115 protein-coding genes, 2 pseudogenes and 1 riboswitch are annotated in these 110214 nt (G+C 62.4%); of the genes and pseudogenes, 58 read left to right on the plus strand and 59 right to left on the minus strand.

The window, feature by feature from the left end; all coding sequences use genetic code 11:
* The first annotated feature begins 381 nt into the window (after positions 1 to 381).
* The 4 genes from BBJ66_RS27175 (at position 382) to ligD (ending at position 5327) form a co-directional block, all read left to right on the plus strand.
* Positions 382 to 1176, plus strand: a complete 795-nt coding sequence (locus tag BBJ66_RS27175) for an SDR family NAD(P)-dependent oxidoreductase (RefSeq protein WP_049732951.1) — start codon at positions 382 to 384, stop codon at positions 1174 to 1176.
* 103 nt (positions 1177 to 1279) lie between these two features.
* Positions 1280 to 3436 carry a glycogen debranching protein GlgX gene (gene glgX, locus BBJ66_RS27180; protein ID WP_071091270.1) on the plus strand — a complete coding sequence of 719 codons (2157 nt, stop codon included), beginning with the start codon at positions 1280 to 1282 and terminating at the stop codon, positions 3434 to 3436.
* Positions 3437 to 3444: 8 nt separating this feature from the next.
* A complete protein-coding gene (locus BBJ66_RS27185) occupies positions 3445 to 4452 on the plus strand; it encodes a DNA topoisomerase IB (protein WP_071091273.1) in 1008 nt (335 codons plus the stop codon).
* On the plus strand, positions 4449 to 5327 hold the full coding sequence (gene ligD, locus BBJ66_RS27190) for a non-homologous end-joining DNA ligase (protein WP_071091276.1): 879 nt from the start codon (positions 4449 to 4451) through the stop codon (positions 5325 to 5327). The genes BBJ66_RS27185 and ligD overlap by 4 nt, the downstream gene beginning before the upstream one ends.
* Before the next feature lie 12 nt (positions 5328 to 5339).
* Here the strand turns inward: ligD and BBJ66_RS27195 are convergent, their stop codons facing one another.
* The 5 genes from BBJ66_RS27195 to BBJ66_RS27215 all read right to left on the minus strand — a co-directional run bounded on the left by BBJ66_RS27195 (position 5340) and on the right by BBJ66_RS27215 (position 7759).
* Positions 5340 to 6065, minus strand: coding sequence for a glutathione S-transferase (locus tag BBJ66_RS27195; RefSeq protein WP_071091279.1), 726 nt, complete (start codon positions 6063 to 6065; stop codon positions 5340 to 5342).
* Positions 6066 to 6213: 148 nt separating this feature from the next.
* Positions 6214 to 6390 carry a hypothetical protein gene (locus BBJ66_RS35095; protein WP_184341140.1) on the minus strand — a complete coding sequence of 59 codons (177 nt, stop codon included), beginning with the start codon at positions 6388 to 6390 and terminating at the stop codon, positions 6214 to 6216.
* 10 nt (positions 6391 to 6400) lie between these two features.
* On the minus strand, positions 6401 to 6583 hold the full coding sequence (locus BBJ66_RS27205) for a hypothetical protein (RefSeq protein ID WP_071091285.1): 183 nt from the start codon (positions 6581 to 6583) through the stop codon (positions 6401 to 6403).
* A gap of 136 nt (positions 6584 to 6719) precedes the next feature.
* Positions 6720 to 6974 (minus strand): DUF2934 domain-containing protein, encoded by a 255-nt coding sequence (locus BBJ66_RS27210; protein WP_071091288.1) that lies wholly within the window; start codon positions 6972 to 6974, stop codon positions 6720 to 6722.
* A 143-nt stretch (positions 6975 to 7117) separates the two neighbouring features.
* A complete protein-coding gene (locus BBJ66_RS27215; RefSeq protein ID WP_071091890.1) occupies positions 7118 to 7759 on the minus strand; it encodes a UdgX family uracil-DNA binding protein in 642 nt (213 codons plus the stop codon).
* Positions 7760 to 7926: 167 nt separating this feature from the next.
* Between BBJ66_RS27215 and BBJ66_RS27220 the strand changes: the two genes are divergently transcribed.
* The 5 genes from BBJ66_RS27220 (at position 7927) to BBJ66_RS27240 (ending at position 11951) form a co-directional block, all read left to right on the plus strand.
* Entirely contained in the window at positions 7927 to 9390 is a 1464-nt protein-coding gene (locus BBJ66_RS27220; protein WP_049732942.1) for a phospholipase D-like domain-containing protein, read from the plus strand.
* 185 nt (positions 9391 to 9575) lie between these two features.
* The gene (locus BBJ66_RS27225; RefSeq protein ID WP_049732941.1) at positions 9576 to 10391 is read left to right on the plus strand and encodes an endonuclease/exonuclease/phosphatase family protein; all 816 of its coding nucleotides are present in this window, start codon (positions 9576 to 9578) and stop codon (positions 10389 to 10391) included.
* A gap of 210 nt (positions 10392 to 10601) precedes the next feature.
* Complete coding sequence (locus tag BBJ66_RS27230; protein WP_071091291.1) at positions 10602 to 10907, plus strand: hypothetical protein; 306 nt, start codon at positions 10602 to 10604, stop codon at positions 10905 to 10907.
* Positions 10908 to 11059: 152 nt separating this feature from the next.
* On the plus strand, positions 11060 to 11488 hold the full coding sequence (locus BBJ66_RS27235; RefSeq protein ID WP_049732939.1) for an EF-hand domain-containing protein: 429 nt from the start codon (positions 11060 to 11062) through the stop codon (positions 11486 to 11488).
* A 94-nt stretch (positions 11489 to 11582) separates the two neighbouring features.
* The gene (locus BBJ66_RS27240) at positions 11583 to 11951 is read left to right on the plus strand and encodes a hypothetical protein (protein ID WP_049732938.1); all 369 of its coding nucleotides are present in this window, start codon (positions 11583 to 11585) and stop codon (positions 11949 to 11951) included.
* 9 nt (positions 11952 to 11960) lie between these two features.
* Here the strand turns inward: BBJ66_RS27240 and BBJ66_RS27245 are convergent, their stop codons facing one another.
* From BBJ66_RS27245 to BBJ66_RS27280, 8 genes are all read right to left on the minus strand, one after another.
* On the minus strand, positions 11961 to 12419 hold the full coding sequence (locus tag BBJ66_RS27245; RefSeq protein WP_071091294.1) for a DUF411 domain-containing protein: 459 nt from the start codon (positions 12417 to 12419) through the stop codon (positions 11961 to 11963).
* 56 nt (positions 12420 to 12475) lie between these two features.
* Positions 12476 to 12763 (minus strand): copper-binding protein, encoded by a 288-nt coding sequence (locus BBJ66_RS27250; protein ID WP_049733023.1) that lies wholly within the window; start codon positions 12761 to 12763, stop codon positions 12476 to 12478.
* 24 nt (positions 12764 to 12787) lie between these two features.
* Positions 12788 to 13267, minus strand: a complete 480-nt coding sequence (locus tag BBJ66_RS27255; RefSeq protein ID WP_071091297.1) for a cupredoxin domain-containing protein — start codon at positions 13265 to 13267, stop codon at positions 12788 to 12790.
* 34 nt (positions 13268 to 13301) lie between these two features.
* Entirely contained in the window at positions 13302 to 14648 is a 1347-nt protein-coding gene (locus tag BBJ66_RS27260; RefSeq protein ID WP_071091301.1) for a multicopper oxidase family protein, read from the minus strand.
* Between the two features lie 14 nt (positions 14649 to 14662).
* Positions 14663 to 16129 carry a TolC family protein gene (locus BBJ66_RS27265; protein ID WP_071091305.1) on the minus strand — a complete coding sequence of 489 codons (1467 nt, stop codon included), beginning with the start codon at positions 16127 to 16129 and terminating at the stop codon, positions 14663 to 14665.
* Positions 16126 to 16350, minus strand: coding sequence for a hypothetical protein (locus BBJ66_RS27270; RefSeq protein ID WP_049732933.1), 225 nt, complete (start codon positions 16348 to 16350; stop codon positions 16126 to 16128). Before BBJ66_RS27270 ends, BBJ66_RS27265 begins: the two co-directional genes overlap by 4 nt.
* Before the next feature lie 92 nt (positions 16351 to 16442).
* Positions 16443 to 16850: a hypothetical protein gene (locus BBJ66_RS27275; RefSeq protein ID WP_071091308.1), complete on the minus strand. Its 408-nt coding sequence runs from the start codon at positions 16848 to 16850 to the stop codon at positions 16443 to 16445.
* Positions 16851 to 17018: 168 nt separating this feature from the next.
* The gene (locus BBJ66_RS27280) at positions 17019 to 17522 is read right to left on the minus strand and encodes a cytochrome b (RefSeq protein ID WP_071091311.1); all 504 of its coding nucleotides are present in this window, start codon (positions 17520 to 17522) and stop codon (positions 17019 to 17021) included.
* Between the two features lie 152 nt (positions 17523 to 17674).
* On the opposite strand from BBJ66_RS27280, the gene BBJ66_RS27285 reads away from it, so the two are divergent.
* From BBJ66_RS27285 to pepT, 11 genes and pseudogenes are all read left to right on the plus strand, one after another.
* Positions 17675 to 18001: a hypothetical protein gene (locus BBJ66_RS27285; RefSeq protein WP_071091314.1), complete on the plus strand. Its 327-nt coding sequence runs from the start codon at positions 17675 to 17677 to the stop codon at positions 17999 to 18001.
* A 38-nt stretch (positions 18002 to 18039) separates the two neighbouring features.
* Entirely contained in the window at positions 18040 to 18474 is a 435-nt protein-coding gene (gene copM, locus BBJ66_RS27290) for a CopM family metallochaperone (RefSeq protein WP_049732930.1), read from the plus strand.
* Positions 18475 to 18485: 11 nt separating this feature from the next.
* Positions 18486 to 18814, plus strand: a pseudogene (locus tag BBJ66_RS27295) (four-helix bundle copper-binding protein).
* A 104-nt stretch (positions 18815 to 18918) separates the two neighbouring features.
* Complete coding sequence (locus tag BBJ66_RS27300; RefSeq protein WP_071091317.1) at positions 18919 to 19473, plus strand: cytochrome c; 555 nt, start codon at positions 18919 to 18921, stop codon at positions 19471 to 19473.
* A gap of 230 nt (positions 19474 to 19703) precedes the next feature.
* Complete coding sequence (locus tag BBJ66_RS27305; protein ID WP_049732927.1) at positions 19704 to 20426, plus strand: FadR/GntR family transcriptional regulator; 723 nt, start codon at positions 19704 to 19706, stop codon at positions 20424 to 20426.
* Positions 20423 to 21595: a PLP-dependent transferase gene (locus BBJ66_RS27310; protein WP_071091320.1), complete on the plus strand. Its 1173-nt coding sequence runs from the start codon at positions 20423 to 20425 to the stop codon at positions 21593 to 21595. Before BBJ66_RS27305 ends, BBJ66_RS27310 begins: the two co-directional genes overlap by 4 nt.
* Before the next feature lie 31 nt (positions 21596 to 21626).
* The gene (locus BBJ66_RS27315) at positions 21627 to 22886 is read left to right on the plus strand and encodes an ABC transporter substrate-binding protein (protein ID WP_071091323.1); all 1260 of its coding nucleotides are present in this window, start codon (positions 21627 to 21629) and stop codon (positions 22884 to 22886) included.
* A 243-nt stretch (positions 22887 to 23129) separates the two neighbouring features.
* Positions 23130 to 24065, plus strand: coding sequence for a carbohydrate ABC transporter permease (locus BBJ66_RS27320; protein WP_071091326.1), 936 nt, complete (start codon positions 23130 to 23132; stop codon positions 24063 to 24065).
* Between the two features lie 4 nt (positions 24066 to 24069).
* On the plus strand, positions 24070 to 24900 hold the full coding sequence (locus BBJ66_RS27325) for a carbohydrate ABC transporter permease (protein ID WP_049732923.1): 831 nt from the start codon (positions 24070 to 24072) through the stop codon (positions 24898 to 24900).
* A gap of 4 nt (positions 24901 to 24904) precedes the next feature.
* Positions 24905 to 25963: an ABC transporter ATP-binding protein gene (locus BBJ66_RS27330; RefSeq protein ID WP_049732922.1), complete on the plus strand. Its 1059-nt coding sequence runs from the start codon at positions 24905 to 24907 to the stop codon at positions 25961 to 25963.
* A gap of 93 nt (positions 25964 to 26056) precedes the next feature.
* Positions 26057 to 27289, plus strand: coding sequence for a peptidase T (pepT, locus tag BBJ66_RS27335; protein ID WP_071091329.1), 1233 nt, complete (start codon positions 26057 to 26059; stop codon positions 27287 to 27289).
* Positions 27290 to 27324: 35 nt separating this feature from the next.
* On the opposite strand, the gene BBJ66_RS27340 is transcribed toward pepT, so the two are convergent.
* The 5 genes from BBJ66_RS27340 to BBJ66_RS27360 all read right to left on the minus strand — a co-directional run bounded on the left by BBJ66_RS27340 (position 27325) and on the right by BBJ66_RS27360 (position 32151).
* Entirely contained in the window at positions 27325 to 28188 is an 864-nt protein-coding gene (locus BBJ66_RS27340; protein WP_049732920.1) for a cell wall hydrolase, read from the minus strand.
* A 158-nt stretch (positions 28189 to 28346) separates the two neighbouring features.
* The gene (locus tag BBJ66_RS27345) at positions 28347 to 29387 is read right to left on the minus strand and encodes a sulfate/molybdate ABC transporter ATP-binding protein (RefSeq protein ID WP_049732919.1); all 1041 of its coding nucleotides are present in this window, start codon (positions 29385 to 29387) and stop codon (positions 28347 to 28349) included.
* A gap of 10 nt (positions 29388 to 29397) precedes the next feature.
* Positions 29398 to 30270, minus strand: coding sequence for a sulfate ABC transporter permease subunit CysW (gene cysW / locus BBJ66_RS27350; protein WP_049732918.1), 873 nt, complete (start codon positions 30268 to 30270; stop codon positions 29398 to 29400).
* Positions 30260 to 31117 (minus strand): sulfate ABC transporter permease subunit CysT, encoded by an 858-nt coding sequence (cysT, locus tag BBJ66_RS27355; protein ID WP_049732917.1) that lies wholly within the window; start codon positions 31115 to 31117, stop codon positions 30260 to 30262. Before cysT ends, cysW begins: the two co-directional genes overlap by 11 nt.
* Positions 31118 to 31125: 8 nt before the next feature.
* Positions 31126 to 32151, minus strand: coding sequence for a sulfate ABC transporter substrate-binding protein (locus BBJ66_RS27360; protein ID WP_071091332.1), 1026 nt, complete (start codon positions 32149 to 32151; stop codon positions 31126 to 31128).
* Between the two features lie 361 nt (positions 32152 to 32512).
* Between BBJ66_RS27360 and BBJ66_RS27365 the strand changes: the two genes are divergently transcribed.
* Positions 32513 to 33529 (plus strand): porin, encoded by a 1017-nt coding sequence (locus tag BBJ66_RS27365; protein ID WP_049732915.1) that lies wholly within the window; start codon positions 32513 to 32515, stop codon positions 33527 to 33529.
* Between the two features lie 49 nt (positions 33530 to 33578).
* Here BBJ66_RS27365 and BBJ66_RS27370 read toward each other — a convergent pair whose 3' ends face one another.
* The 8 genes from BBJ66_RS27370 to BBJ66_RS27405 form a co-directional block, all read right to left on the minus strand.
* Positions 33579 to 34034: a PTS sugar transporter subunit IIA gene (locus BBJ66_RS27370; RefSeq protein ID WP_071091335.1), complete on the minus strand. Its 456-nt coding sequence runs from the start codon at positions 34032 to 34034 to the stop codon at positions 33579 to 33581.
* Between the two features lie 73 nt (positions 34035 to 34107).
* The gene (locus tag BBJ66_RS27375; RefSeq protein ID WP_071091338.1) at positions 34108 to 34800 is read right to left on the minus strand and encodes a response regulator transcription factor; all 693 of its coding nucleotides are present in this window, start codon (positions 34798 to 34800) and stop codon (positions 34108 to 34110) included.
* Positions 34797 to 37505, minus strand: a complete 2709-nt coding sequence (locus BBJ66_RS27380; RefSeq protein ID WP_071091341.1) for a sensor histidine kinase — start codon at positions 37503 to 37505, stop codon at positions 34797 to 34799. Before BBJ66_RS27380 ends, BBJ66_RS27375 begins: the two co-directional genes overlap by 4 nt.
* Positions 37506 to 37744: 239 nt before the next feature.
* Positions 37745 to 38314, minus strand: coding sequence for a potassium-transporting ATPase subunit KdpC (kdpC, locus tag BBJ66_RS27385; protein WP_071091344.1), 570 nt, complete (start codon positions 38312 to 38314; stop codon positions 37745 to 37747).
* A gap of 13 nt (positions 38315 to 38327) precedes the next feature.
* Positions 38328 to 40388 (minus strand): potassium-transporting ATPase subunit KdpB, encoded by a 2061-nt coding sequence (gene kdpB / locus BBJ66_RS27390; protein ID WP_071091347.1) that lies wholly within the window; start codon positions 40386 to 40388, stop codon positions 38328 to 38330.
* A gap of 62 nt (positions 40389 to 40450) precedes the next feature.
* Positions 40451 to 42154, minus strand: a complete 1704-nt coding sequence (gene kdpA / locus BBJ66_RS27395; RefSeq protein ID WP_071091350.1) for a potassium-transporting ATPase subunit KdpA — start codon at positions 42152 to 42154, stop codon at positions 40451 to 40453.
* A gap of 69 nt (positions 42155 to 42223) precedes the next feature.
* On the minus strand, positions 42224 to 42313 hold the full coding sequence (locus BBJ66_RS27400; protein WP_003547774.1) for a K(+)-transporting ATPase subunit F: 90 nt from the start codon (positions 42311 to 42313) through the stop codon (positions 42224 to 42226).
* A 376-nt stretch (positions 42314 to 42689) separates the two neighbouring features.
* A complete protein-coding gene (locus BBJ66_RS27405; protein WP_071091893.1) occupies positions 42690 to 43052 on the minus strand; it encodes a copper resistance CopC family protein in 363 nt (120 codons plus the stop codon).
* A 496-nt stretch (positions 43053 to 43548) separates the two neighbouring features.
* On the opposite strand from BBJ66_RS27405, the gene BBJ66_RS27410 reads away from it, so the two are divergent.
* Positions 43549 to 44592, plus strand: a complete 1044-nt coding sequence (locus BBJ66_RS27410) for an NAD(P)-dependent alcohol dehydrogenase (RefSeq protein WP_049735727.1) — start codon at positions 43549 to 43551, stop codon at positions 44590 to 44592.
* A gap of 15 nt (positions 44593 to 44607) precedes the next feature.
* Here the strand turns inward: BBJ66_RS27410 and BBJ66_RS27415 are convergent, their stop codons facing one another.
* The 4 genes from BBJ66_RS27415 to BBJ66_RS27430 all read right to left on the minus strand — a co-directional run bounded on the left by BBJ66_RS27415 (position 44608) and on the right by BBJ66_RS27430 (position 48315).
* Entirely contained in the window at positions 44608 to 45177 is a 570-nt protein-coding gene (locus BBJ66_RS27415) for a DedA family protein (RefSeq protein ID WP_071091353.1), read from the minus strand.
* A 35-nt stretch (positions 45178 to 45212) separates the two neighbouring features.
* Positions 45213 to 46580 carry an FAD-containing oxidoreductase gene (locus BBJ66_RS27420; protein WP_071091356.1) on the minus strand — a complete coding sequence of 456 codons (1368 nt, stop codon included), beginning with the start codon at positions 46578 to 46580 and terminating at the stop codon, positions 45213 to 45215.
* Positions 46577 to 47038: a DUF4126 domain-containing protein gene (locus BBJ66_RS27425; protein ID WP_071091359.1), complete on the minus strand. Its 462-nt coding sequence runs from the start codon at positions 47036 to 47038 to the stop codon at positions 46577 to 46579. Before BBJ66_RS27425 ends, BBJ66_RS27420 begins: the two co-directional genes overlap by 4 nt.
* Before the next feature lie 89 nt (positions 47039 to 47127).
* Positions 47128 to 48315 carry an acyl-CoA dehydrogenase gene (locus BBJ66_RS27430; protein WP_071091362.1) on the minus strand — a complete coding sequence of 396 codons (1188 nt, stop codon included), beginning with the start codon at positions 48313 to 48315 and terminating at the stop codon, positions 47128 to 47130.
* 175 nt (positions 48316 to 48490) lie between these two features.
* On the opposite strand from BBJ66_RS27430, the gene BBJ66_RS27435 reads away from it, so the two are divergent.
* On the plus strand, positions 48491 to 48829 hold the full coding sequence (locus BBJ66_RS27435; RefSeq protein WP_071091365.1) for a cupin domain-containing protein: 339 nt from the start codon (positions 48491 to 48493) through the stop codon (positions 48827 to 48829).
* On the opposite strand, the gene BBJ66_RS27440 is transcribed toward BBJ66_RS27435, so the two are convergent.
* Complete coding sequence (locus BBJ66_RS27440; protein ID WP_049735844.1) at positions 48830 to 49783, minus strand: LysR family transcriptional regulator; 954 nt, start codon at positions 49781 to 49783, stop codon at positions 48830 to 48832.
* 175 nt (positions 49784 to 49958) lie between these two features.
* Here BBJ66_RS27440 and BBJ66_RS27445 point away from each other — a divergent pair, with 175 nt between their 5' ends.
* The 7 genes from BBJ66_RS27445 to mmsB all read left to right on the plus strand — a co-directional run bounded on the left by BBJ66_RS27445 (position 49959) and on the right by mmsB (position 57092).
* Positions 49959 to 51164, plus strand: coding sequence for an ABC transporter substrate-binding protein (locus BBJ66_RS27445; protein WP_049735732.1), 1206 nt, complete (start codon positions 49959 to 49961; stop codon positions 51162 to 51164).
* A gap of 5 nt (positions 51165 to 51169) precedes the next feature.
* Positions 51170 to 51952, plus strand: a complete 783-nt coding sequence (locus tag BBJ66_RS27450) for an ABC transporter ATP-binding protein (protein WP_049735733.1) — start codon at positions 51170 to 51172, stop codon at positions 51950 to 51952.
* Positions 51952 to 52653, plus strand: a complete 702-nt coding sequence (locus tag BBJ66_RS27455; protein WP_049735734.1) for an ABC transporter ATP-binding protein — start codon at positions 51952 to 51954, stop codon at positions 52651 to 52653. Before BBJ66_RS27450 ends, BBJ66_RS27455 begins: the two co-directional genes overlap by 1 nt.
* Positions 52654 to 52657: 4 nt before the next feature.
* Positions 52658 to 53545 carry a branched-chain amino acid ABC transporter permease gene (locus BBJ66_RS27460; protein ID WP_049735735.1) on the plus strand — a complete coding sequence of 296 codons (888 nt, stop codon included), beginning with the start codon at positions 52658 to 52660 and terminating at the stop codon, positions 53543 to 53545.
* Between the two features lies 1 nt (position 53546).
* Positions 53547 to 54536 (plus strand): branched-chain amino acid ABC transporter permease, encoded by a 990-nt coding sequence (locus BBJ66_RS27465; protein WP_049735736.1) that lies wholly within the window; start codon positions 53547 to 53549, stop codon positions 54534 to 54536.
* 69 nt (positions 54537 to 54605) lie between these two features.
* Positions 54606 to 56201 (plus strand): GMC family oxidoreductase, encoded by a 1596-nt coding sequence (locus BBJ66_RS27470; RefSeq protein WP_049735737.1) that lies wholly within the window; start codon positions 54606 to 54608, stop codon positions 56199 to 56201.
* 9 nt (positions 56202 to 56210) lie between these two features.
* Positions 56211 to 57092, plus strand: coding sequence for a 3-hydroxyisobutyrate dehydrogenase (gene mmsB / locus BBJ66_RS27475; protein WP_071091368.1), 882 nt, complete (start codon positions 56211 to 56213; stop codon positions 57090 to 57092).
* 8 nt (positions 57093 to 57100) lie between these two features.
* Here the strand turns inward: mmsB and BBJ66_RS27480 are convergent, their stop codons facing one another.
* The 9 genes from BBJ66_RS27480 to BBJ66_RS27520 all read right to left on the minus strand — a co-directional run bounded on the left by BBJ66_RS27480 (position 57101) and on the right by BBJ66_RS27520 (position 65989).
* On the minus strand, positions 57101 to 57880 hold the full coding sequence (locus tag BBJ66_RS27480) for an ABC transporter ATP-binding protein (RefSeq protein ID WP_071091371.1): 780 nt from the start codon (positions 57878 to 57880) through the stop codon (positions 57101 to 57103).
* Positions 57881 to 57978: 98 nt separating this feature from the next.
* On the minus strand, positions 57979 to 58737 hold the full coding sequence (locus BBJ66_RS27485; RefSeq protein ID WP_071091375.1) for a fumarylacetoacetate hydrolase family protein: 759 nt from the start codon (positions 58735 to 58737) through the stop codon (positions 57979 to 57981).
* An 89-nt stretch (positions 58738 to 58826) separates the two neighbouring features.
* The gene (locus BBJ66_RS27490) at positions 58827 to 60206 is read right to left on the minus strand and encodes an FGGY-family carbohydrate kinase (protein ID WP_071091378.1); all 1380 of its coding nucleotides are present in this window, start codon (positions 60204 to 60206) and stop codon (positions 58827 to 58829) included.
* Positions 60203 to 60523, minus strand: coding sequence for an L-rhamnose mutarotase (gene rhaM / locus BBJ66_RS27495; protein WP_071091381.1), 321 nt, complete (start codon positions 60521 to 60523; stop codon positions 60203 to 60205). The genes BBJ66_RS27490 and rhaM overlap by 4 nt, the downstream gene beginning before the upstream one ends.
* Positions 60520 to 61530, minus strand: coding sequence for an ABC transporter permease (locus BBJ66_RS27500; protein ID WP_049735743.1), 1011 nt, complete (start codon positions 61528 to 61530; stop codon positions 60520 to 60522). The genes rhaM and BBJ66_RS27500 overlap by 4 nt, the downstream gene beginning before the upstream one ends.
* On the minus strand, positions 61527 to 62516 hold the full coding sequence (locus BBJ66_RS27505; protein WP_049735845.1) for an ABC transporter permease: 990 nt from the start codon (positions 62514 to 62516) through the stop codon (positions 61527 to 61529). The genes BBJ66_RS27500 and BBJ66_RS27505 overlap by 4 nt, the downstream gene beginning before the upstream one ends.
* A 10-nt stretch (positions 62517 to 62526) precedes the next feature.
* Positions 62527 to 64062, minus strand: a complete 1536-nt coding sequence (locus BBJ66_RS27510; protein ID WP_049735744.1) for a sugar ABC transporter ATP-binding protein — start codon at positions 64060 to 64062, stop codon at positions 62527 to 62529.
* Positions 64063 to 64134: 72 nt separating this feature from the next.
* Positions 64135 to 65130, minus strand: a complete 996-nt coding sequence (gene rhaS / locus BBJ66_RS27515) for a rhamnose ABC transporter substrate-binding protein (protein ID WP_049735745.1) — start codon at positions 65128 to 65130, stop codon at positions 64135 to 64137.
* A gap of 46 nt (positions 65131 to 65176) precedes the next feature.
* Entirely contained in the window at positions 65177 to 65989 is an 813-nt protein-coding gene (locus BBJ66_RS27520; RefSeq protein WP_049735746.1) for a DeoR/GlpR family DNA-binding transcription regulator, read from the minus strand.
* A 196-nt stretch (positions 65990 to 66185) separates the two neighbouring features.
* Between BBJ66_RS27520 and BBJ66_RS27525 the strand changes: the two genes are divergently transcribed.
* Both BBJ66_RS27525 and rhaI read left to right on the plus strand, forming a co-directional pair.
* On the plus strand, positions 66186 to 68282 hold the full coding sequence (locus tag BBJ66_RS27525) for a bifunctional rhamnulose-1-phosphate aldolase/short-chain dehydrogenase (RefSeq protein ID WP_071091384.1): 2097 nt from the start codon (positions 66186 to 66188) through the stop codon (positions 68280 to 68282).
* Between the two features lie 217 nt (positions 68283 to 68499).
* Positions 68500 to 69792, plus strand: coding sequence for an L-rhamnose catabolism isomerase (gene rhaI / locus BBJ66_RS27530; RefSeq protein WP_071091387.1), 1293 nt, complete (start codon positions 68500 to 68502; stop codon positions 69790 to 69792).
* Positions 69793 to 69858: 66 nt separating this feature from the next.
* Here the strand turns inward: rhaI and BBJ66_RS27535 are convergent, their stop codons facing one another.
* Positions 69859 to 70317 (minus strand): carboxymuconolactone decarboxylase family protein, encoded by a 459-nt coding sequence (locus tag BBJ66_RS27535; RefSeq protein ID WP_071091896.1) that lies wholly within the window; start codon positions 70315 to 70317, stop codon positions 69859 to 69861.
* A 127-nt stretch (positions 70318 to 70444) separates the two neighbouring features.
* Here BBJ66_RS27535 and BBJ66_RS27540 point away from each other — a divergent pair, with 127 nt between their 5' ends.
* Together BBJ66_RS27540 and BBJ66_RS27545 are read left to right on the plus strand one after the other, a co-directional pair.
* Positions 70445 to 71314, plus strand: coding sequence for a sigma-70 family RNA polymerase sigma factor (locus tag BBJ66_RS27540; RefSeq protein WP_071091390.1), 870 nt, complete (start codon positions 70445 to 70447; stop codon positions 71312 to 71314).
* 165 nt (positions 71315 to 71479) lie between these two features.
* On the plus strand, positions 71480 to 72694 hold the full coding sequence (locus tag BBJ66_RS27545) for an amidohydrolase/deacetylase family metallohydrolase (protein ID WP_071091393.1): 1215 nt from the start codon (positions 71480 to 71482) through the stop codon (positions 72692 to 72694).
* A gap of 39 nt (positions 72695 to 72733) precedes the next feature.
* On the opposite strand, the gene BBJ66_RS27550 is transcribed toward BBJ66_RS27545, so the two are convergent.
* The gene (locus BBJ66_RS27550; protein ID WP_049735751.1) at positions 72734 to 73573 is read right to left on the minus strand and encodes an IclR family transcriptional regulator; all 840 of its coding nucleotides are present in this window, start codon (positions 73571 to 73573) and stop codon (positions 72734 to 72736) included.
* Positions 73574 to 73776: 203 nt separating this feature from the next.
* On the opposite strand from BBJ66_RS27550, the gene BBJ66_RS27555 reads away from it, so the two are divergent.
* Positions 73777 to 74634 (plus strand): SDR family oxidoreductase, encoded by an 858-nt coding sequence (locus tag BBJ66_RS27555; protein ID WP_071091899.1) that lies wholly within the window; start codon positions 73777 to 73779, stop codon positions 74632 to 74634.
* A 124-nt stretch (positions 74635 to 74758) separates the two neighbouring features.
* Positions 74759 to 75286, plus strand: a complete 528-nt coding sequence (locus BBJ66_RS27560; RefSeq protein WP_071091396.1) for a winged helix DNA-binding protein — start codon at positions 74759 to 74761, stop codon at positions 75284 to 75286.
* A 55-nt stretch (positions 75287 to 75341) separates the two neighbouring features.
* Here the strand turns inward: BBJ66_RS27560 and BBJ66_RS27565 are convergent, their stop codons facing one another.
* Entirely contained in the window at positions 75342 to 75557 is a 216-nt protein-coding gene (locus BBJ66_RS27565) for a hypothetical protein (RefSeq protein WP_049735753.1), read from the minus strand.
* Between the two features lie 126 nt (positions 75558 to 75683).
* On the opposite strand from BBJ66_RS27565, the gene BBJ66_RS27570 reads away from it, so the two are divergent.
* Together BBJ66_RS27570 and BBJ66_RS27575 are read left to right on the plus strand one after the other, a co-directional pair.
* On the plus strand, positions 75684 to 76307 hold the full coding sequence (locus tag BBJ66_RS27570; RefSeq protein ID WP_049735754.1) for a TetR/AcrR family transcriptional regulator: 624 nt from the start codon (positions 75684 to 75686) through the stop codon (positions 76305 to 76307).
* A 71-nt stretch (positions 76308 to 76378) separates the two neighbouring features.
* Positions 76379 to 76573, plus strand: a complete 195-nt coding sequence (locus BBJ66_RS27575; RefSeq protein ID WP_049735755.1) for a hypothetical protein — start codon at positions 76379 to 76381, stop codon at positions 76571 to 76573.
* 1 nt (position 76574) lies between these two features.
* Here the strand turns inward: BBJ66_RS27575 and BBJ66_RS27580 are convergent, their stop codons facing one another.
* Positions 76575 to 77006: a DUF1810 domain-containing protein gene (locus BBJ66_RS27580; RefSeq protein WP_049735756.1), complete on the minus strand. Its 432-nt coding sequence runs from the start codon at positions 77004 to 77006 to the stop codon at positions 76575 to 76577.
* 87 nt (positions 77007 to 77093) lie between these two features.
* Positions 77094 to 77372: a hypothetical protein gene (locus BBJ66_RS27585; protein WP_190238050.1), complete on the minus strand. Its 279-nt coding sequence runs from the start codon at positions 77370 to 77372 to the stop codon at positions 77094 to 77096.
* A gap of 274 nt (positions 77373 to 77646) precedes the next feature.
* Between BBJ66_RS27585 and BBJ66_RS27590 the strand changes: the two genes are divergently transcribed.
* Both BBJ66_RS27590 and BBJ66_RS27595 read left to right on the plus strand, forming a co-directional pair.
* A complete protein-coding gene (locus BBJ66_RS27590; protein WP_071091398.1) occupies positions 77647 to 79017 on the plus strand; it encodes an amidase in 1371 nt (456 codons plus the stop codon).
* A 65-nt stretch (positions 79018 to 79082) separates the two neighbouring features.
* Entirely contained in the window at positions 79083 to 79943 is an 861-nt protein-coding gene (locus BBJ66_RS27595) for a sugar phosphate isomerase/epimerase family protein (protein WP_071091401.1), read from the plus strand.
* A gap of 18 nt (positions 79944 to 79961) precedes the next feature.
* Here the strand turns inward: BBJ66_RS27595 and betC are convergent, their stop codons facing one another.
* Positions 79962 to 81476 carry a choline-sulfatase gene (gene betC, locus BBJ66_RS27600; RefSeq protein WP_071091403.1) on the minus strand — a complete coding sequence of 505 codons (1515 nt, stop codon included), beginning with the start codon at positions 81474 to 81476 and terminating at the stop codon, positions 79962 to 79964.
* A 94-nt stretch (positions 81477 to 81570) separates the two neighbouring features.
* On the opposite strand from betC, the gene BBJ66_RS27605 reads away from it, so the two are divergent.
* From BBJ66_RS27605 to BBJ66_RS27615, 3 genes are all read left to right on the plus strand, one after another.
* Positions 81571 to 82476: a choline sulfate utilization transcriptional regulator gene (locus BBJ66_RS27605; RefSeq protein ID WP_049735761.1), complete on the plus strand. Its 906-nt coding sequence runs from the start codon at positions 81571 to 81573 to the stop codon at positions 82474 to 82476.
* Positions 82477 to 82565: 89 nt separating this feature from the next.
* Positions 82566 to 82766, plus strand: coding sequence for a hypothetical protein (locus tag BBJ66_RS27610; RefSeq protein WP_049735762.1), 201 nt, complete (start codon positions 82566 to 82568; stop codon positions 82764 to 82766).
* A 36-nt stretch (positions 82767 to 82802) separates the two neighbouring features.
* Entirely contained in the window at positions 82803 to 83597 is a 795-nt protein-coding gene (locus tag BBJ66_RS27615) for an HpcH/HpaI aldolase family protein (protein ID WP_071091406.1), read from the plus strand.
* Positions 83598 to 83634: 37 nt separating this feature from the next.
* Here BBJ66_RS27615 and BBJ66_RS27620 read toward each other — a convergent pair whose 3' ends face one another.
* Positions 83635 to 84315, minus strand: coding sequence for a spermidine synthase (locus BBJ66_RS27620; RefSeq protein WP_071091409.1), 681 nt, complete (start codon positions 84313 to 84315; stop codon positions 83635 to 83637).
* Between the two features lie 238 nt (positions 84316 to 84553).
* Here BBJ66_RS27620 and BBJ66_RS27625 point away from each other — a divergent pair, with 238 nt between their 5' ends.
* Positions 84554 to 84991 carry a VOC family protein gene (locus BBJ66_RS27625; protein ID WP_049735765.1) on the plus strand — a complete coding sequence of 146 codons (438 nt, stop codon included), beginning with the start codon at positions 84554 to 84556 and terminating at the stop codon, positions 84989 to 84991.
* Positions 84992 to 85010: 19 nt separating this feature from the next.
* On the opposite strand, the gene BBJ66_RS27630 is transcribed toward BBJ66_RS27625, so the two are convergent.
* The 11 genes and pseudogenes from BBJ66_RS27630 to BBJ66_RS27680 form a co-directional block, all read right to left on the minus strand.
* Complete coding sequence (locus BBJ66_RS27630; protein WP_049735766.1) at positions 85011 to 85910, minus strand: ABC transporter ATP-binding protein; 900 nt, start codon at positions 85908 to 85910, stop codon at positions 85011 to 85013.
* Positions 85907 to 86710, minus strand: a complete 804-nt coding sequence (locus BBJ66_RS27635) for an ABC transporter ATP-binding protein (RefSeq protein WP_071091412.1) — start codon at positions 86708 to 86710, stop codon at positions 85907 to 85909. The genes BBJ66_RS27630 and BBJ66_RS27635 overlap by 4 nt, the downstream gene beginning before the upstream one ends.
* Positions 86707 to 87585 (minus strand): ABC transporter permease, encoded by an 879-nt coding sequence (locus tag BBJ66_RS27640; protein ID WP_071091416.1) that lies wholly within the window; start codon positions 87583 to 87585, stop codon positions 86707 to 86709. The genes BBJ66_RS27635 and BBJ66_RS27640 overlap by 4 nt, the downstream gene beginning before the upstream one ends.
* Before the next feature lies 1 nt (position 87586).
* Entirely contained in the window at positions 87587 to 88564 is a 978-nt protein-coding gene (locus tag BBJ66_RS27645; RefSeq protein ID WP_049735769.1) for an ABC transporter permease, read from the minus strand.
* Positions 88565 to 88619: 55 nt separating this feature from the next.
* Positions 88620 to 90266: an ABC transporter substrate-binding protein gene (locus BBJ66_RS27650; RefSeq protein ID WP_071091419.1), complete on the minus strand. Its 1647-nt coding sequence runs from the start codon at positions 90264 to 90266 to the stop codon at positions 88620 to 88622.
* Positions 90267 to 90309: 43 nt separating this feature from the next.
* A complete protein-coding gene (locus BBJ66_RS27655) occupies positions 90310 to 91332 on the minus strand; it encodes a glycoside hydrolase family 3 N-terminal domain-containing protein (protein ID WP_071091423.1) in 1023 nt (340 codons plus the stop codon).
* Between the two features lie 24 nt (positions 91333 to 91356).
* Positions 91357 to 91835: pseudogene (locus BBJ66_RS27660) on the minus strand (GNAT family N-acetyltransferase).
* A 218-nt stretch (positions 91836 to 92053) separates the two neighbouring features.
* Entirely contained in the window at positions 92054 to 92875 is an 822-nt protein-coding gene (gene thiD / locus BBJ66_RS27665; protein ID WP_049735773.1) for a bifunctional hydroxymethylpyrimidine kinase/phosphomethylpyrimidine kinase, read from the minus strand.
* Entirely contained in the window at positions 92872 to 93507 is a 636-nt protein-coding gene (gene thiE, locus BBJ66_RS27670; protein ID WP_071091427.1) for a thiamine phosphate synthase, read from the minus strand. The genes thiD and thiE overlap by 4 nt, the downstream gene beginning before the upstream one ends.
* Positions 93504 to 94307: a hydroxyethylthiazole kinase gene (gene thiM, locus BBJ66_RS27675; protein ID WP_071091430.1), complete on the minus strand. Its 804-nt coding sequence runs from the start codon at positions 94305 to 94307 to the stop codon at positions 93504 to 93506. The genes thiE and thiM overlap by 4 nt, the downstream gene beginning before the upstream one ends.
* A 49-nt stretch (positions 94308 to 94356) precedes the next feature.
* A riboswitch (TPP riboswitch) is annotated at positions 94357 to 94453 on the minus strand.
* 31 nt (positions 94454 to 94484) lie between these two features.
* The gene (locus tag BBJ66_RS27680) at positions 94485 to 94868 is read right to left on the minus strand and encodes a hypothetical protein (protein ID WP_071091434.1); all 384 of its coding nucleotides are present in this window, start codon (positions 94866 to 94868) and stop codon (positions 94485 to 94487) included.
* A 473-nt stretch (positions 94869 to 95341) separates the two neighbouring features.
* Here BBJ66_RS27680 and BBJ66_RS27685 point away from each other — a divergent pair, with 473 nt between their 5' ends.
* The 3 genes from BBJ66_RS27685 (at position 95342) to BBJ66_RS27690 (ending at position 96922) form a co-directional block, all read left to right on the plus strand.
* Entirely contained in the window at positions 95342 to 95662 is a 321-nt protein-coding gene (locus BBJ66_RS27685; RefSeq protein WP_071091437.1) for a hypothetical protein, read from the plus strand.
* Positions 95663 to 95935: 273 nt separating this feature from the next.
* Entirely contained in the window at positions 95936 to 96106 is a 171-nt protein-coding gene (locus BBJ66_RS35930; RefSeq protein WP_083335630.1) for a DUF596 domain-containing protein, read from the plus strand.
* A gap of 243 nt (positions 96107 to 96349) precedes the next feature.
* The gene (locus BBJ66_RS27690) at positions 96350 to 96922 is read left to right on the plus strand and encodes a hypothetical protein (protein ID WP_071091439.1); all 573 of its coding nucleotides are present in this window, start codon (positions 96350 to 96352) and stop codon (positions 96920 to 96922) included.
* A 59-nt stretch (positions 96923 to 96981) separates the two neighbouring features.
* Here the strand turns inward: BBJ66_RS27690 and BBJ66_RS27695 are convergent, their stop codons facing one another.
* Positions 96982 to 97566, minus strand: a complete 585-nt coding sequence (locus BBJ66_RS27695) for a DUF1349 domain-containing protein (RefSeq protein WP_071091442.1) — start codon at positions 97564 to 97566, stop codon at positions 96982 to 96984.
* Between the two features lie 227 nt (positions 97567 to 97793).
* Here BBJ66_RS27695 and BBJ66_RS27700 point away from each other — a divergent pair, with 227 nt between their 5' ends.
* From BBJ66_RS27700 to BBJ66_RS27750, 11 genes are all read left to right on the plus strand, one after another.
* Complete coding sequence (locus BBJ66_RS27700) at positions 97794 to 99320, plus strand: ABC transporter substrate-binding protein (protein WP_071091445.1); 1527 nt, start codon at positions 97794 to 97796, stop codon at positions 99318 to 99320.
* A 79-nt stretch (positions 99321 to 99399) separates the two neighbouring features.
* A complete protein-coding gene (locus tag BBJ66_RS27705; protein WP_071091449.1) occupies positions 99400 to 100341 on the plus strand; it encodes an ABC transporter permease in 942 nt (313 codons plus the stop codon).
* A complete protein-coding gene (locus tag BBJ66_RS27710) occupies positions 100341 to 101210 on the plus strand; it encodes an ABC transporter permease (RefSeq protein ID WP_071091452.1) in 870 nt (289 codons plus the stop codon). The genes BBJ66_RS27705 and BBJ66_RS27710 overlap by 1 nt, the downstream gene beginning before the upstream one ends.
* A 54-nt stretch (positions 101211 to 101264) precedes the next feature.
* Positions 101265 to 101777: a RidA family protein gene (locus BBJ66_RS27715; RefSeq protein WP_037074330.1), complete on the plus strand. Its 513-nt coding sequence runs from the start codon at positions 101265 to 101267 to the stop codon at positions 101775 to 101777.
* 69 nt (positions 101778 to 101846) lie between these two features.
* Complete coding sequence (locus BBJ66_RS27720) at positions 101847 to 103043, plus strand: aminotransferase class V-fold PLP-dependent enzyme (RefSeq protein WP_071091454.1); 1197 nt, start codon at positions 101847 to 101849, stop codon at positions 103041 to 103043.
* 17 nt (positions 103044 to 103060) lie between these two features.
* Positions 103061 to 104896: an ABC transporter ATP-binding protein gene (locus tag BBJ66_RS27725; protein ID WP_071091457.1), complete on the plus strand. Its 1836-nt coding sequence runs from the start codon at positions 103061 to 103063 to the stop codon at positions 104894 to 104896.
* An 84-nt stretch (positions 104897 to 104980) separates the two neighbouring features.
* On the plus strand, positions 104981 to 105802 hold the full coding sequence (locus BBJ66_RS27730) for a bifunctional allantoicase/(S)-ureidoglycine aminohydrolase (protein WP_071091460.1): 822 nt from the start codon (positions 104981 to 104983) through the stop codon (positions 105800 to 105802).
* A gap of 85 nt (positions 105803 to 105887) precedes the next feature.
* Positions 105888 to 106607, plus strand: a complete 720-nt coding sequence (locus BBJ66_RS27735; protein ID WP_071091902.1) for a FadR/GntR family transcriptional regulator — start codon at positions 105888 to 105890, stop codon at positions 106605 to 106607.
* Between the two features lie 51 nt (positions 106608 to 106658).
* A complete protein-coding gene (locus BBJ66_RS27740; RefSeq protein ID WP_049735786.1) occupies positions 106659 to 107363 on the plus strand; it encodes a FadR/GntR family transcriptional regulator in 705 nt (234 codons plus the stop codon).
* Positions 107364 to 107600: 237 nt separating this feature from the next.
* Positions 107601 to 109073: an amino acid permease gene (locus BBJ66_RS27745; RefSeq protein ID WP_071091463.1), complete on the plus strand. Its 1473-nt coding sequence runs from the start codon at positions 107601 to 107603 to the stop codon at positions 109071 to 109073.
* 72 nt (positions 109074 to 109145) lie between these two features.
* Positions 109146 to 110204 (plus strand): asparaginase, encoded by a 1059-nt coding sequence (locus BBJ66_RS27750; protein ID WP_071091466.1) that lies wholly within the window; start codon positions 109146 to 109148, stop codon positions 110202 to 110204.
* Positions 110205 to 110214 lie beyond the last annotated feature (10 nt).

Consider the following 110214-nt stretch of genomic DNA (forward strand, 5'->3'; position numbering starts at 1 on the left):
CAATCGCAAGCAAAATGCGCAGGGCAAACTGGAACAAAGAATTCTTCTTCCAGCTCTTTGCTCATATGCGATAGCCCTGCCCACAAGGGGGAGGGGCTAACGTGCACACCGCCTCATGCAGCCATCAATCGTATCAATCTGCCGAACGGTAGCGGGCAAGAGCTATCTTTTGGTCACCGTCGGTCACCGCAGCTTAGCCCCTCGCCCTTGTGGGGAGGGGTTGGGGAGGGGACTTTCCGATCCGAACAAGCCAGCCACTGCATTTCCCCGACGATGCAAATCTCCCGCTTTCGTGCATTGCCCTTCGCCGATTTCGGCTGATAGACTTCCCCTGTCTGTTTCATCACCTATGTCCTTGTCTTTCGGGAGGCTGTCTTAGCCATGGCGGAACTTGCTCAATCGCTCGCATCGATCAAATTGCCGGATCTCGCCGGCAAGGCGGTGCTGATCACCGGCGCCTCGACCGGCATCGGGGCGGCGCTCGCCCGCGCCTTTGCGGCGCAAGGGGCGAAAGTCGGCGTGCATTACAATGCCAGCCGCGAGCCGGCGGAGGCGCTCGCCGAGGAGATCAGGGCCGCCGGCGGTACGGTACATCTGATCCAGGGCGACGTGTCGCGGGAAGGCGAGACGGAGCGTGTCGTCGAGGAGACGGCAAAGACCTTCGGCCATCTCGACGGGCTCATCAACAATGCCGGCGGCATGCTGGGGCGTAAGCCGACCTCGGACTATACCGATGCGCATTATGCCGCTGTCATGGATCTCAACGCCCGCTCGGTGCTGGCGGCAACGCGGGCGGCCTATCCGTGGCTAAAGAAGCAGGGCGGCTTCATCATCAACACCACCTCGATTGCCGCCCGCAACGGCGGCGGCAATGGCGCGATCCTCTATGCGGCATCGAAGGGTTTCGTCTCGACGATTACCCGCGGTCACGCCAAGGAATTCGTCGCCGACAGGATCCGCGTCAACGCCGTGGCGCCGGGAGTCATCGCCACACCCTTCCATGAGCGCTATACCAATGACGAGCAGATGGAGCTGCAGCGCAAGTCGATCCCGATGGGTTTTGTCGGCACTTCGGAGGATTGCGTGGGCGCCTATCTCTTCCTCGCCTCGCCGACGCTCTCCGGTTACATCACCGGCCAGATCATCGAGGTCAATGGCGGCCAGCTGATGCCGTAAACGTCCCATCCGGCGCACAAGATCGTTGCTTTTCCCGGTTTATCACGGAACTTTAGAACCGCCGTAACGTTTCCCGCTTGGTCTTTTCATCGAGCGGGGCATCATGAGCTTTTCATTTTCGGAACTCGACTTCCTCAAGCCGGAGCTGGGGGCGGAGTATACGGGTTCCGGCACGCATTTCGCCGTCTTCTCGGCGCATGCGGAACAGATCGAGCTCTGCCTCTTCTCGCCTGACGGAAAGGACGAGATTGCCCGGATGCCGCTGCCGAAGCGCGAGGGTGACATCTGGTCGGGTTATGTCGCCGGCGTCGGGCCGGGCACCGTCTACGGCTATCGCGCCCATGGCCCTTACGATCCCGGCGCCGGCCATCGTTTCAATGCCAACAAGCTTCTCCTCGACCCCTATGCCAAACAGGTGACGGGCGCCCTCAAATGGGACGACGCGCTGTTCGGCTATCAGATCGGCGAGGACGACCTTTCCTTCGACGAACGCGACAGCGCGCCCTTCATGATCAAGGGCGTGGTGCAGGATCCGGATTTCGACTGGGCGGGTGAAGAGGCGATCCGAAGGCCCTGGCCCGATACCATCATCTACGAGGCGCATGTGCGCGGCCTGACGATGACCCATCCGAAGGTGCCCGACCGGCTGCGCGGCACCTTTCTCGGCATGTGCAGCGATCCGATCATCGGCCATCTCGTCAAGCTCGGCATCTCGGCGATCGAGCTTCTGCCGATCCAGTTTTTCCTCGACGATCGTTATCTCCTGGAACAGAACCTCAGCAATTATTGGGGCTACCAGACGCTCGGCTTCTTCGCGCCGCAATCGCGTTACCTCTCCGGCGACAAGATCACCGAGATCAAGACCATGGTGCGGAAGTTCCATGCCGCCGGCATCGAGGTGATCATGGATGTGGTCTACAACCACACCGCCGAGGGCAGCGAGAAAGGGCCGACGCTGTCCTTCCGCGGGCTCGACAATGCCAGCTATTACATCCTTTCGCCCGACGATCCCCGCCACACCTTCGATACCACAGGCACCGGCAACACCCTGAATGTCGCCCATCCGATGGTGATGCGCATGGTGCTCGACAGCCTGCGCTACTGGGTCGGGGTGATGCATATCGACGGCTTCCGCTTCGATCTCGCCAGCACGCTCGGACGGCAGGATCTGGAATTCGACCGCCAGGGCGCGTTCTTCGGCGCCATAAGGCAGGATCCGATTCTCTCCGGCGTCAAGCTGATCGCCGAACCCTGGGATATCGGCGAGGGCGGCTATCAGGTCGGCGGCTTCCCGCATCCCTTCCGCGAATGGAACGACAAATTCCGCGACGACGTGCGCCGTTTCTGGAAGGGCGATGGCGGCATGGTGTCGGAACTGGCGGCCCGCGTCACCGGTTCGGCGCCGCAGTTCAACCATTCCGACCGGGGGGCGACCTCCTCGGTCAATCTTCTCTCGGCCCATGACGGTTTCACGCTGACGGATACGGTGTCCTTCGACGGCAAGCACAACGACGCGAACGGCGAGGATAACCGCGACGGCCATTCGGACAATCATTCCGACAATATGGGCGCCGAGGGCGCGACCGATAATGCCGACATCAATGCCGCCCGCGCCCGGCGTCGGCGCAACATGGTGGCGACGTTGATGCTCTCCCAGGGCGTGCCGATGATCCTCGCCGGCGACGAGCTCGGCAATAGCCAGGGCGGCAACAACAACGCCTATTGCCAGGACAACGAGATCGGCTGGACCGGCTGGGATGGGCTAGACGATCCCTTTCTCGATTTCTTCAGGCAGGCCGTCGCCTTCCGCAAGGCGCATCCGGTGCTGCGGCAGGAGCGGTTCCTGACCGGCGAGGTGAGCGAAGACGGGCGGATCGAGATCGCCTGGTACAAGCCGGACGGCAGCTTCATGGATGACGGGGCCTGGAACGACGATGGATTACAGGTGCTCGGCGTCTACCTCTCCAGGAGCGTGCATGCCCCTGAGACCGAGACGATGGACGACCTCTTCCTCGTCTTTAATGCCGGCGGCGACTGTCAGATCCACCTGCCCGAGGTGAACGGGCTGCGGCAGTGGTCGAGGGTTCTCGATACCGGGACGGAGACGGAGGCCTTCGCCGTGCACGATCAGGACAATCCTGTGATGGTCTACGCCCAGAGCGTCGCGGTCTTTGCGCCGACAGGTCAGACCCAGCCGCCGGAGGGGGCGACCAAAGCCCAGCGCCGCCGCTGGTTCCAGTTCGGGCGTCGGAGCAAGTAGCAGAAAAAATGAATGCCGAAGCCATCACCGAACTTGGTCTCGTCTATGTCAGCGATGCCGAACCCGGCATCCGCAGGCGAAGGAAGGGCAAGGGTTTCAGCTATGTCATGCCCGACGGGACGACGCTTGCCGATGAATTGCAGCGGGCGCGCATTAGCGCGCTCGGCCTGCCGCCGGCCTATGAGAATGTGTGGATCTGTCTCTACGACAATGGCCATCTGCAGGCGACGGGCATCGATGCGCGCGGGCGCAAGCAATATCGCTATCACAAGGACTGGCAATCCTTTCGGAGTGCGGGAAAATTCCATCAACTGATCGAGTTCGGCCGGGCGCTGCCGAGGATACGCCGCACCGTGCTGCGCCATCTCGACACCGGCGCCGAGGATGTCAGCGGCGTGCTGGCCGCCTTGACGACGCTGCTCGACGAGGCGCATTTGCGCGTCGGCAACCAGGCCTATGTCCGGGAAAACGGCACCTATGGCGCAACGACCCTGCTGAAGCGGCACCTGAAGATCGTCGACGGGCAGATCGAGCTGAAATTCCGCGCCAAGGGTGGCAAACGCGTCCAGCGCAGCCTCAAACATCCCAGGCTGCAGAAGATCCTTGAGGAGATCGCCGATCTGCCCGGCCGCCAGCTCTTCGTCTGGAAGGATGAAAACGGGTCGCTGAAGCCGATCGATTCCGGCCGGCTGAACGCCTATCTGGCCGAAATATCGGGTATTCCGATTTCCGCCAAGACTTTCCGCACCTGGGCAGGGTCGCTGGCGGCTTTCGGCGCGGCGCGCGAGACGATTGCCGGCGGCGGCCGGCCGACAGTAAAGCAGATGTCGGAGGCCTCGGCCGAGGCGCTGCACAACACACCGGCGATCTCGCGCTCGAGCTATATCCATCCGGCGATCATCGCGCTCGCCGGCAACGATCATCCGGTGATCGAGAGCGGCGCCGAACCGCTGCGGGGCTTGCGGGCCGAGGAAAACAGGCTACTTGATTTCCTCACACGCGAGATCGAGGAATGAGCCCGAGCAATCCGCCGAAATCAGACGTAGTCCTGACCCATCCCGACCGGCTGTACTGGCCGGACGAGGGCGTGACGAAGCAGGTGCTCGCAGAATATTATGCGGCGGTCTGGCCTTTCATCGCGCCTTATCTCATCAACCGGCCCTTGGCGCTGCTGCGCCTGCCGGACGGGATAAAGGGCCACCAGCGGTTTTTCCAGAAACATGCCTGGAAGGGCATGAATGCCCATATCGGGGAGATCGCCGATCCGGAGGAAACGGATGGCGAAAAGCTGCTGTGCATTGGCGATTTCGACGGTCTTATGGCGCTGGTGCAATCGGCCGTGCTTGAAATTCATCCCTGGGGCACGACGACCGACCATTGGGAAAGACCGGATATGATCACCATGGACCTCGATCCGGGCGAGGACGTGGCCTGGAGCGCGGTGATTTCTGCAGCGCTCGACGTGAAGGCGCGGCTCGAAGCCCGCGGCCTTGCCGCCTTCGTCAAGACCTCGGGCGGCAAGGGGCTGCATGTCGTGACGCCGCTCGCGCCGAAGGCCGGCTGGGCCGAGGTCAAAGATTTCGCCCATTCCCTTGCCGAAAGCATGTCGGCTGAGGCGCCGGAAAAATATCTCTCGACCGCGACGAAGGCCAAACGCGGCGGGCATATCTACATCGACTATCTCCGCAACGGCCGCGGCAATACGGCGGTTGCCGCCTATTCGACACGTGCGCGGCCGGGGGCGCCGGTTTCGATGCCGATCGATTGGACCGAATTGAACGAGATCAGCGGCGCGGCCGCCTTCACGCTCGCCAATGTGCCGCAGCGATTGGAAACCCGTCCGAGCGACCCATGGCGCGATTTCTTCGATGCGGCCGCACCGCTGGAATGAATGGCTCTCCGCTCATCCCGCGCTGTCGAGTTCGGGGTAATGCCGGAAAATCCCGTCCTCGTTGAAGGCGAGGCGGCGAGGGGAAGCGAGATAGCGGGCAATGTTCGGACGCTGCATCACCCGATCATGCAGGGCGAGCAGTACAGGATATTCCGCCTTGCGCTTCGCCATGGCGTTCGGAAAGGCATAGCTCAGCCCCTCGACTATCTGAAAGAGCGACAGGTCGACATAGCTGAGCGCATCTCCCACAATATGGTGCGGACCTTCCGGATTCTGCCGCAGCACACGCTCGAAATAACCAAGGAATTTCGGAATGCGATCGCGGATGAAGGCGGCCGAGCGGGCTTTCGCTTCCGGCTTCTGATCCTCGTAATAGAGCGACGTATCGATCGGGTGATGGGTGTCATGCACCTCGGCGACAAAATCGGTGACGGTGAGCTGCAACCCGTTGGCGACATGTCGAAGGCCTTCGTCTTCAGGCGCAAGGCCGAGCCTCGGGCCGAGATAAAACAGAATGTTGGCGACATGCGGGATAATGAGGTCGCCGTCCTTCAGGAAGGGCGGGGCGAAGGGAATATGCGGTTCGCTGTCGCTCTTCATCAGCGCGAACATCGCATCCGTACCGCGACCGGGCTCACGGGTGACGTCGACATAATCGGCGCCGGCTTCCTCAAGCGCCAGCCGCACGAATTCGCCGCGGCCTTGAAGGCCGTCCCAATAATAAAGCTCGTATGCCATATCCGCTCATCCTTCGGTTGACGACACAAGTCTTTTCGCAGTTCGTTCCTGGCTTTTTCAAGGGTGCGCGCCGTGTGTCGGGCATCGTCGCCTCCTCTGTTGCAAAGGAATCAAACCAGTACTGCCCGGTGGCGGCCGCCCTTGCGCGCTATTGTTTCCGATAGAGTTTTTGCGATGCGGCGAAGGCGCGGCCGATAGCGAAGGAGGGTGGCTGCACCGGCGCGCGGGGATCGCGGAAAACCAGCCCGACGAGATTGTCGACGACGAGGATGAAGCCGAGCGCGAGGCCGAGGTAGAGCAGTGCGGCGGTGAGGAGGAGCGACATATCCATCCCTCTAGACGATCGCCGCCGGAGCACGGCCGCCGGCTGCGGCGATCGGGACGGAGAGGATATCAGCACAGTCGTCGTTCATGGCAACTTCCCCGGTTTTGCCGTAAACAACCAATGTATCTTCTTGTTCCCTCCGATCGGGCGAGGGCTCAATTTTTTCAGAAAGCCTCAAAGCGTGCAGCGTCATCCGGCCTCTGTTCACCCCCGCATGGAAGCCCGTCCTCCGGAAATTCGATAATGCACAACTAATTCAAGCTTATGACAAAAAGCATCAAAGGGCGCCGCGACGACGCCCTTTTTTGATCCAGCTGCTTGAATTCTTATCAGAGTGCCGTCTTGCGACTCGCGGTCCGTTTCGGTGCCGGCGTCACGACGCCGTTCGTCTTGCTGCCCGCGACGCTGCGCTTGGCCTTGGGTTTGACTTCCTTGCCGTCGGATGAGGCAGCGGAGCCCTCGAGCGTTTCGCGCTCGTGCCGTGCCTGTTCCCAATGGATGGATTCTCGTCCTGTCGGATAGCCCTCTTCTTCCCAGAGGGCGTATGCACGTCTTTTGATCCACTCATCCCGAGTTTCTGCCATCGCTGATCTCCAGTCACATGATGCCGTCGTTCGAACGCGATACTGTCGGGATGGTTCCAGAGGAACGGAACTCTTTCAAGCGAAATCGCCCCTACAACCGGAAATATTTCGCGTTGCAGCATATTAGGGTTGAGAAGAGGCGCTCAGCGCCCGCCAAACTCCGCCGCCTTGTGCAGATCTGACACGAACTCCAGGCGCAACCTGTGCCGTTCTGCCTCGTCGCGAATGCGCAAGAGATAGGAGGGGTGGATGGTGACCAGAACAGGCGGATGGTTTGCCGGCTGCAGAATATGGCCGCGCGCCGGCGTCAACTTCACCTTCGGCCCGAGCAACGCATAAACAGCGCTTGCGCCGAGCGCCACGACCAGTTTCGGTTGCAAGATGTTGAGCTCAGCGCCGAGCCACCAGGCGCAACGCCGGATCTCGCCGGTATTGGGTTTTGCATGCAGCCGCCGTTTGCCCCGTGGCGTGAACTTGAAGTGCTTGACGGCATTGGTGACATAGCAGCGCTTGCGGTCGAGACCCGCCTCGTCGAGGCAGTGATCGAGCAGCTGGCCGGCGGGGCCGACAAAGGGCTTTCCGGTCAGATCCTCCCGGTCACCCGGCTGTTCGCCGACGAGGACGATCTCGGCTTTCCCTGAGCCTTCGCCGAAGACGATCTGCGTGGCATTCCTGTAGAGATCACAGCGGGTGCAGCCTTCGGCCTGATGGCGCAGTTCGGCAATGCTGTCGGCATTCGCGACTTCGAGCGCCAGGGCAGGACCGACGGTTGCGGCTATGTTCATGATGGCGATCCTCATCTCATTGGGATCAATCGATCTGTGCCGGGATTGTTCCTGCCTTCGCGATCGGGCCCGCCAGCCGGCAAAATGATCACGGCGAGGAAATTTCGCGTCATGGGAGAGAGCAGGCGCGATTGAACGCTGCCGTTTCCCGGCTATATTTGCCAGCGATGTTCTATCTCCTGTCGACCTACTGGCCGCATATCCTCTTTGTCGTTTCGATCGCCATGGGGGCCGCGGCGGCGATCCATGCCGCCATGACCAAGGAGGAGGTGCGTGCGGCGATCGGCTGGGTCGGCGTCATCATCCTGTCGCCGATTATCGGGGCGGTGCTCTATGCGATCGCCGGCATCAACCGCATCCGCCGCAAATCGCTGAGCATTCGCCGCGATGCGCTGCTGCCGGCGGCCGAAATCGACGAGTTGGAGACGTTCGACGCCGAGGCCGAGACCGTCATCAGCCAGTTCGGCCGCCGCTTTGCGGCGCTGCAGACGCTCGGCGATCGGGTGACGCGCAATCCGCTGACCTCGGGCAATACCATCGACGTGCTGGAGACCGGCGACGAAGCCTATGCGGCGATGAAATCCATCATCGACGCGGCGGCGCGCAGCATCCTGCTCGAAACCTATATTTTCGACCGCGACGCGATCGGGCTGCGCATCGCCGATGCGCTGATTGCGGCGGTCAAGCGCGGTGTCGAGGTCCGGGTGCTGATCGATGCGGTCGGCGCGCGTTATTCGGTGCCGAGCATTCTCGGCCATCTCAAGGAGGGCGGCGTCACCGTCGCCGTCTTCAACGGCAACGTCATCATGGGCTTGCGGCTGCCCTATGCCAATCTGCGCACCCACCGCAAGATCCTGATCGTCGACGGAAAGATCGCGTTGACCGGCGGCATGAATATCCGCGCGGGCTTCAGCGAGGAAGCGACGGGCGAAAGCTTTGCTCACGACACGCATTTCAGCGTCACCGGGCCCGTCGTTGCCGATCTCTTCGATCTTGCCGCGGAAGACTGGCGCTTCTCGACGCAGGAGCTGTTGAACCGCGAGTCCTGGCGCATCGAACCGCCGCAGCGCAGCCCCGGCGACCCCATCCTGATGCGCGTCGTCGCCTCCGGGCCGGACCGCAGCGTCGAGACCAACCATAAGATGTTGATGGGCGCCTTTTCCGTGGCGCGCCAATCGATCCGCATCATGTCGCCCTATTTTCTGCCGGACCGCGAACTGATCAGCGCGCTGGTGACAGCGGCGCGGCGCGGCGTCGAAGTCGATATCGTCGTGCCCGCGGTCAACAACCTCGTGCTGGTCGACCGGGCGATGACGGCGCAATTCGACCAGATCCTCAAGGGTTACTGCCGCATCTGGCGCTCGACCGGCAGTTTCAGCCACTCGAAGCTTTTGACGATCGACGGCACCTGGGCCTATGTCGGCTCATCCAATCTCGACCCGCGCTCGCTCAGGCTGAATTTCGAGGTCGATCTCGAAGTGCTGAACGAGGGTTTTGCCGGCGAGATCGACGAGCATATCGAGGAAACCCTGAAATCGGCAACGCCGGTGACGCTCGACGGCTTGCGCGCGCGGCCCTTCCCCGTGCGGCTGCTTGAAAAGGTTTTGTGGCTGGGTTCGCCCTATCTCTAATGCATGTCGCTCAAAAGTGTGCAGCGGTTTTGGGAGGACGACATTCATAAGACAAAAATCTGGCGCGTTGCATGAATCAAGTCGATGCGACGCGCCTTTTTTGCGGTCGGACATGGCAAGTTCCGCTGGCCCTCCTATACTGCCGAGAGAAGCCTTTTTGATCAACGGAATGACTGCGCCTTCCGATGCACGCCAAGAAAGACAATCTTCCTTCCAGCATTCTCGCCTCGATCCGGAGCAGGAAGAAGCGGCTCGACCCGGCCTATACGGAAACACGGCCGCGCAGCGACGGAACGCTGATCGCCTCCTACAACGTGCACAAATGCGTCGGCACCGACCGCCGCTTCGATCCGGAGCGCACCAGCCGGGTGATCCATGAAATCGGCGCCGACGTCATCGCGCTGCAGGAGGCCGATACGCGCTTCGGCGAGCGCACCGGCATTCTCGATCTCGGCCGGCTGGAGCGGGAAACCGGGCTGATCCCGGTGCCGGTCGCCGGCATGGCCAAGGCGCATGGTTGGCACGGCAATGTCGTGCTCTTCAAGAAGGGGCTGGTGCATGACGTGCACCAGGTCAAGCTGCCGGGGCTGGAGCCGCGCGGCGCCCTCGTCGCCGAGATCGAGCTTGAGCAGGGCGGGGTGCTGCGCATCATCGCCGCACATTTCGGCCTGCTGCGCCACAACAGAGCCCAGCAGGCCCGCATGCTGGTCGAACTCATCAACGACAGACGGGAGATGCCGACCATCCTGCTCGGCGACCTCAACGAATGGCGGCTCGGCGACCGCTCCTCGCTCAACACTTTCCAATCCGCCTTCGGCCCGTTGCCGCCCGCCGTCCCCAGCTTCCCCGCCGGCCTGCCGCTTCTCGCCCTCGACCGCATCATCGCCAACCGCAAGGGCATCATCTCGGAGGTGGAGGCGCACGATACGCCGCTGGCGCGGATTGCCTCGGATCATCTGCCGATCAAGGCGCTTGTCGATCTGGGGTCAGCAGGCCGGTAGACCAGCTTTCGCAAAAGCGCGCAAACGCCTCCCGCCAGAATTGAGCACTCGGTTAGAGCAGGAGCGGCGAACAATTTTCGCGCCCAAACCTGCCATGCTGCCTCGACAAGCTGGGCGCCGTTCTTGACCTGGATCAAGGTCATCGCGACAGGATAAACTTACGGTCGATTTGTGGTCTTACGGCATCAACAACTCCGAAGGAGAACCACAATGGCGAATACAATCTTCCAGACCCGTTCCGGTGCGTCAACGGCGACGCCCGCGCAAGTTTCCGTCCCCATTCTCGGCGCAACGGTGGCGGCTTCTACGGCCGTATCGTTCCTGCTTTGCATACTTCTTGGCTTCGTCGCTCCCGAATGGGGGCTCCATAGGCCGTGGCTGCAGTTTTACCTCGGGCTCACCGGCTTCGACCTCTGGAGCGTGGTGCTCGGTACGGCTCAAAGCGTCGTCTTCGGGGGCTATGCGGGCGTATTGCTCGGAACCATTTTCAATGTCATCAGCCGCCGTTTTGGCTGAATAGCTACGCCCTTCGACTGCTGTCGCCAAGGCGGTGGCCTCTGTCGATCGGGCTGGCCCGGCGGTGTGTACCGAAGCACATAAAATCGCAGTCGCCCCGCTGCCGCGTCAGGCAGTAGCGGTGAACTGTTATCAGCCAAAGGAGAAGGCTTATGAGAGTGACGATTATCAACGCAGTCCTGCTGGCCGGGGCCATCACCGTCTGCGGGGCAGGTCTGACTTTTGCTCAGGCTAATGGGCCGGATCCGCATCATTCCGAAGAATCGCCGCAGGCCGCCTCGCCTTCGGACATGGGAGGAATGAACGGAAGCCAGGGAGCAATGCCCGGCTCCGACAAGATGCCAGGCGGGATGATGGGGCACGGCATGACGATGCGATCCGGCATGATGGGCGGCATGCCGATGATGGGCATGCGTGGACCGATGATGAAGATCATGTTCGCGGTCGCTGATACCGACGGGGACGGCGCACTTTCCTTCGAGGAGGTGACGGTGATCCACAAACGGATCTTCGGCAGCGTGGACGCCAACAAGGATGGAAAGGTCACGACCGAGGAAATTCAGGCCTTCTGGCAGCCTTAGCGAACCCGGCGGATCTGGGTCGGGGCTCTCTGGATGGTCGCGGGGCCTCAGAGGATATGATAGGATACTGACGAACTCATCGCGGGAGGGGTAAGTGCGCCGAGCCTTTCTCACTGTAATCCTTTGCACGCAGTTCGCCTCGATCGCGGCCGCGTCCGAGCTTTCGGTCTTCCATACGGCTTCATTCGGCAGCAACAGGTCGATCAGCCTCAGCGTGGCCGCGGGCGGCGCCGCCCGAGATCCCGCCTTCGATTTCGACGTCGTCATCGCGCTATCGGAACTCGACGGTGGCGGAGCAGTGCTCTATCGGGACGCCGGAAGACACCAGGCAAGCGTGCGATGCGTTTCCCCCGCCATGGTGCGGATCAAGTCCGCCAACTACGCGGTCGATGTTTCGGCGCGGCCGGGTGCCGACTGGAAGCACGATCTCTGGGCCGCGCTCTGCACCGCCCCGGTCTCGTAAGAGCAACGGTCAGCCCTTCCGGGGGCGGACTTCCATGAAGACATACGGCGCGCCGGCTCCGGAGGGGATCGCGTAGACGTCATAGGCGGCCTTGCCATCGTCTCCCATTCCCAGCGAGCCCGGTGGCATTCCCGGCACCGCTAATCCGCGGATGTGCGGCCGCTCCAGCAGACGTTCGACGGCTTCGAGCGGCACATGTCCTTCAAGGTAGTATTCCTCGACGACTGCGGTGTGGCAGCCCTCCATGCCGGGGGGTACCGCTAGCCGCGCCTTGACGGCGGCCAGGTCGTCCGAGTCGTGGACGTCGACGGAATACCCTGCCGATCCCATCGCCTTCGCCCATTCGTGGCAGCAGCCGCAGTTCGGATCCCTGTAGACCGTCATCTTGGTTGGAACGGTGGCATGCGCCCTACCGCCCGGAAACGCCAGGGCGGTCCCCGCCATTACGATGAAGCTTCTTCTATGCATCGTCTCCACCTCTGGATGTCCACCGCCCGACTGGGAGCCGGGCGGTGGAAGGTTTGCTATTTTACCTCGGTGACGGTCAGCTTGCCGTTCACGCGCTCGGCGACGAACTCGACGTTGGCGCCCTCCTTCATCTTCGCGAGGATCGCCGCGTCTTCGACCCGGAACACCATGGTCATTGCGGGCATGTCGAGGTTCTTCAGGTCTTCGTGCTTGATGGTAACCTTCTTCGCCTTGGCGTCGACCTTGTTGACGACGCCCTTGGTGAATTCCTGAGCGAAGGCACCGAAGGCTGCGCTCGCCGAGAGAAGAGCAGTCAGCCCGATCTTGATCATTGCGGATTTCATCTTCATGGCTCCTGTTATTGAGGATTATTTCCCAACGACTGTGACGTCGCCGTGCATGCCGGCTTCGTAGTGGCCAGGGATCAGGCAGGCGAACTTGAACTCGCCGTCGGTGGTGAACTTCCAGACGATTTCGCCGGATTGGCCGGCCGGCAGGCGGATGGAATTTGCGTCGGCATGTTCCATTTCGGGGAACTTCTCCATGACCGCCTTATGCTCGAGAATCTTGTCTTCCTCATCGAGCACGAACTCGTGGTCGACGGTCCCTGTATTCTTGATCGCGATCTTGACAGTCTGTCCCTTCCGAACGTTGAAGACGGCGGGGGTGAACAGCATCTTGCCGTCGTCGGTTTCCTTCATCGTGACACGGATCGTCTGTGATGCTTTCGTCTTGTCGCCGGGTTCGCCAATGGCCATTTTTTCACCATGGCCGCCAGCGTGAGTGCCGGAGGCGAGGGCCGGCGATGCGAGGGCGACGAGCGCCAGTGCCAATAGATAGTTCTTCATGCGTAGATCCTTTTTTGACGTAGGAGACTTGGCCTCAACCGTTTGTCGGTTTCGGCGTGATTTGGGTTTTCGCGTCTTTGGCCTTGGTCGCGTCCGGCAGTTCGCCGGTCCACTCCCAGGCCTGCGTTCCGGGCGGGTTTTCGTACCAGCCCGGATCGGCGTAATCGTCCGCCGAGACGCCCTCGCGGACCTTGACGACCGAGAACATGCCGCCCATCTCGATGGGGCCGTGGGGACCCCAGCCGGTCATCATCGGCACGGTGTTCTCGGGAATGGGCATTTCCATTTCGCCCATGTCGGCCATGCCCTTGGTGCCCATGGGCATGTATTCCGGCTGCAGCTTCCTGATCTTCTCGGCTACCTTCGATTTGTCCGCGCCGATGAAGGTCGGGATGTCGTGTCCCATGGCGTTCATTGTATGGTGCGACTTGTGGCAGTGGATCGCCCAGTCGCCGAGGTACTTGGCGTCGAACTCGTAGGCGCGCATCGCACCGACCGGGATGTCGATGCTCACCTCCGGCCACCGCGCCTCCGGCCGCACCCAGCCGCCGTCGGTGCATGTCACCTCGAAGTCATAGCCATGCATGTGGACGGGGTGGTTCGTCATCGTCAGGTTGCCGACGCGGACCCGTACCCTGTCGTTCCTGGAAACGACGAGCGGGCTGATGTCCGGGAACACCCGGCTGTTCCAGCACCACATGTTGAAGTCGGTCATCTCCATGATACGCGGCACGTAGGAGCCGGGATCGATGTCATAGGCGTTGAGCAGGAAGACGAAGTCGCGATCGACGCGCATGAACTTCGGGTCCTTCGGATGGACGACGAAGAAGCCCATCATGCCCATCGCCATCTGCACCATCTCGTCGGAATGCGGGTGGTACATGAAGGTGCCGGACTTCACGAGGTCGAACTCGTAGACGTAAGTCTTGCCGACGGGGATGTGCGGCTGCGTCAGTCCGCCGACGCCGTCCATTCCCGATGGCAGGATCATGCCATGCCAATGGATCGTCGTGTGTTCCGGCAGCTTGTTGGTGACGAAGATGCGCACGCGGTCGCCTTCGACCGCTTCGATCGTCGGGCCCGGCGACTGCCCATTGTAGCCCCACAGGTACGCGGTCATGCCGTCGGCCATCTCCCGCTCGACCGGTTCGGCGACGAGGTGAAACTCCTTGACGCCGTTGTTCATTCGGTGAGGAAGGGTCCAGCCGTTGAGGGTGACGACCGGCTGGTAGTCCGGACCGGAGGTCGGGTGGAGCGGCGGCTGCATGTCCGCCGATTCCATCGTCGGGGCATCGGGGAGGCCCATTGCCGATGTCTTCGTCCAGGCGCCGGCCGCAAGCAGTGCGGCACTCGCACCGAACAGTTGTCGTCTATTGAACATGATGGGTTCCTTTCTCAATGGCCGCCGCCACCGCTGCTTTCGGAAGCAGCGGCGACCTCGGTCTCTGCCGACGCGTTCGTCGCGCCGCCGCCGTAGATCGCCGGCGCGAGGTTGGCTTCGGCCAGCCAGAAATCGCGCTTCGCGTTGACGGAGAGCAGGATGGAGTTGATCTTGTCGCGGGTATCGGTGAGCAGCTCGAAGGTGTTCGAAATCATGCCATTGTAGGTCAGCAGGGATTCTTCCTCGACCTTGGTGCGCAGCGGCACGACATTATTGCGGTAATGCCGCGCGATGTCGTAGTTCGAGCGGTAAGCCTCGTAGGCGGAGCGCGCTTCCGAGCGGACGTTGACGGCCTTCTCCGCAAGCTGGTTCGCCGCACGCATGTACGCCACCTCGGCCTTGCGCATACGGGCCTTGCCGGTGTCGAAGATCGGGATCGAAAACTGCAGCTCGACCTGCGCGGTCGTCCTTGTCTTCTTCTCGTCGTCCTCGATTTCCCGTTCCGTTTCGAAACCGGTCAGGATTTCGAGGTCGGTGACATAACGGGTCGCTTCGGTGAGGCCGTAGGACTTGGCGGTGACCTCGAGTTCGAGCTTCGCGACCTGGAGGTCTATCCGGTTTCGGAGCGCCTCGGCCTCGATAGTGTCCCTTTTGGCGACGGACCTGGGCAGCGGCGGCAAGCTGTTTGGAATCTGATAGTCCAGATCCATGCCCCAGAGGCCCATGAGCCGGGTCAGTTCTTCCTTGGCGAGACGGGCCGACAGGCGGGCCTTCGCGGTCTCTCCGGCGAGTTCAGCGACGAACACGTGCTCGCGGGCTTGGGCACCCTTGGTCATCGCCCCGGTCTCGCCCAGCTTTTCGGCGAGTTCGGAAGCCGCGTCCGCCGCGGCCTGGGCGCGCTGGAGCTGGCCGACGTTCTCCCAGCCCGCCACCGCCCCGATCCAGGCACGCCGCGTATTGGCGGCGACCTGGAGCGTTCGCACGGCTGCGATCAACTGTGCCTGCCGGAAACGAGTATCGGCGATCGCTATGTCCCGGTTCCTGGTCGCAAGCGCCAGGATGTTGGTCGCGATCATCCCCTCGATGGTCTTGAACGCCTCCAGTTCCGGCGTCCCCATTCCCGTCGTGCCGATGGAGGCAGTCGGATTGATGAACATCGTCGACTGCCAGGCGTCGGCAGCGCTGTCACCCAGATCGGCGTAGACGACCTGCAGGCCCTTGTTGTTCAGGAGGGCGATCTGGACCGCCGTCTCGACGTCGAGGGACTTGTTTCGAGCGAGCAGGCTTTTGACCTGCGCGGACGCCGACCGGGCCTGGCTCTGGCTCTGGATCCAGACGGTCTCTTTCGCCGTGACAATGGCGGTCTTGTTGGAAACGGCCGTGAAGCCTGCCTCCTTGCCGGAATACTCGGCGCCTGTGACGCAGCCGCTCAGCACCAGCGGGAATGCCAATGCCGTCGTCAATTTTCTGAGGTCGATCACGAGGCGTCTCCCTTGGCCGGAGCCTGCAGATCGTTCTGTCTGCGCCATGGCTTGGGATCGACAGGCTGTCTGATGGTGTAGCCGGAGATCGGCGAGCGGTATGCCACGGCGCGCGCGGGCGGCTGTTCGACTGCGGCGGCAGAGGCCACCACGTCGGGAGGAAGTGTGGAGCAGCCGCCGATGACAAGCGGCAGCCCCACCAAGAAAAGCGAGGGTTTCATTATGAAATGTCCGAAAAAGAGATAGCCTACCGGGCGCTCGCCCAGATACGGGCAGGCGACCGACTGGACCCGTCAAGCGGGTGCGTCTCTAATCAGATATTCGGGGGACGGTGGAGAGCCGGCAGTTCGCCAAGGGCGGTACGGTCGTCGGCGAACTGGCGGATTGAGGTCACGACGGGTCCGCCGACGTCGGGGCCTTCACAGATGATGCCAAAGCCGCCGCAGAAGTCCTTGCAGCATTCCTGCTTGACGAGCTTGGATGCACCGTCGCCATCATGGGATACGTCGGATACATCGCCATGCGAATGGCCGTGATGGGCCGCTTCCGTCATGTCATGGCCCTCGTCGGATGGTGTGATGTCCGAGACGGCGACCTTCAGCTCGGGGAACGAGGAGCCATGCATCGCTGCGTTGGCGTTCGACAGCGAGTACCCCGCCAGTGATACGATGATCACCAGCCGCATCATCATGAGCAGCCTGCTCACTGTGATTCGGTACATCTTGCCCATTTCCAACGAACTACATGCAAAGCAGCGCAATTTCAATTAGGACAACGTCTCGTCGATGTTCGAGTCCTTTATGTGGCGCGAATATAACGTTGTGCACAGCTTCACGATCCTCGGGTCGTCGCCAAGACGGGCCGCTAAATCGTGTCGACGCCGGCCATATCACAGTTCCTGGGCTGACCGCTTTCGGCGCGGAAACACCATCCGGTCGACCGTCTCGTCACGGGCGATGAGCGTGTGCCAGGCCGCCGCGGCGAGATGCAGGGCGACCATCCCCAGGATGACCCTCGACCCCACGACGTGGTACGGCGCGATCCCGAACCAGAAATAGCTTGCGACGAATCCCATGCAGGCCTGCGCGATGATCGCTGCGTAGAAGGCGTGATGAAGTACCGCTGCGACCCGCCCGGCCCATGTGCCGGAAGGGCGTGTCTGCGGCGGCTGGATGATACGAAGAGCCAGCCTGATGCCCATCAGCAGGCCGATCGCCATTCCCGCGTAGTTGTGGAGGTGGTGCTGGACAACATCCCAGTGCGACGGGGTCATGCCCATGTGGACGGCGTGGTGGGTTCTTTCGATGCTGCCGCCCGTCAGGTACTGGACCGGCACCAGGAGGGCGACCAGCCAGTGAAGTCCTATCTGGGTCAAAGAATAGCCAGCTTTCATCGAGCCCCTCCCGGAAGAGGCGCAGACTAACCGGCGTCAGTTAATGCTTCCTCATCGGCCAATTTCCTAAGCGGCTGCCCGCCATAGATCATCCGGCACGGGGAACAATTCTGCTGCCGTACGGTTCTATGGCAAAAGGGAAATCCAGCCGAATGAAACTTGGGAGCATATTCCGCCACGCTCAGATCGTCGTCGTCGCCCTATTGGTGACGGCGCCTTTCGGCGTGGCCCTTGCGTCTTCCGCCGTTCAAATTCAGCGCTGTGCCGTTGCGGTGGAGCATCATCGCCATGGCGGAGATGAGTGCGGGCAGCGGACCTTGTGCTGTTCGACGACGCACTGCTGTCCGATCCTTCCGGAACTCGCCGCGGTTGCGGCGCCGCGCCTGGAGCCGGGTCGGCACGAAACGAAGCCGGTCGGCTACCGGCCGCTGCTGCTGATCCGCGCGATCGATCCGCCGCCCCGAAGCTCGGCTGCATAAGACCCAATCCATCTTCAATCAGATATCGGAGCACGATCATGAATATGCTCTCCAAACTAGCCGCTTGCGCGGTTGCCACCGCTGCGTCCTTTGCAATCCTTCCATCGGGCGCTTCCGCCCAGTCGACGACGGCCTATCCGGAGAAATGCAAGTCCCAGGGCATGGGCATGTCAAAGGCGGACATGCCGTCAGGCGGCATGCAGATGGGCGAGATGACCGACTACCAGAAGGCGTCGATGGAAGGCATGAAGGACATGCACATGAACATGATGCAGGGGATGATGAAGAAGGACGCCGACCTCTCCTTCGTCTGCGGCATGATCGCCCACCACATGGGCGCGATCAGCATGTCGGAGGTTGAGCTCAAGTACGGCGACAACGACGAGGCCAAGCAGATGGCCCGGAAGATCATCGAAGCCCAGAAGAAGGAGATCGAAGAGATGTCCAAGTGGGTGGACAAGGAAGCCAAATAGGAGATGCCGCCATGCATCATATGTCGACTGAAATGAAGGCCTGCATCGACAACTGCCTGGCCTGCTACGGCGAATGCCTGTCGATGGCCATGGGCCATTGCCTTGAACTGGGCGGAGAGCACACGAAGCCCGCGCACTTCAAGCTGATAATGGCCTGCGCGGAGATCTGTCGGACCTCCGCGCATTTCATGCTGATCGGCTCCGAGCCAAGCATGTCTGCCGGGAATGCGCCGAAATCTGCGCCCAGTGCGCCGAGGACTGCAAACGGATCGGCGACATGCAGAGCTGCGTCGACGCCTGCCGCCGCTGCGCCGATAGCTGCCGCAAGATGGCGGCTTAATTGGGAAGGCGCCCGCCCTTTTGCTGCCCAAATAGGAACGGATATCCGGTGAAGCAAAGGATATCCGTAGCGGTGACAAAGGGGCGGGTTGGACCGCAGCGTTGATGAGACAGACCACTTGCACGAACAACGTCGGACTGCTTTCCATCATGGCAGCGCTTTTGATGACGGCAGTCCCGTCGTCGGCCGCCGAGGATGTTGTTGTCCTTCGGCAGGCGGACATGAAGGCCATGGCCGCCGCGGCGAAGTCGATCTCCGGCATGTTCAAGGATCCGGCGAGCTATAAAGCCGTCGAGTTCAGGTGGGCGGCCGACACCATCCGCGATAAATCGGGCGTCGTCCTCGCCGGACACTTCGCAATCGAGGCCGCCGGCCCGCAGTCGAAGGCCAAACCGAACATCTTGGAGGAGCGCGACCGGTTCGACCGTATGGCGAACGATCTGCGCGACTACGCCGTCGCGCTGGACGCCGCGGCGGAGAAAAATCCTGGACCGATGCCCGCGAGCATGCGCATGAAGCCTGGAGAGCCCATGGGCGGCGGCCCCTTAGGCACTCACGTCCGCAACGAGCAGGAGCTGTCGGAAATGCCGGCGGAACACGCGTTCCACCTTATGCTTCAGACCTGCGCGACCTGCCACGCCAGATTCAGGATGGAATGAGGCCGACCACCCGCGGCCGTGGATTGCTGGCCTTGTTCAAGCTCTAAACGAAACCCAGCTTCATCTGTTGCTCTCCGGGCGACGACGCCGATTCGGAGGTGGAAAAGGACATTTTGGAGGGGCGGATGAGATGCTGATGCAACACCCCTTGACGCCTTCCCATCTTTGAGAAATGCTAAGATGTCAGACCAATTTCATGGCCTGACTGCCTGATAAGAAAATGGGGAACCATGAAGGCAAAGCTTAGCGATAGGCCGGTGATCCGGCCGCTTCCCGCCATGGACCGCGCGCGTCAGGTGACCGATGCGCTGGCGGACTATGTCGAGGATGCGCGCCTGCAGGCCGGTGATCGGCTGCCGGCGGAGCGGGAGCTGATGGCGGCCCTTGCGGTCGGGCGTTCGACCATTCGCGAGGCGATCCGGCATTTTCAGGCGCTTGGGGTGATCGAGACGCGCAAGGGCAGCGGCACCTATCTGCTGAAGCCGGTGTCCCGGGCAACGATCCATATGCCGCTGTCGTTCGATGCGGTGCATCTGCGCGATGCGCTGCTGCAGACCCTGGAGGTTCGCCGCGGCATCGAATGCGAAGCGGGCATGGTCGCAGCTAGACGGCGCACCGCAAAGGATCTCGTCGTCATCGAGGAGAAACTCAACGAGATGGAGCGGGTGCATCTGGAGAAGGGCACCTCAGGGCCGGAGGATCTGGCCTTCCATCTCGCCGTCTACGACGCCACCCACAATCCGCTGTTTCGCCAGCTTCTCGAGCAGATGCGCGAGACCTTCGAGCGCTTCTGGGAACATCCCTTCGACCGGCAGGATTTCGCCCGCCGGTCCTTTCCCTTTCACCGCACCCTTTTCAACGCCATCGCTGCCGGGGATGCCGAGGCGGCGCGCGCGGAAACATTGAAAATTCTCGACATCGTCGAGGAAGACATCAAGGAAATGTCCAAATGAGCAGCGGCGCCGACCCGTTCGATCTTGCCTCCATCATCACCGCCCATGACGACGGCAATTTCGCCGATGCGGTCGTGCCGCCGATCTTCCAGACCTCGCTTTTCACCTTTTCCGATTATGACGAGATGATCACCGTCTATCGCGGCGAGAAGGTACGGCCGACCTATACGCGCGGGTTGAACCCGACGGTGCGGGCCTTCGAGGAAATGCTGGCCAAGCTCGAAGGCGCTGAAGATGCGCTGGGTTTTGCCAGCGGCATGGCGGCGATCTCGTCTTCCGTGCTGAGCTTCGTCGAGCCGGGCGACAGGATCGTTGCCGTCAAACACGTCTATCCCGATGCCTTCCGCCTGTTCGGTACCATCCTGAAGCGGATGAAGATCGAGGTGACCTATGTCGACGGGCGCGACGAGGAGGCGGTTGCCAGCGCGCTGCCCGGCGCCAAGCTTCTCTACCTGGAAAGCCCGACGAGCTGGGTGATGGAGGCGCATGATGTCGGCGCGCTCGCGGCGCTGGCCAAGCGGCACGGCGTCGTCTCGATGATCGACAACAGCTGGGCGAGCCCGTTCTTCCAGCGGCCGCTGACGCTCGGCGTCGATCTCGTCATTCATTCGGCCTCGAAATATCTCGGCGGCCATAGCGATGTCGTGGCGGGCATCGTCGCCGGCTCGAAGGACATGATCGCGCGCATCAAGGCCGAGGCCTATCCCTATCTCGGCGGCAAGCTTTCGCCCTTCGACGCCTGGCTGCTCATCCGCGGCCTGCGCACCCTGCCGCTGCGCATGCGGGCGCATGAGGCGTCGGCGCTTGAAATCGCCCGGCGCCTGCAGAAGCTCGAGGTGGTCGAGACGGTCTGCCATCCCGGCCTCGCCAACCGTTTGCCCGCCGGGCTCAACGGCACCTCGGGCCTGTTTTCCTTCATCTTCCGCGAGGGTGTCGATATCCGCGCCTTCGCCGATCACCTCAAGCTCTTCAAATTGGGTGTAAGCTGGGGTGGACATGAAAGCCTGATCGTACCGGGCGAGGTGGTGCTGCAGCAGAAGGCACAGCCGAATTCCGCACATGCCTTCGGCATCCATGCGCGATCCGTACGCCTCCATGTCGGCCTCGAAGGAACCGAGGCCCTGTGGAGAGACATCGAGGAGGCGCTCGCCGCCGCCCCGCAATCCTGAAACCCGAGAAACCTAAAAGGGGGAACTGAGCATGAAAAAACTAATAATCTCGACGCTCTTTGCTTCGATGATGGCGGGCACCGCCTTTGCCGACACCACGCTCAAGCTTGTCGAAGTCATCACCAGCCCGGAGCGCACCGAAACGCTGAAATCGATCGTCGGCAAGTTCGAGGCCGCCAATCCCGGCACCAAGGTCGACATCATCTCGCTGCCCTGGAACGAAGCCTTCCAGAAGTTCGCAACCATGGTGTCGGCCGGCGACGTGCCCGATGTGATGGAGATGCCCGACACATGGCTGTCGCTCTATGCCAATAACGGCATGCTCGAAAGCCTCGAGCCCTATCTCGAAAAGTGGGAGCACACCAAGGAACTGACGCCGCGCGCCCTCGAACTCGGCCGCGACGTCAAGAACACCGCCTATATGCTGCCCTATGGCTTCTATTTGAGGGCGATGTTCTACAACAAGAAGCTGCTTTCGGAAGCCGGTGTCGCAGCGCCGCCGAAGACGCTGGAGGAATTCACCGCCGCTTCGGAAAAGGTCTCCAAACTGTCGGGCAAATACGGCTACTGCATGCGCGGCGGTGCCGGCGGCCTCAACGGCTGGATGATTTTCGCCGCCTCGATGGCCGGCTCCAACAAATACTTCAACGAGGACGGCACCTCGACGATGAACAGCCCCGGCTGGGCCAAGGGCATCGAATGGATGGTCGATCTCTACAAGAAGGGCTATGCGCCGAAGGACAGCGTCAACTGGGGCTTCAACGAAGTCGTCGCCGGCTTCTATTCCGGCACCTGCGCCTTCCTCGATCAGGATCCGGATGCGCTGATCGCCATCGCCGAACGCATGAAGAAGGAAGATTTCGGCGTCATGCCGCTGCCGAAGGGGCCTGACGGCAAGTCCTTCCCGACCATCGGCTACGGCGGCTGGTCGATGTTTTCGACCAGCGGCAACAAGGATCTCTCCTGGAAGCTGATCGCCACCCTCGAAGGGCCGGAAGGCAATATCGAGTGGAACAAGCGCATCGGCGCCCTGCCGGCCTATACGGCAGCCGAGAAGGATCCCTTCTATGCCGGCGACCAGTTCAAGGGCTGGTTCGAGGAACTGGCGGATCCGAACACGGTGCCGACGGTGATGCCGACCTACCTCGAAGAATTCGCCTTCTTCAAGGATTCGCTGGCGATCAAGACCTCGCAGCAAGCCTTGCTCGGCGATATCTCGGCGAAGGATCTGGCCGACCAGTGGGCGGACTATCTGACCAAGGCGCAGCAGAAGTTCTTGTCGAAGAAATAAAGATAGAGGGCTTTGAGATTGAAGCCCCCTCATCCGCCTGCCGGCACCTTTACCTGGGTCGAGCCACTGGTCTCGACCCGTCCTTCGGACCCCCGAGGGGAGAAGAGACTCGTGGCGGCGCCGCTTTCCCCTTCTCCCCAGCGGGGAGAAGGTGGCCCGAGGGGTCGGATGAGGGGGCTCCGGTCTCTCCATTCAGAAACATCACCAATTCCCGACCGGGTAGACAATGGAAATTACGCACTGATGACCATTTCCGCCGATATGCTCGACATGCGTCGCGACCGCAGGCCATGGCTGCGTCGTCTTGCCGACGCTTCGGAACCCTATCTCTACAGCGCGCCGTCGCTGATCCTGATCATCGCGGTGATGCTGGTGCCGCTGACCTTGGGTGTTTCCTACGCCTTCCGCGACATCCAGCTGCTCAACCCGTTTTCCGGCGGCTTCATCGGGCTCGAGCATTTCCGCGAGCTTGCGGGTGATGCGGCCTTTTACGGGGCGCTGCGGAACACGCTCTGGTGGACCGGCGCTTCCGTCGTCCTGCAGTTCGTCTTCGGGCTCAGCCTGGCGCTTTTGCTCGACAAGCCGTTCCCGGGCCGGGCGATCGCGCAGGCGCTGGTCTTCCTGCCCTGGGCCGTGCCGTCCTTTCTTGCCGGCCTCAACTGGGCCTGGCTGTTCAATCCGGTCATCGGGCCGATCCCGCACTGGCTCTTCGGGCTCGGGCTGATGCATGAGCCGGGCAATATCCTTTCCGATCCCAATTATGCGATGTGGGGGCCGATCGTCGCCAATGTCTGGTGGGGCATTCCCTTCTTCGCCATCACGCTGCTGGCCGCCCTGCAGGCGATCCCGCGCGATCTTTACGAGGCGGCGTCGATCGACGGCGCCGGCTGGTTCCAGCGCTTCCGCTCGATCACCCTGCCGTTTCTGGCGCCGACCATCGCCATTACCGTGCTGTTGCGTACCGTCTGGATCTCCAATTTTGCCGATCTCATCGTCGTCATGACCAATGGCGGGCCGGCCGACCGGACGCAGATCGTCGCAAGCTATATCTTCACCACCGCGTTCAAACGACTCGATTTCGGTTATGCCTCGGCGATCGCGCTGGTGCTGCTCGCGCTGCTGCTTGCCTATTCGATGCTGATCATCCTGCTGCGGCAGACGCTGCTGAACAAGGATTGAGCCGATGAGACGATCCGTCATCCCCACCGTCGCGCACCGTCTGGCGATCCTCTGCTATATCGCTTTCGCGCTCTTCCCGCTGTTCTGGCTGCTCAAGGTCTCGGTGACGCCGAACGACTTGCTTTATAGCGAAGGCGTGCGCATGTGGCCCTCGCGCACGACCTGGGATCACTATGCCTTCGTGCTGCAGCACAGCGCCTTTCCGACCTTCTTCAAAAACAGCCTGATCGTCTCGGCCTCGACGGCGGTGACCGTGACGATCTGCGCCTCGCTCTCCGGCTACGCGCTGTCGCGCTTCAATTTCCGGGCAAAATACTGGATCGTCGCGCTGATGCTGCTGACCCAGATGTTCCCGCTCGTCATGCTGGTGGCACCGATCTTCAAGATCCTGTCGCCCTTGCATCTGACCAACAGCCTGGCCGGGCTGGTCATCGTCTACACCGCCTTCAACGTGCCCTTCGCCACCTTCCTGATGCAGTCCTTCTTCGACGGCATTCCCAAGGATCTGGAAGAGGCGGCGATGATCGATGGGGCGACGCAGTTCACGGCGTTTCGCCAGATCATTCTGCCGCTGACGCTGCCGGGGATTGCCGCCACGCTGGGTTTCGTCTTCACCGCCGCCTGGAGCGAGTTGCTCTTCGCGCTGATGCTGATCAACGGCAATGACGCGGCGACCTTCCCGGTCGGGCTGCTCACCTTCGTTTCGAAATTCTCGGTGGATTTCGGGCAGATGATGGCGGCGGGCGTCATGGCGCTCATTCCGGCCGGCCTCTTCTTCCTGCTCATCCAGCGTTATCTCGTCCAGGGCCTGACGGCCGGCGCGGTCAAGGGTTAAACAAATGGCATCGATCGATATCCAGAATATCCGTAAAGCCTATGGCCATGTGCAGGTGCTGCACGGCGTCGACCTTGAGATCAAGGACGGCGAGTTCGTCGTGCTCGTGGGCCCCTCCGGCTGCGGCAAATCAACGCTCTTGCGCATGATCGCCGGGCTGGAGGATGTCACATCAGGCGAGATCCGCATTTCAGGCGCCCGGGTGAACGAGCTGCATCCGAAGGACCGCGACATCGCCATGGTGTTCCAGTCCTATGCGCTCTATCCGCATATGAACGTCGCCGGCAATATGAGCTACAGCCTGAAACTGCGGAAGACGGCCAAGGAGAAGATAGCAAGTGCCGTGGCAGCGGCAGCCGGCAAGCTCGGCCTCGACCCGTTGCTCGAACGGCGGCCGAAGGCGCTTTCCGGCGGCCAGCGCCAGCGCGTCGCCATGGGCCGCGCCATCGTGCGTCAGCCGAAGGCCTTTTTGTTCGATGAGCCGCTCTCCAATCTCGATGCGCGCCTGCGCGAACAGATGCGCGCCGAAATCAAGAAGCTGCACGGCGACCTGAAGGCGACCTCGATCTACGTCACCCATGACCAGATCGAGGCGATGACGCTGGCCGACCGGATCGTCGCCATGCATGGCGGCGTGGTGCAGCAGGTCGGCAGTCCGCTGGAACTTTATGACCGCCCTGCCAATCTCTTCGTTGCCGGCTTCATCGGCTCGCCGGGGATGAATTTCCTCGAGGCGAGCTATGTCGAAGGCGGCGTCAAGCTGCAGGACGGCACGATCGTGCCGCTGGCAAAGCCGCTGCCGCTTGAAGATGGCGCCAAGGTGACGCTCGGCATCCGGCCGGAGCATGTGCTGATGACGAATGACGGGGCGGGCCTCGCCACCGATGTCGAACTCGTCGAACCCACCGGCTTCGGCATCATCCTGCATCTTGCCCTGCATGGCCTGCCGTTCAAGATTTTCACGCTCGATCGCGAAGCGCTGAAGGCAGGCCCGAAGGTGAACGTGGCCTTCCCGGCGAAATATCTGCATGTGTTCGACGGCGAGGGAAAACGTTTGGGATGAACGGCCGATTCTCGCGCGCTGCGAGCGGAAAATCTTTTGCCGCATCGCCCGGGAGGATTATATCACTGGGGTGATCATGCTGGACTGGATGCCATGACCGATACCGTTCTCGACCGCTTTCTCCGTTATACCGTTATCGACACCCAATCCGACCCTGCCTCGTCGACGCAGCCGACCACCGAAAAACAGAAGGATCTCGGCCGGGTGCTGGTCGAGGAATTGCTGAAGATCGGCCTTGCCGACGCGCATCTCGACGAACACGGTTATGTCTATGCGACCATTCCTGGAAATAGCGACAAGGCGGTGCCGGTCATTTGTTTCTGCTCGCATATGGATACGGCGCCCGATTTCAGCGGCACCGGCGTCAAGCCGCAGATCGTGCGGAATTATGCCGGCGGCGACATCAAACTTACCGGCGATCCGAGCCGGCTCATCCGGGTTTCCGAGCATCCGGAGCTGAATAACCAGATCGGCAACGACATCGTCACCACCGATGGCACGACCTTGCTCGGCGCCGACGATAAGGCCGGGCTGGCGGAAATCATGACGGCGGCGCAGTTCCTAGTCGACAATCCCGATATAAGGCATGGGACGATCAAGATCCTGTTCACCCCCGACGAGGAAGTCGGGCGCGGCGTCAACAAGGTCGACTTGAGGAAACTCGGTGCCGACTTCGCCTATACGATGGACGGCGAGACATCAGGCCACATCGAGGACGAGACCTTCTCGGCCGATGGCGTCGAGATCGCCATCTCGGGCGTCGCGATCCATCCCGGCTTTGCCAAGGACCGGATGGAAAACGCCATCAAGATCGCCGGCGCCATCATCGACCGGCTGCCGAAGGAGATGGCACCGGAGACCACCGAGGGCAAGCAGGGCTTCATCCATCCGGTCGGTGTGACCGGCTCGATGGAAAAGGCGTCGCTGAGCTTCATCATCCGCGATTTCACCGACAAGGGGCTCGTTGAAAAGGAGGTGATGCTCGAGGCCATCGTCAAGAAGGTGATGGCGGGCTATCCCGGCTCGGCCTATCATTTCCAGGTCAAGGAGCAGTATCGCAACATGAAGGTGGTGCTCGACCGGCACCCCGAGATCGTCGACAACGCCATCGAAGCGGTGCGCCGGGCCGGCATGACGCCGGTGCGCGGCAGCATCCGCGGCGGCACCGATGGCTCGCGCCTCTCCTTCATGGGCCTGCCATGCCCGAACATCTTCGCCGGCGGCCATGCCTTCCACTCGCCGCTCGAATGGGTCAGCCGCCAGGATATGGAAAAGGCGGTCAAGACGATCGTGGAACTGGCCAAGGTCTGGGAAGAGCGCGCTTAAGGCGCGCCTTTATTTCGCGAAAAACCGAAACAGCTTTAGCCGCCGTTCGCCTCAACGCTGCCGCGCAGCATGACGCTGTCAAAAGCGGGGCGGGGGATGGGGATCGCGATCCGCATTCCCGGGTCGGGTTCGATCGAGGGTTCCGGCAAGGTCACCGGCGCCGTGATCTGCATCGGCATGGGATTTGCGATGGGCGCCATCCGTGCCGTGGGCGTCGCATTGATCGGCGACATCGTGCTCGCTGTCGGCATCGGATCCGGAGCCGGTAGAGGAACCGGAACGGCCGAGGGGATTAGCGCCTCGAATTGCGGCGGCAGCATGCTTTCACCAGGCACATAATTCATCGCCACCTCATAGGCGGGCAGGGGCGGCGGTGTTTGGAGCATGCCGTCGGCGCCGCGCTTCTCGTAGAAGGCATTGCCGCCGGCGACCGCCACATAATGCATGTTGTTGTAGGGAAATTTCAGCCCATCGGTGTGGAAGAACATCGCATCCTTGACCGCAGGATGGCGGGCGCCTTTGAGGATCGCATCGGCGGCGGTCGCAAGCTCGGTTTCGGCCTGCGGCTTGACTTCGCGCGTCATCACGCCCGGCGCAAACTGCTTTTCCTGGGCGACGACGCCGCAAATCGACGGGGGATAAGCCCCTGACGTCAGCCGGTTCATGACGACGGTTCCGACGGCCATGTAGCCGTCTTCATCCGAATGCTGCGATTCGAAATACATCGCGCGCTGCAGGCAGTCACGGTCCTTGTTCGTATAGTTGAAGGTAACTTTCGCCGGTTGCTTCGTCTTCGCCGCCGTTGCCGCCGGTTTCGGTGTCGTTGTGCAGCCTGTGGCCGCCAGTCCTACGAACAAAACCCCGATCAGGGATTTTCCAAAGGAAATCTCCGCCCTCAACGCAAGGTGCCTCCTGTGGGATTAGTCCTACTTATTAACGTGAAAATCTTTTACTCGTCATGTGACAAAAATACAAACAACCATAGATCACAAAAACCAAAAGGGACTCTCGCCACATGAGAGTCCTGCGAGGAGGCGGGTCGTGACAACAACCTCCATCAGCTGCGGAACAGCTTCCAGCGGGTCGGCTTGAAGGCCACGCGGTGGCGGTCAAGTCTGTCGGCCTCGCTCGGCGGCAACTCGATCTCGATATGCGGGCGGTCGTTGCCGATATCCAGTTCGATGTGCCGGGTGCCGGCGACACGGCGGCTGGAGACCGGCTGGCCGGCGATGCAGTTTTCAGCCGATTCGCAGAGCCTGACATCATGCGGGCGGAAATAGAGCTGCGCCGTGCCATCAGGCTCGCCCTCGGCATTAAGGCCGAGCGAGCGGCCTTCGAAGCGGATGTCGCCCTCTGAGATTTCGACCTGCAGGCAGTTCGACTGGCCGATGAAGCCGAAGACGAAGGGCGAGTTCGGATTGTCGTAGACTTCGTCAGGCGTGCCGACCTGCTCGATCGCCCCCTGGCTCATGACGACGACGCGGTCGGCAAGCTCCAGCGCCTCGTCCTGGTCGTGGGTGACGAAGACGGTGGTGTGGCCGGTGCGGTCGTGGATCTCGCGCAGCCATTTGCGTAGGTCCTTGCGCACCTGGGCGTCGAGCGCCCCGAAGGGCTCGTCGAGCAGCAGCACGTTCGGCTCGACGGCCATGGCGCGGGCGAGCGCCACGCGCTGGCGCTGGCCGCCGGAAAGCTGGGCCGGGTAGCGTTTTTCCAGGCCGGAGAGCTGCACGAGGTCGAGCAGCTCAAGCGCCCGCTTGCGGATATCGGCCTTGGCGGGCCGCCGCGCGCTGTTTCTGACCCTCAGGCCGAAGGAGACGTTGTCGAGCACCGTCATGTAGCGAAACAGGGCATAATGCTGGAAGACGAAGCCGATATTGCGCTGCTGCACCGATTTCTTCGAGGCATCCTCGTCGCCGAAGAAGATCTGCCCCTCCGTCGGGCTTTCGAGACCGGCGATCAGGCGCAGCAATGTCGTCTTGCCGGAGCCCGACGGGCCGAGCAGGGCGATCAGCTCGCCGGAGCGGATGCCGAGCGAGACATCGTGCAGTGCCGGAAAACGATCGAATTCCTTGCGGATGTTTTGAACGCGTACTTCCATTCCAAATCCTTCAGTGCCGCCGGCTGGCTGAGATTTCAGCGCTATAGCGCATTTCCAGCAGCGTCTTCAAAACAAGAGTGACGAGCGCCAGCAAGGCCAAAAGCGTGGCGACGGCAAAAGCGCCGGTGAAATTATACTCGTTATAGAGAATTTCCACCTGCAGCGGCATGGTGTTCGTCTGGCCGCGGATATGGCCCGACACCACCGAGACGGCGCCGAATTCGCCCATGGCGCGGGCGTTGCAGAGAAGCACGCCGTAGAGCAGGCCCCATTTGATGTTCGGCAGCGTCACGTGCCAGAAGGTCTGCCAGCCGCTGGCGCCGAGCGAAAGGGCCGCCTCTTCGTCGGCCGTTCCCTGTTCCTGCATCAGCGGGATCAGCTCGCGGGCGACGAAGGGAAAGGTGACGAACATGGTAGCGAGGATCAGCCCCGGCACCGCAAACAGGATCTTGATGTCGTGGGCGCTGAGCCACTGGCCGAGCCAGGTATTGGCGCCGAACAGCAGCACGAAGACCAAGCCCGATATGACCGGGGAAACCGAGAAGGGCAGGTCGATCAGCGTCGTCAGGAAGGCCTTGCCCTTGAACTCGAACTTGGCGATCGCCCAGGCGGCGGCAACCCCGAAGATGAGGTTGAGGGGAACGCTGACACCGGCAACGATCAGCGTCAGGCGGATCGCCGAGAAGGTTTCGGCATCGCCGAGCGCCTCGATGAAGGGGCCGGCACCCTTGCGGAAGGCCTCGACGAAGACGGCTGCAAGCGGCAGCAGCAGGATCAGCAGCAGGAAGATCAGTGAGACGATGATCAGCGTGAAGCGCGCGATCCGGTTTTCGGTGGTGACCGAACGCAGCTTCACCGGTTGAGCGGTTGCATCAAGCGCCATAGCCGTACCTCCGCCTGCTCCAGCTCTGAATGAGATTTATAACCAGCAGCATGGAGAACGAGATGATCAGCATGATCGCCGCAATGCCGGTCGCCGCCGCATAATTATACTCTTCGAGCTTGATGATGATCAGCAGCGGCGCGATCTCCGATTTGAACGGCAGGTTGCCGGCGATGAAGATGACCGAGCCGTATTCGCCGACGCCGCGGGCAAAGGCGAGCGCAAAGCCGGTGAGCACGGCCGGAGCGAGCCCCGGCAGCAGCACGCGGAAAATCGTCTGGAAGCGGTTGGCGCCGAGTGTCGCTGCGGCTTCCTCCACCTCCTTGTCGATTTCCTCCATCACCGGCTGCACGGTGCGCACCACGAAGGGCAGGCCGACGAAGATCAGCGCCACGACGATGCCGGCAGGCGTAAAGGCGATCTTGATGCCGAGCGGCGTCAGGAACTGGCCGATCCAACCGTTCGGCGCATAAAGCGTCGTCAGCGCGATGCCGGCAACGGCGGTCGGCAGCGCGAAGGGCAGGTCGACCATGGCATCGATGATGCGCTTGCCGGGAAAGCGGTAGCGCACCAGCACCCAGGCCAGCAGGATGCCGAAGACGGCATTGACAACAGCGGCGATGAAGGCGCTCCCGAAGCTGATGCGCAGCGCGTTCAGCGTGCGCGGATCGAGCGCGATCGACCAGAATTTCTCCCAGCCGAGCGCGCTCGACCGGACGGCAAGGCCCGAGAGCGGGATGAGGATCAGAAGGGTGAGCCAGGTCAAGGTAAAGCCGAGCGCCATTCCGAAACCCGGAATGACACTCGGCCGCCTGAACCGCCACCGCGTGGGGCTATGTGCTTTCATGAAGTCTATTATTGGGCCGGCTTGTAGATCTGGTCAAATACCCCGCCGTCGCCGAAGAATTTCGGCTGTGCGCTTTTCCAGCCGCCGAAGTCGTCGATGGTCGCAAGCGTCAGCTTCGGGAAGCGGGCGATATCGGCCGGATCGGCGGCTTCCGGCTTGATCGGCCGGTAATAGTGCTTGGCGGCGATCTTCTGGCCTTCGTCCGAATAGAGGTAGTTGAGATAGGCTTCGGCGACCTTGCGCGTGCCCTTCTTGTCGACATTGCCGTCGACGATGGCGACCGGCGGGTCGGCGCGGATGGAGAAGGTCGGCGTGACGATCTCGAACTGGTCGGGACCGAGTTCCTCGAGCGAGAGATAGGCTTCGTTTTCCCAGGCAAGCAGCACGTCGCCGAGGCCGCGCTGGACGAAGGTGGTGGTGGCGCCGCGGGCGCCGGTATCGAGAACCGGAACGTGCTGCAGCAGCTTGGCGACGTAATCCTGCGCCTTGGCTTCGTCGCCGCCATTCGCCTGCTTGGCCCATGCCCAGGCGGCGAGGAAGTTCCAGCGGGCGCCGCCGGAGGTCTTCGGGTTCGGCGTGATGACCTGCACGTCGTCCTTGACCAGGTCGCCCCAATCCTTGATGCTCTTCGGGTTGCCCTTGCGAACGAGGAAGACGATCGTCGACGTATAAGGCGTCGAATTGTTGGGGAATTTCGTCTTCCAGTCGGCCGGGATCTTACCGGTGGCCTTGGCGATAGCGTCGATATCGCCTTCGAGCGCCAGCGTGACGACATCGGCGTCGAGACCGTCGATGACCGAGCGGGCCTGGGCGCCGGAGCCGCCATGCGAGGCCTGGATCGTCACGGTCTCACCGCTGTCCTTTTGCCACTTGGCGGCAAAGGCGGCATTGAAATCCTTATACAATTCGCGGGTCGGATCGTAGGAAACGTTGAGCAGCGTCTGATCCGCGAAGGCAGGAGCAATGCTCCCGATCGCGAAGCTGCCCGCCATGACCGCGGCCGCGAGGAGCCGGGTGAGCCGTTGTGTCTGCATGGGAACCCTCCTGTTTTCTGTCTTAACTCTATCAAGTCAGTCGTATAATGAAACGAAGGTTCTTCCCGCTCCTCCCCTATCGTTAGAATGTCATTCCATTTGAGGGGTGATTTTGAAATAGACGTGCCGGAGTTGGCCGCGGCCAATTGTTGACCAGTACCGTCCGCCGCCGGACCGTGTTTTTTCCGCCACAGTTCCTCCATGAAAGCGCCATGGTCGTGCGGATTTTTGCCCCGATTTTGCCGCGATGACACTTGTGCATTCCTATATGGCGACCGTGCGGTCGTATTCTCCGACCGCTACGTGGGGGCATCCCTTGACCATGCGCCCCACATTCCAAACCTGTTTAGGGCCATTGAAAATGAATATCAGAACTATCCTTTTTGCCTCCGTAGCCGCCCTTGCCGCGGCCTCCGGAGCCCGCGCAGCCGACGCCATCGTGGCGGCGGAACCCGAGCCCGTGGAATATGTTCGCGTTTGCGACGCCTACGGGACCGGCTATTTTTATATTCCGGGAACGGAAACATGCCTTTCGATCGGCGGTTATATCCGTACCGAAGTACGCTTCGGTGACCATATCTCCGGCGATTCCGACGTCAATTTCTGGACTCGCGGTCAGGTCACTTTCCAGGCCAAGAACGACACCGAGTACGGCACGCTCACCGGCGTCATGACGCTGCGTTACAATGCCGACAATGCTTCCGATCAGGAAGCTCTGTTGGATGAAGGCTATATCGATATTGCCGGCTTCCGCGTCGGTAAGCTTTACAGCTGGTGGGATGATGACATGAGCGGCGAGACCGATACGCTCGCCAGCAACGAAACGACCCACAACTCGATCCGTTATCAGTACGAGGCGGGCGCTTTCGCGGCCGGCATCTCGGTCGACGAACTGGAAGAAGACTACGCCACCAAGCCGGGCGAAGGCCCGAACAACTTCGGTGTCGCAGGCCAGGTCTCCTACAAGGCCGGCGCCATCAGCGCCTACCTGCTGGCCGGTTATGACACCGACACCAGCGAAGTCGCGGTCCGCGGCATCGTCTATGCCGATATCGGCCCGGGCACGCTCGGCATCGCCGGCATTTGGGCAAGCGGCGCCAACTACTACTACGAAGAGTCCGAATGGACGATCGCAGCGGAATACGCCTTGAAGATCAACGACAAGTGGTCGGTTACCCCCGGCTTCCAGTACTTCGAAAACATCGCTCTCGAAGCTGACGGCAATGGCTTCACCGGCGGCAGCGCCTACACGACTGGTGTCACGATCGACTACCAGATCGTCGAAGACCTGCGTTCGAAGCTCAGCGTGCAGTATCACGATGAGGACGAAGGCGACGACGACGTGTTCGGCTTCCTGCGCTTCCAGCGCGATTTCTAAGACAGTCTGACTACAGACGGGGAGGCGCGACCTTTGGGTCGCGCTTCTTTTACACCCTGGAATCGGCGATGAAATCGGAATAAAATTCATCGGCCGTTCTTGCCTTGCGCATGGCGGCAAGCACGCCATCCGATTGCAGCCGCCGCGCGATGGCGGACAGCACGTTCAGATATTCGCTGCGATTGTTTTCCCCGAAGAGCAGCACGAAAGCGATATCGGTCGGGATATCGTCGATCGCCTCGAAATCCAGCGGCTGGGCGAAGCGGATGAGCAGGCCGCGCGGGCTGGTCATGCCGTCGATCGCCGCATGCGGAATGGCGATGCCGTTGCCGATCCCGGTGGAGCCGAGCTTCTCGCGCGCTTCGAGCGCCTTCAGGATGGACTGGCCGTCGACGGAGAAAGCCTTGGCCGCCTTATCCGCTATACCCTGCAGCGCGCGCCATTTCGTCGGCGCCGGCACGCCGATGAAGGTATGTTCCGGGCGGATAATGTTGGGAAGGTTCATGTCATTCTCGATGCTGTTTGGGCTCGATACTGGTCTGGCTCGATACTGTTCGGGCAGCGGGAGGGAAGGGCGGTCAGTCCGGTTCCCTGAGCCGGTAGCCGACGCCGGTCTCGGTGGTGATATAGTGCGGTTGGTCGGGAATCCGTTCGACTTTTTGCCGCAGCTGCCTGATGTAGACGCGCAAATACTGCACATCGGCTGCCGGCCCCCATACCTGCTTTAGAAGAAACTGGTGGGTCAGCACCTTGCCGGCGTACTGGGCGAGCACCCGCAGGATGTCGTATTCCTTCGGCGACAGTTTTATGTCCTGGCCGTCGACCTTGACGATGCGCTTGACGAGGTCGATCGACAGCCCGCCGGTCTGAAAGATCGCCTTTTCCCCTTGCTGCTGCAGCCGGTGGCGCAGCGCCACACGGATGCGGGCGCCGAGTTCGTTGACGCCGAAGGGCTTGGTGACGTAATCGTCGGCGCCGCTTTCCAGCGCTGTGACGATGCCGGCCTCGTCGGTGCGGCTGGAGAGGATGACGATGGGCATGGAAAGTCCTTCATCGCGCCACGCCTGAAGCAAGTCATGGCCTGATGTGTCGGGAAGGCCGAGGTCGAGCACGATGAGGTCGGGCATGCCGTCGGCAATCGACTGGCGGGCGCTCGCGGCGTTTGCCGCCTCCTGCACCTCATAGCCTTGCGCGGTGAGGCCGACGCGGAGCAGCTTGCGGATCGGCGGCTCGTCGTCGACGACGAGAATTTTGACGGCTGAACCGGTCATTTGAGTTCATCCAGTTTCGGAATGTCGGTGGGTTTCGGCAGGCGGATGGTGAAGACGGCGCCAGGGCCGCCCGTCCGGTTGCCGGCCGTGATCGTGCCGCCCATCGCCTCGATGAAGCCGCGGCAGATGGAAAGGCCGAGGCCCGTGCCGGCGCGCACCTGATCGCCCTTGCGCACCCGGTAGAAGGTGTCGAAGACACGGGTGAGGTCGGCCGGCGGGATGCCCGGGCCCTCGTCCAAGACCTGCAGGACGACGTTGTCGGCATCAGCCCAGCCGCCGATATGGATCACCGAGCCCTCGGGCGCATATTTCGCAGCATTGTCGAGCAAGTTGAAGATCACCTGCTCGAACAGGACAGGATCGACGCGCACCATCGGCAGGTCGGTGGGAATGCGCATCTCGGTCTTGTGGTGCTCGAGGATCTTGGTGGCGCGGCGTAGCGCGCTGCCGACGATATCGCCGGCATAATGCAGCGCAGCGTTCGGCTCCATCGCGCCGGATTCGATCTTGGTCATGTCGAGAAGGTTGGCGATGAACCGGTTGAGGCGCTCGGATTCGTCGACGACGGTGGAAAGCAGGTCGCTGCGATCCTCCTCCGGCATCGAGGTGAAATAATCGCGTAGCGTGCCGGCGGCGCCGAGGATGGCGGCAAGCGGCGTTTTCAGGTCGTGCGAGATCGAGGTCAGCAGGGCCGAGCGCAGCCGGTCGGCTTCGGCCGCGAGCCTTGCCCGGTCGACATCGGCGACGAGCTGGACACGTTCGATGGCAAGGGCCGCCTGGTCGGCCAGCGCGTCGAGCAGCCGCTGCTGTTCCGGCGTCAGCAGCGGTCCGTCGCGGCGGTCGCTGTCGAGGCCGATGACGCCGACGGCGGTGCGCCCGGTTCTGAGCGGCACGTAGAGGCGCTTGGCGCCGGGCAGGGTGTCGGCGCCGCGGCCGGCGGCGTGATTGTGCTCCCAGGCCCAGCGGGCGGCGGCGATATCGGCGTCGTCGAGCGTGTCGTCAGGGGGATAACCCGCCTTGACGGCGATGCTGCCTTCCTCGGGCAGCAGCAGCACGACCCGGACCTTCAGCATTGAGGCGAGCTGGAAGGCGGTCGCCCACAGCACGTCGTCGAGCGTGCCAGTGCCGGCGAGCTTTTTCGAGAAGAGATAGAGATCTTCGGTGGTGCGCGCCCGCTGCCTCGCGGCGGCGGCCTGGCGCTGCACGGTCGCGGTCAGATTGCTGGCGATGATGGCGACGCCGAGGAAGAAGAACAGGGCGAGCACGCTTTCCGGATCGCTGATCGTCAGGGTGTAGCGCGGCGGCAGAAAGAAGAAGTTGAAGGACAGTGCGCCGAGGATGCAGCTGTAAAGCGCTGGCCGCAACCCGTGCAGGACGGCGGAAGTCAGCACCGCCATCAGGAAGACCAGCGCCAGGTTGCGCACGTCGAGCACCTGGTCGAGTACGATGCCGACGGCGAGCGCGATGGCGACATAGACGGTCGCCAGCAGATAGGCCCGGAAATCCAGTGGCGGCGCGGTGGCGGCCGCCTTGATGCCGCGCGCCGTGGTGCCGTCCTTCTCGGTGCCGGAGATGACATGGACGCTGATCTCGCCGGTCTTGCGGATCAGCTCGTCGGTGATCGAGCGGCTCCACCAGTCGCGCCAGGTCGGCTTTTTCGGGGCGCCGATGACGATATGGGTGACATTGTTGGCGCTAGCGTGGCGGACAAGCTCTTCTGCCACCTCGCGGCCGGGAAGGGTGATCGCCTCGCCGCCGAGCTGTTCGGCAAGCCGCAGCGTGGCGGCGACGGTATCGCGTTCGGCTTCGGTCAGATTGATCGAGCGGTTGGTCTCGATATAGACGGCCGCCCAGGGCGCGCGCAGGCGCGAGGCCATGCGGGCGGCGTAGCGCACCAGCGAGGCGGAGCGCGGATGATGGTCGACCGAGACGAGCACACGCTCGCCTGCCGCCCAGGGGCCCGATATGGCATGGGCCTGCATATGGGTCAGCAGCTGGTCGTCGACGCGCTGGGCGGTCTTGCGCAGCGCCAGTTCACGAAGCGCTGTCAGATTGCCCGGGGTGAAATAATTGGTCAGCGCCCGCTCGGCGGTGCGCGGCATGTAGACCTTGCCGTCATGCAGGCGCTTGATGAGATCATCGGGCGTCAGATCGATGATCTCGACGTCGTCGGCAAGGTCGATGATCGAATCCGGCACCGTCTCGCGCACCCGGATGCGGGTGATCTGAGAGACCACGTCGTTCAGGCTCTCGACATGCTGGATGTTCAGCGTCGTATAGACGTCGATGCCGCGATCGAGCAATTCCCTGACGTCGAGGTAACGTTTCGGATGGCGGCTGCCCTCGGCATTGGTATGGGCAAGTTCGTCGACCAGCACGAGATCGGGCCTGCGGGCGAGGATGCCGTCGAGGTCCATTTCCGCGAGCGACCGACCCTTATACTCGATTTCGACGCGGGGGATGATCTCGAAACCGGCGACGAGCGCCTCGGTCTCCTTGCGGCCGTGGGTCTCGACGACGCCGATGACGACATCGAGGCCATCGGCGATCTTGGCGCGGCCGGAGATCAGCATCTCATAGGTCTTGCCGACACCCGGGGCGGCCCCCAGAAAGATCTTCAGACGGCCACGCGTTTCCGCCCGGGCTTTTTCGAGAAGCGCATCGGGCGATGGCCTGCCGGCCTGGTCGCGATTGTCGTCTGGCATGCGTGTGGTCTTTCTGCATCACGTCAGTTAAGCCGAGGGGTCGGCATGTTTGGTTCAACTGGTGCAAGGCACTCCGGAGCCGAGCATCCACACGGCACCCACCAGCGGCCGCGGCATGGATCCTCGGGTCAGGCCCGAGGATGACGGAGAGTGGGGTTGGCTTTCGCGCCTAACTCTCCCCGGCGTATATGGCAGACAGCGTCGGATGCTTTATCAAACTGCCCCTCGCTTGCCCAAACTCACTCAGTCATAGAAGCATCAAGGCTCTGGTTCAACGCCAGAACATTGACGGTGGGTTCGCCGAGGAGGCCGAGTTCGCGGGCCTGGACGGCGCCGTCGACCAGCGCCTTGACCTTGGCTTCATCCAGGTTCCGCGCCTTGGCGACACGGGCCACCTGGAAGTAGGCGGCCTCGGGCGAAATATCGGGATCGAGGCCGCTGCCCGACGCGGTGACGAGGTCGGCGGGCACTTGCGTATTCGGGTTCGTCGCCTTGGCGACCTCGTAGTCGCCCTTGACGCGGTCGATCAGTTTCTGGCTGGTCGGGCCGAGGTTGGAGCCGCTGGAGGCGGCCGCATTGTAGCCGTCGCCGGCGGCCGAGGGACGGCCGTGGAAATATTTGTCTGACGTAAATGCCTGGCCGATCAGCGCCGAGCCGATCACCTGGCCGTTCTTCTCGATGAGGCTGCCGTTCGCTTGGGCGGGGAAGAGGGCCTGGGCCGCCCCGGTCATGGCGAGTGGATAAAGAAGCCCGGTGATGGCGGTGGTGGCAACGATCATGACGACGGCCGGGCGAAGTTCTCTAAACATTATTCCTACTCCTTTAAGCGAGGCCGAGGGCTGCGACGGCCAGATCGATCGCCTTGATGCCGACGAAGGGGACGATGATGCCGCCGAGGCCGTAGATCAGCAGGTTGCGCGACAGAAGCGCGCCGGCGCCGATCGGGCGGTAGCGCACACCCTTCAGCGACAGCGGGATCAGCGCGACGATGATCAGTGCGTTGAAGATGATCGCCGAGAGGATGGCGCTTTGCGGCGTCGAAAGCCCCATGACGTTGAGCACGCCGAGCTGCGGGTAGAAGGTCAGGAACATCGCCGGGATGATGGCGAAGTATTTGGCGATGTCGTTGGCGATCGAAAAGGTGGTCAGCGCGCCGCGCGTCATCAGCAGCTGCTTGCCTATCTCGACGATCTCGATGAGCTTGGTCGGATCCGAGTCGAGATCGACCATGTTGCCGGCCTCGCGGGCGGCGACCGTGCCGGTGTTCATGGCGACGCCGACATCAGCCTGGGCAAGGGCAGGCGCATCGTTGGTGCCGTCGCCGCACATGGCGACGAGCTTGCCCTTGGCCTGTTCCTCGCGCATCAGCGCCAGTTTCATCTCCGGCGTTGCCTGGGCGAGGAAATCGTCGACGCCGGCCTCGGCGGCGATGGCCGCTGCCGTCAGCGGGTTGTCGCCTGTGATCATCACGGTGCGGATGCCCATGCGGCGCAGCTCCGTGAAGCGCTCGCGGATGCCGCCTTTGACGATGTCCTTCAGCTGGATGATGCCGAGCAGCCGGCCGTCGCGGGCGACGGCGAGCGGCGTGCCGCCCGATTTGGCGACCTCGTCGGCGATCGACTGCAGTTCGCGCACGACCTCGCTGCCGTTCTTCGAAGGCGCGTCGCCATTGACATAGGTCAGCACGGCGTCGACCGCGCCCTTGCGGATCGAGGCGCCTTCGAGATCGACGCCGCTCATGCGGCTCTGGGCGGTGAAGGGCACGAAGGTCGCCTTGAGGCTCGCCATGTCGCGGCCGCGGATCGCATATTTCTCCTTGGCGAGCACGACGATGGAGCGTCCCTCAGGCGTTTCGTCGGCCAGCGAGGCGAGTTGGGCGGCATCGGCGAGATCCTGTTCGGAAACGCCGCGCACCGGCCGGAAACTCGTCGCCTGGCGGTTGCCGAGGGTGATCGTGCCTGTCTTGTCGAGCAGCAGCGTGTCGACGTCGCCGGCGGCCTCGACGGCGCGGCCGGACATGGCGAGCACGTTGAAGCGGACGAGACGGTCCATGCCGGCAATGCCGATCGCCGACAGCAGCGCGCCGATCGTCGTCGGGATCAGGGTGACGAAGAGGGCGACGAGCACGATGATCGGGATCGAGCCGCCGGCATAGATGGCAAAGCTCGGGATCGTCGCGGTGGCGAGCACGAAGATCAGCGTCATGCCGGCCAGCAATATGTTGAGCGCGATCTCGTTCGGCGTCTTCTGGCGCTCCGCACCTTCGACCAGCGCGATCATCCGGTCGATGAAGGTCGAGCCGGCCGCTGCGGTGATGCGCACGCGGATCCAGTCAGACAGCACCTGGGTGCCGCCGGTGACTGCTGAGCGGTCGCCGCCGGATTCGCGGATGACCGGGGCGGATTCGCCTGTTATCGCCGCCTCGTTGACCGAGGCGACCCCTTCGACGACTTCACCGTCCGACGGGATGATGTCGCCGGCTTCGACGAGCACGATGTCGCCGACCTTCAGGCTGGTGCCCGCCACCATGCGGTAATCGGTGCCGTTGTTGCCGGTCAAGAGCTTGGCCTGGGTTTCGGTGCGCGCCTTACGCAGCGAATCTGCCTGCGCCTTGCCGCGGCCTTCGGCGACGGCCTCGGCCAAATTGGCAAACAGCACGGTGAACCAGAGCCAGAGATTGATCTGGAAGGAGAAGCCGAGATTGCCGTTGCCGGCGATGAGATCGCGCAGGAAGAGCACAGTGGTCAGCACCGAGACCGTGGCGACGACGAACATGACCGGATTTCTGGCGAGTGCGCGCGGGTCGAGCTTCTTGAAAGCGGCGCCCACGGCGGGAATGAGGATGCGAGAATCCATGATGCTCGCGGATTTTGCCTGGCTCATAAGAGACTCCAGCTATGAAACGAGGATGGCGGAAACCTGTGACGCAGGGTCATGGCATCGCCTCAGAAGGTTTGCCCGGCGATCATGACCAGGTGTTCGACGACGGGGCCGAGGGCCAGCGCCGGGAAAAAGGTCAGGCCGCCGACGATCAGGATCGTGCCGACGAGCAGGCCGACGAAGAGCGGGCCGTCCGTCGGGAACGTGCCTGCCGAGGCCGGGATCGTCTTCTTGGCGATCAGCGAGCCGGCGATGGCCAGCGCCGGGATGATGACCAGGAAGCGGCCGGCGAGCATGCCGATGCCAAGCGTCACATTGTACCAGGGCGTATTGCCCGTCAGGCCGCCGAACGCCGAGCCGTTATTGGCCGCAGCCGAGGTATAGGCGTAGAGGATTTCGGAGAAACCGTGCGGGCCGGCGGTGCCGACCGAGGCGACGGCCGACGGCAGCACCGTGGCGATCGCGGTGAAAACCAGCATGGCGAGCGGCAGGCAGAGGATGGCGAGGACAGCCATCTTCATTTCCTTCGCCTCGATCTTCTTGCCGAGATATTCCGGCGTGCGGCCGACCATCAGGCCGGCGACGAAGACGGCGACGATGATGAACAGCAGGATGCCGTAAAAGCCGGCGCCGACCCCGCCGACGATGACTTCGCCGAGTTGCATGTTGATCAGCGGAATGAGGCCGCCGAGCGCGGTGAAGCTGCCGTGCATGGCGTTGACCGCGCCGCAGGAGGCGGCGGTGGTGATAACGGCAAAAAGCGAGGAAAGGGCGACGCCGAAGCGGACTTCCTTGCCCTCCATATTACTGCCGCCAAGACCGAAGGCATGCATCAGCGGATTGCCGGCCGCTTCCGCCCAATAGGTGACGCTGACGCCGGCGAGGAACAGCACACCCATCGTGGCGAGGATCGCCCAGCCCTGGCGCTGGTTGCCGACCATGCGGCCGAAGACGTTGGTCAGCGCTGCGCCGATCGCGAAGATCGAGATCATCTGGATGAGGTTGGAGATCGCATCGGGGTTTTCGAACGGATGGGCCGAATTGGCGTTGAAGAAGCCACCGCCATTGGTGCCGAGCATCTTGATCGCAAGCTGCGAGGCGACGGGGCCGACGGCGATCGTCTGCTGCGCGCCTTCGAGCGTCGTTGCGTTGACATAAGGGCCGAGCGTCTGCGGCACGCCGAGATAGACATAGATCAGCGTCAGCACGATCGAGATCGGCAGCAGCACATAGAAGGTCGCCCTCGTCATATCGACCCAGAAATTGCCGATGGCCTTGCCCGAGGTGCGCGCGAAGGCGCGGATGAAGGCGAGTGCGATGGCCATGCCGGTCGCGGCGGAGACGAAGTTCTGGACGGTGAAGCCGGCCATCTGGGTGAGATAGGACATGGTGCTTTCGCCGCCGTAGTTCTGCCAGTTGGTATTGCTGACGAAACTGACGGCGGTGTTGAACGAAAGCTCCGGCGGGACGGCCGCCATGCCGGCTGGATTATAGGGAAGGATGCCCTGCAGGCGCTGCAGCGCATAAAGCACGACGACGCCAAGAAGGTTGAAGAGTAGCATGGCGAAAGCATAAGAGGTCCAATGCTGCTCCTCGCGCTCGCCGGTGCCGGCCATGCGGTAAAGTCCGCGTTCGATCGGAACGAGGACGGGTGAGAGGAATGTGCGCTCGCCGCTGAAGACACGCGTCATGTAACCGCCGAGCGGTTTGACGAGCACGAGGACGATCCCGCAATAAAGCAGGATCTGAAGCCATCCGTTGAGGGTCATGGAGGTAAACTTTCAATACCCGGCTGCTTCTCAGTCGCGCATGCGCGACCTCGCAAGCGCCGGTTCTCTTCAGAAGCGTTCCGGGCGAAGCAGAGCGTAGGTGAGGTAGACGGTGAGAAACACGGTCACGGCACCGCTCAAGACGTAGTCGAGGGTCATCGTCGTTTCTCCGTCAAAGCCTGTCGCAGGCTTTGGTGTAGGCAAAGCACAGCGCGAAAAATAGGATCGCGGTGCCCAGCAGAATGATATCCATCATGATCGTGACTCCTGTTGTTCTTGTTGGAGTCAGACAAGACAAAGGGCGCGACCCGGGAGGGCGCCTTTCATGCTTTCTGGCGTGGAGATGATCGTTCGATCTCTCGGCCATGAATATGGAGCCGAAGGGCATAAAGGTTCGAGACGGGCAAGGAGCCGTCAATATAAAAATCTTATAAATGCTTTTGCAGCGAACCCTTTGTTTTTACGCATGTCGTTGCGGCAAAAGCGCTTCGCGCTTTGCCTGGCAAAACCGCTGCACACTTTTGCGCGACATGCTCTAAGGATCGATCCGGAACCGGTATTGGCCTTCGGCGCTGCGACCGTCCATCGAGAGGACGCGCCAGTCGATGGTGTAGAAGCCGGGCGCCATGGCAGGATCGAGCGGAACCTTGAAGATCGATCCTTCAGGGCCGGAGAGAAACGGCTTGCCCGTGGGAACCGCCATACCCTGGGCATCCAGCAGCACGGCCGTCGAGCGGGTAAGATCGACAGGGCCGGTGAAGGTGAGCTCGAGGTTGGCCGGCGCCAGCCTTTCTTCCTGCTCCTGCGTCGGAAGAGAGGCTTGTTCCAGGGCCGCAGACGCCTCACTTGCGATGAAGAGAAGGGAGACGAACAGACAGAATGACGCGATCGACTTCATGATGGTCTTCCCTATCGTGCCGACCCGCATGTGCCCGGAGCCATCATGCTTCCGTGACGTCATGCCGACGCATTATTATTAACGCTGTGGCGGAGGATTTCGATCCCTAGTTTTTGCGATAACGCGCGCCGGCCGCGGCCGGGGACCTTTCGGCAGCGCGGCGATCAGATCCACAAGCCTGCGCCAGAATTGCCGTAATGAGCTTGATTTCGTCGGGCCGTAGGACCGATTTCCGCCGGCATTATCATGATGGTTCTTCATCGCTCTCTGCCTGTCCTCATGGCCGGGATCTCGAATGGAGAATGTACTCCCCGGCGGCCTCGGCTGGAATCATACAGAGGTCTTGGAACGCAAATCTTTCGGATTACAAAAATGGGCAATTCATCGCATGTTGAGCAAAAGCTTGATCTCAACGATTGAATTGCCGCCCCTTACAGTCTTATAGTCGCTTCAACGGCACGCGATGAACCGCGGGGCAATAGGGAGGAAACCGATCATGACCAAAGTCCGTGCGCTGGTGCTGGAGCGCCAGCATGAGCTTGCGCTTCGCGATATCGATCTGCCGCTCGAAACCGGCCCCGGCGAGGTGAAAATCAGGATCCACACGGTCGGTGTCTGCGGTTCCGATGTCCATTATTACACGCATGGAAAGATCGGTCCCTTCATCGTCAACGCGCCGATGGTGCTCGGCCATGAGGCGGCGGGCACGGTGGTCGAAGTCGGGACAGGTGTGACGCATTTGAAAGTCGGCGATCGCGTCTGCATGGAGCCCGGCATTCCCGATCCGAATTCTAAGGCAAGCCGGCTCGGCATGTATAATATCGATCCCGCGGTGACCTTCTGGGCGACGCCGCCGATCCACGGCGTGCTGACGCCTGAGGTCGTGCATCCCGCCAATTATACTTTCAAGCTGCCCGACAATGTCAGTTTTGCCGAAGGCGCCATGGTCGAGCCCTTCGCCGTCGGCATGCAGGCGGCTGGTAAAGCGAAGATTGCGCCTGGTGATACCGCCGTCGTCCTCGGCGCCGGGCCGATCGGCACGATGGTGGCGATCGCCGCCCTTGCCGGCGGCTGCGCCCGGGCGATCGTCGCCGATCTCGCCCAGCCGAAGCTCGATATCGCCGCGCAATATCAGGGCGTCATCCCGGTCAATATCCGCGAAAAGAACTTGAGCGAAGAGGTCGGCCGGCTGACGGACGGCTGGGGTGCCGATGTCGTCTTCGAATGCTCCGGTTCGCCGAAGGCCTGGGAGACGATCATGGCGCTGCCGCGCCCGGGCGGCGTCATCGTCGCCGTCGGCCTGCCGGTCAACCCGATTGGTTTCGACGTCTCCACGGCTTCGACCAAGGAAATCCGCATCGAGACGGTGTTCCGCTACGCACATCAATATGAGCGCTCGATCGCGCTCTTGGCATCTGGCCGCGTCGATCTGAAGCCGCTGATATCGGAGACCTTCACATTCGCGGATTCGATCAAGGCCTTCGACCGCGCCGTCGAGGCGCGGCCGAGCGACGTCAAGCTGCAGATCGTGATGGAGTAGGGCGCCGCGCCACTTCTATGAATGCCCGGCGCTCGGTCTCATCTTGCGAAAGGCAAGGGCCGCGGCCGCGACGACAGCCGCGGCGCCGATGGCCACCAGCAGATGCCGGTGAAGGGAAAGGTGGCCCAATATCTGCTCGATGCCGTGCCCGAACAAATAGCCGAGCGCGGTGAAAAGCTGTCCCCACACCAGCGCGGCTGCGGCGTTCAAGACGACGAATTTTCCGGTCGGTATCCGCGTCGTTCCGATGACAACAGGGCTGATCGTCCGCAACCCGACAAGGAAACGAAAGGCAAGGATGAAGCCTGTCGGATATTTTTCCAGAAGTTCGGTAACGCGGGCGAGCGCCGGCTTTTCCATCAGCCGCCGGACGAGGCTCCAGCGGGAGGCGTAACGACCGGCGAGGAACCACAATTGATCGCCGGCGAAAGATCCGGCCGTGGCCGCGAGCGACGCCGACCAATAGGGCAGCAGCCCGCGGTGGGAAATCACGCCGCCGAGGAAGGCGGCCGTTTCGCCTTCGAAGGCGGCGCCCAGAAAGATCGCCAGCAGGCCGTAATTTTCGATCAGCAGTTCGATAGACATCGCGGCCCGCCCCCAACTGTTCCCGAAGCGTCAGCTCAAAGCTGAACCGGCTTCAGATCGCCGAGCAGCGTCGGGATCAGCTCCGACACTGTCGGATGGATCGGCACCGACCATTGCAAGGCCGGATAGGTCGTGCCCGCATTCATCGCATCGATAAGCCCATGGATCACCTCGTCGCCCTCGATGCCCAATATCGCCGCGCCGAGGATCTGTTTGGTCTCGGCGTCGGCAATCACCTTCATGAAGCCCTTGGTCTCGCCGCGCTCGTTGGCGCGGCCAACGCGGCTCATCGGCCGGGTCGAGACCATGATCCTGCGTCCCGATTCCCGCGCCTGCTTCTCCGTCATGCCGACGCGGCCGAGGGGCGGGTCGATATAGAGCGCATAGGCCGGGATGCGGCTCGAAACTTTGCGGTCGTCGCCGTCGAGCAGGTTGGCGGCGGCGATCTCGAAATCATTGTAGGAGGTGTGGGTGAAGGCGCCGTGGCCGTTGCAGTCGCCGAGCGCCCAGATGCCCTCGACATTGGTGGCGAGCCTGTCGTCGACCATGATGAAGCCGCGTTTGTCGGTGGTAACGCCGGCGGCATCGAGGCCGAGATCGTCGGTATTCGGCTTGCGGCCGGTGGCAATCAGCACATGGCTCGCATCGATCGTCGCCGAGCCGGCGGTAACGCTCACGCCGTTGCCGTGTCTGGCGAAGGCGATGTTATCGGCGTCGGTATGGACGCCGATGCCTTCCGAACGCAGGATCTCGGCGATCGCATCGGATATATCCTCGTCCTCGCGCGATGCGAGCTTCGGCCCGTGTTCGATGACGCTGACTTCGGCGCCGAAGCGGCGATACATCTGCGCGAATTCCAGGCCGATATAGCTGCCGCCGATCACCGCCAGATGCCGCGGCAGCCTGTCGAGATGAATGATCGAGGTGCTGGTGAGGTAATCGATATCATCGATACCGGGCAGCGCGGGGATGACCGGCCGCGCCCCGACATTGAGGAAGATGCGCGGCGCTGTCAGCGTCTCGCCGTTGACGCTGATGGTGTTCGGGCCTTCGAAACGGGCATGGCCGTAGATCACGCTCATGCCGGCCATGCCGGTCAGCCAGCCGATCAGGCCGTTGCGGGCATTCATCGTCACCGTTTCGGCCCGGGCTCTGACCACCTTCATGTCGATGGCGATCTCGCCGGCGATTTTGACGCCGTAGGCGGCACCGCTTCTGGCGACATGGGCAGCGCGAGCGCTGGCGACCAGCGTCTTCGTCGGCATGCAGCCGGCATTGACGCAGGTGCCGCCGAGGAACTTGCGCTCGATCAGCGCCACTTTCATGCCCTTGTCGACCATGCGGGCGGCAAGCGACGGGCCGGCCTGGCCGGCGCCGATGACGATGGCGTCGAAGCTTTTCATGCGACGGCCCCCACGATCAGCACCGCGCCGATGACGGCGACGGCATCCTCGATGAGAGCGGCCGGCAGGTCCCTGCCGAAGGAGCCGGCAAGCCGGCTGCGGACGGCCGCCCCGCCATAGGTGCCGATCACGGCGCCGATCACGCCGGCGATCAGCCCGCCGAAGAGCAGGCCGCTGGCGGCTCCGATCGCAGCACCCGACAGCGCCCCCGAGACGATACGGGCGGCAAACTGCATCGGCACCTTGCGCGACGGCGTCGACGGCAGCTGGTCGGTGACCAGCTCGGTGACCGCGAGGATCGTGAAGATCCACGGCGTCCAGCGGTAACCCATGAAGGCAAGCGGCGTCTGCGAGACATCGAACCAGGCAAGCGCCGCGCCCCAGGCGACGGCGGCCGGCGCCGTCATGGTGCGAAGGCCGGAGATGACACCGATCAGCAATGCAAGAAGCAGAAACATGCGCGATCCCCTCATTGCCGGCTTTGTGCCGCATCGGGAAGGTTGCACATTGTCAGGCGCGTGGCAATTCGCTCTGCCGAACCGACGGTTTAGTTGGCAAAGGCGGCGATGCCGGTGATCGCCCGGCCGATGATCAGCGCATGGATGTCGTGCGTGCCCTCATAGGTGTTGACCACTTCGAGGTTGACGAGGTGGCGGGCGATGCCGAATTCGTCGGAGATGCCGTTGCCGCCGAGCATGTCGCGGGACGCCCTCGCGATCTCCAGCGCCTTGCCGCAGCTGTTGCGCTTGAGGATCGAGGTCAGCTCCACGGGCGGATGGCCGTCCTCCTTCATGCGGCCGAGCCGCAGGCAGCCTTGCAGGCCGAGCGAGATCTCCGCCGCCATGTCGGCGAGCTTCTTCTGGATCAGCTGGTTGGCGGCGAGCGGCCGGCCGAACTGCTTGCGCTCCAGCGTGTATTGCCGGGCTCTGGCATAACAATCCTCGGCAGCCCCCAGCGCGCCCCAGGCGATGCCGAAGCGGGCGGAGTTGAGGCAGGTGAACGGACCTTTGAGGCCGGTGACGCTGGGCAGCAGGTTTTCCTCGGGCACGAAGACCCCGTCCATCACCACTTCGCCGGTGATCGACGCGCGCAATCCCACCTTGCCGTGGATGGCGGGGGCCGAAAGCCCTTTCCAGCCCTTTTCGAGGATGAAGCCGCGGATGAGCCCATCCTCGGTCTTGGCCCAGACGACGAAGACATCGGCGATCGGCGCGTTCGAGATCCAGGTCTTCGAGCCGGTCAGGCTGTAGCCGCCGTCGACCTTCCTGGCGCGTGTCGCCATCGAGCCGGGATCGGAGCCGTGATCGGGTTCGGTGAGGCCGAAGCAGCCGATCCACTCGCCGGTTGCAAGTTTCGGCAGGTATTTCAGCTTCTGCGCCTCAGACCCGAATGTGTCGATCGGCACCATGACCAGCGACGACTGCACGCTCATCATCGAACGATAACCGCTGTCGACCCGCTCGACCTCACGGGCGATCAGGCCATAGGCGGTGTAACCGAGGCCGGCGCCGCCGTAATCAGGCGAGATCGTCGGGCCGAGCAGGCCGAGTTCGCCCATTTCGCGGAAGATTTCGGGATCGGTCTTTTCATTGCGGAAGGCGTCGAGAACGCGGGGCGCAAGCTTCTCCTGCGCATAGGCATGGGCCGTATCCTGCACCATGCGCTCTTCGTCGGTCAGCTGCTCCACCAGGCGGAACGGGTCGGCCCAGTCGAAAACCTCGCGCGTATGCTGCATGTCGGCGTCTCCTCACCCTAGACTTCAGGCTTGCCTCGCTCAAGGTCGCATAGACCCGCCAGCCGACCGCGTCAACAGAAGGCGGCCCTCTCGAAAAGACCGGGCGCGCCACCTTTTCAAAAGCGCTGCCATGCTCCACTTTGCCGGCGATCGATTCTGGAATGAGGAGACGGAAATGTCGTCAAGCGATCTGTTCGTATCGGCCGAAGGCGCCGAATGGGTCAATCCCGAGCCCGGCGTTACCAGGCGCATCATGACCTATCTGCCCGAGATGATGATGGCGGAAGTGGCTTTCGAAAGCGGTGCGGTCGGTGCGGCCCATTCGCATCCGCACATTCAGGCAAGTTATGTCGCCGAGGGCAGCTTCGAAGTGACGATCGACGGGCGGACCGAGGTGCTGCGCCAGGGCGGCAGCTTCATCGTGCCGCCCAATCTGGTCCACGGTGTCAAGGCGCTGGAAAAGGGACGGCTGATCGATACCTTCACCCCACACCGGGCCGAATTTCTCCAATAGTCAGATTTCCGCTTCCGATCGGCGCGCCGGGCCGGCTGGCGTGACATAGGGCGGCACGAAGCGGGCGTCCTCGCCGCGCACGGCCTCGCGCAGGAAGTCGATGACGGCGCGCACGCGCGGCGCCTGTTTCAGGTCGCGGTGGCAGGTGATCCAGTATTGGCGCTTGAGGTCGATCTCCGCGGGCAGCACCCGCACCAGCTCGGGATAACGGCTGGCGAAAAAATAGGGCAGGATGCAGAGGCCGAGGCCGTTTCGGGTGGCGGTCAGCTGCGCGAAGATGCTGGAACTCTGGAACTGCGGCTTGATGCGCGGATGCACATCGCTGAGATAATCCAGGCCCGGCGCGAAAATCATCTCTTCGATATAGCTGACGAAGGGATGCTCAAGCAGGTCCTCGCGGCGGGTGATCGCGGGCGCCTTTGCCAGATAGTCGCGCGAGCCGTAGATCTGCAGATGATAGTCGGTCAGCTTCTCGGCGAAATAGGGCCCCCCCTTCGGTTCGTCGAGCACGACGGAAAGATCGGCCTCCTTGCGCGACAGTGACATGATCTGCTGGATCGTCACCAGCTCGAGCGACAGATGCGGATGCTGGGCGGCAAACCGGTGCAGCACGGTCGCGAAGAAGAAATTGGCAAAACCCTCCGGCGCGCTCAGGCGCACCAGGCCGCGCTGCGCCATCGAGCCGTCGGCGAGGTCGGCGCGCAGCCGCTCGGTCTCCTGCTCCATCCGCTCGGCTGTCTCGACGAAGCGCGTGCCCATGGCGGTCAGCACATAGCCGCGCGGATTGCGCTCGAAAAGCTTGACCTTGAGGGTGAATTCCAGCCGGTCGATGCGCCGCGAAACGGTGGCATGGCTGGAGCGCAGCTGCCGGGCTGCCGTCGACAGCTGTCCGGTGCGGGCGACGGCTAGAAAAAATTGAAGATCGTCCCAAGTAAACTGCGGCGGATTATTCATGGCGATCCCCATCTGTTCAAAAATGAACAGATACTGTTTGGAATTAGTTGTAAACCACCCGTTGCTTCAACGCGGAATTTCCGTGATCGTAAGGAGAGGGTCCGTCGTTCTGAGGAGTGCGGCTGGCCAAATCTGAACAGAACTGCAATCTGGCTCATCTCTGGGAGGAGAGAATATGCGTAAGAATCTCATTGCATCAGTTGCATTTCTGCTGGCAAGCAGCACGGCGGTGCTCGCGCAGAGTGCGACCGACGGCAAGGTCAAGATCGGCATCCTGAACGACCAGTCGGGCGTCTATGCCGATTTCGGCGGCAAGTCCTCCGTCGAGGCTGCCAAGATGGCGGTCGAGGATTTCGGCGGCAAGGTGCTTGATGTGCCGATCGAGATCGTCGATGCCGACCACCAGAACAAGCCGGATATCGCTTCCAACATCGCCCGCCAGTGGTATGACACCGAGCAGGTGGATGCGATCATGGAACTGACGACCTCTTCGGTGGCGCTCGCCGTGCAGGCGATCGCCAAGGAAAAGAAGAAGATCGATATCGTCACCGGCGCTGCGACGACCGATCTCACCGGCAAGGCCTGTTCGCCCTACGGCTTCCACTGGGCTTACGACACCCATGCGCTCGCCGTCGGCACCGGCGGCGCCCTCGTCAAGCAGGGCGGCGACAGCTGGTTCTTCCTGACCGCCGACTATGCCTTCGGCTATTCGCTGGAGCAGCAGACCAGCGACTATGTCAAGGCGAGCGGCGGCACGGTTGTCGGCGCGGTCCGCCATCCGCTGTCGACCCAGGACTTCTCGTCCTTCCTGCTGCAGGCGCAATCATCAGGCGCCAAGGTGATCGGTCTCGCCAATGCCGGCCTCGATACCTCGAACGCCATCAAGCAGGCGGCCGAATTCGGCATCACCCAGGGCGGCCAGCATCTGGCGGCGCTGCTCTTCACGCTCGCCGAAGTGCATGGCCTCGGTCTCGAGGCGGCGCAGGGGCTGACGCTGACCGAAGGCTATTACTGGAACCGCGATGACGAAAGCCGCGCCTTCGCCAAGAAATTCTTCGCCCGCACCGGCAAGATGCCGAACATGATCCATACCGGCACCTATTCGGCGGTGACGCAATATCTGAAGGCGGTGCAGAAGGCCGGCACCGACGAGACGGAAGCCGTCGCCAAACAGCTGCATGAAATGCCTGTTGATGACGTCTTCGGCCGCGGCGGCACGGTCGGCGCCAATGGCCGCATGATCCACGACATGTATCTGCTGCAGGTCAAGAAACCGGCCGACAGCAAGGAGCCGTGGGATTACTTCAACGTTCTCGCCACCATTCCCGGCAAGGAAGCCTATATCGATCCCGCCAAGAGCGGTTGCGATCTGGTGAAGTGAGCGCGATGGCGGTTTCCGCGATTGAAACTCAGGCGAAGCCGCGGGTGGTTTTATCCGCCCGCGGCCTGCGCCGCGATTTCGGCGGCTTCACCGCCGTCAAGAACGTCGATCTCGACGTGCATGACGCCAGCGTGCATGCGCTGATCGGCCCAAACGGCGCCGGCAAGACGACCGTCTTCAACCTGCTGACCAAGTTCCTGCAGCCGACGGCAGGCACGATCACCCTGATGGGCACCGACATCACCGGAACGCCGCCCGACAGGGTGGCGCGCATGGGGCTGGTGCGCTCCTTCCAGATCTCGGCGGTCTTCCCGCATTTGAGCGTTCTCGACAATGTGCGCGTGGCGCTGCAGCGGCCGAACAATCTTTCCACCCAGTTCTGGCGGCCGCTCTCGGCGCTCGACCGGCTGAACGAGCGCGCCGAGCAACTGCTCGCCAGCGTCGGGCTTTCCAAGGAGCGCGATCATATCGCCGCCGATCTTTCCTATGGCCGCAAGCGGGTGCTGGAGATCGCCACGACGCTGGCGCTGGATCCGAAAGTGCTGCTGCTCGACGAGCCGATGGCCGGCATGGGGCTTGAGGATGTCGGCGTCGTCTCGGCGATCATCCGCGATGTCGCCCGTGACCGGGCGGTGCTGATGGTCGAGCACAATCTCTCCGTCGTCGCCAATATCTGCCAGCATGTCACCGTGCTGCAGCGCGGCGAGATCCTCGCCGAGGGCGACTACGCCACCGTCAGCCAGGACGAGCGCGTGCGCGTCGCCTATATGGGCACGGAGGAGCATTGATGGCCGCTCTCCTCGAAGTCCAGGGACTGAACGCCTGGTACGGCGAAAGCCATATTCTGCACGGCGTCGACATGCGCGTGGGCGAAGGCGAGACGATCACCATTCTCGGCCGCAACGGCGTCGGCAAGACGACGACATTGCGCACCATCACTGGCATCGTGCGGGCCCGCAAGGGCAGGATCAGCTTTGCCGGCAGCGACATGATGCAGGTGCCGCTGCACAAGACGGCGCATCGCGGCATCGGCTTCGTGCCGGAGGAGCGCGGCATCTTCTCGACGCTGACCGTGTCGGAAAACCTGCTGCTGCCACCTGTCGTGGCGAAGGGCGGCATGACGCTCGATGAGATCTACGAACTCTTCCCCAATCTCTACGAGCGCCGCGGCAGCCCGGGCACCAAACTCTCAGGCGGCGAGCAGCAGATGCTGGCGATCGCCCGGATCCTGCGCACCGGCGTCCGGCTGCTCATTCTCGACGAACCGACGGAGGGGCTTGCCCCTGTTATCGTCCAGCGCATCGGCGAGGTGCTGCAGACGCTAAAGGGACGCGGCATGACGATCCTGCTCGTCGAGCAGAACTTCCGCTTCGCCAGCCGTATTGCCGATCGCTTCTATCTGATGGATCATGGGCAGATGGTGTCGGAATTCCCGGTCGGCGAACTGCCGCAGCGCATGGATACGCTGCACAAGGTTCTGGGAGTATGACCAGATGACGATGATCTTTGGCATTCCCCTGCAGGCGCTGCTCGGCCAGCTGTTGATCGGCCTGATCAACGGTTCGTTCTATGCGCTGCTCAGCCTCGGCCTCGCCATCATTTTCGGCTTGCTCCGAGTGATCAACTTCGCTCACGGTGCGCAATATATGCTCGGCGCCTTCGCCGCCTATCTGCTGCTCACCTATGCCGGCATCGGCTACTGGCCGTCGCTGATCCTGGCGCCCGTCATCGTCGGGTTTGCCGGGGCGATCATCGAGCGACTGTTCCTGCGCCGGCTCTACGATCTCGATCCGCTTTACGGCCTGCTCTTCACCTTCGGCCTGGCGCTCGCGGTCGAAGGGACCTTCCGTTATCTCTACGGCTCGTCCGGCCAGCCCTATGCGACGCCAGCGGCTCTTGCGGGCGGAGCGAACCTCGGCTTCATGTTCCTGCCGATCTATCGCGGCTGGGTGGTCGTCGTGTCGCTGGTCGTCTGCCTCGGCACATGGCTGCTGATTGAGAAGACCAAGCTCGGCGCCTATCTCAGGGCCGCCACCGAAAATGCCGTGCTGGTGCAGGTCTTCGGCGTCAACGTGCCGGTGCTCTTGACGCTGACTTACGCGCTCGGCGCCGGTCTTGCCGCCTTTGCCGGCGTGCTGGCGGCGCCGATCTACCAGGTCTCGCCGCTGATGGGCTCGAACATGATCATCGTCGTCTTCGCCGTGGTCGTCGTCGGCGGCATGGGATCGATCATGGGCGCGATCATCACCGGTTACGTGCTCGGCATCGCCGAGGGTCTGACCAAGGTCTTCTATCCCGAGGCTTCCAACATCGTGATCTTCGTCATCATGGCGATCGTGCTTCTCATCAGGCCCGCGGGCCTCTTCGGCCGGGATGCTTGACATGGCTGACATCACCGACACCATCCGCACGGAAAAAAGCCGGACCGCCCTTTCGGTCCAGGCCGGTTTCCTGCTTGCCGGCCTGCTGCTCCTGCTGCTTGCGCCGTTCTTCTTCTATCCGATCTTCCTGATGAAGCTGCTCTGCTTCGCGCTTTTCGCCTGCGCCTTCAACCTGCTGCTCGGCTACACCGGCCTGCTCTCCTTCGGCCATGCCACCTTCTTCGGGGGCGCGGCCTATTTCACCGCCTATACCGTGAAGGAATGGGGCCTGCCGCCGGAGCTCGGCATCCTGATCGGCGTGGCGGGTGCGGCGTTCCTCGGCCTGGTGATGGGTTTCTTCGCCATCCGCCGCCAAGGCATCTATTTCGCGATGATCACGCTGGCGCTGTCGCAGATGTTCTTCTTTTTCTGCCTGCAGGCGAAGTTTACCGAAGGCGAGGACGGCATCCAGTCGGTGCCCCGCGGCCATCTCTTCGGCTTCATCGATCTGAACAGTTCGACCAACATGTATTATTTCGTGCTTGCTGTGTTCATCATCGGGGTGCTGATTATCTGGCGCTTCATCAATTCGCCCTTCGGCATGATCCTGAAATCGATCCGCGAGAACGAAAACCGGGCGATCTCGCTCGGTTATTCCGTGGCGCGCTACAAGCTCGGCGCCTTCGTCATGTCGGCAGCCCTTGCCGGGCTCGCGGGCGCGGTAAAATCGATCGTCTTCCAGTTCGCGACGCTCACTGACGTCGCCTGGCAGATGTCGGGCGAGGTGATCCTGATGACGCTGCTCGGCGGCATCGGCACGCTGATCGGCCCGCTCTTCGGCGCCGGGCTGGTGGTGGCGCTGGAAAACTACCTCGCGACGTCGGAATTCCCGGTGACGATCATCACCGGCATCGTCTTCATGGTCTGCGTGCTGATCTTCCGCCGCGGCATCATCGGCGAATTCTACGCTTCGCGGCTGGGGCGGAAACTGGGCTTCGTCTATCGCCGCTGAACGGGCGAACCTCTTTCCGTCCGGCGGGGAGAGGGAAGCAGCAAGCATCTGAAGTTTCGTGTGGGGCAGATGGATCGATACGACTATATCATCATCGGGGCGGGCAGCGCCGGCTGCGTGCTTGCCAACCGGCTGTCGGCCGATGGCAGGAGCCGGGTGCTGCTGCTGGAGGCCGGCGGCAGCGACAATTACCACTGGATCCATATCCCTGTCGGTTATCTCTATTGCATCAACAATCCGCGCACCGACTGGTGTTTCACCACGGCGCCGGAAGCCGGACTGAACGGCCGGGCGCTCAGCTATCCGCGCGGCAAGGTGCTCGGCGGCTCCTCCTCGATCAACGGCATGATCTATATGCGCGGCCAGGCGCGCGATTACGATCTCTGGCGGCAGATGGGCTGCAGCGGCTGGGGCTGGGACGATGTTCTGCCCTTCTTCCGCAGGTCCGAGGATTTTTATCGCGGCGAAGACGAGATGCATGGCGCCGGCGGCGAATGGCGCATCGAGAAGGCGCGGGTGCGCTGGGCCGTGCTCGATGCCTTCCAGCAGGCGGCGAGAGAAGCGGGCATTCCGGAGACGGCGGATTTCAACCGCGGCAGCAACGAAGGCTCCGGCTATTTCGACGTCAACCAGCGTTCCGGCATTCGCTGGAACACCTCGAAGGCCTTCCTGCGGCCGGCGATGAAGCGCTCCAACCTGACCGTCCTGACCAAGGCGCAGGTCCGCCGGCTGCTGGTCGAGGAGGGGGCGGTTGCCGGCGTCGAGTTCCAGCATGGCGGCGTGGCGAAACGCGCCTATGCCGGCAAGGAAACCATCCTTTCCGCCGGTTCGATCGGCTCGCCGCATATTCTGGAACTCTCCGGCATCGGCAAGGGCGAGGTTCTCCGCCAGGCGGGTGTCGATGTCGTCACCGAGGTGAAGGGTGTGGGCGAAAACCTGCAGGATCATCTGCAGCTGCGGCTCGCCTATAAGGTGACGGGTGTCCCGACGCTGAACGAGAAGGCGACCAAGCTGATCGGCAAGGCGGCGATCGGGCTCGAATATCTCGTTCGCCGCTCCGGACCGATGGCGATGGCGCCGAGCCAACTCGGCATCTTCACCCGCTCCGGCCCGGACCGGGAAACGCCCGACCTGCAATATCACGTGCAGCCGGTCTCGCTGGAGAAGTTCGGCGATCCCGTCCATCCTTTCCCGGCGATCACCGCGAGCGTCTGCAATCTGAGGCCGGAAAGCCGCGGCTCGGTGCATCTGTCGAGCCCGGATTTCGCCGCGCAGCCGACGATCAGCCCGAAATATCTCTCGACACAGCGCGATCGTGACATAGCTGTCCGTTCGATACGGTTGACGCGCAGGATCGTCGCGCAGCCTTCCTTCGCGAGGTTCCGGCCGGAGGAATTCAAGCCGGGGCCCGACTATCGGACCGAGGCCGATCTGGAGCGGGCGGCGGGCGAAATCGGCACGACGATTTTCCATCCGGTGGGTACCTGCCGCATGGGCGCCGACCGGGACAGCGTCGTCGATCCGCGGCTGAAACTCAGGGCGCTCGGCAAGCTCAGGATCGCCGACGCTTCGGTGATGCCGTCGATCACCTCGGGCAACACCAATTCGCCGACGATCATGATCGCCGAAAAGGCGGCGGCGATGATCCTCGAAGACAATCGATAGGAGAAGACCATGGCAAGGATCGCATTCATCGGGCTTGGCAATATGGGCGGGCCGATGGCGGCCAATCTCGTCAAAGCAGGTCACGAGGTCCTCGGTTTCGATCTCGCGGCCTCGGTGCTGAAGGCGGCCGAAGAGAGTGGCGTCAAGCCGGCAAGCCATGCCAGCCAGGCGGTCAAGGACGCTGAGATCGTCATCACGATGCTGCCGCAGGGCAGGCACGTGCTGACGGCCTGGACCGATATTCTGCAGACCGCGGCGCAGGACACGCTGGTCATCGATTGCTCGACAATCGATGTCGACAGCAGCCGCAAGGCGCATGAGATGGCCAAGGCCGCAAGCTGCCTGTCGCTCGACGCGCCCGTCTCCGGCGGCACCGGCGGGGCGACCGCCGGCACCCTGACCTTCATGGCGGGCGGTTCGGACGAGGCCTTCGCCCGGGCGAAACCGATCCTCGAGGCGATGGGCAAGAAGATCGTCCATTGCGGCGAAGCCGGCGCCGGCCAGGCGGCGAAGATCTGCAACAACATGATCCTCGGCATTTCGATGGTCGGCGTCTGCGAGGCCTTCGTGCTCGCCGAAAAACTCGGCCTCTCGCATCAGGCACTTTTCGACGTCGCTTCGACCTCATCCGGCCAGTGCTGGGCGATCAATACCTATTGCCCGGTGCCCGGGCCGGTCCCGACCTCGCCGGCGAATAATGACTACAAACCCGGTTTCGCCGCCGCACTGATGCTGAAGGATCTGAGGCTTTCGCAGGAGGCGGCGCTGGCGAGCGGCGCGTCGACGCCAATGGGTGCGGAGGCGGCGCAGCTTTTTGCGCTCTTCGAAAAACAGGGTAACGGCGGACGGGATTTCTCCGCCATCATCGAGATGTTCCGCGAAAAGGTATAGCCGACGGCCTACAGGAGATAGCTGACCGGCTCGTTGCGCACCGGATGCGGAAAGACGCCCATGCCGACGCCGAAAATCGAATGCAGCGTATCGGCCTGCATGATCTCGGCGGGCGTGCCTTCGGCGGTGATCCGGCCGCGGTTGAGCGCGACGATCGCATCGCAATAACGCGCGGCGAGATTGATGTCGTGCAGCACGATGATGACGGTCAGCCCGCGTTCGTGGCTGAGCTCCTGCACCAATGAGAGGACGCTTGCCTGATGGGCGAGGTCGAGCGCCGACGTCGGCTCGTCCAGCAACAGGCAGCGGGCGTCCTGGGCGAGCATCATGGCGATCCAGGCGCGCTGACGCTCGCCGCCGGACATGTTGGCGACGAGGCGATCGGCAAAATTCTCGAGCTCGGTGCGGACGATCGCCTCCTCGACCTTGTTGCGATCGGTCGCGGTGAAGCGGCCGAGCGTGCCGTGCCAGGGAAAACGGCCGAGCGCCACCAGTTCGCGCACGGTCATGCCGTCGGTCGCCGGCGTGAACTGCGGCATGTAGGCGAGGTGCCGGGCAAATTCGCGGGCACCCCAATCACCCGCCGGCTTGCCGTTGAAGGTGATGGCGCCGGATTTCGGCGCGACCTGGCGGGCGATGATCTTCAAAAGCGTGCTTTTGCCGGAGCCGTTCGGCCCCACTAGACCGTAGATGCGGCCCTGCTCGAGCGTCAAGTCGATGCCATGCAGGATGGATTTCGGCCCGATGGCATATTCGATTCCCGACAGGGCGAGGAAAGGCGAAGGCATGATCTGCTCCAGGTTCGGCGCTGCGAACGGGCTCGGTAGGGCGAACCCTCCCTTTCCCTGCAAAACTAAACCGGAATTGTCAACTTACGCTTCGGACATTAAACCTTCGACACGGAAAAGTGCAGTCGGCTGTCCCCGAACAGGATATCGATCTCGCCGGGTTCGGTCAGTTCGATCGCGCCGCTCAACGTGCCTGTGGTGATCAGCGCGCCTGCCTTTAGCGATGTCTCGGGGCGCAGACCGTCATTGGCGTAATCGACAAGCCAGGTGAGGACGTCGCCCTTCGGATGCTGTGCCGGGCCGTCATAGATCGTGCGGCCGGCATGGGTAACCTTGAGCGGCGTGCCACCGGCGGTATCGACAGCACTTTTGTCGAGCTTCGGGCCAAGCACATAGCCGCTATTGCCGAGGCGGTCTGAAGTAAACAACAGAAAGGAGATGCTGCCACCTTCCTTGACGGCGCTGACCAGCAGCTCGGAGCCGAGATGGGCGGCGGAGATCGCCTCGACGACCTCGGCGCGGCTATAGGGAGTGCCGGTGCGGGTCGGCAGGTCCTTGCCGAGGCGCACGGCGATCTCGGTTTCGAATTTCAGGCCCGGATACCAGGGGATGCTGGCGCCGGCGGCGGCTTCGGCATAGGGATGCAGCGGACCGGTGACCGCCTGACCCTCAGGCGAGACCGTCACCTTCCAGGCATTGCTGGAAATGCCGTCGGCCGCGGTCAGGAAATTCTGCGCCTCCATCGCCTGATGCAGATCGGCCGGCAGCGCGAAACTGCCGGTTTCTTCCTGCCTGCCGGCCTGGCGCAGGCTGTGAAGCCTGGCTGCGAGCCCGCGTGGATCGAATGCCTCTGTCATGCTGTCTCCTCGACTTGGTTTTCGAGGGGCACACTAACCGCAAGGCAGGAGCGAGCAAGACCGTTCTTGGGCCGTCTTTGGAAAAGCTCTTATTCCATCGCCGCGTACCAGCGATCGCGATAGACGGAAAGCCCCGCGATCTCGGACGGCGGAACATGCGTCTCGGCGCCGGATATCGGCCGGATGCCGGTGAGAAGGGCAGCCCCCTGGCTTGTGCCGGTCGAGCCGGGAAGGGCCAGGACCTCGCGGCCGATGAGCGCTGCAAGCAGCTTCAGATAGGTCTCGTTGAGCGCAAAGGGACCCTCGACGATAACCGGGCCTTTGGCGCCGGTCAGTCCGAGGCAGGCATCGGTCATCAAAGCGAGATAGAGGCAGGCGGCGGCATGACGCTCCTCGCGGCTCGCCTCGTCGGCGCCGATCCAGCGGCTGGTCTTTCCGGGGAAGGGCCCGGAACCGGGGACAATGTTGGGCAGCATCATCATGCCCTTTTCGACGACCGGGCCGATCGCCGCCTGCGCGGCCGTTTCGTCGACAGGGCCGATTTCGGCCGAAAGGATCTCGAATTCCCGCCCGCCCATGAAACGCGAGGAGGGAACGGCGCGACCATAGGCATCGACATTGGCGAGCGCATCGCGGCCCGGATCGAGATGATCGAGATCGCCGCCGACGCCGAAATTGATGACCCAGGTACCGGTGGAGACGACGGCGAAAGGGGCCTGCCGATGGACGAGATGCGGCAGCAGCGAGGCGTTGGAATCGTGAATGCCGCAATAGACCGGCACCGGTGCGGCAAGGCCAAGCGCGGCGGCGATTTCGGGCAGGACCGGGCCGAGCGCATCGAAGGCGGACCGGATCGGCGCCATCAGATCGCGGATGCCGAGCTTGTCGACGAGCGAGGAATAGTCTGATGTTTTCGGGTTCCAGAGGTCGGTATGGCAGCCGAGCGAGGTCAGTTCATTGACGGCGACACCGGTCAGCCGCGCCGTCCAGTATTGCGCATAGGTGAGGATGGTTGCGACCCCAGCGAAGTCTTCCGGAAAGGCGCTCTTCTGGTAGTGCAGCTGCGCGCCGACATTGAGCCCCATCGCCAGGCGCGGCGAGAAGGTTTCGCCGAAGGAAGGACGCAAGGCAGTATAGGCATTGCGGATCGCTTCTGGGTATTCATGCTCGTAGTCGATCACGGGCATGGCGAGCGCACCGTCCCGGTCGAGCAGCGCGGCTGCAGCGCCATGGGTGGTGATCGAGATGGCGTCGAAGCCGGGTTCCCGCGCAAGGCTCTTCAGCGCGTCGAGGGCGAAGGACCACAGAGCTTCGATATCATAATGCGGGTAGGGGCCGGTCTTGATCGTGATGTTCGGCCGTTTCAGGACGGCGATCTCGGCGCCGGTCGCGCTGTCGAGCACGACGACCTTGGCATTGGTCTTGCCGATGTCGAGAACGGCGATGCGGCGATAGGAATTGGCGGTCATGGCATATGGAAGAGGGTGACGAGGTCGCTTTGAACAGGCGAATTGTCCGGATTTACAGCCATGATATCGGCCATGTGAGCCCACCATTTCTTCATGACGGGATGCTCCGGCAGGCTCGCCATCGTGTGACCGGCAGGCCGCGTCAGCACGCCGAACAGCGTGTTGGTGTCGCGGTCGAGATGAATGGAATAGTCGCTGGCGCCCGACTGGTGCAGGAGATCGACCAGTTCCGGCCAGATTTCGTCATGCCGCTTGCGGTATTCGGCTTCCATGCCGGGATTGAGCTGCATCTTGAAGGCGTGTTTTTCCAAGGTCATCGGGAGCTCATGAGCTTGATGCGACGGGCGATGATCGGGATGGCGATAGTGATAATCAGCAGCAGGCCAATGAAGATCGACATGACGATGCCGGGCACGTTCAAGAGGCCGAGGCCGAAGGTGACGAGGCCCATGACGAAGGCGGCGATGACGACGCCGCCGATCGTGCCGGAGCCGCCGAGGATCGAGATGCCGCCGAGCACGACCATGGTGACGACTTCGAGCTCCCAGCCTTGCGCGATCGACGGCCGGGTCGAGCCGAGGCGCGAGGTCAGGCAGACGGCGGCAACACCGCTCATGACGCCGGTCAGCAGGAAGAGGATGAATTTGACGCGCTCGACCGGGATGCCGGAGAAGCGGGCGGCGAAATCATTGTTGCCGATCGCATAGACCTGCCGGCCGAAATTCGTCGCATGCAGCAGGATGGCGAAGGCGATTGCCAGCACGAAGAACAGCACGAATTCGAAGGAGAATACCCAGAAGACATAGCCCTGGCCGAAATAGGCGAAATCAGCAGGGTATTTGCCATAGGCCTGGTCGCCGAGCACAATATAGGAAATGCCGCGGAAAAGGCTCATCGTGCCAATGGTGACGACGATCGACGGCAGTTTCAGCACCGAGACCAGCACTCCGTTAAAGGTGCCGCAGGCAAGGCCGGTGCCGATGCCGATCAATACCAGGCCCGGCGTGCCGACGCCAAGCTGCGCTGCCGCCCCCATCGCCGTAGAGGCTAGCGCGATAATCGCGGCGACGGAGAGGTCGATCTCGCCCGAGATGACCAGCAGCGCCATGGCGAAGGCGATCATTGCCTTTTCGGTGAAGTTGAAAGTGGCGTCCGAAAGATTCCAGGCATCGAGGAAATAGGGTGACGCCAGGGAATTGAAGACGAAGATCAGGACGGCGACGGCAAAGAGCAGGACTTCCCAGCTCGCGGCGATGCGGCGGAAGGGGGTGCCGAGCCGGTCGGGAATGATGCGCTTTTCGGGTGTTGAAGACATCATGCTCATACTGCGACCTCCGCTGCGGCGCGGTCGCGCAGGATGATGCGGCCGCGATTGCGCTCGCGCCGGGCATTGAAGGCGACGGCGAGAATGATGACGGTTCCGGAGATCGCCATCTGGGTGAAGGGTGAGATGCCGATTACCGGCAGCGCATTCTTGATGACGCCGAGGAAGAGTGCGCCGAGCACGGTGCCGGCGACCGAGCCGACGCCGCCGGCAATCGAGATGCCGCCGATGACGCAGGCCGCGACGCTGTCGAGCTCGAAGCCGTTGGCGATATCGACATAGGCGACGGCATAACGCGACACCCAGAGATAGCTCGCCAGGCCGGCGAGCGCGCCCGAGAGCACGAAGGCCAGGAATTTCGTCCGGCCGGTATCGATGCCGGCATAGACGGCAGCCGTGGGATTGCCGCCGGTCGCATAGGCCGAGCGGCCGAACGGGCTGTAGCGCAGCAGCATGTACATCAGCGCGACGATGATGATCGCAACCCAGCTCAGCACCGGCAGGCCGAGGATCGGCGTGCGGGGGACAGCCAGGAAAGTCGGCGTCATCTGATGGGCGTTCACCCAGGCGCCGCCCGAGAGCACGAAGGCCATGCCGCGATAGATGGTGAGCGTGCCGAGGGTCACGACGATCGGCGGGATTTCCAGCCGCCACACGAGGAAGCCGTTGATAGCGCCGAGGGCGGCGCCGATCACGACCGCGGCGAGGATCAGCACGATCAGCGGCAGGCCCGGAAAGGCGGCGTTCATCATCGCGATCGCCATGCCGGTAAAGGCAAGGTTGGCGGCAACCGAGAGGTCGATCGATTTCGTCAGGATAACCGTCATCTGGGCAAGGCCCAGAATGATGAGGATCGCTGTGTCGTTGAAAATGCCGGCGAGATTATCCGGTGTCGCGAAATCGGCCGCCCGCGTCGAGAAGATGCCAATCATCAGCACGATGATGGCAAAGAGCAGGGTTTCGCGTTTTCTGATCAGTTTGGCCATGCCCATCACCTCATGCATTTCCGGTCGCCGCGCGCACCAGCGCTTCCGGCGAAAGCTGATCGCGCTCGAAGAGCCCAGCCGATAGGCCTTCCTTCATGACAAGCACACGGTCCGACATGCCGATGATTTCGGGCAGTTCGGAAGAGATCATGATGATGGAGAGGCCCTCGGCCGCAAGCTCGCTGATGAAGCCGTGGACGGCAGCCTTCGAGCCGATGTCGATGCCCTTTGTGGGTTCATCGAGGATGATGACCTTGGGCATGGTGGCGAGCCACTTGCCGATGACGACCTTCTGCTGGTTGCCGCCCGACAGCGTGCCGACCGGCACGGAGAGGGCGGCGGCGCGCAGATCCAGTCGCTCGGCATATTTGCGGGCGAGCGCGAATTCTTCCGCCGCCTGCAGGAAGCCCTTGCGCGAGGTCCGCGTCAGCGACGGCAGCGTCATGTTCTGATAGATCGGCATCGGCAGCGCCAGGCCGTGGCGGCCGCGCTCTTCCGGCACATAGACGATGCCGGCTTTGATCGCATCATGCGGCGAGTTGATCGAAATCTCCCGGCCTTCGAGCGTCAGCCGGCCGGAGAGCGGCCGGGTGATGCCGAAGAGCGACTGTGCGAGTTCCGACCGTCCGGCGCCGATCAGGCCGTAGATGCCGAGAATCTCACCCTTGCGCAGGGTCAGCGAAATATCGCGGAATTCGGTGCGGTGGCTGTATTTTTCCACTTCGAGCACCGGAGCGCCGATCGCCACGTCGATTTTCGGAAAGGCGTTCTCGACGTCGCGGCCGACCATCATGCGGACGATCTCGTCCTGCGGCGTTTCCTTGAGCCGGCCCTGGCCGATGGCGCGGCCGTCGCGGAAGACGACGAAATCGTCGGCGATCTCGTAAACCTCGTCGAACTTATGGCTGATGAAGAGGATCGCCTTGCCCTGTTCCTTCAGGCCGCGGACGATGCGGAAGAGATCGTCGATCTCCTTGCGGGAAAGGGCGGCCGTCGGCTCGTCCATGATGACGATGCGGGCCTCGATCGACAGAGCGCGGGCAATCGCCACCAAGTGGCGCTGCGCAATCGAGAGGTCTTTCAGCCGGATCGTCGGATCGATATTGCTTTCAAGCGCCGTCAGCAGCGTCTTCGAGCGGCTGTTCATCACCTGCCAGTCGATGGTGCGAAAGCGCGTGCGCGGCGCATGGCCGAGGAAGATGTTTTCGGCAACCGTCAGTTCGTCGAACAGCACGGTTTCCTGATGGATAGCGGTGACGCCGGCATCGATCGCCGCCTGGGCGCTGGCGAAGGTCACTGTCCGGCCGTCGACCAGGATCTCGCCTTCGTTCGGCCGGTAGATGCCGGTCAGGATCTTGACGAGCGTCGATTTGCCGGCGCCGTTTTCGCCGATCAGTGCTGTCACCGTGCCGGGATGAAGGGCGATGCTGACATTGTCGAGCGCCTTCACGCCCGGAAAGATCTGGGAGATGCCGCGCATTTCCAGAATGGCGGGCGCATCGCCGGTTTTGCTGTCCGTGGCGGTTTGTTGGAAGGCGGCGTTCATCAGATTTCTACCAGTGTCGAATGGGAAATCCCGGCGGCTTGAGGCCGCCGGGTTTTTCTGTGTTTCTTCGGATCAGAAGACCTTGGAGAACTGGTCGATGTTCGAGGCATTGTAGACGAAGGGATCAGCCATGGCGGCTTCGCCATTGTCGCCGATCTTGATCTTGCCCATGCGGCCGGCTTCGATTTCGCTGCCCGGCTTGCCGTCGGCATCACCCTTTGCCAGGTGATAGGCGATCTGCGTTGCAGAGTAGCCGAGGTCGATCGGATTCCAGATGGCGAATTCCTTCGTGGCGCCCGATTTGATCGCGCCGGCCATTTCGGACGGCAGGCCGAGACCGGTGACGTAGACCTTGCCGACAAGGCCTTTGTCTTCGACGACCTTGGAAGCGGCGAGAACGCCGACCGTCGTCGGAGCGACGATGACCTTGACGTTCGGGTTCGACTTCAAGAGGCCTTCGGCTTCACGATAGGACTTATCCGAGAGGTCGTCGCCGTAAACCGTGGTGACGAGGTTGAGGCCCGGGAAATCCTTGAGCTGCTTCTTCATCTGGTCGATCCAGATATTCTGGTTGGTCGAGGTGGTCGTTGCCGACAGGATGGCGAAGTCACCCTTGCCGCCTTCCAGATGATCCTTGGCGAGCGTCAGGCACATCTTGCCGATCAGCTCGTTGGACGACGGATTGAGCTGCAGGATACGGCCTTCCGGTGCGACGCCGGAATCCCACGAAATGACCTTGATGCCGCGCTGGGCAGCCTTCTTCAGCGCCGGAACGAGCGCGTCGGGGTCGTTGGCCGAAACGGCGATGGCATCGACGCCCTGGGCGATCAGCGAGTTGATCACTTCGATCTGGCCTTCGGCCGTCGTCGACGTCGGGCCGGTGTAGATCACTTCTACGCCGCCGAGTTCCTTGGCGGCTTCCTGGGCGCCCTTGTTGGCGGCGTCGAAGAAGCCGTTGCCGAGCGACTTGACGACCAGGCCGATCTTGATGTCCTTGGCGCTGGCGGTGCCGGCCATCATGGCGACGGCGAGCGCTGCGCCGAGCGCAAGTGTCTTTGCGAGTTTCATGTACTTTCCTCCCTTAAAGATTAGACTTCCACACCTCGCCGGCGCCTCATGCGACCGACGAGGAATCCTCCTTCACCGCCTGGGCCACCGGACTTGCGACAACGAGCCGGACGCCGGCATTCTCGACCATGCGAGCCGCCTCGTCCGAAATCGCGTCATCAGTGATGATCACAGACACGCGGTCGAGCGCGCAGAGAATGAGGCTCGACCGGCGATTGAATTTGCTTGAATCGGCCATGACGACGAGTTCGTCGGCCTGGTGCATCAGCTTCTGCTCGCTCTGGATAATGAGGGCGTCCGCCTCCATGATGCCGAGCGGGCCGACGCCCTGGGCGCCGATGAACATGCGCCGCGCATAAAAATTGCGGATGGCGTCATTGTCGAAAGGCGACAGGATCAGGCTCTGCTCGCGGTAGATCGCGCCGCCCGGCACCGTCACCGTGTTTTTGGAATGTTTGACCAGATGTTCGGCGATCGCGAAGGAGTTGGTCATCACCTGCAGGCGGTGGCCGGCCATGTAATGCACCATCTGGAAGGTCGTCGTGCCGCCATTGATGATGATGGCGTCGCCGGCTTCGCAGAGATCGACGGCCGCGCGGGCAATTGCGCGCTTTTTATCGATGTTGACTGATTCTGACACCCGAAAGGGTCGGCCGGCAAGATTGCCGAGCTGCGGCGGATGCACCGCTTCGGCGCCGCCGCGGACACGGCGGATCTTGCCCTGCACGTGAAGAGCCGCAATGTCGCGCCGGATTGTCGCTTCGGAAGCTTCCGTCAGCTCGGAAATGTCCTGGATCGTAACGACGGACTTTTCCTGAACGGCGCTTAAGATAATGCGATGGCGTTCGCGTTCGTGCATTGGGCTCCTCCTCTTGTCATATTTATTTCGTATCCGTTAAAGACTGTCAATCACAAACGATCATAAATTTTCATATTGCGCTGCACAATAATCGAATTTGATCGTTTTCGATTGACAAGCGCACTTTTGATGCGCGATACCGTGAGCGAAAGGGCGCGCTGATCGCTGCGCCTTGCAAGCCTATAGGGAGGATGACATGGCGGCGAACGTCCGGCTTTTGGAAAACCGGTGGGATGATGGTTATGCGGCGGGCCTCGATGAGCCCGGCAAGCTGCTCTATCGCTCCAATCTGCTCGGCGCCGACAAGCGCATCACCAATTACGGCGGCGGCAACACCTCGGCGAAGGTGATGGAAACCGATCCGCTTGATGGCGGCAAGGTCAAGGTGCTCTGGGTAAAGGGCTCGGGCGGTGACGTCGGCACGATCAAGCTCGACGGTTTCGCCACCCTTTACCAGGACAAGCTGGAATCGCTGAAATCCATCTATAAAGGTGTCGAAGACGAAGACCGCATGGTCGGCTTCCTGCCGCACTGCACCTTCAACCTCAACGGCCGTGCCGCCTCGATCGACACGCCGCTGCATGGTTTCGTGCCTTTCACCCATGTCGATCATATGCATCCTGACGCCATCATCGCCATTGCCGCCTCGAAGAATTCGAAAGAATTGACGCAGCAGATCTTTGGCAACGAGATCGGCTGGCTGCCCTGGCGTCGTCCGGGCTTCCAGCTCGGCCTCGATCTCGAAGCCTTCGTCAAGGCGAACCCGAATGCCAAGGGCGTTGTGCTCGAAAGCCACGGCCTCTTCACCTGGGCGAATGATGCCAAGGCCTGCTACGAGCTGACGCTCGACATCATCAACAAGGCGATCGTCTGGTTTGCCGAAAAGACCGAAGGCAAGACGATTTTCGGCGGCGCGGTCACTGAGAGCCTGCCCGTTGCCGCGCGCCGCGCCATCGCCGCCCGGCTGATGCCGGAGATTCGCGGCCGCATTGGCAAGCAGGAACGCAAGCTCGGTCATTTCGACGATCAGGACGCCGTGCTCGAATTCGTCAATTCGAAGGATTTGCGCCCGCTCGGCGCGCTCGGCACCAGCTGCCCGGATCATTTCCTGCGCACCAAGATCCGCCCGCTGATCGTCGATTTCGACCCGGCCAGGCCGGATGTAGACGCGATCGTTGCCGGCCTCGACCAGGCGCTGGAGGATTACCGCGCCGATTACGCCCGCTATTACAACGACTGCAAGCATGACAATTCGCCCGCCATGCGCGACGCCAATCCCGTCATCTTCCTCGTTCCCGGCGTCGGCATGCTGTCCTTTGCCCGCGACAAAGCGACGGCACGCATCGCCAGCGAATTCTACGTCAACGCCATCAACGTCATGCGCGGCGCCTCGACGGTTTCGGAATATCAGGGCCTGCCGGAACAGGAGGCCTTCGATATCGAATACTGGCTGCTCGAAGAGGCGAAGCTCCAGCGCATGCCGAAGCCGAAGAGCCTCGCCGGCCGGGTGGCCTTCGTCACCGGCGGCGCCGGCGGCATCGGCCGGGCGACGGCGGCGCGCCTCGTCGGCGAGGGCGCCTGCGTGGTGCTTGCCGATATCGACCAGGCGGCGCTTGAAGGCACCGAGGCCGATTTCGTCAAGAAGTTTGGCGCCGACGCCGTGCGCAGCGTCCGGCTCGACGTCACCAAAGAAGATGCGGTGATCGCCTCCTTCGCGGAAGCCTCGGTCGAATTCGGCGGCATCGATATCCTCGTCTCGAATGCCGGCATTGCCTCCTCCGCGCCGATCGAAGCCACCGAGCTTGCGACCTGGAACCGCAATATCGATATTTTGGCGACCGGCTATTTCCTCGTTTCGCGCGAAGCCTTCCGGCTGTTCCGCCGTCAGGCGCTCGGCGGCAACATCGTCTTCGTCGCCTCGAAAAACGGTCTCGCCGCTTCGCCGAATGCCTCTGCCTATTGCACGGCAAAGGCTGCTGAAATCCATCTCGCCCGCTGCCTGGCGCTGGAAGGCGCGGATGCCGGCATCCGCGTCAACACCGTCAATCCGGATGCGGTGCTGCGCGGCTCGAAGATCTGGAGCGGCGAATGGCGCGAACAACGCGCCGCCTCCTCGAAGATCGAGGTGGATGATCTCGAGGAACATTACCGCAAGCGTTCGATGCTGAAACTCAACGTGTTTCCGGAGGATATCGCCGAGGCGATCTACTTCCTGGCCTCGGACCTTTCGGCAAAATCGACCGGCAATATCATCAACGTCGATGCCGGCAACGTGCAGAGCTTTACGCGGTAATAGCTAATCGGCGGCGGATGTGTCTGCCCCTCACCCTCACCCTCTCCCCGTTCAGACGGGGAGAGGGGACTTGCCCAACGATATGTTGGAGTGGGACGGAGACGGTGCGGCATATCCCCTTCTCCCCGTCTGAACGGGGAGAAGGTGCCGGCAGGCGGATGAGGGGGCGGGCCCCGCGGCAGTCCCAATGTAGAAATTGCATAACCGGGAGGAAAAAATGGCCGAGTTCAGGATCGCACAGGATCTGGTCGCGACAGAAAACGACAAGCGGGCAACCGCACTGAAAGCCGACTACGAGGCGCTGGGCGCGAACCTTGACCGCCGCGGCGTCGATATCGAAGCAATCACCCGCAAGGTCGCCGAGTTTTTCGTCGCCGTTCCCTCCTGGGGCGTCGGCACCGGCGGCACACGTTTTGCCCGCTTCCCAGGCACCGGCGAGCCGCGCGGCATCTTCGACAAGCTCGACGATTGCGCCGTCATCAACCAGCTGACGCAGGCGACACCGAATGTCTCGCTGCATATTCCCTGGGACAAGGCGGATGCCCGGGAGTTGAAGGCCAAGGGCGATGCGCTCGGCCTCGGCTTCGACGCGATGAATTCGAACACCTTTTCCGATGCGCCGGGACAGGCCCATTCCTATAAATACGGTTCGCTCAGCCATACCGATGCGGCGACGCGGGCGCAGGCGGTCGAGCACAATCTCGAATGTATCGCAATCGGCCAGGCGCTGGGTTCCAAGGCGCTCACCGTCTGGATCGGCGACGGCTCGAACTTCCCCGGCCAGAGCAATTTCACCAGGGCATTCGAGCGTTACCTCGCTTCGATGGCCGACATCTACAAGGCGCTGCCGGACGATTGGAAGCTCTTCTCCGAGCACAAGATGTACGAGCCGGCCTTCTATTCGACGATCGTGCAGGATTGGGGCACCAATTACCTGATCGCCCAGACGCTCGGCCCCAAGGCCCATTGCCTCGTCGATCTCGGCCATCATGCGCCGAACACCAATATCGAGATGATCGTCGCTCGGCTGATCCAGTTCGGCAAGCTCGGCGGCTTCCATTTCAACGATTCCAAATATGGCGATGACGATCTCGACGCCGGCGCGATCGATCCCTACCGGCTGTTCCTCGTCTTCAACGAACTGGTCGATGCCGAGCAGCGTGGCGTCAACGACTTCAACCCGGCCCATATGATCGACCAGTCGCACAATGTCACCGACCCGATCGAAAGCCTGATCAACAGCGCCAACGAAATCCGCCGCGCTTATGCGCAGGCGCTGCTCGTCGACCGCAAGGTGCTCGACGGATACCAGCAGGACAATGACGCGCTGATGGCGTCGGAAACCCTGAAGCGCGCCTATCGCGCCGATGTCGAGCCGATCCTCGCCGAAGCCCGGCGCCGGGCCGGCGGCGCGATCGACCCGATCGCCGCCTACCGCGCCAGCGGCTACCGCAGGAAGGTGGCGGCCGAGCGTCCCGCCTCCGCTGCCGGCGGCGGCGGTATCATCTGAGTTTCGACCTCAATAAGAGAACGATTGCCGGCAGCGCAGGGGTGACCCGCTGCCGGCAATTGCCGTTTACGGCTTCCAGGCGCCGGCGATCTGGCGGGTGGCGATGTTCAGCCGGTTCCAGACATTGATATTGGCGATGGCGATGACGAGGGCCGCAAGGCTCCTGCCGTCATAGTGCCGGGTCGCCTCGTCCCAGATCTCGTCCGGCACGGGGTCGGCGCGGTCGCTGGTGCGGGTCACCGCCTCGGTCAGCGCCAGGGCTGCCCGCTCGGCTTCGCTGAAATAGGGCGTGTCGCGCCAGGCGCTGACGGCGAAAAGCCGTTCGTCCGTCTCGCCGAGCTTCTTTGCGATGCGCGGATGCCCGTCGATGCAGACGCTGCAGCCATTGATCTGGCTGGCGCGCAGATTGACGAGTTCGAGCAGCTTCGGTGAAAGGCCGGTCTCGGTCGGCACCTTGCCGAGGGCAGTGAGCGCCTGCATGGCCTCGGGAAGGACCAGCGCGGGATTTCCCATTCTCTCCTGCATGGCCAATTTTTCTTGCATGGTATGTCTCCTTGATGCGTTTTACTCTTCGACGATCCGCCGGCGCTGTCACATCGGCCGGGTTTCATTCGTCATGGCCTTGACGGAACGCAGCGGAGGAATGTGACAAATGGACGAGAAAAAATGGCTGGCCGACGAATTCGAGGCGAACAGGGCGCATCTGCGGGCCGCCGCCTATCGCATGCTTGGCTCGCGTAGCGAGGCAGAGGATGCGGTCCAGGAAGCCTGGCTGCGGCTCAGCCGCACCGATACGACCGATGTCGGCAATCTCGGCGGCTGGCTGACGACAGTGGTGGCGCGCATCTGCCTCGACATGCTGCGCACCCGCAAGACGCGGCGCGAGGAGCCGCTGGAAATGCCGGTCCATGCCGCGATCGCCGATCCGGCAAACGATCCGGAGCGGGACGCAGCCTTCGCCGAATCGGTCGGCGTGGCGTTGCTGGTCGTGCTGCAGACGCTGGCGCCCGCCGAACGTGTCGCCTTCGTGCTGCACGATATGTTCGATCTGCCCTTCGACGAGATCGCGCCGATCATTGGCCGCTCGTCTGCTGCCGCCCGCCAGCTCGCAAGCCGCGCCCGCCGCCGGGTGCAGGGCGTCGACGAGGCGCCCGATGTCGATTTCGGCCGCAAGCGGACGGTCGCGGAGGCCTTTCTGAGTGCATCGCGCAACGGCGATCTGGAAGCGTTGCTTGCCGTGCTTGCCCCCGATGTCGTCTTCCGGCCGGATGTAACGGCGGCGCGATTCGGCACGATCGGCGAAATGCGTGGCGCAGATGAGGTTGCCCGAGCCTTCAAGGGCCGGGCGCAGGCGGCAGAAATCGCCGTCGTCGACGGCGAACTCGGATTCGTCGTGCAGATCGGCGGCCAGCTCCGCGTGGTCGTGGCGCTGACGATCGCCGATGGCAGGATCGCTGCGATCGACGCCATTGCCGATCCGGATCACCTGGAACGGCTTGATTATTCGATCCTTCGGGATTGAAAATAAACGCGGATTTACCGGATCCCCGCAACAGGCGCACTATAGAACGAGCGCGCCGTTGCCGTTTCCCGAGCGATGGAGACCGCCTCATTTTCCTTGACAGCTGCATCTTCAGCTTTATTCTATTATAAAGATTTATATAGCATAACTGTGGAATTCACCGATATGATCGTATCAGGCGACCAGGCGAAGAAGCCGCTTCTTCTCAGCAATATCAGACCGATGGCTTTCGGTGCCGGCACAGCCGAGGGGACGATCGACATTCTGATCGATGCCGAGGGCCGGATCGCCAAGATCGGTCCGTCGCTTGCGGTGTCCGATGATGTGACGCACATCGACGGCAAAGGCGCCTTCGTCTCACCCGGCTGGATCGATCTGCACGTGCATATCTGGCACGGCGGCACCGATATTTCCATTCGCCCCTCCGAATGCGGTCTCGAGCGCGGCGTCACCACGCTGGTCGATGCCGGCTCGGCCGGCGAGGCGAATTTCCACGGTTTCCGCGAATATATCATCGAGCCCGCCCGCGAGCGCATCAAAGCCTTCCTGAACCTTGGCTCGATCGGTCTCGTCGCCTGCAACCGCGTCGCCGAACTCAGGGATATCAGAGATATCGATCTCGACCGTATCCTCGAAGTCTATGCCGAAAACAGCGAGCACATCGTCGGCATCAAGGTGCGCGCCAGCCATGTCATCACCGGCTCCTGGGGCGTCACCCCTGTCAAGCTCGGCAAGAAGATCGCCAAGATCCTGAAAGTGCCGATGATGGTGCATGTCGGCGAGCCGCCGGCGCTCTATGACGAAGTGCTGGAGATTCTCGGTCCCGGCGACGTCGTCACCCATTGTTTCAACGGCAAGGCCGGCTCGAGCATCATGGAGGACGAGGATCTCTTCAATCTCGCCGAGCGCTGCGCTTCCGAGGGCATCCGCCTCGATATCGGCCATGGCGGCGCCTCCTTCTCCTTCAAGGTGGCGGAAGCGGCGATCGCGCGCGGGCTGCTGCCCTTCTCGATCTCGACCGACCTGCACGGCCATTCGATGAATTTTCCGGTCTGGGACCTGGCGACGACGATGTCGAAGCTGCTCAGCGTCGGCATGCCCTTCGACAAGGTGGTGGAAGCCGTCACCCATGCGCCGGCATCGGTCATCAAGTTGTCGATGGAGAACCGGCTTTCGGTCGGCGCAAAAGCCGAATTCACCATTTTCGACCTCGTCGATTCAGAACTCGAAGCGACGGATTCCAACGGCGATGTCTCGGTCTTGAGCAAGCTGTTCGAGCCGCGGTACGCGGTGATCGGCGCCGATGCCTTTACCGCCAGCCGCTACGTGCCGCGGGCACGCAAACTCGTGCGCCACAGCCATGGTTATTCCTACCGGTAAGATCCGCCGCCGGGCTTGGTTCGACTGCTGAGGAAAGCCTCAGCGGTTGCGCCAGCCCATCAGCTTTTCGATCCGCTCCGCCGAACTGCGCACATGCGCGGTATAGTGGTTCTCGTCGGAAAAAGCCTTCTGTTCCGGCAGCACGATGGAAATGGTGGCGACGCACTGGCCGTCGCGGTCGCAGATCGGCGAGGCGATGCAGGCAACCGCATAATCCGATTCTCCTGCCTGGATCGACAGGCGCGACTCGAAGGCCTTGCCGGCGGCTTCCGACAGCGTTCGCGGATCGATCTCGGCACGGCCGGTCGGTGACGAGCGGGCGCAGCGTTTGAACAGTTCGATGCGCTCCTCCTCGGGCAGGTGGCCGGCGAGCAGGCGGCCCGACGCCGTCCAGTTCAGCGGCACCCGGGTGCCGACGCGCGACGCCACCTGGAAGTGGCTCGGGCCGTCGGCCATGGCCAGCACCAGCATATAATCGCCATCGCGGCCGCAGACCTGCACGGTTTCGCCGGCCTGGCGGCAGAGATCGTGCATTTCGTGGGTGGCGATGCTCATGAAATCCAGCGACCGGGCATAGGCGAGCCCGTAATGATAGAGCCGGGCACCGAGCCAGATCGAACCATCGGCCTGGCGCGTCAGCATGTTCTTCTCGACCAGATCGTCGACGATGACGTAAACGGTCGACAGCGGCGCCTTCACCGCCTTGGCGATGGCATAGACGCCGGCGGGCGAGCCGGTCTCATAGAGATGATCGATCACCTGAAGCGCACGGTCGATGCCGCTGACGCGCGCGCGGCGCGCACCCTTGCCGGCGGCTTCTTCGGCATGGCCCTCATCTTCGGAGTAAACTGCGGGTGATGTCTTTCCGTCCAATTCCACGCACCTCGTTAAACTGCGATCATGTTACATTACTATGGCATAGCGGTCGCCGTGGCAAATCGCAACATCTTGTAGGTTGATCGTGCGGTCGGATGCGAAGCGGGGATGGTTCTCGCCGCGGTGCTACTGCTCGGGAAGAACTCCACCATAAACTGGAACAACAAACCGCAGCCTGAGTTTGACCCTGAACCCAGGAGGTCATGATGACGAATTATCCGACACCGCCTTTCCCATCCCAGAAACAGCCGATGCCCGGTTTTACCGCGCAGATGGACCCGGTTCCCGACCATGGCGAAAAAACCTATCGCGGTTCCGAGCGGCTGAAGGGCAAGCGGGCGATCATCACCGGCGGCGATAGCGGCATCGGCCGGGCGGTGGCGATCGCCTATGCCAGGGAAGGCGCCGATATTGTAATTTCCTATCTCGACGAAGATGAGGATGCCGACGAGACCAAGCGGCTCGTCGAAGAGGCCGGGCGCAAGGCCGTGCTCGTCAGCGGCGATATCCAGGATCCGGCTTTATGCCGGCAGATCGTCGAGACGACGGTCAAGGAGCTGGGCGGTATCGACATTCTCGTCAACAATGCCGCCCATCAGGCGAGCTTCAAGAGCATCGACGAGATCAGCGACGAGGAGTGGGAACTGACCTTCAAGGTCAATATCCATGCGATGTTTTACCTGACCAAGGCGGCCGTTCCGCATATGAAGCCCGGCAGTTCAATCATCAACACCGCCTCGATCAATTCGGACAGCCCGAACCCGACCTTGCTTGCCTATGCGACGACCAAGGGCGCGATCCAGAATTTCACCGCCGGTCTTGCCCAGCTTCTGGCGGAGAAAGGCATTCGCGCCAATGCCGTGGCGCCGGGGCCGATCTGGACGCCGCTCATTCCCTCGACGCTGCCTGAGGAAACTGTCAGCAATTTCGGCAAGCAGGTGCCGATGAAACGGCCGGGCCAGCCGGCCGAGCTGGCGACAGCCTATGTGATGCTGGCCGATCCCTTGTCGAGCTATGTCTCCGGCACGACAATCGCGGTCACTGGTGGCAAGCCGACCCTTTGACGCAAGTCGCCTGGGATTGGCGGTTCCGGGTTAAAGATATGCGTGAAACAAGGAACTGAGCGGGTCGATCAAGGTTTGACGCGACCCGTTTCAGTCCGGCTTGCCGTAACCGCCGCCGGTCGGCATGGCGGATGGGCATGGACAACAGGGCATCGGACCGATCGTCTCCTCCGCCCATCTGGCCGATGGCGCGCTTCCGGCGCTTTCCGAGCTGGAATTCGGCCTGATCCTCGCCGGCAATGCCTTCGATCGCTGGATGGTCCGCTGCATGACGGCGGCCGGCGAGCCCGGCTGCGCTGCGATCGACGTGCTGGTGCTGCATTCGGTTGCCCACCGGCAGCGGCCGAAGCGGCTCGGCGATCTCTGCAGCGTGCTCGGCGTCGAGGATACGCATCTGGTGATCTACGCGATCAAGAAGCTTGAAAGGCGCGGCCTTGTGACGAGCACTCGGGCGGGCAAGGAGAAACTGATCGCCGCTACCGAAAAGGGCGTTGAAATCTGCCTGAAATACCGGGCCGTGCGCGAAGCGCTGCTGGTGGAGTCTATGAAAGGCCTCGGGCTCGATGCCGCGGCGGCATCGGCGATGGCCGCCATGCTCCGTGCGCTTTCCGGGCATTACGATCAAGCGGCAAGGGCCGCCGCCTCTTTGTGACGGCAGCCCTTGACGGGGGCAGGGAGAGATCCCCCGAAATTTTCAGGCGGGCTGTTCAGCCGAAGCAGGGCATTGCCGGCAGATTGGCGCGGCTTGCGATGGCTCCGATGATGTTGCCCACCGAGGTCGAGCGCGGTTCGCGTTTGCCGGCCGCCGTCTCCAGGAGTTGCTTGAAATCTTCAAGCTTCACGCCGTCGGCGCGCAACACCATGGCGATCAGGGGGTCGCGAAGGGCTTCGGATATCGTCAGGTCGTCTCTGGTCTTTCTCATGGCTTGTCCTCCTTTCGTGGGCGGTCGCCCGTGTTCCACTGTGCGCTGCCGTTCTCGACATTGACTTTCGCGTTTCGTGGTGTTACCGGTAAGTAACAATGCATTTGTTACCGATCGGTCACATTGATGTCAAGGACTACGTCCGCAAAAAAATCCGAAACTTCGAATGTAATCTCCGCAGCCGTACCAGAGGATCGAATCCCGCCGCGGGAACGTATCGTCTCCACCGCATCGGAGCTTTTCCGCGAGCGCGGCATCCGCGGCATCGGCGTCGATGCGATCGCCGACGCGGCGCTGACCAACAAGATGACGCTCTACCGGCATTTCGGCTCGAAGGACGAACTCGTCTGCGAGACGCTGCGCCGCGCCTCCGAAAAGGCGGGTGCCATCTGGCGCGATCTGGAGGCGGCCTATCCCGGTAATCCGCGCGCCCAGCTCTACGCCTGGGTTGAGATGCGGGCGCAATGTCTGACCGGCGAGCCTGCCGGCTGCGATCTCGCCAATGCCGCCATCGAGCTGAAGGGCGAGGGCCACCCGGCCCATGAAATGATCGAGCGCCACAAGGCCGAACAGCGAGATCGGCTGGCCGCGCTCTGTTCGGCGGCCGATGCGCGCGAGCCGGACCTTCTTGCCGATACGCTGACGCTGCTGCTCGAAGGTGCGCGTGTCAGCCGCCAGGCCATGGGCGCTGCCAGCTGCTGCGGTCATTTCGCCAAGGCCTGCAACGCGGCGATCGCTTCCTTCGCCTGAACCGGTCTTTCGGGAACCTTACCGCCTCCATGCCGTTCTTCCATCACCGGAGGACAAGTGGAGACCGGGAGATGAACTACGTCTATCTCAAGCGCCTGTATGCCAAACGCGCCGAGCTTGAAGCCAAGCTGGAGCTTCACGATGCGCGCTATTGTTTCGGCGAGGAAGAGGTCGATGACGGCACCGACAGCGATCTGCGTCAGCGGCTGAGCGAAATTTCCGACGAAATCGCTGCGCTGGAAGCAGGCCGGACCGCGAGAGCATGATCTAAGTCCTGAGGATTTCCATCGTCCGCTCGTCGAATTTCCCTTGGTAGAAATGCTCGATCACCCGGTGGAAGGGCGAGCCATGGTCGCTGATCGCGGCAAACAGGGTCATCGACGAGCGCAGCTTCAGGTCGTCGGGCGAGCCCAGGATCGCATGGGCGGATCGGTCCTTGACCGACAAGATCGCCTCGATGCAACGCAGCAGCCGGCTTGAGAGAATGGGATCGGCGAGATAGGCGGCGGCTTCCTCGGCGGAACGGATCGCATATTTTTCCGCCATCGGGGAGGTGCCGAGACCTGATATCTGCGGGAAGATGAACCACATCCAGTGGGAGGTCTTGCGCCCGGCTTTCAGTTCCGAAAGCGCCTTTTCGTAGACGCCGTTCTGGGCATCGACGAAGCGGTCGAGATTGTAATCGATATCACCGGCCATGGTCCGTCCCTTTTCGCTGTCAATGCAGCCTGGGCCAAGGTCTCCATGCCCGGCGAGTGGTTCTATCCAGGCGAGCCGGGCTCGCCCTCAGCAGACCCTTTCGGCATAGGGGCTGCTCTCACGGCAATGGCCGTAAGGCTGATGGTGCGGCGCGCTGTCGCCGGCGGTGGCGGCAATGGCCGAGGTCGTCACCGGGTCCGTCTCGGTGGAAGAATATGCGGCGAAACCGACGAAGCTCAAGAGAGCCAGCGCCGCGACCACGACAATGCGCTCGAAGCCCGAAAGTTTCTGGGCGCTGACATGCTCCACATAATCGCGCTCGCCCAAGCCGGCGGTTCCATCCTCTTTCACATGGAGCGTCACCATATCCTGGCGACGGGTCAAAGTTTCACAATCTGTCATCTCAAATACTCCTGCAACACATGCGACGCCGGCCTCTCAAGAATAAACTCTCAACCCTCATGGCGGACCGACTCCCGCATGCGTGCAGCATGTGTGTCTTTAATCGCGGCAATTGAAGGGGCAATCTGCAAACGCAGTGTTCAAAAAATCGTCCTAATAAATGCAAAATATCGTGATGCTCTGGCTCGCCGGAATGATCCGGGGTAGTCCAGAGGATCATCTTTCTGTGGATCGTCCCATGAGCAAATCCTTCGGCGCAATGTCGGTCGCCCAGCTTTCCGTCCTCATTCAAGGTGGCGCGGCCGATCCGGTCGACGTGGCCGAGGCGGTCTTCGGAACCATCGCTGATTATGCCGACAAGGCGGTTTTCACGACGCTGCTGGAAAGCCGCGCGATGGAGGAGGCACGCACCTCCTCGATGCGTTTGCGGGAGGGCCGATCGCTCGGATTGCTGGACGGCATTCCGATCGCCTGGAAGGATCTTTTCGATATCGAAGGTCTGGCGACGACGGCGGGGTCCGCCGTGCTGGCCGCCGATGCGCCGGCCAAGCGCGATGCGGCCGTCGTCGGTCTGCTCAGGCAGGCGGGCATGGTCGCGATCGGCCGCACCAATATGAGCGAGTTCGCCTTTTCCGGCCTCGGCATCAATCCGCATTACGGCACGCCGGTCAATCCGCGCGGCGCCGATCTGTCGCGCATTCCGGGCGGTTCGTCCTCCGGTGCCGGTGTCGCCGTTGCCGCCGGGCTGGTGCCGGTCGCCATGGGCACGGATACTGGCGGCTCGGTGCGCATTCCCGCCGCCTTCAACGGCATTGTCGGCTACAAGGCGACCCGCGGCCGTCATGCGATGGAGGGCGTCTATCCGCTGGCCAAGAGCCTGGATTCGCTGGGACCGCTCTGCCGCAGCGTCAGGGATGCGGTGTGGATCGATGCGGCGATGCGCGGCCGCACGGCGCCTGATGTCGTCGAGCGTCCGCTACAGGGGCTGGAATTGCTTGTGCCTGACAATATCGTCTTCGACGGAGCCGAGCCTGAAGTGATCGCTGCGTTCGAGACTGCTTTGGAACGTCTTCAAAGGGCCGGCGCCCATGTTGCCCGTGCTGTCATTCCAGCCTTCGACGAGATTTTCGATCTGATGACGAGATACGGCCCGCTGGTCACCGCGGAAGCTTTCGCATTGCATCAGGAACGGCTCGCGGGACCGGATGCGGATAGGATGGATCACCGCGTCGTCATGCGTACCCGCTTGGGAAGCAGGACGAGTCTGGCCGATTACCTGGCGATCCTTGCGGCGCGCGGCCGCCTGATCGCCGATGTCGAGCGCCTTGTCGGCGACCAGCTCATCGCTTTTCCGACGGTCGCCCATGTCGCTCCGCCGATCGGGCCGCTGGAACAGGACGACGAACTCTTCTTCGCCACCAACAACAGGACGCTGCGCAATACCGCGCTCGGCAATTTTCTCGACTGGTGTGGCGTCTCCATCCCCTGCGGCACGGGTGCCTCCGGCATGCCAGTCGGGCTGCTGCTCTCCGCCACGGCCCATCGCGACGAAGCGCTGCTGGGGGTCGCACTCGCTGCCGAGCCGGTCATTCGCGGCGATTTCGCCTGATTGGCAATTGAACCGCCGGGCTTTTATTGCGATTGATGGCAGGAGGAAATCCTGGAGGAAAGCACGTGCAGATCTTGCAAAACGGACGCTTCGCGGTTTCGACATGGTCGCTGCATCGGCTGCTCGGCGCCGTTTATGCCTATAGCCCCGATCCTGACAAAAGTGCTGCGCCCAAGGAACCCTATGGCCCGGGGGCCGCGGCACTGATCGACTTGCCGGCGACGCTGGCGGCGCGCGGCGTCAACCGGCTGGAGATCTGTTCCTTTCATCTGCCGAGCCTCGATTCCGGCTATTTAAGCGAATTGCGCGATGCGATGACGGCGTCAAACGTGCTGTTCCAGACGCTGCTCATCGAGGACGGCGATCCGAGCCATCCCGAGACGGCCGAGCGCGATGTCAAATGGATGGCGCCGTGGATCGATATCGCCGCTTCCCTTGGGGCGCAGAGGATGCGCGTCATCGCCGGCAAGCAGAAGCCGATCGAGGAAAACCTGAGCCGTGCAGCCCGTCATCTGAACTGGCTGGCTGAAAAGGCCGAAGGCAGCGGCGTGCGCGTCGTCGTCGAAAACTGGTTCGACCTGCTGCCGTCGCCCGTCGAGATGAACTGGCTGCTGGATCGGCTGGACGGCAAGGTCGGCCTCAACGGCGACCTCGGCAATTGGGCGGCACCGGCGAAATACGAGGGCCTTGCCGACATCATGCGCCGGGCGGAAATCTGCCATGCCAAGGCCGATTACGGCGTCGCCGGCCTCGATGCCGACGATTACCGCAAATGCCTGGAGATGTGCGAGCGGGCCGGTTACGCCGGTCCCTTCACATTGATCTACGACTCGCCCTTTTTCCCCGACGAATGGGACGGCATCCTGCTGCAAAAGGCCTTCATCGAGGATTTCCTGCGCGAGGCGCCGGCGCGCCGGACGGCTTAAACCGCGAGCCTCTGCCGCTCATTCCTGGCGCGGGAATCTCTGGCTTTCCTCCAGCACGTTCAGATCCATGTGGTTGCGCATGTAGCGCTCCGAGGCCTTCTGCAGCGGCTGATGGTCCCAGGGATAATAGGCGCCGTTGCGCAGCGCCGCATAGACCACCCAGCGGCGCGCTTGGCTTTCACGCACGGCGGCGTCGAAATCGGCAAGGTTCCAGCGCCGGCGGGCCTGTTCGACAAGTCGTGCCAGGGTGTCGGCATGGGCCGGCTTTTCCGCCAGATTGTCGAGTTCCTGTGGATCGGCTTCGAGGTCGAACAGCATCGGCGGATCCTTTTCGCAGAGCGAGAGTTTGTAGCGCCCGTCCCTGAGGCAGACGAGCGGCGCTTCGGAGCCCTCGGCGGCATATTCCATCGGCACCGGGCCGCGGCTGCCCGTGCCTGCGGCAAGTGCTGAAAGATCCTCACCCTCGGTCCATGGTTTCAACGAGGCTATGTCGATCCCGGCAAGGGCAGCCAGCGTCGGCGTCACGTCGAGCGTGGAGACGGGCTGATCGATGCGCCCGGGCTTCCAGCCCGGGGCCGCGATCATTAGCGGAACACGCGCCGATCCTTCGAAGAAGTTCATCTTGAACCAGAGGCCGCGGTCGCCGAGCATGTCGCCATGATCGGAAACGAACAGAATGATCGTGTTCTCGGCCATGCGGGTCCGTTCCAGCACGCCGAGAATCTCGCCGATCTTATCGTCGACATAGGAGATATTGGCGAAGTAGCCCCGCCTTGCCCGCCGGATCTCCTCCGGGCTGATGTCGAAGGCCTCGTGGTCGCAAGCTTTCATCAGCCGCTGCGAATGCGGATCCTGCTTCTCGAAGGCGATCGGCGCCACCGCCGGGTCGAGCGCCGGGCAGTCCTCATAGAGGTCCCAGAACTTGCGGCGCGCAACATAGGGATCGTGTGGGTGGGTGAAGCTGACGGTCAGGCACCAGGGGCGTTCGTCCTGGCCGCGCGAGAGATCGAACAGCTTGCGGCTGGCGTGGTAGGCGACCTCGTCGTCATATTCCATCTGGTTGGTGATCTCGGCAACACCGGCGCCGGTGACCGAACCGAGATTGTGATACCACCAGTCGATGCGCTCGCCGGGTTTGGTATAATCGGGCGTCCAGCCGAAATCGGCGGGGTAGATATCCGTCGTCAGCCGCTCCTCGAAGCCGTGAAGCTGGTCGGGGCCGACGAAATGCATCTTGCCGGATAGCGCCGTCTGATATCCGGCGGCGCGCAGATGATGCGCATAGGTCGGAATGTCGGAGGCAAATTCGGCGGCATTGTCGTAGACGCGCGTCCGGCTCGGCAATTGCCCGGACATGAAGGACGCCCGCGCCGGCGCGCAAAGCGGACTTGCCGTATAGGTGTTGGCGAAACGCACGGAACGCTCCGCCAATGATTTCAGATGCGGCGCGTGAAGGAAATCGATGGGACCATCGGGAAAGAGGGTCCCGTTCAACTGATCCACCATCAGGATGAGAATATTCGGGCGCGCCATGTCGATCCTCTGTGCTATTTGAAGATTTTATTGAAGCGCCTATCATCGCGCCTGTAAAGATGACTTTTTTCGATGGATGCCAAAAGGAATTTTTATGCCAGACCATCCGCTTGAACTTGGCTGGATGCGCGTCTTCGTCGAGGTCGCCAGACTTGGGAGCTTTTCCTCGGCCGCAGCACTGCTCGGGCTTACCCAGCCGGCCGTCAGCTATCAGATCCGTCGGCTGGAGGAACAGTTCGGCGTCAGCCTGCTGCGCCGCCAGCATCGCGGCGTGACACTGACTGCTGAAGGCGAGCGGCTTCTCGACGTTACCGCCAAGGCGGTCGGCGATATCGATGCGCTCGCGCGCAGCTTCCGTGCCGAAGTCCAGCGACCGGTCGTGCGGCTGAGAACCGACTATGCCTTTTCATCGCTCTGGCTGATCCCGCGCATGGACGGCTTCCGGCTTCTTCATCCGGAAACGGACATCCAGATCGTCGCGACGCAGCGATTTTCAGCCGGTTTTCGTGACGAAGCGGATGTCGCGGTCGTTTTCGGCACGCGGGCGGAATTCGGCGCCATCGGCACGCTTCTGCTCCGGGAAAAGGTCGTGCCGGTCTGCACGCAGGGATTTCTCGACCGAAACGGCCCGTTCGACGATCCGGGGCAGCTTGCCAGGGCGGTGCTGATCCATCTCGACACGCCGATGCCATCGCCCTGGTTCGACTGGCGCAGCTATTTCTCTGAATTCGCCGTCCTGCGCGACATCAATGCCGGCCGCGGCGATATCAGCTTCAATACCTACTCGCTGGTTATTCAGGCGGCGCTGAGCGGGCAAGGCGTGGCGATCGGCTGGATGGGGCTCGTCGATACGCTGCTCTCCGCGGGCATGCTTGTGGAAGCCGGCCCGCCGCTCGATGTGCAGGACCGTGGTTACTGGCTGGTGCCGCCGCGATCTCCAAGCGCGCACAGCGAGAGGCTCAGTGCCTGGTTATTGGATGAGGTGAAGCGGAGCAGTTAGCAACGGCCGCATTTCTCTCCGGGGAAGCCTTGTCATCGGCGATGCCGCCGGACATTGTGAGATCGAATCCTTAGCGAAGTGGCGGACGCATGCGAACGATCGGATATATCATCGGACTGCTTATGATCCTTCTCGGGCTGATCTGGATCGGGCAGGGAAGCGGCTATTTTCCCTATCCGGCCTCCAGCTTCATGATCGCGCAAACGATCTGGATGCTGTGGGGTGCTCTTCTGGCCGCAGCCGGCATTGCCGTCATGATCATCGTCTCACGACTGCGCCGGAGAGTGTGAGCCGCCGCTGGGCGCTGACGAATTGAGGAGAAGGGCATGGATGCAACTGACATCGACGGCTTTGCGAACCGGATCAGGGGCAGCCGGGGCGGCATGATCTCCGCCTGGGTCGGCATTCCCGATGCCATGCTCGTCAACCATCTGGCGCAGGAGGCCTTCGATGCCGTCGTGCTGGATATGCAGCACGGCATGTGGGACATGCCGTCGGCGGCTAATGGCATCGCGCAGGTGCGTCTGGCCGGCAAGCCGGCCCTGGCGCGCATCCCGGTCGGCGATTTCGCCTCCGCCTCACGGCTGCTCGACGCCGGTGCCTCCGGCATCATCGCGCCGATGATCAATTCGCCCGACGATGCGAGAGCCCTGGTCCGGACGACGAAATATCCGCCCGTCGGCGAGCGCAGCTGGGGGCCGTCGCTGGCGCTGAACCATACAGGCCTGTCGGCCGACGATTATTTGAAGAGCGCCAATGCGCTCACCGTCGCCATCGCCATGATCGAGACCCGTGCTGCGCTCGACGCGATCGACGGCATTCTCGGCGTGACCGGCATCGACGGCATTTTCATCGGCCCTTCCGATCTTTCGATCGCGCTGTCGAACGGCGATCAGGTGGCGCCGAACGCGGCCGAAATCGACAGCGCCATGCAGCATGCCGTCGCCCGCTGCCGTGCCCACGGCAAATTCGCCTGCGCCTTTGCCGCCGACGGCGAGCGGGCCGGCGAACTTTTGAAATTCGGCTTCGACCTGGTCATTGCCGGCGCCGAGACCACGCAGCTGCGGTCCGGCGCCCGCCGCGCCATCAATGCCGCCCGCAGGATCGCGTCGGCCAGCTGACCCAGGCGATATCACCTCATTCGTTGAGGAGCTTTGATCAGCGGGCCGGTTTCACCGCCAGCCAAATGACATGGCGGGCGCCGCCGCGCTTGCCATTGGCGCGGGTGTTGACGGCATCGACGGAAAAGCCGCTGTCTCTGAGGCGTCGGGTGAAATCGGGGTCCGGACCGGATGACCAGACGGCGAGAACGCCGCCGGGGCGAAGCGCGTCGCGGGCGGCACGCAGGCCGGCGAAATCATAGAGCCGATCGTTGGATTTGCGGGTCAGCCCGTCCGGGCCGTTGTCGACATCGAGCAGGATCGCGTCATAGGCGCCCTTGCCGGCGCGGATCGCCTCGCCGACATCGCCCTGATGGATGCCGACGCGGGGATCGTCGAGGCAGCCCTTGAAGACTTCGGCCATCGGGCCGCGCGCCCAGGTCACGACGGCCGGCACCAGTTCGGCGACGGTGACGCCGGCATCTTCGGGAAGGATGGCGAGAGCGGCGCGCAGGGTAAAGCCCATGCCGAGCCCGCCGATCAGCACCCTCGGTTTTGGATGCGCCTTGATCCGTTCCCAGGAAAGCGTCGCCAGCGCCTCCTCCGAGCCGCTGAGGCGGCTGTTCATCAGTTCGTTGGCGCCGAGCATGATCGAGAACTCGCTGCCGCGCTGCTTCAGCCTGAGTTCGCCGCCTTCGCCGGGAATGGTCGCGCGATCGAGCTGGATCCAGGGCAGCATGACGGTTTCGCCTCACGTGAAAGAACCGTCCCCTAGCATAGGGCGATGAGCGGGGCCAGTAAGCAGGCGGAGACCGTTTGAAAACGGGCGGTGGTTTGAGGCCGTCCATGCTTCAAGCTTCTGATGCGAACAGCAGCGAATTTAGGCTGGAGGCTGTCGGTGTCGGGGCACCTCAAGCGTCCTTTGTCAGACGAGGCGACACCTCGTGGATTGCAACGACACTTTGGAGATTGGAAACATGGCGCTCAAGCAGATGGACAATGTCGGAATCGTCGTCGAAGACCTCACAGCGGCGATTGATTTCTTTGGCGAACTCGGCCTCGCGCTCGAAGGACGGGCCATGATCGAAGGCGAATGGGCCGGGCGCATCACGGGGCTGGGCGATCAGCGTGTCGAGATTGCCATGATGCGCACACCTGATGGCCACAGCCGGCTCGAACTCTCCCGCTTCCTCATGCCTGCTGTCGTCGCAGATCACCGCAACGCTCCGGTCAACGCGCTCGGTTATCTCCGCGTCATGTTCACCGTCGATGACATCGACGACACGCTTGAAAGGCTTCGTGCGCGTGGCGCGCAGCTCGTCGGCGACGTCGTCCAGTACGGCGATACATATCGGCTCTGCTACATAAGAGGGCCCGAAGGGATTCTCCTCGGACTCGCCCAGGAACTCAGCTGAGGCGCAATCAAACGGACTGTCAGATCATCCGCATGAAATGATCCGGCTCCACTTCGACGATCTCGTCCTGCGGCGCGGCTGAACGACTGCGGATATTCTCCACCTCCTCAGGCCTGAGCCGGGCTTTCGGGTCTTCGAAGCGGACATCGGGGTCGGGCACGGCCGAGAGCAGCAGCCTGGTATAGGGATGCTGCGGATTGTCGATCACCCCCGCGGTGCTGCCCCATTCGACGATCTGGCCGGCATACATCACGGCGATATCTTCCGCGACATAACGGGCCGTGGCGATGTCATGGGTGATATAGAGCAGGCCGAGATTCATCTGCTGCTTCATCTCGTTCAAGAGGTTCAGCACGCCGAGGCGCACCGAGACGTCGAGCATCGAGGTCGGTTCGTCCGCCACGATCACCTCTGGCCGGACGGCAAGGGCGCGGGCGATGTTGACGCGCTGGCGCTGGCCGCCGGAGAGTTCGTGCGGATATCTCGGCGCGACGAGATCGGGATCGAGCCTGACGCGCTGCAGCAGTTCGCGGACCGTCGCATCGATCTCGGCCCCCTTGATATCGGGGCGATGCAGCTTCAGCGGCCGCCTCAGATGGTGGGCGATGGTGTGGGCAGGGTTCAGCGAGGCGAAGGGATCCTGGAAGATCATCTGTACCGAGCGGCGGTAGCGGGCGATTTCGGCGGAATTCGCCGCCTCGACCGGCCGGCCCTTGTAGAGGATGCGGCCCGATGTCGGCAGATATTCGCGCATCGCCATGCGGGCGCAGGTGGTCTTGCCGCTGCCGGATTCGCCGACCAGCGCCAGCGCCCGGCCGGCATGCAGTGAAAAGGAGATGGCGCGTGCCGCGTGAACGACCGCCGAACCATAGCCGAAACTCTTGGTGACGGCGTCGAGTGCGAGGATGGCGTCGCTCATAGCAGCACTCCTCCATGCAGCGAGGGGAAGGAGGCCCAGAGCTTTTTCGTGTAATCGTGCGCCGGAGTCTTGTAGATCGCCTCGGCTGAATTCTGCTCCACCAGCCTGCCTGACAGCATGATGCCGATGCGGTCGCAGAACTGCACCATCAGCCCGAGGTCATGGGTGATGAAGAGCACGGAGAAGCCGAAGCGGCGGCGCAGCTCGTTGATGCGCTGCAGGATCTCGCGCTGGACGACGACGTCGAGCGCCGTCGTCGGCTCGTCCATGACGACGAGCTTCGGATCGAGCGCCATGCAGATGGCGATGACGATGCGCTGGCGCATGCCGCCGGAAAACTGGTGCGGATAATCGCGCATGCGATCAGGCGCGATATCGACGAGCCTGAGCATTTCGGCGGTGCGCTCGCGGGCTGCAGCACGGCTCATGCCTTTATGGGTGCGCAGCATGTCGTAGAATTGCGTTTCGATGCGCAGCACCGGGTTCAGCGAATTCATGGCGCTCTGAAAGACCATGGCGACCTCGCGCCAACGGAAGGCGGCAAGCGCCTGCCGGTCGAGATCGAGCACGTCACGGCCGTCGAGCAGGATGCGGCTCTGCTTGCGGATCAGCGCCGGCGGCTTGTGCAGGCGGCTGATGGCGAAGGCGATGGTGCTTTTGCCGCAGCCGGATTCGCCGGCAAGACCGAAGACCTCGCCGGGTGCGACGTCGAAATTGACATCGTCGACGGCGCGGAAATCCTTCTCCTCGCCGATATAGTCGATGGTGAGGTTCCTCACCGACAGCAGCGGCTGCGTCACAGGCGGCCCTCCCCGGAACGGACGAGCAGTGACCAGCGCTTCAGGTGATTGCCGGTGCGCAGCCGCGGATTGGCGATCTCGTCGACGGCGAAATTCAGAAGCGACATGCCGATGCCGAGAAAGGCGAGGGCAAAGCAGGGGGTGAGGATATCCCACCATGCGCCGACCGAAAGCGCCGAGGCCTTCTGCGCATTGTAGAGCATGGTGCCCCAGGAGATCGCGCGGGGGTCACCGAGGCCGAGAAACTCAAGCGTCGCCTCGGTAATGATCGCGAAGATGACGCTGCCGATGAAATTGATCCCGACGATCGAGATGACGTTGGGGACGATCTCGAATGTCATGATGCGCCATTGCGGCTCGCCCATCATCTCGGCGGATTTGACGAAATCCTTATGCTTGACGGAAAGCGTTTCGGCACGGGTGACGCGTGCGCCCCAGGCCCAGGAGGTGGCGCCGAGGATGAGGGCAATGACGACGGGACTTGCCTGGCCGATGAAGGCGGCCAGCACCAGCAGCAGCGGCAGGTTCGGAACGACCAGCACCATGTTGGTGAAGAAGCTGATGACCTCGTCGGTCTTGCCGCCGCGATAGCCGGAAATGATGCCGAGCGCGGTGCCGACGAGGGTGATCAGCAGGCCGGCGCCGAAGCCGACGGCAAGCGAGGTGCGGGCGCCATAGATCAGCCGGGCGAAGACATCCTGGCCGATACGGGTGGTGCCGAGAATATGGTCGAGCGACGGCGGCTGGTGCGGCCGCCCGCTGCGGGCGGCGGGATCGTATTGCGTCAGCAGCGGTGCTGCGATCGCGACGATGATAATGACGGCGATGATGACGAGGCCGGTGAGCGCCTTGCGGTTTCGAAGCAGGGTCTTCATCTCACGCTCCCTTCAGCCGCGGATCGAGCAGGATATAGCTGACGTCGACGATGAAATTGGCGATCAGCATGGTCGCGGTCATGATGAGCAGTTGGCCCTGGATGACGGGGTAATCGCGGGCGAGGATCGCCTGGTAGAGAATGTTGCCGAGGCCGGGATAGTTATAGACGACCTCCGTCACCAGCGAGCCGCCGAGGATGGTGCCGATGGCGATGGCAAGGCTGGAGACCGTCGGCAGCAGGGCGTTGCGCGCCGCGTACCACAGCATCACATGCCGGTCGGACAGGCCTTTGGCGCGGGCCATGACGATATAATCCTCGCCGAGCAGGTTGATCATGTTGTTGCGCATGGTGACGGTGAAGCCGCCGATCAGCACCGTGCAGAGCGTCACCATCGGCAGGATGCCGTGATAGGCGACGCTGCCGATGTAGCGCAGGCTGAAGGCCGGATCGAGCGAGGGATCGGCGGCATAGCCGTTCGGGAACCAGCCGAGCGTGAAGCCGAAGATGAAGAGCACGATCAGCGAGGTGACGACTGATGGCACCGAGGTGGCGAAAATCGCACCGACGGAAACGACGACATCGAACCTGCTGCCGCGGCGCCAGGCGGCGAGGATGCCGAGCAAGGTGCCGAGCGCGAAGCTGACGACCGTCGCCGTTCCCATCAGGGCGACGGTCCAGACCAGGGCATGACCGAGCACCGAGGTGACCGGCAGCGGGAAATATTTGATCGAGCGGCCGAGATCGCCGGTGAAGATGCTGCCGAGATAGGTGAGATATTGCTGCCAGAGCGGACCGTCGACGAAGCCGAAGGTGAGCTTCAGCGCCTGCAGGCTTTCCGGCGGCAATTCGGTGCCGGCGCTGGAGAACATGATCTGCACGGGATCACCCGGCATCAGCCGCGGCAGGAAGAAATTGATCGTCGCTGCCGCGATGAAGGCTGCCATGTAGAAGACGAGGCGGCGAAGCAGGAAGGCCATGGGAACTCCGTCGTGACGGGAGCGGCGTTTGCACCGCTCCCGAGGACTACGATGCTTACTTGACGGGTTCGAGAGCCAAGAGGTTCAGCAGGCGTGCCGGATTGGTCCGCGAGATCGACGGATTGACGAAGGGGTTTTCCTTGGTCGACCAGCCGGTGAAGCGCTTGGTGTTGTACTGATACCAGTTCGGATTGTTGAACACCGGGATCATGGGCATGTTTTCGGCGACGATGCGCTGCGCCTTGTTCATCGCGTCCTTCTGCTTGGCGAGATCGGCGGTCTGGGTGAACTCGGTGACGAGCTTCTCGACATCGGGGTTGAACCAGCGCTGCGCGGTGAAGCGGGTCTTGCCTTTGTCCGAGGCGCTGAAGGCGCGCTTATAGGGATAATAGGGCGAGGCCGAGGCCGGCAGGCTGTTGATCGCCGCATCGAAGCTGCCGTTGATCAGGTTACCGGTCCAGACCGCTTCTTCAGGCGTTTCGATCTTGGCGTCGATGCCGGCCGCCTGCATGCCTTCGACGGCGATGTTGACGGTGTCGATCCAGTCGGTCCAGGAATTCGGGACGATGATCGAGAAGGCAATCTTGCTGCCGTCGGGATTGTCGCGGAAGCCGTCGCCGTCCTTGTCCTTGTAGCCGGCCTCGTCAAGCAGGGCCTTGGCGGCGTCGGCGTCATAGGTCGCGAACTTGCCGAAATCGGCCTTGATGGATGGGTCCGACCAGCTCTTGTAAAGCTCGCCCATCAGGCCGGGATCTTCGTTCAGCGTCGGATAGCCGTAGCCGGCGACGTCGATCATCGTCTTACGGTCGAGCGCCATCGAGACGGCGCGGCGGAATTTTACGTCGTTGAAGGCTTTCTTGTTGTTCTCGTTCGCCGTTTCCAGGTTGAACAGGAAGGCGACCATGCTGCTCGGCGAATACCAGTAGTGGAAATGCGCCGGATCCTTGGAAACATAGACATTGTCGATATCGGGAATGAAGGAGACGCCCCAGTCGAGCGTGCCGTCGGCCGTTGCCGTCAGCATCTGGTTGTTGTCGGCAAGCTGCGGGAAGCGCATGCAATCGACCTTCAGATGTGCGTTGTCCCAGTAGTTCGGGTTGCGGCACTGGTCGTAGGTCTGGCCGGTGAAACGCGGCACTTCCGTCAGCGGGCCGCTGCCGACCGGGTTCTCGTTGGCGAAGGTGACCGGATCGGCGACATCCTTCCAGACATGTTCGGGAACGATCGGCAGCTGCGAGATCTGCTCGGCGGCGAGCGAGCTCGGATTGGCGAGCGTGAAGCGCACCGTCTGGTCGTCGACGGCTTTGACATCGGTGACGAAGCTCCAGATGCTGACGAAATCGAGCGCCGGGAATTTCTTCAGGTAATCATAGGTGAACTTGACGTCGGCTGCGGTCAGCGGCTTACCATCGGACCATTTCAGGTTCGGACGCAGCTTGAAATCGATGCTCTTCAGATCGTCGGAGAGCTTGAAGCTTTCGGCCAGCCGATAGACCGGTTTGTTGCTGTCGAAGCGATTGAAGATGACAAGCGGCTCGTAGATGAAATCGAGTGTCGATTGGCGCGACGAGGTCTGGTTGAACGGGTTGAAGTTGCGAACCCAGGTCGTTGCCGGTTCGATATTCGCCGTCAGGACCGTCTGCGCCATGGCGGAACCCGAAAGCAGTGTCAGGGCAGCGGCGGTAAGAAGATATTTTTTCATGTTTTATTCCCCTTCTTTTATGCGGTGAGAGATGGCGCGGCGGTCAGGAGACCAGCGCGCTGGCAAACATGTCTTCGACCTCAGCATGGGCGGCGCGGACGTCGATCTTGAGATTGCTGAGGCGGGCCTTGCCGGCGGCGATCCGCTTCAAGGCGGCGTCGGTCAGCGGCCGGGCGGCCTTGGCGGCAGCTTCGCTTTCCCTGACGTCGCCATGGCTATGGAGGGCGATGTCGAAGCCCGCGTCGAGCACTTGGGCGACACGTTCCGGCAGCGTGCCGGAGAGCGACTCCATGAAGATGCAGTCGGAAATCAGCACGCCGTCATAACCAAGCTCCGTGCGGATGAGGTCGTGCATGACCGGCGATACAGAGGCCGGCAGCTCCGCGTCATAGGCCGAGTAGACGACATGGGCGACCATCGCCCAGGGCGTATCCTTCAGCGCGACGAAGGGTTTGAAATCGGTCGCTGCGAGGGTCTCGCGCGAGGCGTCGACGACCGGGCGCTCCTTGTGAGAGTCGAGCGTCGCGCGACCATGGCCGGGAATGTGCTTGATCACGGGCATGTTGCCGGTCTCGAGCAGGCCATCGACCACTTCGCGGCCGAGGGCGGCGATGACATCGGGATCGGGACCGAAGGAGCGGGCGCCGATGACCGCGCTCGTCGTCTCGAAGACGAGATCGAGAACGGGCGAGCAGCCGCTCGAAAGCCCGAGTTCCGTCATCATCGCGCCCATCGCCTGGGAGGAAAGGCGCAGTGCTTTTTTGCCGAGATCGAAATCGCGGCGCGCCAGTTCGGCAAACTGGCCGAAGCTGCGGAAGAGCGGCCAAGGCCCGGCATCGAGATGCTGCACGCGGCCGCCTTCCTGGTCGGTGAAGACAGGCGCATCGTCGCGGCCGACAGCTTGCCGAAAGCGCTCGATCAGCCGCCTGGTCTGCTCCGGCTCGCGCTGATTGCGCCGGCCGACGAAGAGGCCGAGCGGATTGGTCTCGCGGAACAGGGCGAATTCATCGTCCGAAAGGACGGGATTGGGAAGGCCGACGAAAAGGGCGAGCGGGGTCGAGGACAATTCTGGTGCTCCGGGATCAGATGGTCATGTCGGCATGCTTCTCAGCATGCCTTCGTAGATGCCCTTGTCGGGGCGGGGATGGTGATTGCGCCTGCGGTCTTGGCGTAGAAATCGACCGGGCCGGCATCGCCGATAAAGGCATAGGCATGGCCAAGCGTCTTCATGGTCTGAAGGCAGGCGGAAAACAGGGCGAGCCCGATACCCTTGCCGCGGGCTTCAGGATCGACTCCGGTCGGGCCGAAGAAGCCGCGTGCCGTCGTGTCGTAGCAGGCAAAGCCGAGAAGCTTGCTGCCGTCGACGGCGATCAGGCAGGCGACGGGCTGGCGGGAGAAGGCGACCGAGACCTCGCTCGCCCAGTTCTCGCTGAACCCTTCGCGAACCCAGTTGACGACGAGATGCAGTTCCGGGGGGAGAGGAGGGCGGATGGAGACGCCGACATGATCGGCTTTCCGTTGCAGGTCGGCGAGCTCTGTCGAGTATAGACTCACAAGCAGGTCTGGCACCCTGTCACTCCTCCTAATATTCCGTTATTGCGGAATATATCCCTTTTTAATGACATAGATTTGGCCATGCGACCGGGCTTGTCAACAGGGATTCTGAAATGAGCCGCAGAGCCGGCCCTCGCGAGGGCCGGGTTTCAATGCAGGGTGGGTCCAAAATGCAAAAACGGCCCGGGGAGCCCGAGCCGTTTTGAATGAAGGCGTGCGGCGACGTGAGGCACTTATCCCGCCGCTTTCCAAAGCGCATGAAAATGCTGCACCGGGCCGTGTCCGGAGCCGACGCTGAGGCTGCCTGAAGCCGCAACCGCGCCGGCGAGGTAATCCTTGGCGATGGCGACGGCCTCTTCAGCCGAGGCACCCTTGGCAAGCTCGGCTGCCAGCGCGCTCGACAGCGTGCAGCCGGTGCCGTGGGTGTTCTTGGTCGGCACGCGCCGGGCTTCGAACCAGTGCAGACCATCGGCCGCGGCAAGCACGTCGGGGCTTTCCTCGCTGTCGAGATGACCGCCTTTGACCAGCACGGCGGCCGGGCCGAGCGCGCGCAGTTGCTCGGCCTGCGCCGCCATCTCGGCGCGGTTTGTCGCCACCGGCTGATGCAGCAGGGCGGCGGCCTCAGGCAGGTTCGGGGTCAGCAGCGTCGCGAGCGGCAGCAGCCGGCGGGTCAGCACGTCGACGGCTTCGGGTGCCAGCAAGGCGGCGCCGCCCTTGGCGATCATCACGGGATCGATGACGATGGGGATGCCGCGTCCCTCGGCCAGAGCTGCGGCGAGCGCTCCAGCAACGGCTTCGGCGATGCCGGCATTGGCGATCATGCCGATCTTGACGGCATCGACACGCACATCGGCAAAGACGGCGTTGATCTGATCGGCAACGAATGCAGCCGGCACCAGATGCACGCCGGTGACCCCTTGCGTGTTCTGCGCCGTCAGCGCGGTCAGCACCGCCATGCCGTAGACGCCGCGGGCGGAGAAGGCCTTGAGATCGGCCTGGATGCCGGCGCCGCCCGAGGGATCGGAACCGGCGATGGAGAGGACGTTGCGGATCATGGGCGGGCCTTTCGAATTTCAGCGGCGATGCGGCGCGTCGCCGCTTCCGGGTCGGGCGTGCCTGAGATGGCGGAGACGACGGCAAGCCCGCTCGCGCCTGCGGCAAAGACTTCGGCCACATGCTCCGCCTTGAGCCCGCCGATCGCAACCGAGGGCACCGGCGAAGCCGCCACCAGCTTGGCAAGACCGTCAAAGCCGATCGGCTGCTTGTGGTTGGCCTTGGTCGGTGTCGCAAACACCGGCCCGACGCCGGTATAGTCGACGACATCGGGATCGACGGCAGCGGCAAGCGCCGCGGTTTCGACCGACAGGCCGAGGATCATGTCGGAGCCGATCATCGCCCGCGCTGTCACCGCATCCATATCCTCCTGGCCGATATGCAACCCGTCGGCGCCGATGGCGATCGCCGCCTTGACATCGTCGTTGACGATGAGGAGCGCGCCGGTGCCATCAAGCGCCTGTTTCAAGGCGCGTCCGGTCTCGATCATCCCGGCCGTGCCGGCATGTTTGTCGCGCAGCTGCACCATCGTCGCGCCGCCGGCAACGGCAAGCCGCGCGGTCTCGACCATGCCGATCCCGGCGCAGAGATCGGGATCGAGGACGAGATAGAGCGAAAGGTCGAAAGTCTTCATGCCGCCGATACCCGTGCCCTGGCATCGAGCGTTTCGGCGTCGAGCGCGTTCAACGCGTCGAGGAAGCGCCAGGCAAAGGAGCCGGGACCGGCCGCACCCAGCGCTGCCTCCTCGCCGGCGATGGCGAACGTTGCAAGGGCGGCGACCGTCGCCCCGAACATATCCTCGGGCACCGTGGCGGCAAAGGCGCCGACGAGGCAGGTGAGCGAGCAGCCGAGCGCGGTAACCTGCGGCATCAAGGTCGATCCGCCTGTGATGCGCACAGCCCGCTGGCCGTCGGTGACGAAATCGACGGCACCGGTGACGGCGACGATCGCCTGTTGGCGCTCGGCCAGCCATCGCGCCGAACCTTCGGCCCGCTCGACCGGATCGCGGCTGTCGACGCCCTGGCCGCTGCTCTCGCCGCCGGCGAGCGCGATGATTTCGGAGGCGTTGCCGCGGATGATCGTGGGCTTGAGCGCCAGCAGACCGGCGACCGCATCGCGGCGGAACGCCGTGGCATAATGGGCGACCGGATCGAGCACCCAGGGTTTGCCGGCCGAGGTCGCCGCCTTTGCCGCCGCCTGCATGCCGTCGATCCATTGCGTCGACAGCGTGCCGATATTGACGGTCAGCGCGTTGGCGATGCCGGCGAATTCGCCGGCTTCCTCAGCCGCATGCACCATGGCCGGCGAGGCGCCGGCGGCCAGGAGAACATTGGCGGCGATGTTCATGGCGACGTAATTGGTGATGCACTGAACGAGCGGCGGCTTCTCGCGCATCGCCTTCAGCATGGCTCCTGGTGTGGTCCTGGTCTGCATATGTGGCCCCTTTCAGGCGGGGCGGGCACGGGGTAATTCGTGCGGCGAACCGCGACCCCGAGCGACTCCCTCCGCCGGCATTATCCGGTTCAGGTTCGAAGGGTGCTTCTCAGCCCGTCTGTCGACGAACGCCCCTGTCTCTCATCGCGCTCTTTTTCGCAGAGAACGGGGCGGATGTCATCTCGAAAATGACAGTGCTGCGACGGCGCAGCGCGTGAAGTCCGCGGCGGGCACGCTATCGTCCTCGACGGTCAGTCCGGGCTTTACGAAGGCCGAGAGCTTGCCGTCGATTCGGGTCTTGATCAGGTTTTCCCGAATGCCGCCCCGCAGATTCCGTCCCGGGCTGCGTCGGCCACTGCGGTTTCGCCATTCGGTTGTCCTTTCCTTTCCGAGAAGAATAGGAGCAGCAACCGCGGGTGTAAGGAATTTCTGAAATACATCTCCGTATTTCTGTGCGGGATCGGGAAAGATGCAGGCGTCTCGAAAGGTCTCTTGTTTAAAATGAGTGCAGCTCATCTTCCTCAGGCTTTCATGGATTTCCGCAGATCCAGAAATATTCATCCTATCCGTTTATGTGTCGTATTTTCAATGATAACGAGCAGATGACCAGCTTCGCGTAAGTTGCGCGTTGTGCTAGTACGGGTGAATTTGCGACGTTGGGCCGTGATATAAGGGCGGGGTTTGCTCGCGCTGGTTATGACAATGTTCAGACAATCCTTCAGGGGAGTGCTGTAACTGGCCGAAGCTACTCGACCGGTGAAGCGTTTGACGTCGGTCGGATTAGCGACTTTGACATTGCTGTAGTAAGCCCTGGGCTGTTACAGCGCGCGCAGTCTCTGGGGATTGGCCTTAGGAGTTCTGGCACAAGGACGGGACCGCTAAGTGGCCGTGATCTCGCAGCTCTCGGACTGAGTGACCTGGCAAGCAAGCTTAATGTGCAGACAGGACGTGAGGTTAATTTTATGATCTATGGCACATCGACCGCAGCGACGAACAGGTCTCCTGGTATATTCTTTCCGGAGTAATAATGTATTATGCCAAGCTTTATATTGTATGGAATACGAAAGAATTCACTTGCAGAAGCAAAGGCTGCAGTAGAATCGGTGTTTGGATTTTTCTTCACCGAGCGAGATAGTTTTTATCAGGCCGGGGTTTATTATGTCTTTGGCGCGGGAGGCGAAGAGCAATTCGTTTTAAAAAAGAATATTGATCCATTTGATGGCGATCCTGTAGAGCAGGATTTTGTCAGCTATCCCCTCCTTTTTTATATAAACTCCACGGATAGACCGTCAGAACTGATCGCACTAATGACTAACGTCGAAGACTTTGAATTGCTCCGCCAGGAGGTTTTTTAATCTGTCAGTTCCGTAGGCAGGGGTTTGAGCACCGCGCACTCCTGGATGCATCTTTGCTGAACATCTAGGTCACCCTCGGCACGCCCGGCTGGTCATGGCCAACGGCACGACGATCGTCAGTTCCGTCTAGGCGATCGGCGACGCCAACATCAAGGCCGGCGGCGCGCTGTTCAATGTCAATTCGGGGCTCAGTGGCGCCGTCCTTACGCCGCCGACCAACCCGCATTCGGCGGGCGTCGGCAAGCCGATCCCAGGACAGACCTTCCTCGGGAAATGGTGTTCGGAAGAGCGGAGACAAATTCATCCGGACCGAAGCTGACCGACGACTTTGATAAAGTGTCGGAGGATGCAAAGATTTTTGAGGAAAGTCTTTGGTTCTTTCGCGAGGAGTGCCCTGCTGGAGTCGTGTGGATAGCGGACGACGGCTCTGAGGAGTGGACTTGACGCCGAGCGCGACGAGCAGGGTCACGAAGCTTCTGTCCTAGATAAAATTATCTCGAATACTCGCCAGGACTCAGGGGCTTCGATTGTGATTGATGGCCGCGCCGCCAATCTGAGCCGCGGGACTGCGGAACAGGCAATGAAAAACGTCATGTCGAGCTCCCAATATGATAAAAACGCGCCAACTGTAACGATTTATACGGCTCAGGGTAAACCTGTGTACTCTTATCCAAAATAGAGGTCGAAATGTCGGTTGATTACATGCTTTTTAATATCGACACTGGGGACATGATCGCTGTCGGCAAGCAAAGAACCCACCCTGCTGTTCCGGAGATCGGCTTATTGGAGGAGCACACGTTTTTTGATGGAATTCCTCACCTAGATCATTCTGGAGGTTGGGAGGAATTGTATAGGCGGTCCGGACATATTCTAAATTTTTTCCTGGCACATTCGCGAGGGTGTCGGATAGTTGTTATGGAGACAAACGATATCGCCGATATAATGGGTGAAATTGAGGAGGAATCAGGCGAAATAATCATGCTTCCTGGATCTATGCATATTCAGAATGAGAAAATTGGAAGGCCATATTTTCAAAGACGACTTCAGCATACTAAATCGCGACAGCAGAAATCGGGCGCTGAAAAAGAGGCGCAAGAGAAAAGAGCCCTGCAATATCGGGATGAAATCAAGCGGCTTATCAGGGCGAATGTAGTGAAGATCCCGAACAAGATCGGCGAACTTGTGCCGACCTTTCAAGCCGGCGATATGGATCCAAATCCTGTGTTCGTACCTCGGGATGATCGTCTTAGAAAGCGCTGATTCATTATAGACCTCGATTGCGGAGAGGACGGCAAATTGATCGGCTTAGAAATCTTGGCCTAACTCAAATCATGCAGCCCGGTCGTAACCGCCGCCCCAATCGCAAACTCCGAAAACCGCACCCTCAGCCCGCTGCGTTCCGGCGTGCAGGCAGCCGGCCCCACCTCATAGCGCTCGGCCGCCGGGAAGGGCGCTAGCCGCAGCAGCGGCCAGCGGCTTCCATCGCGGGAGGCCTGGATGCGCATGGCGCCGTTTGCGACGGTGATGCGGAGGTGGAAGTCCTCGAGTTCCTTGAAGGGTTGTGAGACGGACCAGTCGGATCTGCCGTCGGTGACGACGGTGCTGAGGAAGGGTTCGCCGTCGGTGAACTCGACGCCTGACTTCACCCAGCGTTTCTCGTCGAGACGCACCATCAGGCCGGCCTGGTCGTAGAGGGTACGGAACTCGCCCTGGACGCGGATCTGGGCGGTGAAGCTCTCGGTCGTGGGAAAGGCGAGGAAGTGGCCGCTGTCGCGGGTGAAGCCGTAATGGGTTTCGCGCCAGAAATCGGTTTTCTCGTCAGTCGTCAGGGTGAGGCCGGTTTCGTCTGCGCGCCAGCTGGCCGGCTCGTTCAGCCATTTTCCACCGTTGAAGTCGATGTTCATTCCATCCTCGCCTTATTGACGCTCTGCCGCTGCCGATTCTTCAGACCGCATAATGCGCAGCCTTCGCGCAGGTGACCAGCCGAAGCCTGTGATGCGGTGCTCTTTCGCGTCCTGATCCTCGTCCCACGATATAATCCGCGGCTTCCGCTTGACACCACCACTTCATCTCTTATTCTGTTGTAAAAAGATGAATTACATAATTGTGGAACTTAACCGGGAGCCCTCATATGAAAACGCTTGTCGCATTCCTGCTCGGCACTGCGCTCGTCGCCCTGCCTTCGACCCTGCTTGCCCAGGAAAAAGGCGGCGTCATCAATGTTGCGACGATCGGCGAGCCGCCGACGCTCGATCCGATGTCGTCGACGGCCGATCTCGTTGGCATCGTCACTCAGCATATTTTCGAGACGCTCTACACTTTCGACAAGAGCTGGAACGTCACGCCGCTGCTGGCCGAAAGCCTGCCCGAGATCAGCGCCGACGGCAAAACCTATACGATCAAGCTCAGGACCGGCATCAAGTTCCACGACAATAGCGACATGACCTCGGAAGACGTCGTAGCCTCGCTCGGCCGCTGGATGAAGATCGCCTCGCGCGGCAAGCAGGTGGCCGGCTTCATCGACAAGATCACGGCTGCCGATCCTTCGACCGTCACGATCACGCTGAAGCAGCCCTATGCGCCGCTGACCTCGCTGCTTGCCTTCAACAATTCGGCGGCGATCATCATCCCCTCGGAAAAGCAGGACGAGCCGATGAAGGAGTTCATCGGTACCGGCCCCTATATGCTGAAGGAGCGCAAGGCTGACCAGTATATCCAGCTCGTCCGCTTCGACGGCTACAAGTCGCGCGAAGGCGACGGCAATGGTTATGGCGGCGCCCGCCATCAATATCTCGATGAAATCCGCTTCGTGCCGGTGCCGGATCCGAACACCCGCGTCGAGGCCGCCGTTTCCGGCCAGTATGATTATGTCGATTCGATCCCGGTCGAATCCTACGACAAGGTGAAGGCCTCCACAGCCTCGCAGCCGGTCATGCTGAAGCCCTTCGGTTATCCGGTCTTCGTCTTCAACACTAAGGAAGGTGTTGCCGGGAATGTCGAGGTCCGCAAGGCGATCCGCCAGGCGCTCAGCATGGAAGACATGCTGGCCGCCGCTTTCGGCAGCACCGACTTTTATGCGCTCGACGGCGCCATCTATCCGAAGACCTTTTCCTGGTCGACGGATGCCGGCGTCGAGGGCGCCTATAACGTCGCCGATCCGGAAGGGGCGGCGGCTGCCGCCAAAAAGGCCGGTTATAATGGCGAGCCGATCCGCATCCTGACCAGCCGCCAGTACGAGTTCCACTACAAGATGGCGCAGGTCGCCGCCGAATATCTGAAGCTTGCCGGCTTCACCGTCGATATGCAGGTGGTGGACTGGGCGACGCTGACGCAGCGCCGCACCGATCCGAAGCTCTGGGATATCTACATCACCCACAGCCCCTTCCTGCCGGAGCCGGCCCTCATCGGCTCGCTCTCGACCAGCTCGCCCGGCTGGTGGGATACGCCGGCCCGCAAGGCCGCCGTCGATGCCTTCACCTCGGAAGTCGATCCGAAGAAGCGCGTGGCGCTCTGGGCCGATGTCCAGAAGGCCGTCTATACGGACGCGCCCTTCATGAAGATCGGCGATTTCAACGCCGTCTCGGCGAAATCGGTCAAGCTCGACGGCGTCGATCCGGCCCCTTGGCCGTATTTCTGGAACGCTTCGATCAAGAAGTAACATCGCCGCCGGCGCCGGCCTTCGGGCCTCGGCGCCGGTCTTTTCTGCAGCATCTGCAAGGGCTTGAAGGCCAGCATTCATGATCCGCTACATCCTCCAGCGCCTGTTCGGCATGATCGTCGTGATGTTTCTCGTCGTGACGATCGTCTTCGTCATCGTGCGGGTGACGCCGGGCGACCCCGCCGCCGTCATGCTCGGGCCGGATGCGACGCCGCAGGATGTTGCCGATTTGAGAAGCCGGCTCGGCCTCGATCAGTCGCTCGGCCTGCAATATCTCTATTATATCGGCCAGTTGCTGAAGGGTGATCTCGGCCAGTCGATCTTCCTCAACATGCCGGTGACGTCGGCTCTGCTCGACCGCGCCGAACCGACCTTCTTCCTGACGCTGTTTTCCCTTGCCATCGCCAGCATCATCGCTCTGCCGATCGGCATCTATGCCGCCTATCGGCGCGGCTCCTTCGTCGACCAGGCGGCAACGACGCTGGCGATGTTTGCCGCCAGCATTCCGAGCTTCTGGCTCGGCCTGATCCTGATGCAGTTCTTCGCCGTACGGCTCAACCTCTTCCCGGTCTCGGGTTATGGCGGTCCGGGCTCGACCTTCCTCGAGCGGATGTATCATCTGACGCTGCCGGCCTTCGCGCTCGGCATCGTCTCCTCGGCGCTGATCCTGCGCTTCACCCGCGCCTCGATGCTCGATGTGCTCGGCGACGATTATATCCGCACGGCACGCGCCAAAGGGCTGGTCGAGCGCAAGGTCATCCTCAAGCACGCGCTGAAGAATGCGCTGATCCCGATCCTGACGGTGCTCGGCCTGACGGCGGCGGTGCTGATTTCGGGCGCGGTTGTCACCGAGACGGTCTTCGGCCTGCCGGGCGTCGGCAATCTCGTCGTCTCGGCGGTGCTGCGCCGCGATTACCCCGTCATCCAGGGGGCGCTGCTCGTCATCGCCGCCCTCTACGTGCTGATCAATTTTGCGATCGACATGCTCTATCTGCTGGTCGATCCGAGGGTGCGCTACTGATGGCCGATATCGCAATCAAATCAGCCGAGAGCGAAGGCAGCAAATTCGTCCGCCGCCTGCTGAAGCGCAAGACGGTGGCCTTCGGCCTGCTGATCCTGGCGATCTTCGTGCTGCTGGCGGTCTTCGCGCCTGTCGTCGCGCCCTATTCGCCGTCCAAACTTTCGATCGTCAACCGGCTGAAGCCGCCAGGCGGCGCCTTCTTCTTCGGCACGGACGAGTTTGGCCGCGACGTCTTCTCGCGGACGATCTTTGCCGGCCGCCTGTCGCTGCTCGTCGGCGCGGCGGTTGTCAGCCTGTCGGCGGTGATCGGCGTGACGCTCGGCCTGCTTGCCGGCTTTTTCCAGAAGCTCGATACACCGATCGCCCGGCTGATCGATGCGATGATGGCCTTCCCGGATATTCTGCTGGCGATCGCCCTCGTCGCGGCCCTCGGCCCGTCCTTGACCACTGTCATCATCGCGCTGTCGATCGTCTATTCCCCGCGCCTGGCCCGCATCGTGCGTGCCTCGACGCTGGTCATTCGCGAACTGCCCTATGTCGAGGCGGCAAGGGCACTCGGCATTTCCACCTTCCACATCATGACCCGGCACGTGCTGCGCAACCTGCTGTCGCCGATCCTGGTGCAGGCCACCTTCCTCTTTGCGAGCGCGATGCTCGCCGAAGCCGGCCTCTCTTTCCTCGGCCTCGGCGTCAGCCCCGAAATTCCGACCTGGGGAACGATGATCGCCGCCGGCCGCCAATATATCGGCCAGGCCGACTGGATGACGCTGTTTCCGGGTGTCGCCATCATTCTCTCGGTGCTGTCGCTGCAGATGGTCGGCGACGGCCTCAGGGACATGCTCGACCCAAGACTTCGCAAGGACCTTTAATCCGCCGACCTAAATCGGCCAATCCAAATCCAAATTCGCCAATCCAAAATTCGCATGACAGGAGTTTGCGTGAATCAGTTTCCCAACGCCGCCGGCAAGGTCGAGAACTCGCCTTACCAACGGTTAGCCGCCCTCGGCATCAAGCTGCCGCCGCCGCCGCCGCCGATCGCCAATTTCGTGACGCATGTGGTGGAAGGCAATATGCTTTACCTCTCCGGCCAGGGGCCGCGCGAGGCCGACGGTTTCCTGCATGCCGGCAAGGTCGGCGCAAATGTCGGTGTCGAGGAGGCCTATCGGCATGCGCGGCTGACCGGCATCAATCTGCTCGCCGTCATGCATGATGCGCTCGGCGATCTCTCCCGTGTCAAGCGGGTGGTCAAGCTGCTCGGCATGGTCAATGCCGTGCCGGAGTTCGAGGATCATCCGAGCGTCATCAACGGCTGTTCGGATCTGCTGATTGCAGTTTTCGGCGCGGCCGGCGAACATGCCCGCTCGGCCGTCGGCTTCGGCTCGCTGCCCGGCAACATCACCGTCGAAATTGAGGCGATCGTCGCCTTGAATGGCTGACGAGAGCTTTCATTTTCGGAGCAGCGCCCACCATGGCCTGTTCCTCGACTGAGACTTCTGGAGACCTTCATGCTGAATGACATCAGACCTTCGCTCGGCCTTCGCCCCGTCATCAACGTATCCGGCACGATGACCAGCCTCGGCGCCTCGATCGTCGTGCCGGAGGCGATCGAGGCGATGGCATCGATCCTGCCGCATTTCGTCGAGATCAACGACCTGCAGCGCAAGGCAAGCGCGGTCATCGCCCGGCTGACGGGCGGTGAGGCGGGCTTCGTCACCGCTTCCTGCTCGGCCGGCATTTCGCTGGCGGTCGCCGGCGCCATGTCAGGCGATAATCTGCTGGCGATCGAGAAGCTGCCGGATGCCGTGCCCGAGAGGAACGAAGTGTTGGTGCAGATGGGGCATGTGGTGAGCTATGGCGCCCCGGTCGACCAGGCGATCCGGCTTGCCGGCGGCAAGGTCGTGCTTGTGGGACAGGCGACCTCGACGCATCGCTTTCACATGGAAAACGCCATTACCGACAAAACCGCCGCCGCCGTCTATGTCGTCTCCCACCATGTCGTCGATTACGGCCTGCTGAACCTGAAGGAATTCGTCGAGATCGCTCATGCCAGGGGCGTGCCTGTCATCGTCGATGCCGCCTCGGAATATGATCTCAGGATTTTCCTGGAGCAGGGGGCCGATATCGCGCTTTATTCCGGCCACAAATTTCTCGGCGGCCCGACGTCCGGCATCGTCGCCGGCCGCAAGGAACTTGTGCGCCATGCCTTCCTGCAGAATATGGGCATCGGCCGCGGCATGAAGGTCGGCAAGGAAAGCATCTTCGGTGTCATGGCAGCACTCGAAGCCTGGGAAAGGCGCGACCATGCCGGCATTCGCGAACGCGAAACCGGCTATCTCAACCTTTGGAAGAAGACACTCGACGGCCGTCCCGGCGTCACCGCGCTGGTCGAGCCCGACCCGACCAACAATCCGCTCGACCGGCTGCGCCTGATCGTCGATGCCGAAGAGGCGCATATTACCGCCTGGGATCTGGCCGATGCACTGGCGAAGGGCAGCCCGCCGATCATCGTGCGCGATCACGAGGTGGAGCACCGCTATTTCTATCTCGACCCGTGCAACCTGCATCCGGGCCAGGAGACGATCGTCGCAAACCGCCTGGCCGAGGAACTCGACAAGGCGCGCGCCTCCAACGAGATCATCGCGACGCCGATCGAAAACCGCAGCAAGCACCGCTTCGACGGCGTGCTGCGCTGGCCGGATTGAACGTAGAAGGAACCGACATGGGCAGCGTCCAAGCACAATCGATTGAGACAGCCACCCCCGTTCTTTCCGTCGAGGGGCTGACGACGTCCTTTCTGGTCGACGGCGTGTGGAGACCTGTTGTGCGTGACGTTTCCTTCACCGTCGCACCTGGCGAGACGGTGGCGATCGTCGGCGAATCCGGTTCGGGCAAGAGTGTCACCTCGCTGTCGATCATGCGGCTGCTGCAGGCCGATAGCAGCTGCGTCGAGGGCCGGGTCATGCTCGGCGGCCGCGACCTGCTGACCTTGCCCGAACATGCCATGCGGCAGGTGCGCGGCAACGAGGTGGCGATGATCTTCCAGGAGCCGATGACCTCGCTCAATCCGCTGTTCACCATCGGCGATCAGATTTCCGAAGCGCTGCTCTGCCATTCCGAGATGAGCAAGGCCAATGCCAGGGCCGAGACGATCAGGCTGCTGGAAAAAGTCCGCATCCCCTCGGCCGCCTCGCGCTTCGACGAATATCCGCACCGCTTTTCCGGCGGCATGCGCCAGCGGGTGATGATCGCCATGGCGCTTGCCAGCCGGCCGAGGCTCCTGATCGCCGACGAGCCGACGACGGCGCTCGACGTGACGATCCAGGGTCAGATCCTCGATCTCATCAAGATGCTGCAGGAAGAGGAGGGGACGTCTGTTCTCTTCATCACCCATGATATGGGCGTCGTCGCCGAGATCGCCGATCGGACGGTGGTCATGTATCGCGGCGAACAGGTCGAAAGCGGCGTCACCGCCGATATCTTCCACCGCGGCAGACATCCCTATACCAGAGCACTGCTGTCGGCCGTGCCGGTGCTCGGCTCGATGCAGGGCCGCCAGCGGCCGCTGCGCTTCCCGGTGGTCAACACGGCGACGGGTCAGTCGGATAGTCCGGCCGAGGCCGCCGATACCGTCGCGGCGACGCCGGTGCTTGAGGTGAAGAACCTCACCAAGCGTTTCGACATTCATTCCGGCCTGTTCGGCCGGCTGACCAGCCGGGTGCATGCGGTCGAAAACGTCTCCTTCGATCTGCACGCCGGCGAGACGCTGTCGCTTGTCGGCGAATCCGGCTGCGGCAAATCGACGACGGGCCGCGCCATCATGCGTCTCATCGAACCGCAGGCCGGTTCCGTTCTCGTCGAGGGCAGGGAGGTGCTCGGCCTCGACAGGAAGGATCTGCGCGAGATGCGCAAATCCGTGCAGATGATCTTCCAGGATCCCTTTGCCAGCCTCAATCCGCGCATGACGGTGGGGGCCGCGATCGCCGAGCCCTATCTCGAACACAGAATGGGCAGTTCGAAACAGGCAAAAGAGGTCATTGCCGATCTGCTGGTCAAGGTCGGCCTGTCCGCGGATATGGCGGCGCGCTATCCGCATGAATTTTCCGGCGGCCAGCGCCAGCGCATCTGCATTGCCCGGGCGCTTGCCCTGCAGCCGAAGGTCATCGTCGCCGATGAAAGCGTGTCGGCGCTCGACGTGTCGATCAAGGCGCAGGTCATCAACCTGATGCTCGATCTGCAGCAGAGCCTCAACCTCGCCTTCCTGTTCATCTCGCACGATATGGCGGTGGTCGAGCGCGTCAGCCACCGCGTGGCGGTGATGTATCTCGGCGAGATCGTCGAGATCGGCCCGCGCGCCGCCGTCTTCGAAAACCCGCAACACCCCTATACGAAGAAACTCATCGCCGCCGTGCCGGTGCCGGATCCCGACCGCCGCCACGAAAAACGCATGGTGGCGAATGACGAGATCAAGAGCCCGATGCGATCAGTCGACTACCAGCCTCCGGCCACCTTCTATCGTGAAGTCGGGCCGGGCCACCTGGTGATGGCCGATCGATAGGTTGGCTTGGCCCAATGGCAGTTGCCTAACGGGCAGACGGCGCATAAAGCAGATGCAGTGACACCTGCCTGGAAAGCCGCATCTATGGACAAGACAGAGTATTATTCGAAGCTCGGCGGTTTGCCGCCGCAGACCCAATTGCTTTCCGGCAGAGCCGTTTTCACCACGGCTTACGCGGTCATCCCCCGCGGCGTCATGAGCGATATCGTCACGAGCCTGCTTCCGCATTGGACGGGAACGCGGGCATGGGTTCTTTCCCGTCCGCTTTCCGGTTTCTCCGAGACCTTCTCGCAATATATCATGGAAGTTCAGCCGGGCGGCGGCAGCGACCGGCCGGAGCCCGACAAGCGCGCCGAAGCGGTGCTCTTCGTCGTTGAAGGCGGCATGACGGTGGAACTCGAAGGCGTCAGCCACACGCTGCGCGCCGGCTCCTTCGTCTATATTCCGGCGGGTTCGGCCTGGCGGCTGAAAAACGATGGTTCGGCCGCTGCCATCTTCCACTGGGTCAGAAAGGCCTTTCAGGAGGTCGAGGGGCTGGAGCCGCCGCCGGCGATCGTCACCCATGAGGACGACCATCCGATCCGCGCCATGCCGGATACCGACGGACGCTGGGGCACGACCCGCTTCATCGATCCCGCCGATGTGCGCTACGATATGCACGTCAATATCGTCACGCTGGAGCCTGGCGCGGTGATCCCCTTCATGGAGACCCATGTGATGGAGCACGGTCTCTATGTGCTGGAGGGCAAGGCGGTCTATCGTCTGAACCAGGATTGGGTCGAGGTCGAGGCCGGCGATTTCATGTGGCTGCGCGCCTTCTGCCCGCAGGCCTGCTACGCCGGCGGCCCCGGCCGCTTCCGCTACCTGCTCTACAAGGACGTCAACCGCCACATGAAGCTCTGGTAGCCAGTTTCGCATGCCGCGCCGGCCCGGTGCCGGCGTGCCTGTCCGGTTGCTTGACAGCTCTTGCGATTGCCCGCATCGTCCTTCGATGCGGGATATGGATTCATGGCTGTCGGAGAAGAAAGAGATAAGTCGAAGAAGCGCTGCTGAAGCAGTCTTCGAAGATGTCCGCACGGCCATTGTCGATCGGAAACTGGCTCTCGGCACCCGTCTTCCCTCGGAAGTGCAGCTCGCCGAACGTTACGGCATCAGCCGGGCGATCGTGCGTGAAGCGCTCCGCTCGCTGCAGACGCTGGGGTTCACGCAGACCAGAACCGGCCGGGGCACCTATATCGTTTCGGAAAGCCCGGCGCGACAGCTCGGCGGCGGCGCCTATTCCGCCCGCGATCTCATAGAGGCGCGCCCCTGCATCGAGATCCCGGCTGCGGGTTGGGCGGCATTGCGGCGCTCGAACGAGCAGCTGGCGTCGCTCTCATCCTTGTGCGACCGGATGGATGAGGAGGACGACGTCCAGACATGGGTGCGGATGGACGCCGAGTTCCATGGAGAGATCGCCGAAGCCTCGGGCAATGCGATCTTCCGAAAAGTCGTCGCCGATGTCCGCGGCGCGCTTTCGACGCAATCGGAACTGGTGGAGCATGTTCGCGGCCGGCGCAAAGCCTCCAACGCCGAGCACCGCCGCATTCTCCGGGCCGTTGCCGCGGGCAGCGAGAGGGATGCGCAGGCCGCGATGGCCGAGCATCTGCTGGAGGTCAAGCGTTCCATCATCGGGATTGCCGATGAAAGAGGGACTGCGCCTAAGGTATGATTTTAAATTTGCACCCCATATCCGGCTGCGCTGCCGATCGAATGCAAGACGATGAATGATCTGGAAAACTGGCTTTCCGACTCCGCGATCCTCAGTCGAAAAAGCGCCTCGGAACTGGTCTTCGAGGAATTGCGCAATCTCATTGTCTCCGGCCGGTTTGCCGAAGGTTCCAAGCTGCCGTCGGAAGCCAAGCTCGCGGCAAAATACGGCGTCAGCCGTCCGATCGTGCGGGAAGCGCTGCGCTCGCTGCAGATTTTGGGGCTGACGGAGACGCGAACGGGAAGCGGAACCTATGTGCTCGCGGCTGGCGGCGGCGGAGATATCCGTTACGGCGATTATTCGGCGCGTGATCTGGTGGAGGCGCGGCCCTTCGTCGAAGTATCCGCTGCCGGCTGGGCAGCGCTGCGCCGGAGCGACGATGAGCTGTCCCGGCTGCTTCGCCTTTGCGACCGGATGGAGCAGGAACAAGATACCGAGGCTTGGGTGCGGCTGGATTCGGATTTTCACGGGCTGATCGCCGAAGCTTCGAAGAACGCCGTCTTCCGCGATATCGTCGATGACGTCCGCGAGGCGATGGCGCAGCAATCCGGGCTGCTGACCGCCTTGGGGCCACGCCGTCAGGAATCGAATGAAGAGCATCGCGCCATCGTCGAAGCCATTCGCATAGGGGCGGAGACCGAGGCTCAGGCAGCGATGGAAATCCATCTCAGGAAGGTCGCGGCGGCTGTCAGCCGCATCATCGGCATCGAGCTCTGATATCTTTGGCGTTTTTGACGGAAGCCTAGGAAATCGATCCAATCCCGCCGCCAAAGACTGCCTTTCTCCAAGCCGCCGGTGACGCATCCACAAATAGCAGCGGGAAAATCCTTGACTGCAGGGTGGTTTTTCCGTTATTCGCCAAACCTGTCAGACCGCATAGCAGATTAACATCTTTATGGCATCTGCGCGGAGGGGCGGCCGGGAGGTTGCCGAACCCAGGGATAGGGAGGAGAAATGACAGTCATGCAATCCAATAGAAGCGAGGCCGAAGGCCAAGTCTTTGCCGAGGAGGATCTCGGCTACCACAAGGCGCTGAAGCCGCGGCAGATCCAGATGATCGCCATCGGCGGCGCCATCGGCACGGGGCTGTTTCTCGGCGCCGGCGGCCGGCTTGCCGCTGCCGGTCCGGCACTTGTGCTGGTCTATGCCTTGTGCGGCTTTTTCGCCTTTCTCGTTCTGAGGGCTCTCGGCGAACTGATCGTCCATCGCCCGACCTCGGGCTCGTTCGTCTCCTATGCCCGGGAATTTTACGGCGAAAAGCTCGCCTTCGCGGTCGGCTGGATGTATTGGCTGACCTGGGCGATGACGGCGGTCGCCGACGTCACCGCGGTCGCCCTCTACATGAATTTCTTCAAGGCCTATGTTCCATGGATCGCCATGATCGATCAGTGGGTCTTTGCGCTGGCGGCGCTGGTCCTCGTCCTCTCGATGAATCTTCTGTCGGTGAAGGTCTTCGGTGAACTGGAATTCTGGTTCAGCCTCGTCAAGGTTCTCGCCCTCGTCGTCTTCCTGATCGTCGGGGTCTACTTCGTCGTCACCGGCACGCCGATCGACGGCCATGTTCCAGGCCTCAGCACGATCACCGATTTCGGAGGCATGTTCCCGAACAGCATCCTGCCGGCCCTGGTGGTGATCCAGGGGGTGGTCTTCGCCTATGCCTCGATCGAGCTGATCGGCACCGCCGCCGGTGAAACCGAAAATGCCCGCAAGGTCATGCCGCGGGCGATCCGGACAGTCGTGCTGCGCCTGGTGGTCTTCTATGTCGGCTCGGTCCTGCTGCTGTCACTGCTGTTGCCCTATACCGCCTATAAGGGCGGCGAGAGCCCGTTCGTGACCTTCTTCGGCAAGATCGGCATCCAGGGCGCCGACGTCGTCATGAACCTGGTCGTGCTGACCGCCGTCCTGTCGTCGCTGAATGCCGGCCTCTATTCCACAGGCCGCATCCTGCATTCCATGGCGGTTTCCGGCTCGGCGCCGGCGGCGCTGGCGAAGATGAACCGATCCGGCGTGCCCTATGTCGGCATTGCGGTGACGGCTGTCGTGACCGCCTTCGGCGTCGTGCTGAACGCCGTCGTTCCGGCGGAGGCCTTCGAAATCGGTCTGAATGTCGCCGCCCTCGGCATCATCGCCGCATGGGGCGTGATCGTGCTCTGCCAGCTCAAGCTGTGGCAGCTGTCGCGGCAGGGCAAGCTGGCGCGGCCTGAATTCCGGATGTTCGGCGCGCCCTATACCGGCGTGCTGACGCTGGGTTTCCTTGCCGTCGTCGTGATCCTGATGGCTCTCGACTATCCGGTCGGAACCTACACGGTCGCTTCTCTGGCGCTGATCATTCCGGCGCTGGTGGTCGGCTGGCTGCTGATGCGTGAGCGCATCTACATGCTCGCCGCCGAACAGGGCGAGGATCGCGGCGGTTTCGATCTCGCCTGACACCGATCGACAATCGAGGCTTGCTCCGGCGGCGCATGTCGCCGCCGGGGTGCGGCATGAATGGAGAGAGACATGACCCCGAGTGAGGATTTCGTCGTCACCGATCGTGGCGGCATCGTCGAGAACCGCCATCGCGTCCACGCGGCTGTCGTCGATGCAAAGGGCAGGCTGCTTTACGCGCTGGGAAATCCCGAGCGTATGACGCTTGCCCGCTCCGCCGCCAAGCCGGCCCAGGCGCTTGCCATCCTGGAGGCGGAGGGCGTCGAGCGTTTCGGCTTCGATGATGCGGATATTGCGCTGATGTGCGCGTCCCACAGCAGCGAAGAGCGGCATATCGCGCGCACGCGGGCCATGCTGTCGAAGATCAAGGCCGAGGAAGCCGACCTTCGCTGCGGCGGTCATCCCTCGCTCTCCGAAACGGTCAATCGCTCGTGGATCAGGCAGGACTTTGTCCCGACGGCGGTTTGCAGCAATTGTTCGGGAAAGCATGTCGGCATGCTTGCCGGCGCCCGGGCGACCGGAGCAGGCATGGAAGGCTACCACCTGCCGGATCATCCGATGCAGGGGAGGGTCAAGCGCACCGTCGCCGAACTCTGCGATCTGGATGTTCGGGATGTCGAATGGGGGATCGACGGATGCAATCTCCCGACCCCGGCCTTTCCCCTGGATCGCCTGGCCCGCATCTATGCCAAGCTTGCCGCGGCAGCGGATGGCGACGGGGCGGGCGAGGGGTCGTCGAGGCGCGGTGCCGCACTGGCCCGCACCTTCCATGCAATGGCTCACCACCCTGACATGGTTGCGGGCGAGGGGCGCTACTGCACGGCCCTGATGCGCGCATTCAACGGCGCCCTCATCGGCAAGCTCGGGGCCGATGCCAGCTACGCGATCGGCGTGCGGGCCTCGGACGAAACCCGGCGATTGGGGACGGACGGTGCGCTCGGCATCTCGGTCAAGATCGAGGACGGCAATCTCGAAATTCTTTACGCCGTCGTGACCGAGATCCTCGAGCGGCTCGGCATCGGTTCGGCTGAGATCCGCAGCCAGCTCGCGCCGTTCCACCATCCTCAGCGTGTCAATACGATGGGTGTTACGACAGGCGGCGTGTCTTTTCCGTTCAAACTGCGCGGGTAGAAGGCGAACG

The organism is Rhizobium sp. RSm-3 (assembly GCF_001854685.1).
Classification (GTDB): Bacteria; Pseudomonadota; Alphaproteobacteria; order Rhizobiales; family Rhizobiaceae; genus Rhizobium; species Rhizobium ecuadorense.

Excerpts from the sequence above, each read along its gene's own strand:
- BBJ66_RS27175 (WP_049732951.1), top strand. The coding sequence starts at position 382 with ATGGCGGAACTTGCTCAATCGCTCGCATCGATCAAATTGCCGGATCTC.
- glgX (WP_071091270.1), top strand. The coding sequence starts at position 1,280 with ATGAGCTTTTCATTTTCGGAACTCGACTTCCTCAAGCCGGAGCTGGGG.
- BBJ66_RS27185 (WP_071091273.1), top strand. The coding sequence starts at position 3,445 with ATGAATGCCGAAGCCATCACCGAACTTGGTCTCGTCTATGTCAGCGAT.
- ligD (WP_071091276.1), top strand. The coding sequence starts at position 4,449 with ATGAGCCCGAGCAATCCGCCGAAATCAGACGTAGTCCTGACCCATCCC.
- BBJ66_RS27195 (WP_071091279.1), bottom strand. The coding sequence starts at position 6,065 with ATGGCATACGAGCTTTATTATTGGGACGGCCTTCAAGGCCGCGGCGAA.
- BBJ66_RS35095 (WP_184341140.1), bottom strand. The coding sequence starts at position 6,390 with ATGTCGCTCCTCCTCACCGCCGCACTGCTCTACCTCGGCCTCGCGCTC.
- BBJ66_RS27205 (WP_071091285.1), bottom strand. The coding sequence starts at position 6,583 with ATGACGCTGCACGCTTTGAGGCTTTCTGAAAAAATTGAGCCCTCGCCC.
- BBJ66_RS27210 (WP_071091288.1), bottom strand. The coding sequence starts at position 6,974 with ATGGCAGAAACTCGGGATGAGTGGATCAAAAGACGTGCATACGCCCTC.
- BBJ66_RS27215 (WP_071091890.1), bottom strand. The coding sequence starts at position 7,759 with ATGAACATAGCCGCAACCGTCGGTCCTGCCCTGGCGCTCGAAGTCGCG.
- BBJ66_RS27220 (WP_049732942.1), top strand. The coding sequence starts at position 7,927 with ATGTTCTATCTCCTGTCGACCTACTGGCCGCATATCCTCTTTGTCGTT.
- BBJ66_RS27225 (WP_049732941.1), top strand. The coding sequence starts at position 9,576 with ATGCACGCCAAGAAAGACAATCTTCCTTCCAGCATTCTCGCCTCGATC.
- BBJ66_RS27230 (WP_071091291.1), top strand. The coding sequence starts at position 10,602 with ATGGCGAATACAATCTTCCAGACCCGTTCCGGTGCGTCAACGGCGACG.
- BBJ66_RS27235 (WP_049732939.1), top strand. The coding sequence starts at position 11,060 with ATGAGAGTGACGATTATCAACGCAGTCCTGCTGGCCGGGGCCATCACC.
- BBJ66_RS27245 (WP_071091294.1), bottom strand. The coding sequence starts at position 12,419 with ATGCATAGAAGAAGCTTCATCGTAATGGCGGGGACCGCCCTGGCGTTT.
- BBJ66_RS27250 (WP_049733023.1), bottom strand. The coding sequence starts at position 12,763 with ATGAAATCCGCAATGATCAAGATCGGGCTGACTGCTCTTCTCTCGGCG.
- BBJ66_RS27255 (WP_071091297.1), bottom strand. The coding sequence starts at position 13,267 with ATGAAGAACTATCTATTGGCACTGGCGCTCGTCGCCCTCGCATCGCCG.
- BBJ66_RS27260 (WP_071091301.1), bottom strand. The coding sequence starts at position 14,648 with ATGTTCAATAGACGACAACTGTTCGGTGCGAGTGCCGCACTGCTTGCG.
- BBJ66_RS27270 (WP_049732933.1), bottom strand. The coding sequence starts at position 16,350 with ATGAAACCCTCGCTTTTCTTGGTGGGGCTGCCGCTTGTCATCGGCGGC.
- BBJ66_RS27275 (WP_071091308.1), bottom strand. The coding sequence starts at position 16,850 with ATGTACCGAATCACAGTGAGCAGGCTGCTCATGATGATGCGGCTGGTG.
- BBJ66_RS27280 (WP_071091311.1), bottom strand. The coding sequence starts at position 17,522 with ATGAAAGCTGGCTATTCTTTGACCCAGATAGGACTTCACTGGCTGGTC.
- BBJ66_RS27285 (WP_071091314.1), top strand. The coding sequence starts at position 17,675 with ATGAAACTTGGGAGCATATTCCGCCACGCTCAGATCGTCGTCGTCGCC.
- copM (WP_049732930.1), top strand. The coding sequence starts at position 18,040 with ATGAATATGCTCTCCAAACTAGCCGCTTGCGCGGTTGCCACCGCTGCG.
- BBJ66_RS27300 (WP_071091317.1), top strand. The coding sequence starts at position 18,919 with ATGAGACAGACCACTTGCACGAACAACGTCGGACTGCTTTCCATCATG.
- BBJ66_RS27305 (WP_049732927.1), top strand. The coding sequence starts at position 19,704 with ATGAAGGCAAAGCTTAGCGATAGGCCGGTGATCCGGCCGCTTCCCGCC.
- BBJ66_RS27310 (WP_071091320.1), top strand. The coding sequence starts at position 20,423 with ATGAGCAGCGGCGCCGACCCGTTCGATCTTGCCTCCATCATCACCGCC.
- BBJ66_RS27315 (WP_071091323.1), top strand. The coding sequence starts at position 21,627 with ATGAAAAAACTAATAATCTCGACGCTCTTTGCTTCGATGATGGCGGGC.
- BBJ66_RS27320 (WP_071091326.1), top strand. The coding sequence starts at position 23,130 with ATGACCATTTCCGCCGATATGCTCGACATGCGTCGCGACCGCAGGCCA.
- BBJ66_RS27325 (WP_049732923.1), top strand. The coding sequence starts at position 24,070 with ATGAGACGATCCGTCATCCCCACCGTCGCGCACCGTCTGGCGATCCTC.
- BBJ66_RS27330 (WP_049732922.1), top strand. The coding sequence starts at position 24,905 with ATGGCATCGATCGATATCCAGAATATCCGTAAAGCCTATGGCCATGTG.
- pepT (WP_071091329.1), top strand. The coding sequence starts at position 26,057 with ATGACCGATACCGTTCTCGACCGCTTTCTCCGTTATACCGTTATCGAC.
- BBJ66_RS27345 (WP_049732919.1), bottom strand. The coding sequence starts at position 29,387 with ATGGAAGTACGCGTTCAAAACATCCGCAAGGAATTCGATCGTTTTCCG.
- cysW (WP_049732918.1), bottom strand. The coding sequence starts at position 30,270 with ATGGCGCTTGATGCAACCGCTCAACCGGTGAAGCTGCGTTCGGTCACC.
- cysT (WP_049732917.1), bottom strand. The coding sequence starts at position 31,117 with ATGAAAGCACATAGCCCCACGCGGTGGCGGTTCAGGCGGCCGAGTGTC.
- BBJ66_RS27360 (WP_071091332.1), bottom strand. The coding sequence starts at position 32,151 with ATGCAGACACAACGGCTCACCCGGCTCCTCGCGGCCGCGGTCATGGCG.
- BBJ66_RS27365 (WP_049732915.1), top strand. The coding sequence starts at position 32,513 with ATGAATATCAGAACTATCCTTTTTGCCTCCGTAGCCGCCCTTGCCGCG.
- BBJ66_RS27370 (WP_071091335.1), bottom strand. The coding sequence starts at position 34,034 with ATGAACCTTCCCAACATTATCCGCCCGGAACATACCTTCATCGGCGTG.
- BBJ66_RS27375 (WP_071091338.1), bottom strand. The coding sequence starts at position 34,800 with ATGACCGGTTCAGCCGTCAAAATTCTCGTCGTCGACGACGAGCCGCCG.
- BBJ66_RS27380 (WP_071091341.1), bottom strand. The coding sequence starts at position 37,505 with ATGCCAGACGACAATCGCGACCAGGCCGGCAGGCCATCGCCCGATGCG.
- kdpC (WP_071091344.1), bottom strand. The coding sequence starts at position 38,314 with ATGTTTAGAGAACTTCGCCCGGCCGTCGTCATGATCGTTGCCACCACC.
- kdpB (WP_071091347.1), bottom strand. The coding sequence starts at position 40,388 with ATGAGCCAGGCAAAATCCGCGAGCATCATGGATTCTCGCATCCTCATT.
- kdpA (WP_071091350.1), bottom strand. The coding sequence starts at position 42,154 with ATGACCCTCAACGGATGGCTTCAGATCCTGCTTTATTGCGGGATCGTC.
- BBJ66_RS27400 (WP_003547774.1), bottom strand. The coding sequence starts at position 42,313 with ATGACCCTCGACTACGTCTTGAGCGGTGCCGTGACCGTGTTTCTCACC.
- BBJ66_RS27405 (WP_071091893.1), bottom strand. The coding sequence starts at position 43,052 with ATGAAGTCGATCGCGTCATTCTGTCTGTTCGTCTCCCTTCTCTTCATC.
- BBJ66_RS27410 (WP_049735727.1), top strand. The coding sequence starts at position 43,549 with ATGACCAAAGTCCGTGCGCTGGTGCTGGAGCGCCAGCATGAGCTTGCG.
- BBJ66_RS27415 (WP_071091353.1), bottom strand. The coding sequence starts at position 45,177 with ATGTCTATCGAACTGCTGATCGAAAATTACGGCCTGCTGGCGATCTTT.
- BBJ66_RS27420 (WP_071091356.1), bottom strand. The coding sequence starts at position 46,580 with ATGAAAAGCTTCGACGCCATCGTCATCGGCGCCGGCCAGGCCGGCCCG.
- BBJ66_RS27425 (WP_071091359.1), bottom strand. The coding sequence starts at position 47,038 with ATGTTTCTGCTTCTTGCATTGCTGATCGGTGTCATCTCCGGCCTTCGC.
- BBJ66_RS27430 (WP_071091362.1), bottom strand. The coding sequence starts at position 48,315 with ATGCAGCATACGCGCGAGGTTTTCGACTGGGCCGACCCGTTCCGCCTG.
- BBJ66_RS27435 (WP_071091365.1), top strand. The coding sequence starts at position 48,491 with ATGTCGTCAAGCGATCTGTTCGTATCGGCCGAAGGCGCCGAATGGGTC.
- BBJ66_RS27440 (WP_049735844.1), bottom strand. The coding sequence starts at position 49,783 with ATGAATAATCCGCCGCAGTTTACTTGGGACGATCTTCAATTTTTTCTA.
- BBJ66_RS27445 (WP_049735732.1), top strand. The coding sequence starts at position 49,959 with ATGCGTAAGAATCTCATTGCATCAGTTGCATTTCTGCTGGCAAGCAGC.
- BBJ66_RS27450 (WP_049735733.1), top strand. The coding sequence starts at position 51,170 with ATGGCGGTTTCCGCGATTGAAACTCAGGCGAAGCCGCGGGTGGTTTTA.
- BBJ66_RS27455 (WP_049735734.1), top strand. The coding sequence starts at position 51,952 with ATGGCCGCTCTCCTCGAAGTCCAGGGACTGAACGCCTGGTACGGCGAA.
- BBJ66_RS27460 (WP_049735735.1), top strand. The coding sequence starts at position 52,658 with ATGACGATGATCTTTGGCATTCCCCTGCAGGCGCTGCTCGGCCAGCTG.
- BBJ66_RS27465 (WP_049735736.1), top strand. The coding sequence starts at position 53,547 with ATGGCTGACATCACCGACACCATCCGCACGGAAAAAAGCCGGACCGCC.
- BBJ66_RS27470 (WP_049735737.1), top strand. The coding sequence starts at position 54,606 with ATGGATCGATACGACTATATCATCATCGGGGCGGGCAGCGCCGGCTGC.
- mmsB (WP_071091368.1), top strand. The coding sequence starts at position 56,211 with ATGGCAAGGATCGCATTCATCGGGCTTGGCAATATGGGCGGGCCGATG.
- BBJ66_RS27480 (WP_071091371.1), bottom strand. The coding sequence starts at position 57,880 with ATGCCTTCGCCTTTCCTCGCCCTGTCGGGAATCGAATATGCCATCGGG.
- BBJ66_RS27485 (WP_071091375.1), bottom strand. The coding sequence starts at position 58,737 with ATGACAGAGGCATTCGATCCACGCGGGCTCGCAGCCAGGCTTCACAGC.
- BBJ66_RS27490 (WP_071091378.1), bottom strand. The coding sequence starts at position 60,206 with ATGACCGCCAATTCCTATCGCCGCATCGCCGTTCTCGACATCGGCAAG.
- rhaM (WP_071091381.1), bottom strand. The coding sequence starts at position 60,523 with ATGACCTTGGAAAAACACGCCTTCAAGATGCAGCTCAATCCCGGCATG.
- BBJ66_RS27500 (WP_049735743.1), bottom strand. The coding sequence starts at position 61,530 with ATGAGCATGATGTCTTCAACACCCGAAAAGCGCATCATTCCCGACCGG.
- BBJ66_RS27505 (WP_049735845.1), bottom strand. The coding sequence starts at position 62,516 with ATGGCCAAACTGATCAGAAAACGCGAAACCCTGCTCTTTGCCATCATC.
- BBJ66_RS27510 (WP_049735744.1), bottom strand. The coding sequence starts at position 64,062 with ATGAACGCCGCCTTCCAACAAACCGCCACGGACAGCAAAACCGGCGAT.
- rhaS (WP_049735745.1), bottom strand. The coding sequence starts at position 65,130 with ATGAAACTCGCAAAGACACTTGCGCTCGGCGCAGCGCTCGCCGTCGCC.
- BBJ66_RS27520 (WP_049735746.1), bottom strand. The coding sequence starts at position 65,989 with ATGCACGAACGCGAACGCCATCGCATTATCTTAAGCGCCGTTCAGGAA.
- BBJ66_RS27525 (WP_071091384.1), top strand. The coding sequence starts at position 66,186 with ATGGCGGCGAACGTCCGGCTTTTGGAAAACCGGTGGGATGATGGTTAT.
- rhaI (WP_071091387.1), top strand. The coding sequence starts at position 68,500 with ATGGCCGAGTTCAGGATCGCACAGGATCTGGTCGCGACAGAAAACGAC.
- BBJ66_RS27535 (WP_071091896.1), bottom strand. The coding sequence starts at position 70,317 with ATGCAGGAGAGAATGGGAAATCCCGCGCTGGTCCTTCCCGAGGCCATG.
- BBJ66_RS27540 (WP_071091390.1), top strand. The coding sequence starts at position 70,445 with ATGGACGAGAAAAAATGGCTGGCCGACGAATTCGAGGCGAACAGGGCG.
- BBJ66_RS27545 (WP_071091393.1), top strand. The coding sequence starts at position 71,480 with ATGATCGTATCAGGCGACCAGGCGAAGAAGCCGCTTCTTCTCAGCAAT.
- BBJ66_RS27555 (WP_071091899.1), top strand. The coding sequence starts at position 73,777 with ATGACGAATTATCCGACACCGCCTTTCCCATCCCAGAAACAGCCGATG.
- BBJ66_RS27560 (WP_071091396.1), top strand. The coding sequence starts at position 74,759 with ATGGCGGATGGGCATGGACAACAGGGCATCGGACCGATCGTCTCCTCC.
- BBJ66_RS27565 (WP_049735753.1), bottom strand. The coding sequence starts at position 75,557 with ATGAGAAAGACCAGAGACGACCTGACGATATCCGAAGCCCTTCGCGAC.
- BBJ66_RS27570 (WP_049735754.1), top strand. The coding sequence starts at position 75,684 with ATGTCAAGGACTACGTCCGCAAAAAAATCCGAAACTTCGAATGTAATC.
- BBJ66_RS27575 (WP_049735755.1), top strand. The coding sequence starts at position 76,379 with ATGAACTACGTCTATCTCAAGCGCCTGTATGCCAAACGCGCCGAGCTT.
- BBJ66_RS27580 (WP_049735756.1), bottom strand. The coding sequence starts at position 77,006 with ATGGCCGGTGATATCGATTACAATCTCGACCGCTTCGTCGATGCCCAG.
- BBJ66_RS27585 (WP_190238050.1), bottom strand. The coding sequence starts at position 77,372 with ATGGTGACGCTCCATGTGAAAGAGGATGGAACCGCCGGCTTGGGCGAG.
- BBJ66_RS27590 (WP_071091398.1), top strand. The coding sequence starts at position 77,647 with ATGAGCAAATCCTTCGGCGCAATGTCGGTCGCCCAGCTTTCCGTCCTC.
- betC (WP_071091403.1), bottom strand. The coding sequence starts at position 81,476 with ATGGCGCGCCCGAATATTCTCATCCTGATGGTGGATCAGTTGAACGGG.
- BBJ66_RS27605 (WP_049735761.1), top strand. The coding sequence starts at position 81,571 with ATGCCAGACCATCCGCTTGAACTTGGCTGGATGCGCGTCTTCGTCGAG.
- BBJ66_RS27610 (WP_049735762.1), top strand. The coding sequence starts at position 82,566 with ATGCGAACGATCGGATATATCATCGGACTGCTTATGATCCTTCTCGGG.
- BBJ66_RS27615 (WP_071091406.1), top strand. The coding sequence starts at position 82,803 with ATGGATGCAACTGACATCGACGGCTTTGCGAACCGGATCAGGGGCAGC.
- BBJ66_RS27620 (WP_071091409.1), bottom strand. The coding sequence starts at position 84,315 with ATGCTGCCCTGGATCCAGCTCGATCGCGCGACCATTCCCGGCGAAGGC.
- BBJ66_RS27625 (WP_049735765.1), top strand. The coding sequence starts at position 84,554 with ATGGCGCTCAAGCAGATGGACAATGTCGGAATCGTCGTCGAAGACCTC.
- BBJ66_RS27630 (WP_049735766.1), bottom strand. The coding sequence starts at position 85,910 with ATGAGCGACGCCATCCTCGCACTCGACGCCGTCACCAAGAGTTTCGGC.
- BBJ66_RS27640 (WP_071091416.1), bottom strand. The coding sequence starts at position 87,585 with ATGAAGACCCTGCTTCGAAACCGCAAGGCGCTCACCGGCCTCGTCATC.
- BBJ66_RS27645 (WP_049735769.1), bottom strand. The coding sequence starts at position 88,564 with ATGGCCTTCCTGCTTCGCCGCCTCGTCTTCTACATGGCAGCCTTCATC.
- BBJ66_RS27650 (WP_071091419.1), bottom strand. The coding sequence starts at position 90,266 with ATGAAAAAATATCTTCTTACCGCCGCTGCCCTGACACTGCTTTCGGGT.
- thiD (WP_049735773.1), bottom strand. The coding sequence starts at position 92,875 with ATGATCCGCAACGTCCTCTCCATCGCCGGTTCCGATCCCTCGGGCGGC.
- thiE (WP_071091427.1), bottom strand. The coding sequence starts at position 93,507 with ATGAAGACTTTCGACCTTTCGCTCTATCTCGTCCTCGATCCCGATCTC.
- thiM (WP_071091430.1), bottom strand. The coding sequence starts at position 94,307 with ATGCAGACCAGGACCACACCAGGAGCCATGCTGAAGGCGATGCGCGAG.
- BBJ66_RS27680 (WP_071091434.1), bottom strand. The coding sequence starts at position 94,868 with ATGAATATTTCTGGATCTGCGGAAATCCATGAAAGCCTGAGGAAGATG.
- BBJ66_RS27685 (WP_071091437.1), top strand. The coding sequence starts at position 95,342 with ATGCCAAGCTTTATATTGTATGGAATACGAAAGAATTCACTTGCAGAA.
- BBJ66_RS35930 (WP_083335630.1), top strand. The coding sequence starts at position 95,936 with ATGGTGTTCGGAAGAGCGGAGACAAATTCATCCGGACCGAAGCTGACC.
- BBJ66_RS27690 (WP_071091439.1), top strand. The coding sequence starts at position 96,350 with ATGTCGGTTGATTACATGCTTTTTAATATCGACACTGGGGACATGATC.
- BBJ66_RS27695 (WP_071091442.1), bottom strand. The coding sequence starts at position 97,566 with ATGAACATCGACTTCAACGGTGGAAAATGGCTGAACGAGCCGGCCAGC.
- BBJ66_RS27700 (WP_071091445.1), top strand. The coding sequence starts at position 97,794 with ATGAAAACGCTTGTCGCATTCCTGCTCGGCACTGCGCTCGTCGCCCTG.
- BBJ66_RS27705 (WP_071091449.1), top strand. The coding sequence starts at position 99,400 with ATGATCCGCTACATCCTCCAGCGCCTGTTCGGCATGATCGTCGTGATG.
- BBJ66_RS27710 (WP_071091452.1), top strand. The coding sequence starts at position 100,341 with ATGGCCGATATCGCAATCAAATCAGCCGAGAGCGAAGGCAGCAAATTC.
- BBJ66_RS27715 (WP_037074330.1), top strand. The coding sequence starts at position 101,265 with ATGACAGGAGTTTGCGTGAATCAGTTTCCCAACGCCGCCGGCAAGGTC.
- BBJ66_RS27720 (WP_071091454.1), top strand. The coding sequence starts at position 101,847 with ATGCTGAATGACATCAGACCTTCGCTCGGCCTTCGCCCCGTCATCAAC.
- BBJ66_RS27725 (WP_071091457.1), top strand. The coding sequence starts at position 103,061 with ATGGGCAGCGTCCAAGCACAATCGATTGAGACAGCCACCCCCGTTCTT.
- BBJ66_RS27730 (WP_071091460.1), top strand. The coding sequence starts at position 104,981 with ATGGACAAGACAGAGTATTATTCGAAGCTCGGCGGTTTGCCGCCGCAG.
- BBJ66_RS27735 (WP_071091902.1), top strand. The coding sequence starts at position 105,888 with ATGCGGGATATGGATTCATGGCTGTCGGAGAAGAAAGAGATAAGTCGA.
- BBJ66_RS27740 (WP_049735786.1), top strand. The coding sequence starts at position 106,659 with ATGAATGATCTGGAAAACTGGCTTTCCGACTCCGCGATCCTCAGTCGA.
- BBJ66_RS27745 (WP_071091463.1), top strand. The coding sequence starts at position 107,601 with ATGACAGTCATGCAATCCAATAGAAGCGAGGCCGAAGGCCAAGTCTTT.
- BBJ66_RS27750 (WP_071091466.1), top strand. The coding sequence starts at position 109,146 with ATGACCCCGAGTGAGGATTTCGTCGTCACCGATCGTGGCGGCATCGTC.